General features: G+C 65.6%; 123 protein-coding genes and 1 tRNA gene (2 of these 124 only partly in view). 77 read left to right on the forward strand and 47 right to left on the reverse strand.

Annotation, left to right across the window (positions count from 1 at the left end; translation table 11 throughout):
• Together queG and B9Y97_RS08845 are read left to right on the forward strand one after the other, a co-directional pair.
• Positions 1 to 586, forward strand: partial view of a tRNA epoxyqueuosine(34) reductase QueG gene (gene queG, locus B9Y97_RS08840; RefSeq protein WP_254900886.1) — the 3' portion only. It extends 452 nt beyond the left edge of the window; only the last 586 of its 1,038 coding nucleotides appear in the window; its start codon lies off the left edge, out of view; its stop codon occupies positions 584 to 586.
• Between the two features lie 158 nt (positions 587 to 744).
• Entirely contained in the window at positions 745 to 1,785 is a 1,041-nt protein-coding gene (locus B9Y97_RS08845; protein WP_085526388.1) for a cytochrome-c peroxidase, read from the forward strand.
• A gap of 79 nt (positions 1,786 to 1,864) precedes the next feature.
• Here B9Y97_RS08845 and B9Y97_RS08850 read toward each other — a convergent pair whose 3' ends face one another.
• On the reverse strand, positions 1,865 to 2,290 hold the full coding sequence (locus tag B9Y97_RS08850) for a hypothetical protein (protein ID WP_085526389.1): 426 nt from the start codon (positions 2,288 to 2,290) through the stop codon (positions 1,865 to 1,867).
• A gap of 71 nt (positions 2,291 to 2,361) precedes the next feature.
• Positions 2,362 to 3,231: a branched-chain amino acid aminotransferase gene (locus B9Y97_RS08855; protein WP_085526390.1), complete on the reverse strand. Its 870-nt coding sequence runs from the start codon at positions 3,229 to 3,231 to the stop codon at positions 2,362 to 2,364.
• A gap of 166 nt (positions 3,232 to 3,397) precedes the next feature.
• On the opposite strand from B9Y97_RS08855, the gene B9Y97_RS08860 reads away from it, so the two are divergent.
• From B9Y97_RS08860 to B9Y97_RS08890, 7 genes are all read left to right on the forward strand, one after another.
• Positions 3,398 to 3,898, forward strand: coding sequence for a MarR family winged helix-turn-helix transcriptional regulator (locus tag B9Y97_RS08860; protein WP_085526391.1), 501 nt, complete (start codon positions 3,398 to 3,400; stop codon positions 3,896 to 3,898).
• Complete coding sequence (locus B9Y97_RS08865; protein ID WP_085526392.1) at positions 3,898 to 4,551, forward strand: winged helix-turn-helix domain-containing protein; 654 nt, start codon at positions 3,898 to 3,900, stop codon at positions 4,549 to 4,551. The genes B9Y97_RS08860 and B9Y97_RS08865 overlap by 1 nt, the downstream gene beginning before the upstream one ends.
• 57 nt (positions 4,552 to 4,608) lie before the next feature.
• Positions 4,609 to 5,544, forward strand: a complete 936-nt coding sequence (locus B9Y97_RS08870) for a histone deacetylase family protein (RefSeq protein WP_085526393.1) — start codon at positions 4,609 to 4,611, stop codon at positions 5,542 to 5,544.
• Positions 5,541 to 5,783, forward strand: a complete 243-nt coding sequence (locus tag B9Y97_RS08875) for an exodeoxyribonuclease VII small subunit (protein WP_085526394.1) — start codon at positions 5,541 to 5,543, stop codon at positions 5,781 to 5,783. The genes B9Y97_RS08870 and B9Y97_RS08875 overlap by 4 nt, the downstream gene beginning before the upstream one ends.
• Positions 5,784 to 6,644 (forward strand): polyprenyl synthetase family protein, encoded by an 861-nt coding sequence (locus B9Y97_RS08880; protein ID WP_085526395.1) that lies wholly within the window; start codon positions 5,784 to 5,786, stop codon positions 6,642 to 6,644.
• A gap of 23 nt (positions 6,645 to 6,667) precedes the next feature.
• Positions 6,668 to 8,596 carry a 1-deoxy-D-xylulose-5-phosphate synthase gene (gene dxs, locus B9Y97_RS08885; protein ID WP_085526396.1) on the forward strand — a complete coding sequence of 643 codons (1,929 nt, stop codon included), beginning with the start codon at positions 6,668 to 6,670 and terminating at the stop codon, positions 8,594 to 8,596.
• Positions 8,597 to 8,725: 129 nt separating this feature from the next.
• Positions 8,726 to 8,914 carry a hypothetical protein gene (locus B9Y97_RS08890; protein ID WP_085526397.1) on the forward strand — a complete coding sequence of 63 codons (189 nt, stop codon included), beginning with the start codon at positions 8,726 to 8,728 and terminating at the stop codon, positions 8,912 to 8,914.
• Positions 8,915 to 8,935: 21 nt separating this feature from the next.
• Here the strand turns inward: B9Y97_RS08890 and B9Y97_RS08895 are convergent, their stop codons facing one another.
• Complete coding sequence (locus B9Y97_RS08895; protein WP_085528187.1) at positions 8,936 to 9,832, reverse strand: SDR family oxidoreductase; 897 nt, start codon at positions 9,830 to 9,832, stop codon at positions 8,936 to 8,938.
• 75 nt (positions 9,833 to 9,907) lie between these two features.
• On the opposite strand from B9Y97_RS08895, the gene ade reads away from it, so the two are divergent.
• The 6 genes from ade to B9Y97_RS08925 all read left to right on the forward strand — a co-directional run bounded on the left by ade (position 9,908) and on the right by B9Y97_RS08925 (position 15,750).
• Positions 9,908 to 11,713 (forward strand): adenine deaminase, encoded by a 1,806-nt coding sequence (gene ade, locus B9Y97_RS08900; protein ID WP_085526398.1) that lies wholly within the window; start codon positions 9,908 to 9,910, stop codon positions 11,711 to 11,713.
• Entirely contained in the window at positions 11,713 to 13,197 is a 1,485-nt protein-coding gene (locus B9Y97_RS08905; protein ID WP_085526399.1) for an AMP nucleosidase, read from the forward strand. Before ade ends, B9Y97_RS08905 begins: the two co-directional genes overlap by 1 nt.
• 147 nt (positions 13,198 to 13,344) lie before the next feature.
• Positions 13,345 to 13,632, forward strand: coding sequence for an HU family DNA-binding protein (locus tag B9Y97_RS08910; RefSeq protein ID WP_085526400.1), 288 nt, complete (start codon positions 13,345 to 13,347; stop codon positions 13,630 to 13,632).
• A gap of 75 nt (positions 13,633 to 13,707) precedes the next feature.
• Positions 13,708 to 14,583, forward strand: a complete 876-nt coding sequence (locus B9Y97_RS08915) for a DMT family transporter (RefSeq protein WP_085526401.1) — start codon at positions 13,708 to 13,710, stop codon at positions 14,581 to 14,583.
• A 46-nt stretch (positions 14,584 to 14,629) separates the two neighbouring features.
• Complete coding sequence (locus B9Y97_RS08920) at positions 14,630 to 15,325, forward strand: cytochrome c biogenesis CcdA family protein (RefSeq protein WP_085526402.1); 696 nt, start codon at positions 14,630 to 14,632, stop codon at positions 15,323 to 15,325.
• An 11-nt stretch (positions 15,326 to 15,336) separates the two neighbouring features.
• On the forward strand, positions 15,337 to 15,750 hold the full coding sequence (locus B9Y97_RS08925; protein WP_085526403.1) for a thioredoxin family protein: 414 nt from the start codon (positions 15,337 to 15,339) through the stop codon (positions 15,748 to 15,750).
• A gap of 134 nt (positions 15,751 to 15,884) precedes the next feature.
• Here the strand turns inward: B9Y97_RS08925 and B9Y97_RS08930 are convergent, their stop codons facing one another.
• From B9Y97_RS08930 to B9Y97_RS08940, 3 genes are all read right to left on the reverse strand, one after another.
• A complete protein-coding gene (locus B9Y97_RS08930; RefSeq protein ID WP_085526404.1) occupies positions 15,885 to 16,979 on the reverse strand; it encodes a site-specific DNA-methyltransferase in 1,095 nt (364 codons plus the stop codon).
• 95 nt (positions 16,980 to 17,074) lie between these two features.
• Positions 17,075 to 17,704 carry a ribonuclease HII gene (locus tag B9Y97_RS08935; protein WP_085528188.1) on the reverse strand — a complete coding sequence of 210 codons (630 nt, stop codon included), beginning with the start codon at positions 17,702 to 17,704 and terminating at the stop codon, positions 17,075 to 17,077.
• Positions 17,705 to 17,820: 116 nt separating this feature from the next.
• On the reverse strand, positions 17,821 to 18,333 hold the full coding sequence (locus tag B9Y97_RS08940) for a hypothetical protein (protein ID WP_085526405.1): 513 nt from the start codon (positions 18,331 to 18,333) through the stop codon (positions 17,821 to 17,823).
• 173 nt (positions 18,334 to 18,506) lie between these two features.
• Between B9Y97_RS08940 and B9Y97_RS08945 the strand changes: the two genes are divergently transcribed.
• Together B9Y97_RS08945 and B9Y97_RS08950 are read left to right on the forward strand one after the other, a co-directional pair.
• Entirely contained in the window at positions 18,507 to 18,809 is a 303-nt protein-coding gene (locus tag B9Y97_RS08945; protein WP_085526406.1) for a hypothetical protein, read from the forward strand.
• Positions 18,781 to 19,482 (forward strand): winged helix-turn-helix domain-containing protein, encoded by a 702-nt coding sequence (locus B9Y97_RS08950; RefSeq protein ID WP_085526407.1) that lies wholly within the window; start codon positions 18,781 to 18,783, stop codon positions 19,480 to 19,482. The genes B9Y97_RS08945 and B9Y97_RS08950 overlap by 29 nt, the downstream gene beginning before the upstream one ends.
• Positions 19,483 to 19,636: 154 nt before the next feature.
• Here the strand turns inward: B9Y97_RS08950 and B9Y97_RS08955 are convergent.
• The 4 genes from B9Y97_RS08955 to B9Y97_RS08970 all read right to left on the reverse strand — a co-directional run bounded on the left by B9Y97_RS08955 (position 19,637) and on the right by B9Y97_RS08970 (position 23,057).
• Positions 19,637 to 19,713: transfer RNA gene (locus B9Y97_RS08955), tRNA-Arg, on the reverse strand.
• A 41-nt stretch (positions 19,714 to 19,754) separates the two neighbouring features.
• Positions 19,755 to 20,837 (reverse strand): LacI family DNA-binding transcriptional regulator, encoded by a 1,083-nt coding sequence (locus B9Y97_RS08960; protein WP_085526408.1) that lies wholly within the window; start codon positions 20,835 to 20,837, stop codon positions 19,755 to 19,757.
• Positions 20,838 to 20,947: 110 nt separating this feature from the next.
• Complete coding sequence (locus B9Y97_RS08965; RefSeq protein WP_085526409.1) at positions 20,948 to 21,724, reverse strand: inositol monophosphatase family protein; 777 nt, start codon at positions 21,722 to 21,724, stop codon at positions 20,948 to 20,950.
• On the reverse strand, positions 21,711 to 23,057 hold the full coding sequence (locus B9Y97_RS08970; protein WP_085526410.1) for a TldD/PmbA family protein: 1,347 nt from the start codon (positions 23,055 to 23,057) through the stop codon (positions 21,711 to 21,713). The genes B9Y97_RS08965 and B9Y97_RS08970 overlap by 14 nt, the downstream gene beginning before the upstream one ends.
• A gap of 117 nt (positions 23,058 to 23,174) precedes the next feature.
• On the opposite strand from B9Y97_RS08970, the gene B9Y97_RS08975 reads away from it, so the two are divergent.
• Both B9Y97_RS08975 and B9Y97_RS08980 read left to right on the forward strand, forming a co-directional pair.
• Positions 23,175 to 23,927: an SDR family oxidoreductase gene (locus B9Y97_RS08975; protein ID WP_085526411.1), complete on the forward strand. Its 753-nt coding sequence runs from the start codon at positions 23,175 to 23,177 to the stop codon at positions 23,925 to 23,927.
• A complete protein-coding gene (locus tag B9Y97_RS08980) occupies positions 23,924 to 24,535 on the forward strand; it encodes an enoyl-CoA hydratase/isomerase family protein (protein WP_085526412.1) in 612 nt (203 codons plus the stop codon). The genes B9Y97_RS08975 and B9Y97_RS08980 overlap by 4 nt, the downstream gene beginning before the upstream one ends.
• Here B9Y97_RS08980 and B9Y97_RS08985 read toward each other — a convergent pair.
• Positions 24,532 to 24,831: an HNH endonuclease family protein gene (locus B9Y97_RS08985; RefSeq protein WP_085526413.1), complete on the reverse strand. Its 300-nt coding sequence runs from the start codon at positions 24,829 to 24,831 to the stop codon at positions 24,532 to 24,534. The two genes, B9Y97_RS08980 and B9Y97_RS08985, sit on opposite strands and share 4 nt — an antisense overlap.
• A gap of 83 nt (positions 24,832 to 24,914) precedes the next feature.
• On the opposite strand from B9Y97_RS08985, the gene B9Y97_RS08990 reads away from it, so the two are divergent.
• The 4 genes from B9Y97_RS08990 (at position 24,915) to menA (ending at position 29,230) form a co-directional block, all read left to right on the forward strand.
• Positions 24,915 to 26,246 carry a mechanosensitive ion channel family protein gene (locus B9Y97_RS08990; protein ID WP_085526414.1) on the forward strand — a complete coding sequence of 444 codons (1,332 nt, stop codon included), beginning with the start codon at positions 24,915 to 24,917 and terminating at the stop codon, positions 26,244 to 26,246.
• Positions 26,243 to 27,463, forward strand: a complete 1,221-nt coding sequence (locus B9Y97_RS08995; protein WP_085526415.1) for a TIGR03862 family flavoprotein — start codon at positions 26,243 to 26,245, stop codon at positions 27,461 to 27,463. Before B9Y97_RS08990 ends, B9Y97_RS08995 begins: the two co-directional genes overlap by 4 nt.
• A gap of 139 nt (positions 27,464 to 27,602) precedes the next feature.
• Positions 27,603 to 28,355 carry a ubiquinone/menaquinone biosynthesis methyltransferase gene (locus B9Y97_RS09000; RefSeq protein WP_085526416.1) on the forward strand — a complete coding sequence of 251 codons (753 nt, stop codon included), beginning with the start codon at positions 27,603 to 27,605 and terminating at the stop codon, positions 28,353 to 28,355.
• Positions 28,352 to 29,230 (forward strand): 1,4-dihydroxy-2-naphthoate octaprenyltransferase, encoded by an 879-nt coding sequence (gene menA / locus B9Y97_RS09005; RefSeq protein ID WP_085526417.1) that lies wholly within the window; start codon positions 28,352 to 28,354, stop codon positions 29,228 to 29,230. The genes B9Y97_RS09000 and menA overlap by 4 nt, the downstream gene beginning before the upstream one ends.
• A gap of 29 nt (positions 29,231 to 29,259) precedes the next feature.
• On the opposite strand, the gene B9Y97_RS09010 is transcribed toward menA, so the two are convergent.
• Positions 29,260 to 29,715, reverse strand: a complete 456-nt coding sequence (locus B9Y97_RS09010) for a copper chaperone PCu(A)C (protein ID WP_176224332.1) — start codon at positions 29,713 to 29,715, stop codon at positions 29,260 to 29,262.
• Between the two features lie 185 nt (positions 29,716 to 29,900).
• Between B9Y97_RS09010 and nosZ the strand changes: the two genes are divergently transcribed.
• The 10 genes from nosZ (at position 29,901) to B9Y97_RS09060 (ending at position 40,231) form a co-directional block, all read left to right on the forward strand.
• Positions 29,901 to 32,192 carry a Sec-dependent nitrous-oxide reductase gene (nosZ, locus tag B9Y97_RS09015; RefSeq protein ID WP_085526419.1) on the forward strand — a complete coding sequence of 764 codons (2,292 nt, stop codon included), beginning with the start codon at positions 29,901 to 29,903 and terminating at the stop codon, positions 32,190 to 32,192.
• An 83-nt stretch (positions 32,193 to 32,275) separates the two neighbouring features.
• On the forward strand, positions 32,276 to 32,935 hold the full coding sequence (locus B9Y97_RS09020) for a c-type cytochrome (RefSeq protein WP_085526420.1): 660 nt from the start codon (positions 32,276 to 32,278) through the stop codon (positions 32,933 to 32,935).
• Positions 32,936 to 32,949: 14 nt separating this feature from the next.
• Positions 32,950 to 33,663, forward strand: coding sequence for a c-type cytochrome (locus tag B9Y97_RS09025; RefSeq protein WP_217809445.1), 714 nt, complete (start codon positions 32,950 to 32,952; stop codon positions 33,661 to 33,663).
• A gap of 75 nt (positions 33,664 to 33,738) precedes the next feature.
• On the forward strand, positions 33,739 to 34,932 hold the full coding sequence (locus B9Y97_RS09030) for a hypothetical protein (protein WP_085526422.1): 1,194 nt from the start codon (positions 33,739 to 33,741) through the stop codon (positions 34,930 to 34,932).
• A gap of 7 nt (positions 34,933 to 34,939) precedes the next feature.
• Positions 34,940 to 36,232: a nitrous oxide reductase family maturation protein NosD gene (nosD, locus tag B9Y97_RS09035; protein WP_139828265.1), complete on the forward strand. Its 1,293-nt coding sequence runs from the start codon at positions 34,940 to 34,942 to the stop codon at positions 36,230 to 36,232.
• Entirely contained in the window at positions 36,229 to 37,008 is a 780-nt protein-coding gene (locus B9Y97_RS09040; protein ID WP_085526424.1) for a 4Fe-4S dicluster domain-containing protein, read from the forward strand. The genes nosD and B9Y97_RS09040 overlap by 4 nt, the downstream gene beginning before the upstream one ends.
• A gap of 1 nt (position 37,009) precedes the next feature.
• Entirely contained in the window at positions 37,010 to 37,987 is a 978-nt protein-coding gene (locus B9Y97_RS09045) for a NapH/MauN family ferredoxin-type protein (protein WP_085526425.1), read from the forward strand.
• A 12-nt stretch (positions 37,988 to 37,999) separates the two neighbouring features.
• A complete protein-coding gene (locus B9Y97_RS09050; protein ID WP_085526426.1) occupies positions 38,000 to 38,863 on the forward strand; it encodes an ATP-binding cassette domain-containing protein in 864 nt (287 codons plus the stop codon).
• Positions 38,864 to 38,867: 4 nt separating this feature from the next.
• Complete coding sequence (locus tag B9Y97_RS09055; RefSeq protein WP_085526427.1) at positions 38,868 to 39,347, forward strand: hypothetical protein; 480 nt, start codon at positions 38,868 to 38,870, stop codon at positions 39,345 to 39,347.
• Positions 39,344 to 40,231: an ABC transporter permease gene (locus B9Y97_RS09060; protein ID WP_217809446.1), complete on the forward strand. Its 888-nt coding sequence runs from the start codon at positions 39,344 to 39,346 to the stop codon at positions 40,229 to 40,231. Before B9Y97_RS09055 ends, B9Y97_RS09060 begins: the two co-directional genes overlap by 4 nt.
• A gap of 21 nt (positions 40,232 to 40,252) precedes the next feature.
• Here the strand turns inward: B9Y97_RS09060 and B9Y97_RS09065 are convergent, their stop codons facing one another.
• On the reverse strand, positions 40,253 to 40,813 hold the full coding sequence (locus B9Y97_RS09065; RefSeq protein WP_085526428.1) for a TlpA family protein disulfide reductase: 561 nt from the start codon (positions 40,811 to 40,813) through the stop codon (positions 40,253 to 40,255).
• The gene (locus tag B9Y97_RS09070) at positions 40,810 to 41,418 is read right to left on the reverse strand and encodes an SCO family protein (RefSeq protein WP_085526429.1); all 609 of its coding nucleotides are present in this window, start codon (positions 41,416 to 41,418) and stop codon (positions 40,810 to 40,812) included. The genes B9Y97_RS09065 and B9Y97_RS09070 overlap by 4 nt, the downstream gene beginning before the upstream one ends.
• Positions 41,419 to 41,540: 122 nt before the next feature.
• Between B9Y97_RS09070 and B9Y97_RS09075 the strand changes: the two genes are divergently transcribed.
• Both B9Y97_RS09075 and B9Y97_RS09080 read left to right on the forward strand, forming a co-directional pair.
• Positions 41,541 to 42,404, forward strand: coding sequence for a bile acid:sodium symporter family protein (locus tag B9Y97_RS09075; protein ID WP_085526430.1), 864 nt, complete (start codon positions 41,541 to 41,543; stop codon positions 42,402 to 42,404).
• Positions 42,405 to 42,685: 281 nt separating this feature from the next.
• On the forward strand, positions 42,686 to 43,912 hold the full coding sequence (locus B9Y97_RS09080; RefSeq protein WP_085526431.1) for an NnrS family protein: 1,227 nt from the start codon (positions 42,686 to 42,688) through the stop codon (positions 43,910 to 43,912).
• A gap of 220 nt (positions 43,913 to 44,132) precedes the next feature.
• Here the strand turns inward: B9Y97_RS09080 and B9Y97_RS09085 are convergent, their stop codons facing one another.
• Together B9Y97_RS09085 and B9Y97_RS09090 are read right to left on the reverse strand one after the other, a co-directional pair.
• The gene (locus B9Y97_RS09085) at positions 44,133 to 44,834 is read right to left on the reverse strand and encodes a Crp/Fnr family transcriptional regulator (RefSeq protein WP_085526432.1); all 702 of its coding nucleotides are present in this window, start codon (positions 44,832 to 44,834) and stop codon (positions 44,133 to 44,135) included.
• 121 nt (positions 44,835 to 44,955) lie between these two features.
• A complete protein-coding gene (locus B9Y97_RS09090; RefSeq protein ID WP_085526433.1) occupies positions 44,956 to 46,326 on the reverse strand; it encodes an MBL fold metallo-hydrolase RNA specificity domain-containing protein in 1,371 nt (456 codons plus the stop codon).
• A 126-nt stretch (positions 46,327 to 46,452) separates the two neighbouring features.
• On the opposite strand from B9Y97_RS09090, the gene B9Y97_RS09095 reads away from it, so the two are divergent.
• The gene (locus B9Y97_RS09095) at positions 46,453 to 47,580 is read left to right on the forward strand and encodes a Gfo/Idh/MocA family protein (protein WP_217809447.1); all 1,128 of its coding nucleotides are present in this window, start codon (positions 46,453 to 46,455) and stop codon (positions 47,578 to 47,580) included.
• Here B9Y97_RS09095 and B9Y97_RS09100 read toward each other — a convergent pair.
• Together B9Y97_RS09100 and B9Y97_RS09105 are read right to left on the reverse strand one after the other, a co-directional pair.
• Positions 47,559 to 48,656: a THUMP domain-containing class I SAM-dependent RNA methyltransferase gene (locus B9Y97_RS09100; protein ID WP_085526435.1), complete on the reverse strand. Its 1,098-nt coding sequence runs from the start codon at positions 48,654 to 48,656 to the stop codon at positions 47,559 to 47,561. The two genes, B9Y97_RS09095 and B9Y97_RS09100, sit on opposite strands and share 22 nt — an antisense overlap.
• 16 nt (positions 48,657 to 48,672) lie before the next feature.
• Entirely contained in the window at positions 48,673 to 49,134 is a 462-nt protein-coding gene (locus B9Y97_RS09105; protein WP_085526436.1) for a hypothetical protein, read from the reverse strand.
• A gap of 175 nt (positions 49,135 to 49,309) precedes the next feature.
• On the opposite strand from B9Y97_RS09105, the gene B9Y97_RS18120 reads away from it, so the two are divergent.
• From B9Y97_RS18120 to B9Y97_RS09130, 6 genes are read left to right on the forward strand one after another with little or no spacing between them, the layout of a single operon-like run.
• Entirely contained in the window at positions 49,310 to 49,468 is a 159-nt protein-coding gene (locus B9Y97_RS18120; protein WP_176224333.1) for a hypothetical protein, read from the forward strand.
• Positions 49,465 to 49,608: a hemin uptake protein HemP gene (gene hemP / locus B9Y97_RS09110; protein WP_085526437.1), complete on the forward strand. Its 144-nt coding sequence runs from the start codon at positions 49,465 to 49,467 to the stop codon at positions 49,606 to 49,608. Before B9Y97_RS18120 ends, hemP begins: the two co-directional genes overlap by 4 nt.
• A 32-nt stretch (positions 49,609 to 49,640) precedes the next feature.
• Positions 49,641 to 50,897 (forward strand): imelysin family protein, encoded by a 1,257-nt coding sequence (locus tag B9Y97_RS09115; RefSeq protein WP_085528190.1) that lies wholly within the window; start codon positions 49,641 to 49,643, stop codon positions 50,895 to 50,897.
• A gap of 11 nt (positions 50,898 to 50,908) precedes the next feature.
• Positions 50,909 to 52,420: a di-heme oxidoreductase family protein gene (locus B9Y97_RS09120; RefSeq protein ID WP_085526438.1), complete on the forward strand. Its 1,512-nt coding sequence runs from the start codon at positions 50,909 to 50,911 to the stop codon at positions 52,418 to 52,420.
• Complete coding sequence (locus B9Y97_RS09125; protein WP_085526439.1) at positions 52,420 to 53,406, forward strand: imelysin family protein; 987 nt, start codon at positions 52,420 to 52,422, stop codon at positions 53,404 to 53,406. The genes B9Y97_RS09120 and B9Y97_RS09125 overlap by 1 nt, the downstream gene beginning before the upstream one ends.
• Position 53,407: 1 nt before the next feature.
• Positions 53,408 to 54,478 carry a DUF1513 domain-containing protein gene (locus tag B9Y97_RS09130; RefSeq protein ID WP_085526440.1) on the forward strand — a complete coding sequence of 357 codons (1,071 nt, stop codon included), beginning with the start codon at positions 53,408 to 53,410 and terminating at the stop codon, positions 54,476 to 54,478.
• 14 nt (positions 54,479 to 54,492) lie between these two features.
• Here B9Y97_RS09130 and B9Y97_RS09135 read toward each other — a convergent pair whose 3' ends face one another.
• The 7 genes from B9Y97_RS09135 to B9Y97_RS09165 form a co-directional block, all read right to left on the reverse strand.
• On the reverse strand, positions 54,493 to 54,711 hold the full coding sequence (locus B9Y97_RS09135; RefSeq protein ID WP_085526441.1) for a formate dehydrogenase subunit delta: 219 nt from the start codon (positions 54,709 to 54,711) through the stop codon (positions 54,493 to 54,495).
• On the reverse strand, positions 54,701 to 55,519 hold the full coding sequence (gene fdhD / locus B9Y97_RS09140) for a formate dehydrogenase accessory sulfurtransferase FdhD (protein ID WP_085526442.1): 819 nt from the start codon (positions 55,517 to 55,519) through the stop codon (positions 54,701 to 54,703). Before fdhD ends, B9Y97_RS09135 begins: the two co-directional genes overlap by 11 nt.
• Positions 55,516 to 58,392, reverse strand: a complete 2,877-nt coding sequence (gene fdhF / locus B9Y97_RS09145) for a formate dehydrogenase subunit alpha (protein ID WP_085526443.1) — start codon at positions 58,390 to 58,392, stop codon at positions 55,516 to 55,518. Before fdhF ends, fdhD begins: the two co-directional genes overlap by 4 nt.
• Positions 58,389 to 59,900, reverse strand: coding sequence for an NADH-ubiquinone oxidoreductase-F iron-sulfur binding region domain-containing protein (locus B9Y97_RS09150; protein WP_085526444.1), 1,512 nt, complete (start codon positions 59,898 to 59,900; stop codon positions 58,389 to 58,391). Before B9Y97_RS09150 ends, fdhF begins: the two co-directional genes overlap by 4 nt.
• Positions 59,897 to 60,358 (reverse strand): formate dehydrogenase subunit gamma, encoded by a 462-nt coding sequence (locus B9Y97_RS09155; protein ID WP_085526445.1) that lies wholly within the window; start codon positions 60,356 to 60,358, stop codon positions 59,897 to 59,899. The genes B9Y97_RS09150 and B9Y97_RS09155 overlap by 4 nt, the downstream gene beginning before the upstream one ends.
• Before the next feature lie 81 nt (positions 60,359 to 60,439).
• Positions 60,440 to 61,327 carry a LysR family transcriptional regulator gene (locus tag B9Y97_RS09160; protein WP_085526446.1) on the reverse strand — a complete coding sequence of 296 codons (888 nt, stop codon included), beginning with the start codon at positions 61,325 to 61,327 and terminating at the stop codon, positions 60,440 to 60,442.
• A gap of 187 nt (positions 61,328 to 61,514) precedes the next feature.
• On the reverse strand, positions 61,515 to 62,165 hold the full coding sequence (locus B9Y97_RS09165) for a carbonic anhydrase (RefSeq protein WP_085526447.1): 651 nt from the start codon (positions 62,163 to 62,165) through the stop codon (positions 61,515 to 61,517).
• A 163-nt stretch (positions 62,166 to 62,328) separates the two neighbouring features.
• Here B9Y97_RS09165 and B9Y97_RS09170 point away from each other — a divergent pair, with 163 nt between their 5' ends.
• The 3 genes from B9Y97_RS09170 to B9Y97_RS09180 all read left to right on the forward strand — a co-directional run bounded on the left by B9Y97_RS09170 (position 62,329) and on the right by B9Y97_RS09180 (position 65,067).
• A complete protein-coding gene (locus B9Y97_RS09170) occupies positions 62,329 to 62,691 on the forward strand; it encodes a hypothetical protein (RefSeq protein WP_254900887.1) in 363 nt (120 codons plus the stop codon).
• Positions 62,692 to 62,776: 85 nt separating this feature from the next.
• Entirely contained in the window at positions 62,777 to 64,162 is a 1,386-nt protein-coding gene (locus B9Y97_RS09175; protein WP_085526448.1) for a leucyl aminopeptidase family protein, read from the forward strand.
• On the forward strand, positions 64,159 to 65,067 hold the full coding sequence (locus tag B9Y97_RS09180) for a C40 family peptidase (protein ID WP_085526449.1): 909 nt from the start codon (positions 64,159 to 64,161) through the stop codon (positions 65,065 to 65,067). Before B9Y97_RS09175 ends, B9Y97_RS09180 begins: the two co-directional genes overlap by 4 nt.
• Here B9Y97_RS09180 and B9Y97_RS09185 read toward each other — a convergent pair.
• Positions 65,048 to 65,392 (reverse strand): DUF2794 domain-containing protein, encoded by a 345-nt coding sequence (locus B9Y97_RS09185; RefSeq protein WP_085526450.1) that lies wholly within the window; start codon positions 65,390 to 65,392, stop codon positions 65,048 to 65,050. The two genes, B9Y97_RS09180 and B9Y97_RS09185, sit on opposite strands and share 20 nt — an antisense overlap.
• 321 nt (positions 65,393 to 65,713) lie before the next feature.
• Between B9Y97_RS09185 and paaI the strand changes: the two genes are divergently transcribed.
• Genes paaI through B9Y97_RS09200 form a run of 3 tightly spaced genes read left to right on the forward strand, consistent with a single transcriptional unit; the run spans position 65,714 to position 68,053 of the window.
• A complete protein-coding gene (gene paaI, locus B9Y97_RS09190; RefSeq protein WP_085526451.1) occupies positions 65,714 to 66,148 on the forward strand; it encodes a hydroxyphenylacetyl-CoA thioesterase PaaI in 435 nt (144 codons plus the stop codon).
• Between the two features lie 21 nt (positions 66,149 to 66,169).
• Entirely contained in the window at positions 66,170 to 67,474 is a 1,305-nt protein-coding gene (paaK, locus tag B9Y97_RS09195; RefSeq protein ID WP_085526452.1) for a phenylacetate--CoA ligase PaaK, read from the forward strand.
• A gap of 3 nt (positions 67,475 to 67,477) precedes the next feature.
• Complete coding sequence (locus B9Y97_RS09200) at positions 67,478 to 68,053, forward strand: TetR/AcrR family transcriptional regulator (protein ID WP_085526453.1); 576 nt, start codon at positions 67,478 to 67,480, stop codon at positions 68,051 to 68,053.
• A 43-nt stretch (positions 68,054 to 68,096) separates the two neighbouring features.
• Here B9Y97_RS09200 and mbfA read toward each other — a convergent pair whose 3' ends face one another.
• Positions 68,097 to 69,077 (reverse strand): iron exporter MbfA, encoded by a 981-nt coding sequence (gene mbfA / locus B9Y97_RS09205; protein ID WP_085526454.1) that lies wholly within the window; start codon positions 69,075 to 69,077, stop codon positions 68,097 to 68,099.
• Between the two features lie 68 nt (positions 69,078 to 69,145).
• Positions 69,146 to 69,865 carry an NYN domain-containing protein gene (locus tag B9Y97_RS09210; protein WP_085526455.1) on the reverse strand — a complete coding sequence of 240 codons (720 nt, stop codon included), beginning with the start codon at positions 69,863 to 69,865 and terminating at the stop codon, positions 69,146 to 69,148.
• Positions 69,866 to 70,101: 236 nt separating this feature from the next.
• Between B9Y97_RS09210 and B9Y97_RS09215 the strand changes: the two genes are divergently transcribed.
• Positions 70,102 to 70,434 (forward strand): protease inhibitor I42 family protein, encoded by a 333-nt coding sequence (locus B9Y97_RS09215; RefSeq protein WP_085526456.1) that lies wholly within the window; start codon positions 70,102 to 70,104, stop codon positions 70,432 to 70,434.
• A gap of 2 nt (positions 70,435 to 70,436) precedes the next feature.
• Here the strand turns inward: B9Y97_RS09215 and B9Y97_RS09220 are convergent, their stop codons facing one another.
• Positions 70,437 to 70,871, reverse strand: coding sequence for a c-type cytochrome (locus B9Y97_RS09220; protein ID WP_085526457.1), 435 nt, complete (start codon positions 70,869 to 70,871; stop codon positions 70,437 to 70,439).
• Positions 70,872 to 71,051: 180 nt separating this feature from the next.
• Here B9Y97_RS09220 and B9Y97_RS09225 point away from each other — a divergent pair, with 180 nt between their 5' ends.
• Complete coding sequence (locus B9Y97_RS09225) at positions 71,052 to 71,789, forward strand: YqcI/YcgG family protein (protein WP_085526458.1); 738 nt, start codon at positions 71,052 to 71,054, stop codon at positions 71,787 to 71,789.
• A 182-nt stretch (positions 71,790 to 71,971) separates the two neighbouring features.
• Here B9Y97_RS09225 and B9Y97_RS09230 read toward each other — a convergent pair whose 3' ends face one another.
• Complete coding sequence (locus B9Y97_RS09230; RefSeq protein ID WP_139828266.1) at positions 71,972 to 72,520, reverse strand: helix-turn-helix domain-containing protein; 549 nt, start codon at positions 72,518 to 72,520, stop codon at positions 71,972 to 71,974.
• 225 nt (positions 72,521 to 72,745) lie between these two features.
• Here B9Y97_RS09230 and B9Y97_RS09235 point away from each other — a divergent pair, with 225 nt between their 5' ends.
• From B9Y97_RS09235 to B9Y97_RS09290, 12 genes are all read left to right on the forward strand, one after another.
• Entirely contained in the window at positions 72,746 to 74,746 is a 2,001-nt protein-coding gene (locus B9Y97_RS09235; protein ID WP_139828267.1) for a hypothetical protein, read from the forward strand.
• A 35-nt stretch (positions 74,747 to 74,781) separates the two neighbouring features.
• Positions 74,782 to 75,555 (forward strand): AAA family ATPase, encoded by a 774-nt coding sequence (locus B9Y97_RS09240; RefSeq protein WP_085526461.1) that lies wholly within the window; start codon positions 74,782 to 74,784, stop codon positions 75,553 to 75,555.
• The gene (locus tag B9Y97_RS09245; protein WP_085526462.1) at positions 75,555 to 75,890 is read left to right on the forward strand and encodes a hypothetical protein; all 336 of its coding nucleotides are present in this window, start codon (positions 75,555 to 75,557) and stop codon (positions 75,888 to 75,890) included. The genes B9Y97_RS09240 and B9Y97_RS09245 overlap by 1 nt, the downstream gene beginning before the upstream one ends.
• Entirely contained in the window at positions 75,887 to 76,201 is a 315-nt protein-coding gene (locus B9Y97_RS09250) for a hypothetical protein (RefSeq protein ID WP_085526463.1), read from the forward strand. The genes B9Y97_RS09245 and B9Y97_RS09250 overlap by 4 nt, the downstream gene beginning before the upstream one ends.
• Positions 76,188 to 76,601, forward strand: coding sequence for a regulatory protein GemA (locus B9Y97_RS09255; protein WP_072245434.1), 414 nt, complete (start codon positions 76,188 to 76,190; stop codon positions 76,599 to 76,601). Before B9Y97_RS09250 ends, B9Y97_RS09255 begins: the two co-directional genes overlap by 14 nt.
• Positions 76,602 to 76,845: 244 nt before the next feature.
• The gene (locus B9Y97_RS09260) at positions 76,846 to 77,040 is read left to right on the forward strand and encodes a hypothetical protein (RefSeq protein WP_072245433.1); all 195 of its coding nucleotides are present in this window, start codon (positions 76,846 to 76,848) and stop codon (positions 77,038 to 77,040) included.
• 142 nt (positions 77,041 to 77,182) lie between these two features.
• Complete coding sequence (locus B9Y97_RS09265) at positions 77,183 to 77,638, forward strand: hypothetical protein (protein WP_085526464.1); 456 nt, start codon at positions 77,183 to 77,185, stop codon at positions 77,636 to 77,638.
• Complete coding sequence (locus tag B9Y97_RS09270) at positions 77,635 to 78,552, forward strand: Mu-like prophage major head subunit gpT family protein (RefSeq protein ID WP_085526465.1); 918 nt, start codon at positions 77,635 to 77,637, stop codon at positions 78,550 to 78,552. Before B9Y97_RS09265 ends, B9Y97_RS09270 begins: the two co-directional genes overlap by 4 nt.
• 12 nt (positions 78,553 to 78,564) lie before the next feature.
• Complete coding sequence (locus B9Y97_RS09275) at positions 78,565 to 79,188, forward strand: phage virion morphogenesis protein (RefSeq protein ID WP_085526466.1); 624 nt, start codon at positions 78,565 to 78,567, stop codon at positions 79,186 to 79,188.
• Positions 79,185 to 80,168 (forward strand): phage protease, encoded by a 984-nt coding sequence (locus B9Y97_RS09280; protein WP_085526467.1) that lies wholly within the window; start codon positions 79,185 to 79,187, stop codon positions 80,166 to 80,168. Before B9Y97_RS09275 ends, B9Y97_RS09280 begins: the two co-directional genes overlap by 4 nt.
• A gap of 1 nt (position 80,169) precedes the next feature.
• Positions 80,170 to 80,541, forward strand: coding sequence for a hypothetical protein (locus tag B9Y97_RS09285; RefSeq protein WP_085526468.1), 372 nt, complete (start codon positions 80,170 to 80,172; stop codon positions 80,539 to 80,541).
• A 189-nt stretch (positions 80,542 to 80,730) separates the two neighbouring features.
• Positions 80,731 to 82,383 (forward strand): Y-family DNA polymerase, encoded by a 1,653-nt coding sequence (locus tag B9Y97_RS09290; protein ID WP_085526469.1) that lies wholly within the window; start codon positions 80,731 to 80,733, stop codon positions 82,381 to 82,383.
• Between the two features lie 296 nt (positions 82,384 to 82,679).
• Here B9Y97_RS09290 and B9Y97_RS09295 read toward each other — a convergent pair whose 3' ends face one another.
• Positions 82,680 to 82,997 carry a DUF2834 domain-containing protein gene (locus tag B9Y97_RS09295; protein WP_085526470.1) on the reverse strand — a complete coding sequence of 106 codons (318 nt, stop codon included), beginning with the start codon at positions 82,995 to 82,997 and terminating at the stop codon, positions 82,680 to 82,682.
• A complete protein-coding gene (gene argH / locus B9Y97_RS09300; protein ID WP_085526471.1) occupies positions 82,997 to 84,391 on the reverse strand; it encodes an argininosuccinate lyase in 1,395 nt (464 codons plus the stop codon). Before argH ends, B9Y97_RS09295 begins: the two co-directional genes overlap by 1 nt.
• A gap of 25 nt (positions 84,392 to 84,416) precedes the next feature.
• On the opposite strand from argH, the gene B9Y97_RS09305 reads away from it, so the two are divergent.
• Complete coding sequence (locus B9Y97_RS09305; protein WP_085528192.1) at positions 84,417 to 84,974, forward strand: TlpA disulfide reductase family protein; 558 nt, start codon at positions 84,417 to 84,419, stop codon at positions 84,972 to 84,974.
• A 3-nt stretch (positions 84,975 to 84,977) separates the two neighbouring features.
• On the opposite strand, the gene B9Y97_RS09310 is transcribed toward B9Y97_RS09305, so the two are convergent.
• On the reverse strand, positions 84,978 to 85,532 hold the full coding sequence (locus B9Y97_RS09310; RefSeq protein WP_085526472.1) for a DNA-3-methyladenine glycosylase I: 555 nt from the start codon (positions 85,530 to 85,532) through the stop codon (positions 84,978 to 84,980).
• 111 nt (positions 85,533 to 85,643) lie between these two features.
• Between B9Y97_RS09310 and B9Y97_RS09315 the strand changes: the two genes are divergently transcribed.
• The 4 genes from B9Y97_RS09315 (at position 85,644) to B9Y97_RS09330 (ending at position 89,686) form a co-directional block, all read left to right on the forward strand.
• On the forward strand, positions 85,644 to 86,483 hold the full coding sequence (locus B9Y97_RS09315) for an EAL domain-containing protein (protein ID WP_085526473.1): 840 nt from the start codon (positions 85,644 to 85,646) through the stop codon (positions 86,481 to 86,483).
• A gap of 182 nt (positions 86,484 to 86,665) precedes the next feature.
• Positions 86,666 to 87,841 (forward strand): acetyl-CoA C-acetyltransferase, encoded by a 1,176-nt coding sequence (locus B9Y97_RS09320; RefSeq protein ID WP_085526474.1) that lies wholly within the window; start codon positions 86,666 to 86,668, stop codon positions 87,839 to 87,841.
• Positions 87,842 to 87,985: 144 nt separating this feature from the next.
• Positions 87,986 to 88,708, forward strand: coding sequence for a beta-ketoacyl-ACP reductase (locus tag B9Y97_RS09325; protein WP_085526475.1), 723 nt, complete (start codon positions 87,986 to 87,988; stop codon positions 88,706 to 88,708).
• Between the two features lie 63 nt (positions 88,709 to 88,771).
• Positions 88,772 to 89,686, forward strand: a complete 915-nt coding sequence (locus B9Y97_RS09330; protein WP_085526476.1) for an aromatic amino acid exporter YddG — start codon at positions 88,772 to 88,774, stop codon at positions 89,684 to 89,686.
• A 68-nt stretch (positions 89,687 to 89,754) separates the two neighbouring features.
• On the opposite strand, the gene B9Y97_RS09335 is transcribed toward B9Y97_RS09330, so the two are convergent.
• The 3 genes from B9Y97_RS09335 to B9Y97_RS09345 all read right to left on the reverse strand — a co-directional run bounded on the left by B9Y97_RS09335 (position 89,755) and on the right by B9Y97_RS09345 (position 91,029).
• Positions 89,755 to 89,922: a YdcH family protein gene (locus B9Y97_RS09335; RefSeq protein ID WP_085526477.1), complete on the reverse strand. Its 168-nt coding sequence runs from the start codon at positions 89,920 to 89,922 to the stop codon at positions 89,755 to 89,757.
• Between the two features lie 124 nt (positions 89,923 to 90,046).
• Positions 90,047 to 90,808, reverse strand: coding sequence for a tRNA1(Val) (adenine(37)-N6)-methyltransferase (locus tag B9Y97_RS09340; protein WP_085526478.1), 762 nt, complete (start codon positions 90,806 to 90,808; stop codon positions 90,047 to 90,049).
• Positions 90,809 to 90,810: 2 nt separating this feature from the next.
• Positions 90,811 to 91,029 (reverse strand): putative signal transducing protein, encoded by a 219-nt coding sequence (locus B9Y97_RS09345; protein ID WP_085526479.1) that lies wholly within the window; start codon positions 91,027 to 91,029, stop codon positions 90,811 to 90,813.
• Between the two features lie 75 nt (positions 91,030 to 91,104).
• Between B9Y97_RS09345 and B9Y97_RS09350 the strand changes: the two genes are divergently transcribed.
• The 3 genes from B9Y97_RS09350 to B9Y97_RS09360 all read left to right on the forward strand — a co-directional run bounded on the left by B9Y97_RS09350 (position 91,105) and on the right by B9Y97_RS09360 (position 92,695).
• A complete protein-coding gene (locus B9Y97_RS09350) occupies positions 91,105 to 92,097 on the forward strand; it encodes a polyprenyl synthetase family protein (RefSeq protein ID WP_085526480.1) in 993 nt (330 codons plus the stop codon).
• Between the two features lie 39 nt (positions 92,098 to 92,136).
• Complete coding sequence (locus B9Y97_RS09355; RefSeq protein WP_085526481.1) at positions 92,137 to 92,370, forward strand: GlsB/YeaQ/YmgE family stress response membrane protein; 234 nt, start codon at positions 92,137 to 92,139, stop codon at positions 92,368 to 92,370.
• Positions 92,371 to 92,452: 82 nt separating this feature from the next.
• Entirely contained in the window at positions 92,453 to 92,695 is a 243-nt protein-coding gene (locus B9Y97_RS09360) for a hypothetical protein (protein WP_085526482.1), read from the forward strand.
• A gap of 9 nt (positions 92,696 to 92,704) precedes the next feature.
• On the opposite strand, the gene rnhA is transcribed toward B9Y97_RS09360, so the two are convergent.
• The 4 genes from rnhA to B9Y97_RS09380 form a co-directional block, all read right to left on the reverse strand.
• Positions 92,705 to 93,154 carry a ribonuclease HI gene (gene rnhA, locus B9Y97_RS09365; protein ID WP_085526483.1) on the reverse strand — a complete coding sequence of 150 codons (450 nt, stop codon included), beginning with the start codon at positions 93,152 to 93,154 and terminating at the stop codon, positions 92,705 to 92,707.
• A gap of 39 nt (positions 93,155 to 93,193) precedes the next feature.
• Entirely contained in the window at positions 93,194 to 93,646 is a 453-nt protein-coding gene (locus tag B9Y97_RS09370) for a DUF3429 domain-containing protein (protein ID WP_085526484.1), read from the reverse strand.
• Positions 93,643 to 94,593, reverse strand: a complete 951-nt coding sequence (gene ispH / locus B9Y97_RS09375) for a 4-hydroxy-3-methylbut-2-enyl diphosphate reductase (protein WP_085526485.1) — start codon at positions 94,591 to 94,593, stop codon at positions 93,643 to 93,645. Before ispH ends, B9Y97_RS09370 begins: the two co-directional genes overlap by 4 nt.
• A gap of 119 nt (positions 94,594 to 94,712) precedes the next feature.
• Complete coding sequence (locus tag B9Y97_RS09380; protein ID WP_085526486.1) at positions 94,713 to 95,288, reverse strand: LabA-like NYN domain-containing protein; 576 nt, start codon at positions 95,286 to 95,288, stop codon at positions 94,713 to 94,715.
• A gap of 151 nt (positions 95,289 to 95,439) precedes the next feature.
• Between B9Y97_RS09380 and folK the strand changes: the two genes are divergently transcribed.
• The 4 genes from folK to B9Y97_RS09400 all read left to right on the forward strand — a co-directional run bounded on the left by folK (position 95,440) and on the right by B9Y97_RS09400 (position 98,840).
• Positions 95,440 to 95,982, forward strand: a complete 543-nt coding sequence (gene folK, locus B9Y97_RS09385; protein ID WP_085526487.1) for a 2-amino-4-hydroxy-6-hydroxymethyldihydropteridine diphosphokinase — start codon at positions 95,440 to 95,442, stop codon at positions 95,980 to 95,982.
• Between the two features lie 50 nt (positions 95,983 to 96,032).
• Positions 96,033 to 96,746: a DNA/RNA nuclease SfsA gene (gene sfsA / locus B9Y97_RS09390; protein WP_085526488.1), complete on the forward strand. Its 714-nt coding sequence runs from the start codon at positions 96,033 to 96,035 to the stop codon at positions 96,744 to 96,746.
• 75 nt (positions 96,747 to 96,821) lie between these two features.
• Positions 96,822 to 97,631, forward strand: a complete 810-nt coding sequence (gene map, locus B9Y97_RS09395) for a type I methionyl aminopeptidase (RefSeq protein WP_139828269.1) — start codon at positions 96,822 to 96,824, stop codon at positions 97,629 to 97,631.
• Between the two features lie 174 nt (positions 97,632 to 97,805).
• A complete protein-coding gene (locus tag B9Y97_RS09400) occupies positions 97,806 to 98,840 on the forward strand; it encodes a TRAP transporter substrate-binding protein (protein ID WP_085526490.1) in 1,035 nt (344 codons plus the stop codon).
• Between the two features lie 51 nt (positions 98,841 to 98,891).
• On the opposite strand, the gene B9Y97_RS09405 is transcribed toward B9Y97_RS09400, so the two are convergent.
• The 3 genes from B9Y97_RS09405 to B9Y97_RS09415 are packed head-to-tail and all read right to left on the reverse strand — an operon-like array spanning position 98,892 to position 101,298.
• Positions 98,892 to 99,539: an HAD family hydrolase gene (locus B9Y97_RS09405; RefSeq protein ID WP_085526491.1), complete on the reverse strand. Its 648-nt coding sequence runs from the start codon at positions 99,537 to 99,539 to the stop codon at positions 98,892 to 98,894.
• The gene (gene rsmD, locus B9Y97_RS09410; protein WP_085526492.1) at positions 99,536 to 100,096 is read right to left on the reverse strand and encodes a 16S rRNA (guanine(966)-N(2))-methyltransferase RsmD; all 561 of its coding nucleotides are present in this window, start codon (positions 100,094 to 100,096) and stop codon (positions 99,536 to 99,538) included. Before rsmD ends, B9Y97_RS09405 begins: the two co-directional genes overlap by 4 nt.
• Complete coding sequence (locus B9Y97_RS09415; RefSeq protein WP_085526493.1) at positions 100,093 to 101,298, reverse strand: NAD(P)/FAD-dependent oxidoreductase; 1,206 nt, start codon at positions 101,296 to 101,298, stop codon at positions 100,093 to 100,095. The genes rsmD and B9Y97_RS09415 overlap by 4 nt, the downstream gene beginning before the upstream one ends.
• Positions 101,299 to 101,395: 97 nt before the next feature.
• Here B9Y97_RS09415 and B9Y97_RS09420 point away from each other — a divergent pair, with 97 nt between their 5' ends.
• Entirely contained in the window at positions 101,396 to 101,884 is a 489-nt protein-coding gene (locus B9Y97_RS09420) for a peroxiredoxin (RefSeq protein ID WP_085526494.1), read from the forward strand.
• A gap of 133 nt (positions 101,885 to 102,017) precedes the next feature.
• Here the strand turns inward: B9Y97_RS09420 and B9Y97_RS09425 are convergent, their stop codons facing one another.
• The 4 genes from B9Y97_RS09425 to B9Y97_RS09440 are packed head-to-tail and all read right to left on the reverse strand — an operon-like array spanning position 102,018 to position 104,883.
• Positions 102,018 to 102,404 (reverse strand): DUF302 domain-containing protein, encoded by a 387-nt coding sequence (locus B9Y97_RS09425; RefSeq protein WP_085528193.1) that lies wholly within the window; start codon positions 102,402 to 102,404, stop codon positions 102,018 to 102,020.
• 49 nt (positions 102,405 to 102,453) lie between these two features.
• Positions 102,454 to 103,623 (reverse strand): GNAT family N-acetyltransferase, encoded by a 1,170-nt coding sequence (locus tag B9Y97_RS09430; protein ID WP_085526495.1) that lies wholly within the window; start codon positions 103,621 to 103,623, stop codon positions 102,454 to 102,456.
• A gap of 31 nt (positions 103,624 to 103,654) precedes the next feature.
• Positions 103,655 to 104,425 (reverse strand): glycerophosphodiester phosphodiesterase family protein, encoded by a 771-nt coding sequence (locus B9Y97_RS09435; RefSeq protein WP_085526496.1) that lies wholly within the window; start codon positions 104,423 to 104,425, stop codon positions 103,655 to 103,657.
• Entirely contained in the window at positions 104,422 to 104,883 is a 462-nt protein-coding gene (locus B9Y97_RS09440) for a RidA family protein (RefSeq protein ID WP_085526497.1), read from the reverse strand. Before B9Y97_RS09440 ends, B9Y97_RS09435 begins: the two co-directional genes overlap by 4 nt.
• 204 nt (positions 104,884 to 105,087) lie before the next feature.
• Between B9Y97_RS09440 and rpoZ the strand changes: the two genes are divergently transcribed.
• Together rpoZ and B9Y97_RS09450 are read left to right on the forward strand one after the other, a co-directional pair.
• A complete protein-coding gene (gene rpoZ / locus B9Y97_RS09445) occupies positions 105,088 to 105,444 on the forward strand; it encodes a DNA-directed RNA polymerase subunit omega (protein ID WP_085526498.1) in 357 nt (118 codons plus the stop codon).
• 11 nt (positions 105,445 to 105,455) lie between these two features.
• Positions 105,456 to 105,982, forward strand: the 5' end (the start) of a protein-coding gene (locus B9Y97_RS09450; protein WP_085526499.1) for a RelA/SpoT family protein. 1,618 nt of this gene lie beyond the right edge of the window; 527 of the gene's 2,145 nt are visible here — the first part of the coding sequence; it begins with the start codon at positions 105,456 to 105,458; the stop codon falls past the right edge of the window.

Genomic DNA, 105,982 nt, shown 5'->3' on the forward strand with positions numbered 1-105,982 from the left:
CTGGCAGGGCAAGCACACCAACCTGCTCGCGCGCGATCTCGGCAACTGGTTTTTCCTCGGCGCGATCTTCACCACGCTGGAACTGGAGCCCGATGCGCCCGCCGCCGACCATTGTGGGGCCTGCACCGCCTGCCTCGATGCCTGCCCGACCCGGGCCTTTCCGGCCCCCTACCAACTCGACGCCCGGCGCTGCATTTCCTACCTCACGATCGAGCACAAGGGGCCGATCGACGAGGCCCTGCGCCCGGCGCTGGGCAACCGGATCTATGGCTGCGACGACTGCCTTGCCGCCTGCCCGTGGAACAAGTTCGCCGCCGTTGCCTCCGAGGTGCGCTACCGCGCGCGCGACGATCTTGCCGCGCCGGATCTTGCCGCGCTCGCCGCACTCGACGATGCCGGGTTCCGCGAGAAATTCTCCGGGTCCCCGATCAAACGCATCGGTCGTGCCCGCTTCCTGCGCAACGTCGCCTACGCGATCGGCAACTCAGGGGATTCGAGGCTGAAGGAAGCTGTGCGACCGTTGGCCGCAGACCCGGACCCGGTGCTCGCCGAGGCCGCACGCTGGGCGCTCGCCCGGCTTGGCTGAGCCCTTGTAGCCAGTGTTTCAAGGGGTTCGCGAAGCAAGGGCGAATCACTTTGCCGGACCGGATCATAGGGGCGAGAACTAACTTAGAATTGATCCAGATCAACGCGTTCTTAACCCCACTCTGGTCAGGTGCGAGGCATCTAAATGGAGGTTCCCCAATGAAGAAATTCGCTGTTGCGCTGCTTGCCACCACGGCCCTCGCCACCCCGGTGATGGCCGATGAACTGATGGAAGCGGCGCAGGATATGTTCAGCCCCCTGCCCTCGACGGTGCCGGCACTGGCCGAAAACATCGTGACGCCCGAGAAGATCGAACTGGGCAAGGCCCTGTTCTTCGACCCGCGCCTCTCGGCGTCGGGCGTGTTCTCGTGCTACTCCTGCCACAACCTCACGACCGGCGGTGACGACAACCTGGAAACCTCGATCGGCCACGGCTGGCAGAAAGGCCCGCGCAACTCGCCGACCGTTCTCAACGCGGTGTTCAACGAAGCCCAGTTCTGGGATGGCCGCGCGGTCGACCTTGCGGCTCAGGCGAAAGGCCCGATCCAGGCCGGCGTCGAAATGGCCAACACCCCCGAGCAGGTGGTGGATACGCTGAACTCGATGCCGCAATACGTGTCGATGTTCCAAGCCGCCTTCGACGGCGACGACGCGGTGAGCTTCGACAACATGGCAAAGGCGATCGAAGCCTTCGAGGCCACGCTGATCACCCCCGCACCGTTCGACGCCTACCTCAACGGCGACGCGAGCGCACTGACCGACGAAGAGAAAGCCGGTCTGGGACTGTTCATGGACAAGGGCTGCACCGCCTGCCACGCCGGTATCAACGTCGGTGGCGAGGGCTACTTCCCCTTCGGCCTGATCGAGAAGCCGGGCGCGGAAATCCTGCCCGAGGGCGACAAGGGCCGCTTCGCCGTGACCGATACGGTTGACGACGAATACGTGTTCCGCGCCTCGCCGCTGCGCAACATCGCGCTGACCGCACCCTACTTCCACTCCGGCAAGGTCTGGGATCTCAAGGTCGCGGTGCAGATCATGGCTGAAAGCCAGCTTGGCGACGCATTGAGCGACGAAGAAGCCAACCAGATCGTGGCCTTCCTCGGCAGCCTCACCGGCAAGATGCCGGACGTGACGGTTCCGATCCTGCCTGCCGAAACGGCGACCACGCCGCGTCCGACTGCGGAGGTTCTGCCGCAATAATCCCACAGCGGCACAATAATGGATTGGGCCGGCCTCGTGTCGGCCCATTTCTTTTCGGGCACGTCAATAAGAAAACATGTCAATGCATGTTGAAGGCATGGACCGCGGCCGCAACCCCGCCGGAGGCCTGGGAGATCGGGAATGGGCCAAGCGTGCTTTTTCCCACGATGTAGCTGATCCGGGTGGCATCTTCTCCTTTGCGGAAGACCACGCGGACATCCACCCCCTTGGCCCGAAAGGCGCGCGAGAGCGCGAGGGTAAGCTGCGTCTGGGTCTGATTGCCGGTGCGCGGCGGCACCCAATCCACCACCGCGACGATTTCGAGCCCCTCGCCATCACCGCGATGGGCGCGCAAGGCCTGCTCGGTAATCCCGAGCGGCCGCAGGTTGGGGTCTTTCGAGACCTGATACCAGCCGAGCGAAACCGCCGAGGGCAGAACCACCACGGTGATGATCACCAGCAGGTAGCTGAAGCTTCGGCGATGCTGTGGTATCGACTCAGGCATGCAATCCCCCGGGCTGGATCGCGCCAGCCTGGGGCAAAGGTCTTCAAATTCGGTGAATACGGGTGCCCGGATCAGGCCCGTACGAGCGCCTCGTAGGCTTCGGAGATCTCACGCGTGAGCGCGCCGACCTCGAACGTGTAGTCACCGATCTGGCCGACCGGGGTTACCTCGGCGGCCGACCCGGTCAGCCAGCATTGCTCGAACCCTGCCATCTCCTCGGGCATGATATGGCGCTCGTGCACCGGGATGCGGCGCTCCTTCAGCATGCCGATCACGGTTTGCCGGGTCAGGCCGTTGAGAATGGCATCGGGAAGCGGGGTATGAACCTCGCCGTCCTTGACGAAGAAGACGTTGGCCCCGGTCGCCTCGGCCACATAGCCGCGATAATCGAAGAACAGGGCGTCGGAACAGCCCTTCGCTTCGGCGGCGTGCTTCGACATCGTGCAGATCATGTAGAGCCCCGCGGCCTTTGCTGCCGTGGGGATCGTTTCGGGGCTGGGGCGCTTCCATTTCGAGATGTCGAGCTTGGCACCCTTGAACTTGGCGTCGCCGTAGTAGCTGCCCCATTCCCAGGATGCGACGGCGAGCCGCACCGGGTTGCGCGCAGACGACACGCCCATGTCGGGCCCGGCACCGCGGAAGGCGACGGCACGCACATAGGCGTCGGTGAGCCCGTTCGCCTTGAGCACCTCGTATTTCGCCGCTTCGATCTGCTCGACGGTCCAGGGGATCTCCATGTCGATCAGCGCGCCCGACGTCAGCAGGCGGTTGCTGTGCTTTTCGGACAGGAAGATCTTGCCGCCATAAGCGCGCTCGCCCTCGAATACCGACGAAGCATAGTGCAGGGCATGGCTCAGGATGTGCACCTTGGCATCGCGCCAGTCCACGAGTTCGCCGTCCAGCCAGATCTTGCCATCACGATCGTCATAGGCCCCAATCATGCGTCACACTCCTCCAAGCGCCTTGCGGCTTGCCATATATTGCGCAATTTAGGTCCGAAGCGGACATGATCTTGCGCGAAATCCGCGATTCGCTACCAGTTGCGTCTTGGAATGTCAACAAGGCTGACTTAAAAGCGAAGGCAGAACAGGACGGGAGGCGAACGGCATGGCGGATCGGATCGGGTCAGGAGGGCCATCGCTGCTGTTTCTGACCGACGAGCAGCTCAGGCAGGGGATCGAGGCGATGTTCTTTGCCTACCGCGGGTTCACCGCCGACCCGGACCGCATCCTTGATGCCCACGGCTATGGCCGCGCCCATCACCGCGCGCTGCATTTCATTCACCGCAGCCCCGGCACCACGGTGAACAACCTCCTGTCCATCCTGGGGGTCACCAAGCAATCGCTCAACCGCGTGCTGCGCTCGCTGATCGAGGAGGGGCTGGTGGAGGCCCGCGTGGGCGCGCGCGACAAGCGCGAACGACACCTGTATCTCACCGAGGCCGGTGCCGACCTGGAGCGCGAGCTTTCCGAGGTGCAGCGCGAGCGGATGCGCGCGGCCTACCGCGAGGCCGGGCCCGAAGCGGTGAGGGGGTTCCGCATGGTTCTGGAGGCGATGATGGACCCGGTCCAACGCCGTCATTTCAACCGGCTCAAGGACGGCGAGTGATGAGTGAACCGACCCCCGCCCACCTGCTCGTTGCCGAAGGCGATGCGCGCTTGAGTGATCTGTTGCGGCAATACCTCAAGTCACAAGGTTTTCTCGTCAGTGTCGCGCGCGATGCGGATCACGCCAGCAGGCTCCTCGCAGGGCTTGAATTCGATCTGATCCTGCTCGACGACGCCATGCCCGGTGCCGAGCGGCTTTCTCCCGACGGGCTGGTGCTGCACCTCGTGCCGGGAGGTGGCAAATCTCCCGGCGTGAAGGAATCGCTCGCCAAGCCGTTTGAACCCAAGGCGCTTTGCGAAAAGATCAACGCGATCCTCGACCGTCGCCCGCCACCCGCGAAGGTGACCGCGCGGGAAGTGCGGATGGGCGAGTTGCGCTTCGATATCGAGGCCGGCCGGCTCACCCGCGCCGGTGCCCCTCTGCGCCTGACCGCCACCGAGGTCCAGCTTCTGCGGGCGCTCGCCGCCGACCTCGGCAAGCCTTTGGGGCGGGGCGAACTGGTTGCTCGGCTCGGGCGCGAGGGGCTGCAGGCCAAGGCCCGCGCGGTGGATGTGCAGATCACCCGTCTCCGGCGCAAACTGGAGGCCGACCCGAAATCTCCGCGCCATCTCCAGACCGTGCGCGGCGCGGGCTACATGCTGGTTGGCGACTGAGCCTGACCGCGCCGCTTTGCGCTTGGCACCGGGGCGCGAAAGTTTCATGGTCGGGCCATGACAACAGCTTTGTTTTCCCACCCCGACTGCCTCCAACACGTAAACCCGCCGGGGCACCCTGAACAGGTTGCCCGTATCAAGGCGATCGAGGCCGCGCTTGCCAACCCGATCTTCGACGGGCTCGACCGGCGCGCGGCACCGCTTGGCGCGGAAGACGCGATCCGGCGCGCGCATCCGAAAGCCCAGATCGACGCGATCCGTGAGGTTATTCCGGATACGGGCTGGGCCCGGATCGACCCGGACACCACCGCCTCGCCGGGCTCATGGAACGCGGCGCTGCGCGCGGTGGGCGGCGTTTGCGCCGCCGTCGACGCGGTGCTGGCAGGCGAGGTGGCCAACGCCTTCGTTGCCACTCGCCCGCCCGGGCACCATGCCGAGCGCGCCAACGCGATGGGCTTCTGCCTGTTTTCCAACATCGCCATCGCCGCGCTGCACGCGTTGGAAACCCACGGGCTGAACCGGGTCGCGGTGCTCGATTTCGACGTCCACCACGGCAACGGCACGCAGGATGTGCTGTGGAATGAAAGTCGGGTGCACTTCGCCTCCTCGCACCAGATGCCGCTCTTTCCCGGCACCGGCGCGGCCCATGAGAAGGGGGCCTACCTCCAGATCAGGAACGTGCCGCTCCGGGCAGGCACCGGGCGCGAGGCAATGCAGGCGGCGTGGGAGGGCGAGATCCTGCCCTGGGTGAAGGAGTGGACACCGGAACTCGTGCTCATCTCCGCCGGGTTCGATGCCCATCGTGCCGATCCGCTCGCGGGGCTGCACTGGACAACGGAGGATTTCGGCTGGATCACCCACCGGATCTGCGATCTGGCCGACGATTGTTGTGGCGGCAAGGTGGTCTCGACACTCGAGGGCGGATATGATCTGGAAGCGCTCGCCGACAGTGTCGGCCTGCACGTGGAAGTTCTGATGGAGCGGGGAGCATGAGCGAAAAACCTGTTGAGGAAATGAGCTTCGAGGAAGCCATGCAGGAGCTTGAAGCCGTGGTCGGCCAGCTTGAACGGGGCGACGTGGCGCTTGAGGATTCGATCAGGCTCTACGAGCGTGGCGCGGCGCTGAAAGCGCGCTGCGAGGTCAAGCTCAAGGAAGCCGAAGAAAAGGTGGCCGCGATCACGCTGGATGCCAACGGCAACCCCACCGGCGCAAAGCCCGTCGAAGGTCTCTAGATGTTCCGCGCGCGTTTGGCCGAAGATGCCGCCCTGGTGCGCGCCTGCCTGCTCGACGCCTTGCCGAGATCGGGCCCGATGGCCGACCCGATGGCCTACGCGGTGACGGGCGGCAAGGGATTGCGCGGTTTTCTGGTGATCGAAGGGGCGCGGATGCTGGGGATCGAGCCGGACGGCGCCTGTTACCCTGCCGCTGCCGTCGAGGCGATTCACGCCTATTCGCTGGTCCATGACGATCTTCCGGCGATGGATGACGATGATCTGCGCCGGGGCCAGCCAACCCTGCACCGCAAGTGGGACGAAGCCACCGCGATCCTCGTCGGCGACGCACTGCAATCGCTTGCCTTCGAGCTGGTAACCCGCGCCGAGGTGGGCCCCGCCGAGGTTCGGGTCACGCTGGCGCGCACCCTGGCCGAGGCCGCCGGTGCGCGCGGGATGGTGCTGGGACAGGCGCTCGACATTGCCGCTGAGAGCGCCGCCGAGCCGCTGACGCTCGACGAGATCATCGCTCTGCAGGCCGGCAAGACCGGCGCTCTGATCCGCTGGTCCGCGACGGCGGGTGCCTTTCTTGCAGGCGAAAACCCCGACCCGTTGCGGCGCTATGGCGAGGCGCTCGGGCTGGCCTTCCAAATCGCCGACGATGTGCTCGATGTCGAAGGCGACGCCGGCAAGGTGGGCAAGGCGGTGGGCAAGGATGCCGAGGCGGGCAAGGCCACATTCGTCTCGCTGCTCGGCCTCGCGGCGGCGAAAACCCGCGCAGCAGAACTGGTGGATGAGGCCTGTGAGGCACTTGTCCCTTATGGTAGTGATGCAGATACCTTGCGGGAGGCTGCCCGCTTCGTTATTGCCCGAGACGCTTGAGCATTTGAAAGTCCGTAATCGTCATGTCCGATCGCCCTGTTACCCCGCTCCTCGACCGTATCGCCTCGCCTGCTGACATGAAGCAACTCTCGGTGGCGCAGTTGAGGCAACTGGCCGACGAGCTGAGGGCGGAAACGATCAGCGCGGTCTCCGAAACCGGCGGCCACCTTGGCGCCGGGCTTGGCGTGGTCGAACTCACCGTGGCGCTGCACCATATCTTCGATACCCCGCGCGACCGGATCATCTGGGACGTGGGCCACCAGGTCTACCCCCACAAGATCCTGACCGGGCGGCGCGACCGGATCCGCACCCTGCGCCAGAAGGGCGGTCTTTCGGGCTTCACCAAGCGTTCGGAAAGCCCCTACGACCCGTTCGGCGCGGGCCACAGCTCGACCTCGATCTCGGCCGCCGTCGGTTATACCATGGCGCGCGAACTCGGCGGCACCCCTGACCCGGCGCTGGGCGACGCGGTGGCGGTGATCGGCGATGGCGCGATGAGCGCCGGCATGGCCTTCGAGGCGATGAACAACGCAGGCCACCTGAAAAAGCGGATGTTCGTCATCCTCAACGACAACGACATGTCGATCGCGCCGCCGGTGGGCGCGCTGTCGACCTATCTTAGCCGTCTCTACGAGGCCGAGCCGTTCCAGGAATTCAAGGCCGCGGCCAAGGGCGCGGTGAGCCTTCTGCCGCAGCCCTTCCAGGAAGGCGCGCGCCGGGCGAAGGAAATCCTCAAGACGATGACCGTGGGCGGCACGATGTTCGAGGAGCTTGGCTTTTCCTATATCGGCCCGCTCGACGGCCACGATATCGAGCACCTCACCGGCGTTCTGCGCGCGGCGCATGATCATGCCACCGGGCCGGTGCTGATTCACATCATCACCCGGAAGGGCAAGGGCTACGCCCCCGCCGAAAACGCGAATGACCGGGGCCACGCCACCTCGAAATTCGACGTGATCACCGGCAAGCAGCACAAGTCGCCCTCGAACGCACCCGCCTATACCAAGGTGTTCGGTCAGGTGCTCACCGATCTCGCGGTGCGCGACGACAAGGTTTGCGCGGTCACCGCCGCGATGCCCGACGGCACCGGCGTTGGCATGATGGCCGATCGCTATCCGACCCGTACCTTCGACGTGGGCATCGCCGAGCAGCATGCGGTCACCTTTTCCGCCGGGCTTGCCGCCGGCGGGATGAAACCGTTTTGCGCGCTCTATTCCACCTTCCTGCAACGCGGCTACGACCAGGTTGTGCATGACGTGGCGATCCAGCGCCTGCCCGTGCGTTTCATGATCGACCGCGCCGGGCTTGTCGGGCAGGACGGCGCTACCCATGCCGGTAGCTACGATCTTTCCTATCTCGGCAACCTGCCGGGCTTCGTGATCATGGCACCTTCGGACGAAGCGGAACTCATGCACATGGTCGCCACCGCCCATGCCATTGACGATGGCCCCTCGGCGGTGCGTTATCCGCGCGGCGAGGGCGTGGGTGTCGACATGCCCGAGGTGCCGCACGTGCTCGAAATCGGCAAGGGCCGGATCGTGGAGGAGGGGAGCCGGGTGGCGATCCTGACCCTCGGCACCCGGCTAGAGGAGGCGCGCAAGGCCGCCGAACGGCTTTCGCAGCGTGGCATCACGCCCACGATTGCGGATGCCCGTTTCATGAAGCCGCTCGACCAGGACATGATCCTTGCCCTCGCACGGGGCCACGAAGTGCTGATTACCGTCGAGGAGGGCGCAGTCGGGGGCTTTGGCAGCCATGTTGCGCAGCTTCTCGCGGAGAACGGCGTTTTTGACGGCGGGCTAAAGTTCCGCTCGATGTTCCTGCCCGACACCTTCATCGACCACGCGAGCCCTGCCCAGATGTATGAAGAAGCCGGGCTGACAGCCGCCGACATCGAAACCAAGGTTCTCGAAGCGCTCGGAATCGCGGAAATCGGGGTGAAAAGGGCCTGAGATCGGCCCGATTGGATCCCTCATGCAACACTTGCGCCCCAACCTGCGGTGCATTTTCGCCGAGCGCTGGACTCATCCCGGCGCGCGCCGGATAATGCCTTCAGCAATCAGAATTTGGGGGAACTCAAGATGAAAAAACTCCTTCTTGGCACCGCTTTCGCGCTCTTGGCCACGGGTGCCATTGCCGGGTCCATCGCCGAGCCGGTCATGGAGCCTGAAGTCATCATCGAGCAGGCGCAGGGATCGTCGGTGAACCACCACATCCTGCCGCCGCTGATCTTCGTGCTTTCGGTCGGCCTCGGAATGGCGCTGCTCTAATACAGAACCGAGGGTAACGGTTCACGAGCGGGGTGCCTGCAGGGTGCCCCGTTCGCCATTTTCCAGGGCGAGCAGGGCGGCGAGCCCTTGGCGGTAGCTCGGGTAGATCAGTTCGACGCCAAGCTCGTCCCTGATCCGGTCATTCCGCACCCGTTTCGATTCGGCATAGAAGCTGCGCGCCATCGGGGTCATCTCAGCCGTGGCGTAGTCCTCGGGCGGTGGCAGATCGACGCCAAGCAGCCGGGCGGCGTGGGCCAGCACATCCTGCGGCGGGGCCGCCTCGTTGTCGCAGACATTGTAGACCGCGCCGGGATCGGGCCGGGCGATGCTCGCGGCCAGCACCTGCGCGATGTCGTCCACGTGAATCCGGCTGAACACCTGATCTTTCTTGATGATCTGGCGTGCCGTGCCGCGCCGCACCTTGGCGAAAGGGCCGCGTCCCGGACCGTAGATACCGGCCAGCCGGAAAATGTGCAGCGGCAGGCCTGTCTCTTCTGCAAGTGCACGCCATTGCGCCTCGGCCTTCACCCGTTGGTGGCCACGCCGCGTCGCCGGGGTGAGCGGGGTGGTTTCGTCCACCCAGCCGCCCGCATGATCGCCATAGACGCCGGTGGTCGAGAGATAGCCCACCCATTCGAGATGCCCGGCATTGGCAGCGATCTTGTCGCGCAGCGTTGCGAGCACCGGATCGCCCGCATCGTCGGGGGCGGCGGAAAGCAGCAGGTGCGTGGCGGCAGCGAGGTGATCGGTCATCTCGGTGCCCGGCCAGACCACCGGCTCAGTGCCCTCGCCGCGCAGCACCTCGGCCTTCTTGGGACTGCGCGTGGTGCCGATCACCCGCCAGCCTTGCAAGATCGGGTGTCGCGATAGGGCGCGGGCGGAAAAGCCGTGGCCGAAGGAAAGGAGTGTCTTGGTCATGGCGCGCATCTTGGTGTTACCCGCGCGTGATGCAAGAGGGCTTGCGCTCGGCGCTCGATTCTCCACTATTGATCCATGTCGAACCAAACGATCAAATCCTGGGCCGAAGCTGCCCCCCGCCTGATTGCCGTCGCCGCCGGGCGCGCGCCCGCCGATAGCGTGATCCGGGGCGGAAAGCTCGTGAACGTCCATACCCGCGAGGTGCTCGACGGCTGGCAGGTGGCGATTGCGGACGGGCGCTTTGCCTATGTCGGGCCGGATGCCGCGCATTGCGTTGGCGAATACACCGAGATCGTCGAGGCCGCGGGGCGTTACCTGATCCCCGGCCTCTGCGACGCGCATATGCACATTGAAAGCGGCATGCTCACGCCGGCAGAATTCGCCCGTGCGGTGATCCCGCATGGCACCACGAGCATGTTCACCGATCCGCACGAGATCGCCAACGTGCTGGGGCTGGAAGGCGTGCGGCTGATGCATGACGAGGCGCTGATGCAGCCGGTCAACATCTTCACCCAGATGCCCTCCTGCGCGCCCTCCGCGCCGGGGCTGGAAACCACCGGCTACGCGATCAGCGCCGAAGACGTGGCCGAGGCGATGGCTTGGCCCGGCATCATCGGGTTGGGCGAGATGATGAACTTTCCCGGCGTCGTCGCGGGCGATCCGCAGATGCTGGCCGAGATCGCCGCCACCCAGGCTGCGGGCAAGACGGTGGGCGGGCATTACGCCTCGCCCGATCTCGGCCCGGCCTTCCATGCCTATGCGGCGGGCGGACCGGCAGACGATCACGAGGGCACCTGCGAGGCCGACGCCATCGCCCGGGTGCGGCAGGGGATGCGCTCGATGATGCGGCTCGGCTCGGCCTGGTTTGACGTCGAAAGCCAGATCACGGCTGTCACCGAAAAGGGCCTCGATCCGCGCAACTTCATCCTCTGCACCGACGACAGCCATTCCGGCACGCTGGTGAACGATGGCCACATGAACCGCGTGGTGCGCCACGCCATTGCTTGCGGGGCCGATCCGCTGGTGGCGCTCCAGATGGCCACGATCAACACCGCGACGCATTTCGGGCTGGAGCGCGAGCTTGGCAGCATCGCGCCGGGCCGGCGGGCGGATGTGATCCTGACCTCCGATCTTGTCACCCTGCCAATCGAGCAGGTGATCGCGCGGGGACGGACGGTGGCGATCGACGGGCGGATCACGGTGGATTGCCCGCACCTCGACTGGCCCGACCATGCCCGCAACACCGTGCACCTCGGCAAGGTGCTCGCGGCCACGGATTTCGAGGTGGAAGCACCGCAAGGGGCCAATTCGGTCACCGCGAAGGTGATCGGGGTGGTCGAGAACCAGGCCCCGACGAAGGCGCTCACCGCCGATCTCACCGTGGAAGATGGCATCGTGCTGCCGGATGAAGCCGCAGACGTGGCGCAGATCGCCCTTGTCGAACGGCACCGCGGCACCGGCGGCGTGACCAACGGGTTTGTCTCCGGCTTCGGCTACACCGGCAAGATGGCAATGGCCTCGACCGTGGCGCATGACAGCCACCACATGATCGTGGTCGGCACCGACCGCGACAACATGGCGCTGGCCGCGAACCGGCTGGGCGAGGTCGGCGGCGGCATCACCGTATTCCGCAACGGCCGCGAGATCGCGCTGGTGGAACTGCCCATCGCCGGATTGATGAGTGAGGACCACGCCGAGACGGTGGCGCTCAAGGCCGATCGGATGGTCGCGGCGATGGCCGAATGCGGCTGCACCCTCAACAATGCCTATATGCAACACTCGCTTCTTGCGCTCGTCGTGATCCCGGAGCTTCGGATTTCCGATCTCGGGCTGGTCGACGTGACGAAGTTTGAAATCACCGATCTGTTCGAGGAGGCGTGATGCCATCCCCTTCCCAGAGCCAGCGGATCGTCACCCACGACGTTCCGGCCCCCGAGAGTTTCACCGATGCCTTCGCCGCGGTGGCGCGGCTGGAGGAACTCTATAACGCGGCCTGCGATTTTCTCGTGCGAAGCTTCTCCGAGCAAGCCACGTCTGCGCTGGCACCCGATACCCGGTTTCGCGCCTTCTACCCCGAGGTGCGGCTGCATACCACGAGCCACGCCCAGACCGATACGCGGCTGAGCTTCGGCCACGTCGCCGGTCCGGGCAGTTATTCCACCACCATCACCCGGCCCGATCTTTTCCGCCATTATCTCACCCAGCAGATCGGGCTTCTCGTGCAGAACCACGCCGTGCCCGTTGAGATTGGCTTTTCGCAAACACCGATCCCGGTGCATTTCGCCGTTTCCGGGCGCGACATCACCGTGCCGCAGGAGGGCGCGATGGCCTATCCGCTGCGCGACGTGTTCGACGTGCCCGATCTCACCACGACCAACGACGCCATCGTCAACGGGCTCGGCTATATCCACGAAGACGGTACGCTGCCGCTGGCCGCCTTCACGGCCCAGCGGATCGACTATTCGCTCGCCCGGTTGACGCATTACACCGCGACCGATCCGGCGCATTTTCAGAACCACGTGTTGTTCACCAACTACCAGTTCTATGTCGAGGAATTCGAAGCCTATGCCCGGCGCATGCTCGATGACCCGGAAAGCGGCTACACCAGCTTCGTAGGCCCCGGAAACACCGAGATTTTTGATAGCGAAAGCGAGATAGACCGGCCGGCCAAGTTGCCGCAGATGCCGACCTACCATCTCAAGCGCAAGAATGGATCGGGGGTCACCCTCGTCAATATCGGCGTGGGCCCCTCGAACGCGAAGACCGCCACCGACCATATAGCCGTTCTGCGCCCGCATGCCTGGCTGATGGTGGGCCATTGCGCGGGGCTGCGCAATTCGCAGCGGCTGGGCGATTTCGTGCTCGCCCATGCCTACCTGCGCGAAGACAAGGTGCTCGACGACGATCTGCCGATCTGGGTTCCGGTGCCGCCGCTCGCCGAAATCCAGATCGCGCTGGAGGCGGCGGTGGCGGATGTGACCGAGCTTGAAGGCTTCGAGCTGAAACGGATCATGCGGACCGGCACCGTGGCCAGCTTCGACAACCGCAACTGGGAGTTGCGCGAACACAGCGGCCCGGTGCTGCGCCTCAGCCAGTCGCGCGCCATCGCGCTCGACATGGAAAGTGCCACCATCGCGGCCAATGGGTTCCGCTTCCGGGTGCCCTACGGCACCTTGCTCTGCGTCTCCGACAAGCCGCTCCACGGCGAGCTGAAACTGCCCGGCATGGCGACGGAGTTTTACACCACGCAGGTCAGCCGACACCTGCTGATCGGCATCCGGGCGATGGAACGCCTGCGCGATATGCCGATCGCGCGCATTCACAGTCGAAAGTTGCGCTCGTTCGACGAAACCGCCTTCCTTTGAAAAAGACGGGGCAAAATTCGGCCGAATTGGCGTGAAACCCGTTATTTTTCTGCCTGAATCGCGCACAAATTGTTGTGCGCCCCCTGCACATTAAGTTAAATGCGCGCAATGAAACCCCAAGAATTGGGATATCCGAGGAGAAGTTACATGGCAAAACCGATGACCAAAACCCAGCTGGTGGCCGCTCTGGCCGACGAAATGGGTGGCGACAAGAAAACGGCCGGGTCGGCTCTGGATGCGATCATTGCGGTGATCACCAAGGAAGTATCGGGCGGCGGTGCCGTAACCCTTCCGGGCGTTGGCAAGTTCTACCTGCGCGAGCGCCCCGAGCGCATGGTGCGCAACCCCGCCACCGGCGAACAGATTAAGAAAGAGGCCGACAAGGTGGTCAAGGTCACCGTCGCGAAAGCCCTCAAGGACGCCGCCAACGGCTGATCCTTGAACCTGCACCGGATTTCGTTAAGGGTCGCCCCACGGCGGCCCTTTTCATTTGGAGGAACAGCATTGAAGATGGATCTTCGCGCTCTCGCGATGGGGTTGGCCTTTGCCTTCATGTGGTCGTCGGCCTTCACCTCGGCGCGGATCATCGTGGCCGATGCGCCGCCGATCACCACGCTTGCCATCCGCTTCGTGATTTCGGGCCTGCTCGGGATCGTCATCGCCGCTGCGCTGGGCCAGAAGATCAGTCTTACCCGCGGGCAATGGCTCTCGGTCGTGGTGTTCGGGATCAGCCAGAACGCGCTCTACCTGGGCCTCAATTTCGTGGCCATGCAGTGGGTCGAGGCGGGGTTTGCCTCGATCATCGCCTCGTCAATGCCGTTGATCGTGGCGGCGCTGGGCTGGGCCGTCTTCCGAGACAAGCTCACGCCGCTGGCGCTTGCGGGTCTGGTGATGGGGTTCACCGGGGTGGCGCTGATCATGGGCACGCGGATTTCCGGCGGCGTGGATATCGTCGGCGTCGTGCTATGCGTGATCGCGGCGCTCGCGCTCGCGGTCGCCACCCTGACCGTGCGCACGGCCTCCGGCGGCGGTAACCTCCTGATGGTGGTGGGGTTGCAGATGCTGGTGGGCGCGCTGGTGCTTGCCCCTTTCGGGATCGCCTTCGAAACCTTCGAGGTGACCTGGAGCTGGCAACTCGTGGTTGCCTTCATCTACACCACGCTGATCCCCGGACTTGCCGCCACCTGGGTCTGGTTTGCCCTGGTCGGGCGGATCGGCGCGGTGCGCGCCTCGACGTTCCACTTTCTCAACCCCTTCTTCGGCGTCACCATCGCCGCGTTCCTGCTCGGGGAAGAGCTTGGACCGCTCGACGTTCTCGGCGTCGCGATCGTCACGCTCGGCATCCTCGCGGTACAGCTTGCGAAACAAAAGCCAACGGCTTCGTGAAATCTGTTGAGATGACTTTGCCGGGCGCGCGGGTAGCTTCGCTGGCATGGAATACATGCTCGCCTACGGCGCAGGACTTCTGACGCTCATCAATCCCTGCGTTCTGCCGGTGTTGCCGATCGTGCTGGCCAGTGCGCTGCAAGCCTCGCGGCTCGGCCCGGTCGCGCTCGCGGCGGGCATGAGCCTGTCTTTCGTCGCGTTGGGGCTGCTCGTCACCAGCTTTGGCCATGCCATCGGGATCACCGAAGACACGCTCGCGCAAGCGGGGGCAGTGCTGATGATCGGGTTCGGGTTGGTGCTGCTGGTGCCGCGCGCCAACGCCGCCTTTGCCAGCGCCACCGCCGGGTTTTCGGCACGGGCCGACACCGGGATCGGGGATCTGCCGCGCACCGGGCTCGCCGGACAATTTGCCGGCGGATTGCTGCTCGGTGCGGTCTGGAGCCCCTGCATCGGCCCCACGCTCGGTGGCGCTATTGCACTTGCCGCACAGGGGCAGAGCCTCGCCCACGCCGGCGCGATCATGACCGGGTTTGCCCTCGGTGTATCGACGCTGATCCTCGCGCTTGCCCATGGCCTGCGCGCCACCTCACTGCGCCCGCTCTCGGCGGCGGCCAAGCCGGTGCTCGGCGGCGCTTTCGTTCTGGTTGGCCTCGCCATCCTGTTCCGCCTCCACCACCTCGCCGAGGCCTGGCTCATCGGCCTGATGCCACCCTGGCTGCTTGAATTGTCCGTCTCGATCTGAAGGAGATTTCCATGAACCGCCGCGCCCTTCTTGCCACCTTGCCCGCCGCGATGCTGCTGCCCCGGCTCGGCCTCGCCGCGCCGCTGGCCTATGCGCCGGGACTGATCAACGAGCGCCTCGATGCGGGCGAAACCCTGCTGGTCGATTTCTTTGCCCCGTGGTGCGGCACTTGCATTGTCCAGCACCGGGTGATGGACAAGCTCAAGGCCGAAAACCCGGCCTATGAGAACAAGATCACCTTCATCGAGGTGGACTGGGACACCTGGAAGCGGTCGGAACTGACCTCCGCGCTCAACGTGCCGCGCCGGTCCACGCTGATCGCCATCGGCCCCGACCGGCGCGAGATCGGCCGGATCGTGGCAGGCACCTCGCGCGATGATATCAAGGCGCTGCTCGATGCGGCCCTGGCCGCAGCTTCGGCCTAGCCGGCAACCCCTCACAAGCGCCCTCAAAAAAAAGGGCCCCGCCATGAAGGCGGGGCTCAGTCGGGGTGCCATGGCAAAAAGCCACGGCACAGGCGGTACCTCGTGTGCAGCGGCGCTTCTGGCCGCGTGAAATCTCAGGTCATTTCGGCGCGGATCTGCTGGCGGAGCACGTCGATCGAGACGGTCTTGCCCTCACGCTTGAAATGCCAGTAGGTCCAGCCGTTACAGCTTGGCGCGTGTTCGAGCGCGGCACCAACCTGGTGGATCGAGCCTTTCGCCTCGCCGGAAATCAGCGTGCCATCGGCGCGCACCTTGGCGACATGGCCGCGCGGGCCAACCAGAACCTCGCCGGGGCGCAGCATGCCACGCTCGACAAGCTGCCCGAAGGGCACGCGCGGCTCGGCGCGCTTCGAAGTGGAAACCGAGAGCGTTTCCTTGTCGAACTTGCGGATCTTCGCCAGCCGTTTCTCAGCGGCGGTGCGATAGCTCGTCTCGCGTTCGATGCCGATGTAGTCGCGGCCCAGCATCTTCGCGACCGCGCCGGTGGTGCCGGTCCCGAAGAACGGATCGAGCACCACGTCGCCCGGATTGGTGGTGCCGAGGATCACCCGGTGGAGCAGGGCCTCGGGCTTTTGCGTCGGGTGGGCCTTGTCGCCGTTCTCGTCCTTCAGCCGCTCGTGGCCGGTGCAGATCGGCAGCACCCAGTCCGAGCGCATCTGCACGCCCTCGTTCAGCGCCTTCAGCGCCTCGTAGTTGAAGGTGTATTTGCTGTCTTCCGATTTCGAGGCCCAGATCAGGGTTTCGTGCGCGTTGGTGAGCCGCTTGCCGCGGAAGTTCGGCATCGGGTTCGATTTGCGCCAGACCACGTCGTTGAGGATCCAGTATCCCTGGTTCTGAATCTCCGCGCCCATGCGGAACACGTTGTGATAGGAGCCGATCACCCAGATCGCGCCGTTGGGTTTGAGCAGGCGGCGGGCGGCGGCGAGCCAGGCCCGGGTGAACTCGTCGTAGATACGAAAACTCGCGAACTGGTCCCAGTGATCATCGACGGCATCGACCTTGGAATTGTCGGGCCGGTGCAGATCGCCTTTGAGCTGAAGGTTGTAGGGCGGATCCGCAAAGATCAGATCGACAGATGCTTCCGGCAGACTGTTCATCACCTCGATGGAGTCACCGGCCAATATCTGGTTGAGCGGCAGCACGGCCGCCTTGGTGGAATTTTTCGTCATTACACTGCCTCTGTCCCGGCGCTTGTGCGCTCGTTCGTTGAGACAAAGATGAGTCAAAGCTGATTCGCCGTCAATTTCTTTTTTGAATCAGGGACTTACAGTTTTTCTTGATACAAGATATTGTGCACCGGACGGAACGAACGCCTATGGTGTGGGGTCACCCCGAGATCTTGGAGCGCCGAAATGTGGCTTTTTGACGGATATCCGGCATTGCGCTCCCATCCATAGCCGGGATGCTGTTGCGCAAGATCCACCATGATCCTGTCGCGCGTCACTTTTGCCACGATCGAGGCAGCGGCGATCGAGAGCGCCCGTCCGTCGCCCTTCACCACGGCTACGGCCGGCAGGGTCAGCCCCTTCGGGACAAGATTGCCGTCAATCAGCAGATGATCGGGTGTCGGCGCGAGTGCCGCGATGGCGCGCTCCATCGCCAGATGCGCGGCCCGCAGGATATTCAAGCTGTCGATCTCGGCAACGCTTGCATGGGCGACCGAGACCGCGGCCCGCGCCATGATCTCGTCAAACAGCGCCTCGCGGCGACGAGCGGTGAGCTTCTTCGAGTCGTTCAGCCCGGCGGGAATGTCGTCGGGGTTCAGCACCACGGCGGCGGCGGTGACCGGGCCCGCCAACGGGCCGCGGCCAACTTCATCCACCCCGGCCACCCGGGTTGCGCCCGCCGCGATGGCGGCGGCTTCAAGCGAGAAATCGGGGCCAGGAGCGTTCATGCGGCTTGCCTCGCGCATCATCGCCCGAGGCGCAAGAAAAAAGGGCGGGGGGCCGTAGCCCGCCCGCCCCGGAAGCGCGGAAACCTGCGACGATCCGCGCCCCGGTCTTGTGGTTGTCAGTTGCGCGACGTGCGCGGTCCGCGCTGGCCGACCTCGCGGTAGCCAAAGCGCGAGAGGCACTGTGCGTTGTAGGCGTTGACGTTGCGGCCACGGCGCGGCACCCAGACCTTTTCTTCGCAACGGTCGGGCAGGAACGCCCAGTGATCGAAATTCTTCACGAGGCAGTGGCGGCCATGATAGGTGCCCCGGTCGGGCCCGCGATGGACGGTGAATTCGCACTGGCTCGGCAAGGCCTTGCGCGGATCGGCACGGTTGGGGCCGCGCCGGTGTCCGGGCTTGCCCGGCTTCGGCCCATGCCGGTTGATCACAACCTTGCCGTTGGACTCCTTCGCGGCGGAGGCGATGATCCCCGCGGTCATCAGCGCAAAGAAGGAAGCGGCGGCAATGGCACCGATTTCCTTTTCACCGGCGTGGGCAGGCGTTGCCGTGATCGGCGAAAACGCAAGCGAGGCGGAAAGCGCCGTCACGATCGCGGTGCGGGCAAAGGTCTTGGGAAAAAAGCGTTTCATGTCTTGTCCTTTCCGTGGTGTGTGGCCCGGGTGGAGCCTTTGGAGATCGAGGTGGGACAAGCCTGTGCGGTGTCGGCACAGACAGGCAATATCACGCGGTTGATATCGGATAGCAGGCCCGCAGGGGCGGTTTGATATTGAATAACCAACGCCTTGCGCGCAGGGTTCGCTGCATGAAACGCAAGCTTTTTTCCCTCGCGCTCGGCGCTGTGTTCACCTTGGCCGCCATGCCCGCTGCTGCGGAGTGCTATGCCGATTACAAGGCCAAGCGCGACAACCCGCTGCGGCTGCATTACGGTGTGATCGAGCTGCCCGATGCCGCCTGCGGTTCGCACGAAGCCGCCGCGTCGGAGATCGCGGAACGGATCGGCGGCGATGGCTGGACTCTGCTCGATGTCGTCTCGATCTTCGGGGCGGCTGATCTGGACGATGACAAGAGGAAAGAGAGTGCGGGAGACTACTACCTCCGCTACTGAGGCGCGGCTTGCGGGCAACCGGGTTGCGACGATCGGGATTCTCGCGGTGGTCGCCATCCTGGGCGTGGCGGCGGTACTCCTGTTTCTAAACCTGCCCGACGCAAACGCCTTCAACGCCCGTGTTGAGCGGATCTTCGTCGAGAACGATCTCACCTCCGAGGCCGAGATCAAGCTGCTCGAAATCCTCGCGCAATCCGGCACCGCCTTCTCCGATACGCTCACGAGCTACCGGGTGGTGATCTTCGTCCTGATGCTTTTCGCCGCCGGGCTGCTGGTGGCGGCCCTTGTCTTCGTGCTCACGATCATCGCGCTCAACCGCCGGATGGGCGAGATCGAGCGCGCCGGCATCCAGGTAAACTCCCTGATCATCAGCCGGGCCGACCGGGCTGTGTATCTCAACAACATGGAGTTCACCCTCACCGAAGCCGCGATCGAAACGCTCGCGGTGCTGGCGGAGGCGCGGATGGATGACGATGTGCTCACCGGTGCCGAGATCGAGGCGGTGATCTCGGGGCGCCTCGCCGCCGATTGCGACGAAGCCGCCGGGGCGACGCGGATCAAGCGCTTGCGTGATGCGCTGGGCAACCAGCTCATGTCGGAACTGCTCGTGCGCACCATCGCCCGGCGCGGCTACATGCTGTCGATCGACAAGGACGTGATCCGCATGGTCTGAGCCCGCCGACCGTCACTCCCCGAGAGCAACTCCTCGAGCGCGAACTCGATTATGTTGTCGATCGGCGTCACTCGCACCACACACTACATCGGCTCGCCCTGATACAGGCGAGAAATGGAAGACCAAAAGGAAAATCGGCAAAATTGTCTCGAGCTGGCGACCCCGGCAGGATTCGAACCTGCAACCTGCCCCTTAGGAGGGGGCTGCTCTATCCAGTTGAGCCACGGGGCCGCGCGCGGCCTTAATGGCGATTCGCGCTGGTTTTGTCCATGTTATTCCGGGTAGCGGCCCTCGGAAGGGCGCAGTCTCAGCGTATCTCCGTGCCGGATCTTCGGGTTGAGTTCCACCCGTTCGCCGCGCGCCGGGCTTTCCCCGGCTTCGCTCGCCGCGGCCCCCTGCGCAATGATCTCGGCAGCCTTGCGGCCGATTTCGGCGCGGCACGAATCCATCGTTGCGAGCTGCATGGAAAAGCCATCGAGCAGTTCGATGCCGTTGAATCCGGCCAGTCCGAGGTGCCCGGGCACGTCAATCTTCGCTTCGAGGCAATGCAGCAGCCCACCCGCGCCGATCATGTCGTTGGAGTAATAGAGAAAGTCGATCTCGGGGCTGCGGTCAAGGATCGCCGCCGTCATCTCGCGGCCTTTCGCCAGCGCCGAACCGCCCGCGTAGAACTCCTGGTCGACAACCTCCAGCCCGGCTTTCGCCAGCGCCTCGGTGAAACCTTCGAACCGTTTGCGGGCGCGGTGATCGAGCGGCATCTTGGTGCCGAGGAAGCCGATCTTGCGGTAGCCGGCCTTGATGATCGACTCGGCCATCATCCGCCCGGCCCGGCGATGCGAAATGCCGACCACGCTGTCAATCGGCGTTCCGTCGGTATCCATGATCTCGACGACGGGAATGCCGGCACCACGCAACATCGCCTTGGACGCCTCGGAATGTTCGAGGCCGGCGATGATCACCCCCGAGGGCCGCCACGAAAGCATCTCGTAGAGCACCTTTTCCTCGCGCTCCGGGAGATAGTTCGTCACCCCCACCACCGGCTGAAGCGGGGTGTTGTCGAGCACATCCGAGATCGCCGTCAGAACCCGGGGAAAAACCATGTTCGACAGCGAGGGGATGATCACCGCCACGAGGTTGACCCGCTGCGATGCGAGCGCGCCGGCGATCTTGTTGGGCACGTAGCCGAGCTCCTTGGCGGCCGCGAGCACGACCGTTCTCGTGGCTTCACTCACATCGCCCCGGCCACGCAAGACGCGGCTCACGGTCATCTCCGATACGCCCGAGGCTTCAGCGACGTCGCGCAAGGTGAGCGGGCGTTTCGGCGCGGTGGGTTTTTCGTCGGTCACGGCGGTCATCCATCTCTTCACGCGGGGAATTTGGCCGATGTTAGCGGCAATACCCCGGCGAGTCCAAGCATTGAAACAAGGAGCGGTATCGCTAACGATGCCATCGAAAGCAACACCGGTCAGGCAAGCCTAGAGACGATGCTTTCGAGCAGCCCGGGGCCCGCCGCAACAACGCCATCGACTTGCGGCAAAGTGGCATTGAAGCGCAGTTGCGCCCCCTTGCGATCGCTCACCCGGCCTCCCGCCTCGCCAACGATCAGCGCACCTGCGGCCACATCCCATTCCCAGGTCGGGCGCAGGGTGAGCATGGCATCGAAGCGGCCTTCCGCGACGAGGCTCATCCGGTAGGCCAACGAGGAGCGGAACTGGCGGTTCACTCTCGGCACGTCCGCCCCGGCCCAGAACCACGGCTCGAAGTTCGGCCGGGTCGCCAGTACGCTGGCCCCCTCGAACTCGCTGTTGGACGAAACCGTGATGTGCGTGCCGTTCAGCGTGGCACCACGACCCTTGGCCGCGGCATAGAGCTTGTCTGCCATCGGCAGGTAGACGACCGCGGCAACCGCCTCGCCATTGTCGACCACGGCGAGCGAATGCGCCCAGTTGTGGTCGCCCTCGATGAAGGCACGGGTGCCATCGAGCGGGTCGATCACGAAGGCGCGGGCGGCGTCGAGCCGGTCGGGGCTGTCGGGGGTTTCTTCCGAAAGCCAACCATAACCCGGCCGCGCCCCGAGCAGGTCCGCGGCCAGCATGTCGTTCACCGCGATATCGGCCTCGGTAACTGGCCCGGCACCCGGCTTTTCCCAGGTGCGAGGGCTTTGCCGGAAGAATCTTCGCGCGATCTCGCCCGCCGCCTGCGCGGCATCGACGAGCAGCGCGAGATCGTCAGGCTCCGGCAAGGGTCAGCCCCTCGACCAGCAACGAGGGCACCATCCGCGACTTGTGCGGTTCGGCATCGTTCGCCGGGATCATGCGCTGGAACATGTCGATCAGGTTGCCCGCGATGGTGCATTCGTTCACCGGGTAGGTGATCACGCCGTTCTCGACCCAGAAGCCCGAGGCACCGCGCGAGTAGTCGCCGGTGTTGGGGTTGACCGTCGAGCCGATCAGCGAGGTGACGAGAAGGCCGGTGCCCATATCGCGCAACAGATCGGCGCGGCTCGCGGTGCCTTGCGTCAGCGCCACGTTCGACACGCTGGGTGATGGCGGTGCCGAGGTGCCGCGCGCGGCGTTGGCGGTGCTTTCCATGCCGAGCTTGCGGGCGGTGGCAAGATCGAGTGTCCAGCCAGTGAGAATGCCGTCTTCCACGAGGGCGCGGCGCGCGGTGGGTAGCCCCTCACCGTCGAACGGGCGCGACCCCGAGATCCGCGCCCGGTGCGGGTCTTCGATCAGCGAAAGCGACTCGGGCAACACCTGTTTGCCGAGGTGGCCGCGCAGGAAGGAGGAGCCGCGCACGATCGAGGAACCGTTGATCGCCACCAGCAAATGGCCGACGATGGATGCGGAAACGCGCTCGTGGAACAGCACCGGGAAGCTGCCCGAAGGGGGTTTTTTCGCCCCTGACCGCGCGGCCGCCCGTTCGCCCGCGATACGGCCGATGTCCTCCGGGCTGGGCAGATCGACCTGGAACAACCGGCTCTCGCCGTTGTAGTCGCGCTCCATGTCTGGACCGGTGCCGGAGATCGCCGCAAGCGAGAGGGCGCGGTCGGTGCGGCCGTAGCCGCCCGAAAAGCCGTTGCTGGCGGCAAGGTGAATTTGCCGCCGCCCGTATCCGGCAGAGGTGGATTGCACCTGGCTCACGCCCGCGACGGCCAGCGCCGCTGCCTCGGCGCGGCGGGCGTGGTCTTCCAGTTCGGCCGGCTCGGGTTCGGATGCCGGGTCTTCAAGCTCCAGCGACGCCACGTCCCAGTCGCGGGCAAGCTGCGACGGATCTGCAAGCCCCGCGGTCGGGTCTTCCGGTGCCTCGCGGGCCATGGCCACGGCGCGCTCGGCCATCGTGGCGATGGTGGCGGCGGAGGTATCGGACGCCGAAACGCTGGCCTGCCGCTGCCCGATCAACACGCGCAGCCCAATATCGACCCCTTCGGAGCGCTCGGCATGTTCGAGCTTGCCCTTGAGCACGTCGATCGAGAGCGAGGTGCCGGAAACCGCGATGGCATCGGCGGCATCGGCCCCGGCCTTTTTCGCGGCATCAAGCAGGTGCTGGGTCAGACTGTCGAGCGAGTTCGTCATGCGGAATCCTTTGCGTGTTGAAGCTGAGGTAAACGCCCCGGACCCATCCCGCAAGTCACCGGCACTGGAATGGCACCGCGCCTTGCGGTAGCCATGGGCTGAAGCGGAGGGTTCGCGATGGACATGACAGGCAAGACAGTGGTGATCACGGGCGCAAGCCGGGGGATCGGGGAAGCGGCAACACGGGCGTTTGCCGATGCAGGGGCCAACGTGGTCCTGCTCGCACGGAGCGGCGACGCGATCGGGCGGATCGCCCGCGAGATCGGCGACCGGGCGCTTGCCGTCACCTGCGACGTGGCGTCCTGGAGCCAGGTCAAGTCTGCCATCGACCAGGCCGCCTGGCGTTTCGGCAAGATTGACGTTCTGATCAACAATGCCGGCGTGATCGAGCCCGTCGCAATGCTGCGCGCCTCTGATCCGGCGGCCTGGTCGAAGGCCTTCGACATCAACCTCAAGGGCGTCTACCACGGCATGCGTGCGGTGGTGCCGATCATGCGGAAGGCAGGTGGCGGCACGGTGCTCACGGTCAGTTCCGGCGCGGCCCATACCGCGCTTGAAGGCTGGAGCCACTACTGCGCCTCGAAGGCGGCGGCGCACATGATGACGATGGCGCTGCACAAGGAAGAGGCGCGCGCAGGTATCCGGGCCATCGGGCTTTCGCCCGGCACGGTGGCCACCGAGATGCAGCGGGAGATAAAGGCCTCCGGGGTCGGCCCGGTGGCGGCGCTCGACTGGTCGGATCACATCCCGCCGGAATGGCCCGCCCAGGCGCTGATGTGGATGTGCACGCCCGATGCCGATGAATTCCTTGGCGGCGAGGTTTCGCTCCGCGAGCCCGAAATCCGCAAGCGGTTGGGGCTGGGTGCATGATCCGGCTCGACCGGGGTGCGGGCCTCTGGACCGCGACCATCGCCCGGCCCGACAAGGCCAATTCGCTGACCTCTGCAATGCTGGAAGCGCTCGCGGATTTTGCCGAGGAGGCGGCGGGCGCGGCTCAGGCGCTGGTGATCACCGGCGAGGGCAAGGTGTTTTCCGCCGGGGCCGATCTTGACGAGGCGCGCGCCGGGCTTGCCACCAGCCCGCTGTGGGAGCGGCTTTCGGGCGCGATTGCCGCCGCCCCCTGCCTGACCATTGCCGCGCTGAACGGCACGCTGGCGGGCGGCGCTTTCGGCATGGCGCTTGCCTGCGATCTGCGCATCGCCGTGCCCGAAGCGAAGTTCTTCTACCCGGTGATGAAGCTCGGTTTCCTGCCGCAGCCTTCCGACCCGGGCCGCCTCGACGCGCTGGTTGGCCCGGCCCGGGCCAAGATGATCCTGATGGCAGGGCAGAAGATCGGTGCTGACGAGGCTCTGGCCTGGGGGCTGGTTGATCGCGTGGTGCCACGCGAAACGCTGGACGAGACGGTTGCGGCGCTTTGCGCGGATGCGCTGGCTGCTAGCCCCGCCCATGTCGCCGGGATCAAGGCGATGATCGGCTAACGCCCGCGCCGGTTGCCCTTCGCGCGCGATGTGAAATCCGGCGGGCGCTTCGCCACCCAGCGGATGAAGCGCGCAAGGCGAGGATGATCGCGCAGTGCCGCGATGGTGTTGTAGCTCTGTGCCAGTTCGGTCTCGGTCAGACTGGCGTGGATTTCCTTGTGGCAGATGTGGTGCAGAAGCACCGTTGCGCCGCCTTTGCCGCCCCTCAGCCTCGGAACGAGGTGATGCCGGCTTTGCGGCACGCCGGGCGGGATCGGGCGGCCACAGAGCGGGCAGATCGGATCGCTGGCGTTCATCCCCCTTCCCCTTGCCTGAATCGCACTTCGGTGCCAGAGGGTAGGCGCGTCAGGCGCGGGTTCAAGCGGTGGTGAGGGGTAACATGGAAAACCTTGTGGATAGTGCGCAGGGCTGGGCCTTGCAGGGATGGGAGATCGCACAAGGCTGGCTCACCTCGCCCGCGGCATGGTCGCAGTTCGCGCTGCTGGTCGTTGCATGGCTTGCCGCCGTTGTTGCCGCCAAACGCCTCGCGCCGCTGCTGGAAAGGGTCATCGCGCCACCTGCCGGGCAGGCCCATGCCCTCGCGAAGGCGCGGCGGTTTGCGCTGATCTTCCTGCCGCTCCTGCTGCCGCTGCTGGCCTATGGCTTCACCGCGATTGGCGAGCAGGTCACCCGTTCGCTCTTCGGCTCCGGGGCGGTGATCGCCTTTGGCAAGCGCGTGTTCCTGCTCGTCGTGGCGCGTATCCTCGTGCGCGACATCGTGACCGAGCCGTTCCTGCGGCTGCTCGGGCGCTACGTGCTCCTGCCGGTGGCAGCACTCTACGCGCTCGGGTTGCTCGACCTCGCGACGGCGTGGTTGGCTGGGCTCACGGTGACGATGGGCAACATCTCGTTCTCGGCCCTGGCCCTGCTGCGCGGCGTCATCGCGGGGGCTGTGCTGTTCTGGCTCGGGCGCTGGTCGAATGACCAATCGGCGGCCTATATCGGCAAACAGGACGCGTTGCGCCCGGCAACCCGGACGCTGGCGGCGAAAACCGCCGAAATCGCCATTTTCGGTGCCGCTTTCCTGCTTTTGATGAACATCATGGGGGTTTCGCTCACCTCGCTCGCGGTGATCGGCGGCGCGATCGGTGTCGGCATCGGCTTCGGGCTGCAACAGATTGCGTCGAATTTCATTTCCGGCGTGATCCTCCTGCTCGAAGGTCAGGCCACGGTCGGCGATTACGTCGAACTTGACGGTGGCGAGGCAGGCACCATCGTCAGGATGACCGCCCGCGCGATCATTCTCGAAACCGTGGACGGGCGCTGGATCGTGGTGCCGAACGAGCATTTCATCACCACCCGGGTGATCAATTATTCCGACGCAGGCTCGGCCAACCGCTACGAAGCGGATTTTTCGGTGTCCTATGACACCGATATCAATATCGTGCCCGCGATCGTCGAAAAGGCCGTTGCCGCCGTGCCCAAGGTGCTGAGCCATCCCGAACCGCCGGATTGCGAATTGCGCGCCTTTGGCGACAGCGGTGTGGAGTTCGCCGTGGAGTTCTGGATCAACGGCATCGACGCGGGCGAAAACAAGGTCACACCGCATGTGCTCTTCGCGATCTGGAATGCGCTCAAGGCGCACGATATCGAAATCCCCTATCCGCAGCGCGTCGTGCACCACCGCGGCTTGCCGGGCGGCGGCGGCGGCGTGATGCCGACTGCGCCATGAAACAGGCACTGGTCATAGGCGCTGGCCCGGCGGGGCTGATGGCGGCGGGCGCGCTCGCCCGCGCCGGGCTGTCGGTGATCGTGGCCGAGGCAAAGCCCTCGGTCGGACGCAAGTTCCTGATGGCGGGAAAATCCGGCCTCAACCTCACCAAGGACGAACCTCAGGCGCGATTTCTCGAAGCCTATTCCGGTAGTGCGGCGGCTCTTGTGCGCGAGGCGGTGCAAGGATTCGGGCCGGAGGCGGTCTCCGACTGGGCGCGCACCTTGGGGCAGGACGTATTCACCGGCTCATCGGGCCGGGTATTCCCGCGCGCAATGAAGGCGTCACCGCTGTTGCGGGCATGGCTGAGCGAGATTGCACGCCTCGGCATCGAGATTCGCACCCGCTGGCACTGGGCCGGCTTCGCGGGCGAGGGCTTTGCCTTCGAAACACCGCAGGGGCGGCAGATTCTGCGTCCCCCGGTCACCGTGCTCGCGCTCGGCGGAGCAAGCTGGCCACGGCTCGGGTCGGATGGGGCCTGGGTGCCGTGGCTGGCGGAAAAGGGCGTGCCCCTTGCACCGCTGCGACCGGCGAACGCGGGCATCACGGTCGATTGGTCGCCGCATATGGAACCGCATTTCGGCACCCCGGTGAAGGCAGTGCGGCTCACGGCGGGCACGGTCTCGTTGCGCGGCGAATTCGTCGTTTCCGCGCGCGGCCTCGAGGGCAGCGCGATCTACGCCGTGAGCCCGCCGGTGCGCGATGGCGTTCCGCTCACGCTCGACCTTTGCCCTGACTGGTCACTTGCGGAGGTGACGCAACGTCTTTCCCGCCCGCGCGGCAAGGCCACCGTGGCCGCGCATCTGCGCAAGACCCTGCGGCTCGACCCGGTGCGGCTCGCGCTGCTGATGGAGTTTGGCCGCCCGTTGCCGGAAGCGGCGGCGCTGGGCTCCCTCGTCAAGGCCCTGCCGGTGCGCCATGCCGGACTGCGCCCGATCGGGGAAGCGATCTCGACGGCGGGCGGCGTCGCGGCCGATGCCCTCGACGGCTACCATATCAAGGCTCTGCCCGGCGTTTTTGCCGCCGGTGAGATGCTGGATTGGGAGGCACCCACGGGCGGCTACCTGCTGACCGGCTGCTTCGCCACCGGACGCGCGGCGGGAGAAGCGGCGGCCGGTTGGGCCGCGTCGGGGTCTGACGCCGCAAGTGCGCATTCATCTGTCCCGCGGCAACCCTGACGGCCACCGGGTTTTCGGGCCCGGTTTCCTTTGCAAGCGGATCTCGCCGAGAACACATTCCGGGTTTGAGAAAAGTCAATTTTCCGATGGTCGTGTCGTGTAAAGTCGCGGAAACTGCGGGCAATGGGATCGGACCACCATGAAACGCGCGACTAAGCTGGAAGCCCTGCGCACCACATTTGGAGCGCAGGCGGTATCGCCCGGGGAACGCCGCATTGCGGTGACGGGATTGTTTGACCGTATCGCCCCCCGCTACGACCTGATGAACGACCTGATGAGCTTCGGAACCCACCGGCTCTGGAAGCATGCGATGATCGCGCGCGCGGTTGCACATCTCGACAGCAATCCCGGGCCGGTGCTCGATCTGGCGGGCGGCACCGGCGATATCGCTTTCGGCCTGCGCAAGCGCCTGCCGGAGCGGGAGATCGTCGTGGTGGACGCCTCAAGCGGCATGCTCGACGTGGCCCGCACGCGGTCCGGCGCATCCCTTGGCTACGTTCATGCCCCGGCCGAGGCCTTGCCCTTCCCCGATGGGTCTGCGGCGATGGTGACGCTCTCCTTCGGCCTGCGCAACATGACCGATCCGGCCGCCGCGCTCACCGAGGTGGTGCGCGTGCTGCGACCCGGCGGCAAGCTCGTGCTGCTTGAGTTTTCGAAACCCCAGCCGTGGTTCGCGCCGCTTTACGGCCTGCACGCGCGTTACGTCATCCCGCGCCTCGGCGCGCTGGTGGCAGGTGACAGGGGCGCTTATCGCTACCTTGTCGAATCAATCGAGCGGTTTCCCGGCCGCGATGATGTGGCCCGCGAGATTGCCAGGGCAGGGCTCGATATTGTCGAGGAGCGCGCATTCGTCTTCGGCGTGGCCCGCATGCAGATCGCGGTGAAACCATGAACGGGGCGGACCGTCTCTCGGCGCTGCCGAAACCGGCGCTCTGGGTGCTCGCGGCGCGGTTCAAGACCGTATCGCTCAGCCAGACCCCGGTTTGGGCCGGTAGCTGGCTCGCCGCCGAGGCGGGGCAGTGGCGGCCCGGCGTGATGATCGCCGCGATGCTTGCCGCCGGGGCGATCCAGATCGGCACCAACCTCTGGAACGATGCCGCCGACGCCGCACGCGGTGTGGACCGGGCCGACCGGCTCGGGCCGCCACGGATGACGGCGCTGGGGCTGCTCGACGGTGCCGAGGTGCGCCGCGCCGCGCTCGCCGCCTTCGGTGTGGCAGTGCTGGCCGGTCTCTGGCTCGTCGCCGTGGGCGGCTGGCCGATCATCGCCATCGGTCTGGTCTCGCTGGCGCTGGGCTATCTCTATTCGATGGGGCCTCGGCCGCTCTCCGGCCTGCCCTTCGGGGAGCTCCTCGTGATCGCGTTCTTTGGGCTGGTTGCGGTTTCCGGTACCGCGTGGCTGCAGGGGGTCGATCCCTTCGCCACCCGCACACTTCTTGTTGGCCTGATGGTGGGCCTGCCCGGTGCTGCGGTGCTGATGCTCAACAATCACCGCGACCGGCTGCAGGATGCCCGTGCCGGGCGGCGCACGCTCGCCATCGTGATCGGCCCCGCCGCGTCGAAGCTCACTTATTTCGCAACACTGCTGGGCGCGGTGGCGCTCGGCGCGGGGCTTGGCGCGGGGCCGTGGCTGTTTCCGGTCGGGGCACTTGCGCTCTGGCTCGGTCACGCGATGTGGCACTGGCCGATCTCGGCGCGGCTGAACCGGCTGATCGCGCAGACCGCGCTGTTCCAGCTTGCCCTCCTGCTCGTGGTGGCGCTGGGATGAGAATGGCTGCCGCGTAGGCGGCAACCGTTTCACTGCATCGCGCCGGGGCCTTTCACCGGGATGGCAAGCGTCACTTCGCCCGCCTGTTCGAACTGCAAGGTGACCTCGACCGTTTCCCCCTCGACGAGCTGGGACGCCAGATCAATGAACATCAGGTGAAGCCCGCCCGGTTCGAGCACCGCCTCACCATTGGCGGGAATCTCGATCGCCTCGACCTCGCGCATCCGCATCATGCCGTTTTCGTTCACGTGGGTGTGCAATTCCGGTCCCTCGCAGATCGGCGAGCGAAAGCCGATGAGCCGGTCGGCCGGCCCCAGCGAACGGATCGTCATGAAGCCTGCGCCCGCACTTGCCACCTTCGGCGAGGCGCGCGCGAAGCCGCCCGCGATCTCCAGCGTTTCGGTGGCGGTGCCCTGCGCACCCAAGGGAGCGGCAAGGCAAAGGGCGGCACCCAGCGCAAGCGTGAAGGCGCGGCGAGAGGTCATTTGGGTCTCCGATTCATGAGGTCCGAATTCTGCCCCAGTCATGACCGGGACAAGCGGTCGCAGCCTTAACAATAGTCAAGGAGAGCCCCTCACGCCCGTGTGAGGAGCAAGGCGGCACGGGTCTCGGACCGGCCGTGCCACGGGGAATTTTCAAGCAAACCGGTCCGCACGAAAGGGACGTTGAAATGGCCAGGACCATTTTCCATAGCCTGCTGGCAACAGCCGCGGCGGTGGGCCTCACCTTGCCAACGGTTGCCACCGCGCAATCGCTGGACGAGGTGATGGAGCGCCGCGGGTTGACACAGCAGGATCTGCTTGCCGCGGCAAAAACCTTTACGCCGACCGGCGGACGGGACGAATTCATCGTGTTCGCATCGGGCGGGCAGTCGGGCCAGATCATGGTCTACGGCGTGCCCTCGATGCGGATCCTGAAATACGTTTCGGTGTTCACGCCCGAACCGTGGCAAGGCTTCGGCTTTGACGAGGAATCCAAGAAGATCCTCGAATCGGGCTACATCGACGGGCGCGAGATCCACTGGGGCGATACCCACCACCCGGCGATCTCGGAAACCGAGGGCAACCTCGACGGGGAATTCCTGTTCATCAACGACAAGTCGAGCCCGCGCATCGGCCTCGTCAACCTTCATGACTTCGAAACCCAGCAAATCGTGGTCAACCCGATCCTGCAATCGACCCACGGCGGCGCCTTCGTGACGCCGAACACCGACTACATCATCGACGCCGCGCAATACCCCGGCGTGCTCGGCCGTGGCTTCGCGCCGCTCTCCGAGTTCAACGAGAAGTATCGCGGCGCGGTGACCTACTGGAAATTCGACCGCGAGGCCGGCCGGATCGACGAGAGCAAGAGCTTCTCGCTCGAACTGCCGCCCTACAGCCAGGACCTTTCCGATGCCGGCAAGCTGGTGTCTGACGGCTGGTCTTTCACCAACTCGTTCTGCGCCGAGCGCTATGTCGGCGGCATCGAGTCGGGCCGTCCGCCTTTCGAAGCGGGCTGTTCGCAGGCCGACACCGACTTTCTCCACGTGATCAACTGGAAGAAGGCCGCCGAGGTCTACGAAGCTGGCAAGGTCGAGATGATCAACGACCACCCGGTGATCATGATGGACACCGCGATCGAGGAAGGCCTTGTCTACCTGATCGCCGAACCCAAATCGCCGCATGGCGTCGACGTGTCGCCGGACGGCGAGTTCATCGTTGTCGGCGGCAAGCTTGACACCCAGGCGAGCGTCTATTCCTTCTCGAAGATCATGGACGCGATCGAAGCCGGTGATTTTTCCGGCACCGATCCCTACGGCCTGCCGATCATCTCGATGGAAGATGCCCTGCACACGCAGGTACCGCTTGGCCTCGGCCCGCTGCACAACCAGTTCGATTCGAAGGAATGCGTGGTCTACACCTCGCTCTACGTCGACAGCCAGGTTGTCAAATGGGACTACTGCGAAGGCAAGGTGCTCGACAAGCTCTCGATCCACTACAACATCGGCCACCTCGTGGCGATGGAGGGCGAAAGCGTCAACCCGGCTGGCAAATACCTGATTTCGCTTAACAAGCTGGCGATTGACCGGTTCAACCCGGTGGGTCCGCTGCACCCGCAGAACCACCAGCTTATCGACATTTCCGGCGACACCATGGAACTGCTCTACGACATGCCGGTGCCGCTCGGCGAGCCGCACTACGCCGCCGCCATCGCCGCCGACAAGCTCAAGCCTCTGGTGCGCTACAAGTATGGCACCAACAGCCGGACCGGCGAACGCCACGAGGGCGCGGTGCGTCCGGGGCAGGAACGCATCGAGCGTGATGGCACCAACGTGAAGGTCTACATGACGGCGATCCGCTCGCACTTCACGCCGGAGATTGTCGAGGTGAACGAGGGTGATACGGTCGAGTTCATCATCACCAACTCCGAACGTGCCCAGGACCAGACCCACGGCTTCTCGATCTCGAACTTCAACGTCAACCTCTCGCTCGAGCCGGGCAAGACGGCGACGGCGAAGATCGTGGCCGACCGGCCCGGCGTCTACTCCTACTACTGCACCGAGTTCTGCTCGGCGCTGCACCTGGAGATGACCGGGTACCTGCTGGTGCGGCCCGAAGGCTATGTCGATGAGGCCAAGGCAGGCGAGGAAGGCGTGAGCTACTCGGAGGCCGATTATACCAAGCAGGTCGAGAACAACCTCGCCACGCAGGAAGTGATCGACTCGGTCGTGGTCTACATCACCGAGCGCAACTACACCGACTTCCCCGATGTCGCGGCGCTGGTGGAAGACGCAACGGACCAGCTCACCTTTGCCGAGGATGCCAAGGCAAAATCGGAGGCCGCGGCCGCCGAAGAGGATTGGCAGAACGCAACGCTCTGGGCTGGCCAATGGTGGCAATACCAGGTGAAGGCCGCCGATATCGGCCTGCGCGCCAAGAACTACCTTGACGAAAACGGCGCGGTGAAAACCGCCGAGTAAGTCAAAGGTCCGGGCGGTGGCTGTTGCTGCCGCCCGGGCTCCACTCGCAAGGCGCGAACAGCCTATTTCCGGGGACCGACACCATGCAACCAATCAAGACAACCGCACTTGCCGCGTTGATGGCGCTTGCCGCCTCGGCCGCCACTGCCGCTTCCGACGAGGAACTGCGCGCGGGCAAGGGCGTCTACATGACCAAGACTTGCCTCGCCTGCCACGGCCGCGAAGGCGCAAAGCCGGTGCTGAGCTACCCGATGCTCGCCGGGCAGAACGAGGCATATCTCATCGAACAGATGGAAGTGATCCGCGATGGCGAGCGCGTCGGCACGACCGACCCGGCCACCGGGCATCCTTACGTGACGGGCATGGTCGATATCATGCACCTGCTCTCCGAAGACGATATCAACAACGTCTCGGCGTGGCTGGCAAGCCTGCCCGCTGCCCCGCCGAAGCCGCTCGACCCGGCCCCAAGCGCCGAATTGCTCGAAGCCGGTGAGAAGGCCTACCGCCAGCTTGGGTGCCGCTCCTGCCACGGGCCCGACGGGTCGAGACCGAGCAACAAGCGCTATCCCTTTATCTCGGGCATGAACCCCGAATACGCGGCCCGCGCGATGACCGAGATCCGCGACAAGGTGCGCACCTCGGGCCAGTCGAAGCTGATGTTCGGCACGATCCGAAAAGCCGACGACGAAGAGATCCTCGCGATGGCCACCTGGCTCGCGACCATCGACCGCTCCGAAAAATGAAGAAAGGACACGAAATGAAACGGACCATCTTAACTGCGGCGCTCATGGCGATGGCCTTGCCCGCCATGGCCGACGAAACCCACACCCCCGCCGACGGCTGGAACGAAGGCGGCGGCGAGCAGGATGAGGCGCTGGGCCTTGAGCCTGATCTGGAAAACGGCCTTTACGTCTACGAGATCTGCTCGGCCTGTCACGGTGTGAACGGCTGGGGCCTCGTCGACGGCACCTTCCCGCAGATCGCGGGGCAGCACCCGAACGTGACGATCAAGCAGCTTGCCGACATCCGCGCGCTTAACCGCGACAACCCGACGATGTATCCCTTCGCGCTGCCCTCGGAAATCGGCGGCTCGCAGTCGATCGCCGATGTCGCGGCCTACATGGCGCAACTGCCGATGAACCCCGAGCCCGGTCTGGGCGAGGGCGATGATCTCGAACACGGCGCCAAGCTCTATGCCGAGAACTGCGTCGAGTGCCACAAGGAGAACGGCGAGGGATCGAACGAGGAGTTCTACCCCCGCATCCAGGGCCAGCACTACGAATACCTGATGCGCCAGTATCAGTGGATCAAGGAAGGCAAGCGGCGCAACGCCAACCCCGAGATGGTCGAACAGATCCAGTGGTTCACCGAGCGCGACACCAAGGCGGTGCTCGACTACGTCAGCCGGCTCAAGCCCGCGCCGGAGATGGTGGCCGAGCCCGGTTGGTCGAACCCGGATTTCGACTGGTAACCGCTTCCACGCCAACCGGACCGGGCGGGTGACCGACCGCCCGCCCGGCCCCCGAACCCAAAAGGACCTCGCTCCATGGACAAGGCCGCATCCCAAAAACGCGGGATCATCTACCGCGCGCTCACCGTGATCGCCGTGGTGCTGCTCGCCACCGCATATTTCCAGCCCGGCTGGTGGGTTTCGCTCAAGGCGCCCAACTACCCCGAGGCGACCTTCCCGCAGGGGATCAAGATTCTCTTCCACATGGACTCGGTGCGCAACGGCTGCGAGATCCGCGACAGTGCCGAGGTCGATGAGACCGAAGCGCTCAACTGCGTCCACGAGATGGACACCATCAACCACTACGTCGGGATGTACCCCATCGCCTCCGGCGGGCCGGTCGAGAAGGCCTTCTCGCCCTTCCTGTTCGCCATGATCGGGGTGATGGCGCTGGCCTTCGCAGCGCCCGGGCGGCGCTCGCGGGTCGTGGTTTCCGTCGCCGGCTATGGGGCTATCGCGGTCTGGATGACGATGGCCGTCTGGGGAGAGAACGGCGCGGCAAAACATACGCCGGGCTATCTCGAAGGGCTGGTGGTCTCGCTTGGCCAGGACGCGAGCGACGAGATCAAGGATCAGGACCTTTCTCCGGTCGTGCAGATGTTGCGCCAATCGCTTGCCGAGAGCGAGGGCGAGGGCGCAGACGAGACGGCGAAGGCCGATGTCGCCAGCGGCGATCGCACGGCGCTGATGGCGACCCTCAAGTCGGCCTACGAGACCGACCAGCGCAAGCTGCCCGAAGCCGAGCGCGACGAATGGACCGGCTCGCTCATGCAGGTGTTCCGGTGGCACTACGCCAGATCGCTCGGGCTTTGGTTCAACGAACCCGAACGCAACGATCCGTTGGTGGCGACGATGACCACGGTGGCAAAGGTGCTCTACTGGGTCGTGCTCGCGGCGATGGCGTTCATGGTCTTCGCGGCGCTCTCGACGGGACGGATCTTCTACTGGCTCCTCGTGCTGGTTCCGGCGGCGGTGCCGGTGGGCTTCCTCGCGGAATATGCGGGCTGGCTCTGGTGGTATGGCCACAGCCTGAACGCGATGGGCGCCTTCACGCTGAAGCCCTTCATGCCCACCGTCTTCGGTGACGGCAAGGTGGCGCAGTTCTCGACTCACAGCTACCCCGATATCGGCTTCGGGCTGATGGTCGCGGCCTCGGTGCTGCTGCTGCTCGCCGCACTGATCCGGCGCAAGCAACTTGCCAACGCCGGTGACGCGGCACGGGCGATGTGAGGCGATCATGCGCTGGCTGCTTTCCCTGCTGATCCTGCTCGCCTCGGGCACCCTCGCTTCTGCGCAATCGTTGCAGGAGATGATCGACGCCGCGCCGGACGGGGCCGAGATCGTGCTGGAACCCCGGGTCTATGACGGCCCGGTGGTGATCGAGCGCGCGGTGGTGATCGACGGGCAGGGCGCGGCGGTGATCGACGGCGGCGGCGCGGGCACGGTGGTGACGATCCGCGCCGATGGCGTGACGCTCAAGAGCCTTACCATCCGCAATTCGGGCCGGTTGCACAACAACACCGACGCCGGGTTGCGGGTGAAAGGCAATTTCAACGTGGTGCGCGACGTGCGGATCGAGAACAGCCTGTTCGGCCTCGATCTCACCGAGGCCTCCAACAACGTGTTCCGCCGCAACTACATCAGCTCGAAGGACATGCCGCTGGAACTGCGCGGCGACAGCGTGCGGATCTGGTATTCCAACGACAACATCTTCGAGCACAACCACATCGAACATTCGCGCGACGTGGTGGTCTGGTATTCGCGCGGAAACAGGATCCAGCACAACCGCATCCAGCACGGGCGCTACGGCATCCACTTCATGTATGCCCACGAGAATTTCGCGGAGCATAACGAGATTTCCGACTGCGTGGTTGGCGTGTTCCTGATGTATTCCAACGATCTGAAGGTGCGCCACAACCAGATCCTGCGCGCCTGGGGCGCGGCGGGCATGGGGGTGGGATTCAAGGAAACCTCCGGCGCGGTGGTAGAAGACAACCTGATCCTCGGCAATGCCGTGGGCATCTACCTCGATCCCTCGCCGTGGGATCCCGACAAGACCAACGAGTTTCATCGCAACGAGATCTCCTACAACGGCATCGGCATCGAGTTTCACACCGAGTGGAAGGGCAACCACTTCTCCGACAACAACTTCCGTTCGAACTTCACCCAGATCTCGGTGCGCGGACGCGGCACCGCGCTGAAGGAAACCTGGGCCGGTAACCACTGGGACGATTTCGCCGGCTTCGATGCTGACGGCGACGGCATCGGCGATGCCCCGTACGAGATCTACTCCTACGCCGACCGGCTCTGGATGGACCTGCCGCCCGCCGCGTTCTTCCGCGGCGGCCTGGCGCTGGCCGCGCTCGATTTCGTCGAACGCCTCGCGCCGTTTTCCGAACCCAAACTGCTCTTGCGCGAGGTCGATCCCTTGCTCGACCCGGTCGATCACGCCGCCGCGCGCGCCGAAACCGCGCCACGCGAACCGCTTGTGGCGCAGCCCAAATCCGCCCTGGAGCTTCTGACCCAATGACAGACGCAGCCGAAACCCCCCCGGCCCGGCCGGGGAAGCCGAAAAAGAAACTCAACCGGCGCGAGCTTGAGCGCCGTCGCATGCTCCTGCGATCGGTCGGCGCCGGCTTTGCCGCGCTTGCCGCGGGGCTGGTCGGGTTCTACCCGGTGCTCACCCGCATCTTCGACCGGCTGCGCCCGCCCGGCGCGATCCCCGAGGATGATTTTCTCGCGGCCTGCATCAAGTGCGGCCAATGCGTGCAGGTCTGCCCGGTCAAGGCGATCGAGCTTGCCGATGGCGACGAGGGTTTCGGCCTTGGCGTGCCCTACATCAACGCCCGCGCCCAGGCTTGCGATTTTTCCTGCGATGCCGTGCAATGCGTGCTGGCCTGCCCGACCGGGGCGCTGAGCCATGACATTTCCCACAAGGAAGATGTGAAGATGGGTTTCGCCCGGCTGGCGCGGCCCGAGGCCTGCCTCGCGATGAAGGGGCAGGGGTTCAAGGGTCTTGCCCGGGGCCCCGATTTTGAAGGCCTCCTGCGCTACGCCGAGATCGACCGCTGGGTGCCGCAGCCGGTGGCCTCGCACCCCTATGACCTCGAAATCTGCGACCTCTGCGTGCGCGAATGCCCGATCGAGAACGCGATCTTGCTCGCGCCGATGTCGGACGATCCCGCCGACAAGCGCCGCATGCCGGTGGTGCACGACGCCTGCGTCGGCTGCGGCACCTGCGAGATGATGTGCCCGGCCGAGCCCGCCGCCATCGTCATCGACCCCGCCATCGTTCTGGAGAGCTGACATGCGCTGGTTCCTGCACAAGCTGGCAATGATGTTCGGGGCCGAACCGCGCAAGGCGGGCCCCGAAGAAGAAACCGACGCCGCCCGCGAGATGAAGGTTTTCAAGAAGACCAAGCCGGAAGTCGAGAAGCGCAAGGCGCTGATCGCCGACGAGCACACCCACCCGGTGGTCCGTCGCAAGTGGCGCAACCGGCGCTGGGCCTCGATCATCATCATCAACGGGCTGTTCATCGTGTCCTTTGCCTGGGATGTGCAACTTGTCGAAGGCTCGCTCTCGGCCTCGCGCTTCCTCGGCTTTCACATGGCCGACCCGAACGCCGCGCTTCAGGTGTTTCTTGCCTTCCGCGAAGTGGTGCTGAACCTCGTGATCGGCACCGTCACGGTGGTGGCGCTGTGGTGGATTGTCGGCGGGCGCGCGTTCTGCTCCTGGGCCTGCCCCTATCACCTGCTGGCGGAATGGGCCGAGGCGATCCACCTCTGGCTGCACGCGAAGGGCTGGGTCAAGGATCATCCGTTCCACCGCGGCCTGCGGCTGGTGCTCTGGGTGATATTCATGCTGCTGGCCTTCCTGACCGGCTACACCGTGTTTGAATACATCAACCCGGTCGGCATCGTGTCGCGCGCGCTGATCTACGGGCCAACCGTGGCGGTGATCTGGGTGATCTTCCTGCTCGGGATCGAGATCTTTTTCTCGCGCCGGTTCTGGTGCCGCTACGTCTGCCCGATCGGGTTGACCTACGGCATCACCGGGGCGGTGGCACCGGTGCAGGTGAAATACGATCTCTCCAAGTGCCTGCACGAGGGCGAATGCCGCAAGGTCTGCCTGGTGCCGCATGTGCTCGAGATCACCAAGATGGGCTACGCCTCCGATACCACCGAATTCATCGGCCCCGATTGCACCCGCTGCGGGTTGTGCATCGACGTCTGCCCGCAGGACGCGCTGAGCTTCACCGTGCGCGGGCTCGACAAGATCATCTGAAAGGAGCGCGCCATGATCACCATCGACAGGCTCACCAAGCGGTTCGACAAACGCGCCGTGCTCGACGAGTTGTCGCTCTCGCTCGCCGCGGGCGACCGGATCGCCCTGATCGGCTCGAATGGCGCGGGCAAGACCACGCTGTTTCGCAGCCTCCTCGGGCTCTATCGCCATGACGGCGAAATCCGTTTCGGTGGCACCGGGGCGCAGCGCCGCGACGCCAGCGTGCTGGGCCGGATCGCCTTCGTGCCGCAACTTCCGCCGCCGCTGCGGATGCCGGTCGGCGAGCTTCTGGCCTTCGCGGAGCGCGGTGCCGGGGCCGACCGGGCGCGGATGACCGACATCGCCGAGGCGCTCGGGATCGACCTTGCCGAGGTGGCCCGGCGTCCGTTCTACCGGCTCTCGGGCGGGCAGAAGCAGAAGGTGCTCGTCACCATCGCCCTCGCCCGCCCGGCCGATCTGCTGATCTTCGACGAGCCCGCGGCCAACCTCGATCCGGCGGCGCGCGCGGTGTTCATCGACCAGCTCGCCGGGCGTCACGATGCCTCGATGCTGATCGCCTCGCACCGGCTTGAGGAGGTCGCGCCGCTGGTCAACCGGGTGATCGAACTCGACCGCGGCCGCGTGGTGCTCGACGATGCGGTGATCGACCGGTTGCGCGAAGGCGAGTTTCGCCGCGCCGAGATCGTGCTGGCCGAGGCGCACCCGCCCTTCGCCCGCGCGCTTGCCGAATGGGGATTCGACGGCGATGCGGAGGGGTTGCGGTTCACCGGGCCAGTGCCCGCCGCCGAAACCTTCCGTTTTCTCGGCCTGCTCGCCCGCTACGGCAGCCTGATCGAGCGCATGGCCCTCGACAACGACATCTTGAGACGGAGCTGAACAGATGTGCCGCCATGTCATCAACCGCCGCCAGATCATCGCGCTCGCCGCTGTCGCGCCTTTTCTGGCCGCCTGCAAACCGCAAACCGCCGGGCCGGAAGACATCCGTTGGGGCCGCGAGGTCTGCGCGATCTGCGGCATGATCATCTCCGAGGCCAATTTTGCCGCCGAGGTGCGCGGCGGGCCCGACCGTGCCCTTCTCAAGTTCGACGATATCGGCGACGCGGTGCACTGGCTCGCTATTCAGCCATGGGCCGACAGCCCGGACGTTGAATTCTGGGTGCGCGACTACGAAACCGGCACGCGCTGGCTCGATGCCCGCGCGGCGCGCTATCTTGCCGGCGTCGTGAGCCCGATGGATTACGGCTTCGGCGCGGTCGAGGCGAACGGGCCCGATACCGTCGGGTTCGACGAGATGCACGCCGAGGTGATGGAAATCGGCCTGACCTGGCGCTGCATCACACCCGAGGAGCAGGAGACATGAACGCAATGACCCCCGAAAGCCTCGAAGTCGCCGTCGCCCGCCCCGGATCGGCACCCCGCACCGGGCTTGGCCTGTCGATGCGGCTCGAACTGGCCGAGAGCCTGCGCTCGCGCTGGTTCCATTTCTACTCCGCCGTCGTGGTGGGGCTGATGGTGCTGCTGATCACTACCGGGATTTCCGAAAGCCGGGTGCTCGGCTTCACCGGGCTTTCGCGCCTGCTCGTCACCTATATCCAGATCACCATGGCGGTGCTGCCGCTGTTCATCCTCGTCACCACCGCGCGCTCGATGGTGGGCGACCGCGAGGCGGGCAACCTCGAATACATGCTCGCCTTCCCGGTCAGCCTGCCGGTCTGGTACTGGGGGCGTTTCCTGTCCCGCCTGGTTCTGGTGCTGGCCCCGATTGCGGTGGCGCTGGCGCTCGCGGCGATCTACGGACTGGCGCGCGGCCACGCGGTGCCGTGGGGCCACGTCGGGCTTTATGCCGGGCTCGTGGGGGCACTCGCCGCGGCCTTTCTCGGCCTCGGCTTCCTCGTCTCGTCGCTGTCGCGCTCAACGGAAGTGGCGCTGGGGGCGAGCCTGCTGATCTGGCTCGTTCTGGTGGCGCTGCTCGATCTCTTGCTGCTGTCCGTGTTGATCCGCCAGACCTTCGTGCCGGATTTCGTGATCGGCATCGCGCTCGCCAACCCGTTGCAGAGCTTCCGCACCGCCTCGATGATCCTGTTCGATCCGCAACTGATCCTGCTCGGCCCCTCGTCCTACGTGATCCTCGATCATTTCGGGGTGATTGGCTACGTCGCCTGGGCGATGGGTTACCCGGTTGCGCTCGGGCTGGTGCTGGCCGGTTTGGGATACTGGCGGTTCTCGCGCGGCGATCTGGTTTGAGACCCGGCGGCCGGCGGCGTGTCAGGCGGTGAAGCCCAGCATCCAGGCCAGCGTCGCGTCGTCGTCCCAGACTGCCTCTCCCGTCACCGTGGCGACATGGCGGCCTTTCGCGTCGATCACCACCGTGGTGGGCAATTGTTCGACCCCCAGCGTCGCGACGAGGTTCTCGCCATCGCCAAGCAGGATGGGCAGACCCTCGACGCCGGTTTCACGGTAGAAGCGCCGGATGCTCGCAGCCCCGCGCCAGTCGAAAGCGAGCGGGAGAACGCGCACGGGCGCGTCCCCCAGCCGGGCTGCCAGGCGGGCCATAGCCGGCATTTCGCGCCGGCAGGGCAGACACCACGGCGCCCAGAGCGCGACGAGCAGGGTTTCGCCTGTGTAGCGTGCGATATCGACCCGCGCCCCGGTTTCGTCTGTCATCAAGAGCCCGCTGGCCGCGCGCAGGGTATCGACAGGCCGGGCGAGGTCTGCGGCCGAGGGGAGCTGCGCCGCGTCGGCCGATGCGGCACGAAAAAGCGCCGCCTGCCCGAACGCGCCGAGCGCGCCCGCGAGAAAGCCTCGTCGGGCAAGAGAGGCGGTCATTGCGTCAGGCTTGCGATGAGCGCGCGCATTTCGTCTGCGATCTGGTCCGGCGGCGTGCCGTGGGGGAAGCGTTTCACCAGTTGCCCATCCGGCCCCACTACCGCAACCGAGGCGGTGTGATCGATCGAGTAACGCTCGGGCGTTGCCGGATCAGGCACGTATTTCTCGTAGCGCGCGTTGAACGTCTTCACCATGTGGTCGGTATAGGCCAGCGGCCCGCGCAGGCCGATGATCGCGGGATGCATGAACCCGGTGTAATCGCGCAAGAGCTGGGCCGTGTCGCGGTCGGGATCGACGGTCACGAACAGCGGGGCGAGGTGCTCGACATCTTCGCCGAGCATCTCGATCGCTTCGGCCAAGGTGGCGAGCGTCGTCGGGCAGACATCGGGGCAGCCGGTATATCCGAAGTAGATCAGAACGAACTTGCCCGAATAGTCGAGGTTGGTAACCACGTTTCCGAGGGTGTCTTCCATCATCCAGCGCCGCGCCAAGGGCGCTTCGGAGTCGGATTCGGTCACGCCGAGATCCTGATGCTGGGCGAGGAGGGGAATAGGTGCGAGGGCCAGAGCCGCCGCGCCGGCGATCAGCGAGCGTCGGGTGAGCATGGGTGAGGTCCTGTGTTTTGTCCGATTGGAAATCTAGGCCCGGCAAAACGTTGCCGCCTTGACTTTTGTCACGGCATCGGCGGCCATTGGCGGCGATTGCTCGGGGGAGGAGAGCCCACAAGATGACCGGACTGCTATCCGCCTTTCTGCCCGCCGCGATGATGATCCTGATGCTGTCGCTCGGCCTCGGGATGCGACCGCGCGATATCGCCGGTGCGGTGAGGGCCCCCCGGGCGCTGGCCACCGGGCTCGCGGTGCAGATGATCGGCTTGCCGCTTGCGGCGGTGGTGATCGGCCACGCGGCCGGGCTCGACCCGCTGCTGACTGCGGGGCTCGTGCTCGTCGCCGCGTCGCCCGGCGGCGTTACCTCGAACTATGTCACCCTGCTGGCAGGCGGTGTCGTCGGCCTGTCGGTGGCGATGACCCTGGTCACCAGTCTTGCCGCACCGCTCACCCTGCCGCTGGTGCTCGGTCTTGCGGGTGTGGAAGGGCCGGCGGCGGGCGGACTTTGGCGCATCAGCCTCGGAATGACGGCGGTGGCGCTTGCGCCTCTCGTCATCGGCATGGCGCTGGCCGGTTTTGTCCCGGCCTTCGCCGCCCGGGTGGAAAAGCTGCTGACCCCGGTGGCGCGGGCGATGTTCATACTGATGGTGCTGGCCACCTTTGCGCAGAACTGGGGTGCGATGGGCGAGGCCTTCGCGCGCGTCGGCTGGGCGGTAACGCTGTTTGCGATTGCCGCGCCGGTGCTTGCGATCCTGGCGGCGGCAGCCGCGAGGTTGAACGCGGCGCGCAGCCGGACGATAATGGTGGAAGCCACGATGCAGAACGTCGCGATCACGATCTTCGTGGCCAGTACCCTGCTCGATGCGCCGGCGCTCGCGATTCCCGGGCTGATCTACGCGGTCGAGATGAACATCGCGGCGCTGGTCATCATCGGCGCGGCCCGCATGGTCGAAACCCGGCGCGGCGCGAATTCGGTGACCTGAGCGCGTCGCGCGGCATTGTTTCGGGGTGGATGACACGGGGTGTGACCTTGCGGCAGGGCGCCTGCGAAGGGAGATGGCGCATCCCGCGAACGATCATCGGGGGGGAGAGCATGTGCGCGGCGGTACTTAGTCGACAAGACCCGCTGCGCGGTTGACCGGCGACTGGCCACACCCCGTGCAAAGCCTGTTTGCCACGAAACCCGGTGCGCTGAATTGACAATTGTTAAGTCGGACACGGGAAATCCGTGAATACTCCGACCAGTCGAAATGGAGGCAGACCAATGAGAGCGGCATTCATCCGGCTTTTCAGCGAAGGATACCGCGTGTTCTTCCTCGCCGCAGGGCTGTTCGCCGTGCTCGCCATGCTCTGGTGGGTGCTCTATCTCGGCATCCATGCATTGGGTGGCCTGATCTTCGATCTCAGCTTCGCGATGGCACCGCACGAGTGGCACGCGCATGAACTGGTGTTCGGCTTCGGCAGTGCGGCGCTCGCGGGGTTCCTGCTCACTGCCGTGCCAAACTGGACCGGTGCACAGGGCGCGCGCCATGCCTACATCGGGTTTGCGGCAGGTCTCTGGTTGGCGGGCCGTCTGGCGATGTGGTTCTCCGGTGTGCTCCCGCCGGTCGTTGTCGCATTGGCCGATCTTTCCTTCGTCGTTCTGCTCGCGGGCAAGATCGCGCTGTTGCTGGTGAAAAGGCCCAAGCCCCAGAACATGGTGTTTCTCCTGTTCCTCGCGCTGTTCTGGTTCGCCAACCTCGTCACCCATCTTGGCTGGGCCGGGCTGTGGGACTATGGCGGCGAGACCGGACCTCGTGCGGGGCTCTTAGCGCTGGCGGGCATGATCCTTGTGCTCGGCGGGCGTGTGACACCGGCGTTTACCCGAAACGCCATGCACCGCGACAATATGCCCGAAACGGCGCTGCCGCGTGACATCGCAGGCTTCGCCCCGGTGATGATCGGCGCTGCGGCGCTCTTGCCGATAACCGCCCTGATCTGGCCCGCCTCGTGGCTGGCCGCCGGTGTCGCGCTGGTTGCGGGGCTGGGGCAGATCATCCGGCAATGGCGATGGGGTTTTCGCTATGCGCTGCTGCGCCCGATCCTCGCCGCGCTTCACGTCTCGGCCGGTCTGGTCGGGGTGGGGTTGATCCTGTGGGGCCTGGCCGCCTTCACCGGCCGCTCGGAAATCGCCGCGGTTCACGTGCTGGCGATCGGCGGTGTCGGCGGGATGACGCTCGCGGTGATGTCGCGCGCGACGCTCGGCCACTCGGGCCGCCCGTTGGTGGCCTCTGTGCCGCTGGTGATGGCCTATGCGTTGGTGCCGATCGCGGCCCTGCTCCGTTTCATCGCGTCCGAGGTTCAGGGCGCGGCCTACTTCCCGGCCACGATTGGTGCGGGCGCGGTCTGGATATTCGCTTTCACGCTGTTCGTCGCGGCCCTCTGGCCCGCCTTCTGGGGCCCGCGCGCCGACCGCGCGCCGATGACGCCACCCTCTGCAGGGCCGCGTTGACTTTTCTCAAGGACGCGCGGCCGCGCGCAGGCGACAAAGGCCAATCATTGATTGTGTCGGCAGGGTGCCGAGCCGGCGGTGCCCGCTCAGGCCGACCAACAGACGGCGCGGCGCTCATCTGCCGCGTCCCGTACCGTCGCAGCGGCCGGCCGAATGAGGTCCGAGAGGACGGAAGCTGTGGCCAGAAGGGGGCGGCGGTCACCGCCCCCTTCATCTTGCCTCACTGCTTGTGCCATGCCTCGGCCCGGTCGCGCTCGGCATAGACGCGCAGTCTCCCGATATCGTTGATCTCGGCGCGGTTCTGCCGCACGGTCACGCCCTGTTCGCGCAGCTTGGAAAAGGCGCGGCTGAGGCTTTCGGGCTTCATCCCGAGCCGGCCCGCGATCAGAACCTTGTCATAGGGCAGTTCCACCGTGCAGGGGCCGATCGGCGCATTCGTGAGATCGAGCAGGAATTCGGCAAGGCGCTGTGGCCCGGTCTGGCCTTTCAACTGTTCGATCTGCGCGACGAGGCCGTGCAAATGTGCGAAAGTCGCGGTGAGCATCGAGATTGCCACCTCCGGGTTCTTCTTGAGGAGCGCGAGGATTTCCTTTGCCTCGATCCGGATCAGCGTGCCGTCGGTCACCGTGTCGGCAAAAACCGGATAGGTCGCCCCGCGCAGTGCCACGGCTTCCCCGAAGCTATGGCCCCGGGTGAAAACCCCGACGACCGCTTCGCTGCCCGACGCCGCGATCCGGTAAAGTTTTACCCAGCCGTCGATCACGATAAAGATCGCGTCGGCCGGATCATCTTGCGCGAAAATGAGTTCGCCGCGTTTGAAGGCGATGAGGCTTGCGTGCGAGAGGATTGTCTCCACCGCATCGTTGGGCACATTTGCAAGAAGAAGCGACGCGCGCGCGACTTCAATGTGGTCTCTTGGCATGGCAGTCACCTGGGTCCGGCTTCCCCCGTGGTGCCGATACGGGCGAAGGATGACATTGGCCCTCCTCATGGCACGAAGCCGCCACCAGCCTCAAGCGGTACCTGACGGCACGAACCCGAACCTAGATCTCGAAGCTCTGGTGCGGGCGCGGCCGATCGACGCGCGCGGGGGCAAGGGCCTCGGCGAGCGCCTTCATCGGTTTCTCTTCGCCGTGCACGAGGAAGGTGCGTTCCCGCGTCTTGGTGCGGTTGTGCCAGGCGATCAGGTCCTTGCGCCCGGCATGAGCGGAAAAACCGTTGATCGTATGCACCGAGGCGCGCACCGGGATGGTCTTGCCAAGGAGTTTGATCTCGTTCGCACCATCGACGATCGCCCGCGCCGGGGTGCCCTCGGCGGCGAAGCCGATAAAAATCACGCTGCTGTCGGGGTTGGGCAGGTTGTGGCGCAGGTGATGGCGCACACGGCCGCCGGTGCACATGCCCGACCCTGCCATGATCACCGCCCCGCCGTGCACCTCGTTGAGCTTCATCGAGTCCGCCGCCTCCCGGGTTACCTTGAGCCCGGGCAGGCCGAACGGGTCGCGGCCCGAAGTGATCATCGCGGCGATTTCCGGGCGCAGCGCGTCGGGGTGGCGGCCGAAGATCCGGGTGGCCGAGATCGCCATGGGAGAATCGAGATAGACCGGCAGGGTGCGCGGAATCGCGTTCTGCGCGGCCCCCTGATGCAGCGCGAACAGGATTTCCTGCGTGCGCTCCAGCGCGAAGGTGGGGACGATCACGTTGCCGCCCCGCGTCAGCGTTGCGCGGATCGCGGCGTAGAATTCGGTCAGCGAGTTGCCGAGCGGGCGGTGGTCGCGGTCGCCGTAGGTCGATTCCATCACCACGATGTCCACCCCTTCCGGCGGCGCGGGATCGTTGAGAAGGAGCCGGTCCTGCGGGCCGATATCGCCGGAAAACAGCAGCGACTTGTGGCGACCTTCCTCGCTGAGTTCGAGCAGGATCGAGGCCGAACCGAGGATATGGCCGGCCTCGAAGAACGTGGCGGTAATACCGGGGGCAATCGCGATCGGGACGCCGTATCGGGCGGTGCGCCCGAAACGATCGACCGCATCGAGCGCGTCCATCGTGTCATAGAGCGCATCGCCCGGTTTGCCGTGGCGCTGGGCGCGCTTTCCGGCCTCCTCGTGCAGGTAAGCCGAATCGAGCATCACCAGCCGGGCAAGGTCGTGCGTGGCCGGCGTGGCGACGATCTCGCCGCGAAAGCCGCGCTGCACCAGGAGCGGAAGGCGGCCGCAATGGTCGAGGTGGGCGTGGGTAAGCAGGAGCACGTCGATCTGCCCGGGCGAGAAGCCGAAGGGCGCCGCGTTTTCCTCCTCGATCTCGCGCGGCCCCTGGAACATGCCGCAATCGACCAGGATCTTCTTGCCCGCGCATTCGACGAGGTGGCACGAACCCGTCACCCCGCGCGCGGCCCCATGGAACGACAGTTTCATCCGGTCCTCCCTTTATATGCCCAAGACTAGCGGCTCGATCCGCGCGCGGCCATGCGCAAGGTCAACCGGGGCTTTCGCGCGGGGGCGCTGCGTGGTTAGCTCGGGGGGCACAGGGGAGGGCAAGGCATGAGACGGGTCAGGCTGGGCATGGTCGGTGGCGGGCAGGGTGCCTTTATCGGGGCCGTGCACCGCATCGCGGCGCGGATGGATGACCGGTTCGAGCTGGTCGCGGGCGCGCTGTCGTCAAATCCGGCCCGCGCGGCGGCGAGCGCGGCGGAGCTTGGGATCGCCCCGGAGCGCAGCTACGGCGATTTTGCCGAAATGGCGCGCGCCGAGGCCGCGCGCGAAGACGGCATCGAGGCGGTGGCCATCGTCACCCCCAACCACATGCACGCCGCCCCCGCCATCGCCTTTCTGGATGCGGGCATCCACGTGATCTGCGACAAGCCGCTCGCCGCCACACCCGAGCAGGCCGAGGCGATCGCCCACGCGGTTGCCGCTTCGCCTGCCCATTTCATCCTTACCCACAATTACACCGGCTACCCGCTGATCCGGCAGGCGCGCGAGATGGTGGCGCGCGGCGATCTTGGCGAGGTCCGCGTGGTGCAGGTGGAATACGCGCAGGATTGGCTGGCAAGTGAAGTTCACAACAAGCAGGCCGACTGGCGCACCGATCCGGCCCAGGCCGGAGCAGGCGCGATCGGCGATATCGGCACCCATGCCTTCAACCTCGCGCAGTTCGTCACCGCGCTGGAGCCCGAGGCGCTTTCGGCCGAGTTGCACAGCTTCGTGCCGGGCCGAAAGGTGGACGACAACGCCCATATCCGCCTGCGCTTTGAAGGTGGTGCGCGCGGGATGCTCTGGGCCAGCCAGGTTGCCGTGGGCAACGAAAACGGGTTGCGGCTGCGGATCTACGGCAGCGAGGGCGGGCTGGAATGGGGGCAGGAAAACCCCAACGCGATGGCCTTCACCCGGTTCGGCGCGCCGCGCCAGATTCTCACCCGGGGCGGGCCGGGTCTCGGCGGCGGCGCGGGGCGATGGACGCGGGTGCCCCCCGGCCACCCGGAAGGCTACCTCGAAGGGTTCGCCAATCTCTACAGCGACGCCGCCGATCTCATCCTCGGCGGCGGCGACGGTGCGCTCCTGCCCGGCATCGCCGCGGGTCTGGACGGCATGTGGTTCATCGACGCCTGCCAGCAGAGTTCCGCCGCGGACGGCGCATGGATCGCGCGTCAGAGCGGATCGGTGCGGTAGAGCTTCACCGTGAGACCGCCATGGGCAACCGGCGGTCCGGGCGGCAGAAAGGGCAGGCCGGTGGCCTTCGCCAGCCCGCCATCATTGGTGACGATCCCCACCCGCCAGCCCGAGAACCGTGCCCGCAGGGCCTCGCCCAAGGCACCGTAGAGCGCGAACAGCGGCTTGCGGTCGCCGATCCGACCGCCATAGGGCGGGTTGACCATCACCAGACCGGGCGGGCCTGAGGGGCGAGCAAGGTCGCTCACCGCGGCCCGTGCGAAAACGGTCACGTCCTGCACCCCCGCCCGCGCCGCGTTTTCGCCAGCCCCCTTGATCGCGCCCTGGTCGCGGTCGAAACCGTAGAATCGCAGATCGGTGTCGCGTGGCGGGCTTGTCCGCAGCGCGGCCACGGCGGTGGGGTCGTGGCTGGCAAGCTGCTCGAAGGCGAAGGCGCGGTCACGTCCCGGCAAGAGCCCCAGCGCGATCTCGGCGGCCTCGATCACGAATGTGCCCGAACCGCACATCGGATCGACCAGCGGTTCGGCCCCGGTGAACCCCATCTGCCGCAGCAGCAGCGCCGCCATGGTCTCGCGGATCGGGGCCTTGCCGGTGAACAGCTTGTGGCCGCGCTTGTGCAGGCTTTCACCGGATGTATCGACGCTGAGCGTCACCAGGTTGTCGTCGATCCGCGCCTTGATCTGGACCGGGGCATCTTTCGCGATCGAGGTGCCAAGCTCCTCGCGGATCGCCCGCTCGATGCGCTGGGTAGCGGCGCCCGCGTGGTAGATCTTCGAGCCCTTCGTGGTGGCCTCCACCCGCACCGGCACGTCCGGCCGCAGCACCCCGGCCCAATCGACCTTGCGGGCCCGCTTGTCGAGCTGGGCGAGGTGGAAAGCGCGAAACTCGGTGAAGCGCGCGAGCACCCGTGTGGCCCCCCTGAGCGCGATGTTCGCGCGCCAGACCTCGGGCCAGCCGCCGGTGATCGTTACCCCGCCGGGCAGTGTGGCCACGCCTTCGAAGCCCGCCGCCTGCGCCTCCTCGGCAAGCACGGGCTCCAACCCCGGGGGGGCGACCAGGAAGATCTCGAATGTCATGGACGCTGCCTAGACGTTAACTCCGGCCTGCACCAGCCTGAGCGACGAGCCTCGCGAGAACACCTTTCGCGACCGGCGCTTCGGGCATCAGCGGCAGCGGGTCGGGCGCGAGGCGCGAAAAGATCCAGCGCGGCAACACCCGTTCACCCGAGCCGCCGCAGACGCCGCCCATCTTGTAGGGATCGAACACCTTCACGAAGCCCGGGGCTTCGAAGCTGTCGGCGAAGACCGCTCCGCAATAGGAGCGGCTGCGCACCTGCTCGACGCAAGCGCGCGCTTCTGCGAGCGATTCGGCAAGATCCGGGACCGGAGAATCGGGCGCATCGCCTGTCGGATCAAACACGAACCATTCGCCCCCGGCCGCCGCGAGACGGTCGAAGAGGGTGTCGAATTGCTGCCAGTTCAAGGTGCCTGAGAACTTGCCGCCATAGGCGCGCCAGAATGCGGTATCGGGCAGCGGGGCGTTGGTATCGCGCATTTGGCATTTCCTCCTTCTGCGAAGTTGCGCGGCCAATCGGTCGGCGGTCAAGCACGGAAAGTCCGAGCGAAAAACTCAGGTTGACAAGTCCGAGTGTTTTAGTAAGAGAAAAGGGAGACACCAGCCACCCCGATCTGTGAGAGGGGAAGCCAGAGCCATCCGATGGAGTGCCCTGATGCAGATCGAAACACAAAACGACCGTTCGGCAGGCAATCGGTCTGCCCTCGATGCGACGCGCGAAGTCCTTGCCATTCTTGCCGAAAGCGGCCTTGTGCCGGGGCAGGGCGTTGAAGCCATGCTCGACCGGTTTTCGGACGAGGCCCGGGCGCGATGACGCCGCAAACCCCCGAGACCGTGCCGCGCTACCGCGCCGAAGACCTGCTGGGCGGGCACCGTGAGGCGCAGATCGCTCTTGGCGACCAGGTCTATACCCTGCGCATCACCCGCGCGGGCAAGCTGATCCTCACGAAATGAAACAGATCGAACACCAGAAAAAGGGACAGGACATGAAATTTCGCACCCTCGCAACAAGCGCGCTTGCGCTCACCCTCGTAACCGGCGCGGCGAAGGCCGACACCGGGGCCGTGCTCGAAACCTACGCCAACATCGCGCAGGCGGGCTATGCCGACAGCCTGACCACGGCCCGCGCGCTGTCGGATGCCGTTGACGCGCTGATCGCCGACCCCTCGGCGGAAACCCTCGCCGCCGCGCGCGCTGCCTGGGTCGCGGCCCGGGTGCCCTATCAGCAGACCGAGGTTTACCGCTTCGGCAACCCGATCGTGGACGACTGGGAAGGCAAGGTGAACGCCTGGCCGCTCGACGAGGGGCTGATCGACTACGTCGCCAGCGACTACGTGCTCTCCGACGAGAACGAGTTCGCCGCGCTCAACATCATCGCCAACCCCTCCTTCACCATTGCCGGTGAGGAGGTGGACGCCAGCGAGATCACGCCCGAGCTGATCGAAGGTCTGCACGAGCTTGACGGCATCGAGGCGAACGTGGCGACCGGCTACCATGCCATCGAGTTCCTGCTCTGGGGGCAGGATCTCAACGGCACCGGTCCCGGTGCGGGCGACCGGCCCCACACCGACTACGCGGCGGGCGACGCCTGCACCGGCGGCAATTGCGACCGGCGCGCGGCCTACCTGCGCGCCGCCACCGATCTCCTGATCTCCGATCTCGAAGAGATGGAAGCGAACTGGGCCGAAGGCGGCGCGGCACGCGAAGCGGTGATGCAAGACGAGGCGGCCGGGCTCAGCGCCATGCTCACCGGCATGGGCAGCCTGTCCTACGGCGAACTTGCCGGCGAGCGGATGCGGCTTGGCCTGATGCTGGGCGATCCCGAGGAAGAGCACGATTGCTTCTCCGACAACACCCACTGGTCGCACTACTACGACGGGCTTGGCATCCAGAACGTCTACCATGGGCGCTACACCCGCATTGACGGCAGCGTGGTCGAGGGTCCGTCGCTGGCCGATATCGCGGCCGAGGCCGATCCCGCGCTCGATACCGAGATGGCGGCAAAGCTCGATGCAACGGTGGCGGCACTCGGTGCGATCTCGCAAGCCGCGGAAGGCGGTTTCGCCTATGACCAGATGCTCGCCATGGGCAATGCCGAGGGCGAGGCGCTGATCATGGGCGGGGTCAACGCGCTGATCGACCAGACCCGTTCGATCGAGCGGATCGTCGCGGCGCTTGATCTGGGCGGGATCGCGCTTGAAGGCTCCGACAGCCTCGACAACCCCGGTGCCGTCTTCGAGTGAGGCCCGGTCCGATGCGCAAGGTCGCATTCCTGATCGCGGGGCTGGCGCTTTGCGCTGGCCCCGCACTTGCTTTGGAGGCGGGCGACGTGGTGATCGCGGCCCCGCGCACACCCGAAGAGGCGGCGCGGGTTGCCCTGGTGACGGCGCAGCCCGAGGATTTCGCCAAGGCGGAACCTTTCGAGACCAACAGCGGAGGCGCGGGGAGCGTGGCCGCCACCGGGGCCGGGGCCTTTTCGCACGCCAATGCCGCCTTGCCCAACGCACGCGGGCTCGATTTCGAGCTTGGCCGGGCGCTGTTCGAGAAGCTCTGGGTGTCTGCCCCGGCCTCGACCAAGGCCTCCGACGGTCTCGGGCCGCTCTACAACGCCCGCGCCTGTTCGGCCTGTCACGTCAACGATGGCCGGGGCCGCCCACCCTCCGGGCCAGACGACAAGCCGCTCGCCCTCACCCTGCATCTCGCCGTGCCCACCGCGCCGATGACCGCCATGGCCGGGATCGAGGGCTGGCAGGCGACCGCGCCCGATAGGCACTATGGCGCGCAACTTCAAACCTTCGCAACCGGCGGGCTCACGGCCGAGGCGCGGCTTCGGGTGAGTTGGCAAGTGCACGAGGTCACGCTGGCTGACGGCGAGATCGTGTCTCTGCGCAAGCCTGCCGTCGCGGTCGAAGACCTCGCGCACGGCCCGCTCGCCGCCGATACCATGACCTCGCCCCGGATCGCCCCGCCGATGATCGGGCTGGGCCTGCTCGAAGCGATCCCGGCCGCGGATATCCTTGCGAAAGAAGACCCCGACGACGCCGATGGCGACGGTATTTCGGGACGGGCCAATATTGTCTGGTCGCCTGAACACGGCCGCCCGATGCTGGGCCGGTTCGGGCTGAAGGCGGGCAGCGCGACGGTAGCACACCAGTCGGCCAAGGCCTTCGCCAACGATATCGGCATCTCGTCGCCCGCTTTTCCCGCGCCCTGGGGCGATTGCACCGATGCCCAGGCCGATTGCCGGGCCGCCCCGCACGGCGACGGCGACACCCGGGGCGACGAGATCGACGCCGAGGCGCTGGCGATCACGGTGCTCTATGCCGCCAACCTCGCCGTGCCGACCCGACGCGCGGTGGACGACCGGGAGGTGCTCCGCGGCAAGGCGCTGTTTCATGGCGCGGGCTGCGCCTATTGTCACACCCCCAAGCATGTCACCCACCGCGTCGAAGGCGCGCCGCACAAGAGTTTCCAGTTGATCTGGCCCTATACCGATCTCTTGCTCCACGACATGGGCCCGGGCCTTGCCGATGGTTTCGTCGAAGGCCGGGCCACAGGGCGGGAATGGCGCACGCCGCCGCTCTGGGGGATCGGGTTGACAGCGGCGGTGACCGGCGAGACAAGTTTCCTGCACGATGGGCGCGCACGCAGTCTCCTCGAAGCGATCCTGTGGCATGGCGGCGAGGCGGAAGCCGCGCGCGATGCCGTGGCCGCGATGGAGAAGGCTGACCGTAACGCCCTGATCCGGTTTCTGGAGAGTCTCTGATGCGCTTCGCCCTTGCCTTCGTCCTTGCCGCGACCCTCGCCACCCCGTCGCAAGCGGGCGTGGCGGAGGCACTCGACGATCACATCCTGCCGGGCTTTGCCAGTTTCGCCGCGGCCAGCGCCGATCTCGAAGCGGCGGCGCGCTCCGATTGCACCGCGCCCGCGCTGGCTGCTTCTTTCCACGACGCGTTCGACGCGTGGCTCGTGGTTGGCGATCTGCGCCTCGGCCCGTCGGAAACCGGGGCGCTGTCGATCGCGTTCTGGCCCGACACGCGCGGATTCACCGAAAAAACCCTTGCGAGCCTGATCGGTGCGCAAAACCCTATCGTGGATGATCCCGAGGCTTTCGCCGAGCTTTCGATCGCCGGGCGCGGACTGTTCGCGTTGGAGATGCTGCTGTTCGATCCGGATTATTCCGACTACGGCACCGAGGATTACCGCTGTGCGCTGGCACAGGCGCTGGCCAGCGATCTCGCACGGCAGGCGGCGGCGCTCTCGCAGGGCTGGTCGGAATCCTTCGCGTCGGTTCTGCTCAGCGCCGGGGCGGACGGCAATGCGCGGTTTCTCAGCGAAGAAGAGGCGGTGCGCGCGATCTACACCCAGATCCTTTCCGCTCTCCAATTCACTACCGACTCCCGCATCGCGCGGCCGATGGGCAGTTTCGAGCGCCCCCGGCCGATCCGCGCCGAGGCGCGCCGCTCGGGTCGCTCGCTCACCAACGTGCTCGCGTCAACCCAAGCCGCGGTAGATCTCGCCGAGGCGCTTGCCGACTGGCCGCTGCCCGAAACCCGCGCGGCTCTCGGGCGGGTTCAAGAGGCCGCCGAGGCGATCGAAGACCCGGCTTTCGGCGATGTCGACAACCCCGCCGCACGCTTCCGGCTCGAAGTGCTCCAGCAGAAGGTGGCGGCGGTGACGACCGCCATCGAAGCCGAAATCGGCGCACCGCTCGGGCTCTCAGCCGGGTTCAACGCGCAAGACGGAGATTGAAATGACCTCGCGACGCGGTTTTCTTGCCAGCCTTCTGGCGGCGTCGGCGGCACCTCGTCTGGGGTGGGCGGCGGTGGGCAGCCCGACCTACCTTGCCGCTGCGCAACTGCCGGGCGGTGCATATGTTCTTTGCGGGCTTGATCAGGCCGGTGGCGAGACCTTCCAGGTGGCCTTGCCGGCCCGTGGTCACGCCGGGGCCGGGCATCCGTCGCGCGCGGAAGCGGTGGTTTTCGCGCGGCGGCCCGGCTATTTCGCGCTGGTGATCGATGTGGCGACCGGGCGAGTGATCCACGAGCTGGTGCCGCCCGAAGGTCACCAGTTCAACGGCCACGGCATCTACATCGACGGTGGTGCCACGCTCGTCACCGTCGAGCAGATGGCCGAGGGATCGGCGGGCCGGATCGGGCTGTGGGATGTCGCCTCGGGCTACACCCGGATCGACGGTTTCGCCAGCCACGGGATCGGCCCGCACGATGCGCGGCTGATGCCCGATGGCCGCACACTGGTGGTGGCCAATGGCGGGATCGAGACCGACGCGCAGGACCGCACCAAGCTCAATCTCGCCACCATGCGCCCGAACCTCGCCTATCTCGGGCCGGGTGGTGATTTGCTCGACATGGTCGAGCTGGATGCGGATTTGCGGCAGAACTCCATCCGCCATCTCGCGGTTCGGTCCGATGGACTGGTCGGTTTCGCGATGCAATGGGAGGGCGAGCCGGACATGGGCTGGCCTCTGCTCGGCCTGCACCGCATGGGGCAGCCACCCCTGCTGGCCGAAGCGCCGCTGGCGGATGAACTGGCGATGAGGGGCTATGCCGGATCGGCGGCGTTTTCAGTGGATGAAAGCGAGATCGCGATCACCTCGCCGCGCGGCGGGCGGCTCCATCGGTTCGCCACCGACGGCCGTTTCATCGCCGCGGAGACCCGCGCCGATATCTGCGGAATCGCGCCGCACCCGGAGGGCTTCATCGCGTCGGACGGGTTGGGCGGGATGATCACGATTGGCCCGGATGGCGCACGTCCGATGGCGCGGCACGATTGCGCATGGGATAACCACATCGTCGCCCTTTGAGGCGGGTTGACGCCTCAGTCGGCCGGCGCGCTCAACTGTTTCGTGGCCTCGATGACCAGCGGATCGAGGCCTTCGCCCCCGGTCGCGACATGGTCGAGCAACTGCCGACGCATGCGCGGCTCCCAGAAATCACCCAGATGTGCGGCAATGCGCGCCGCGGCCTCGTCGCCGGGCTGCGATTTGAAGAAGGTGGCGATCTGGTTGGCCATGTGAATCATCTTGTCAGGCGACATGCGCACCTCCGGTTTCGATCCGTTCGGGGTGGGAATAAAGCTCGAAGGCCCCCGCCCGCGCGAATGCGGCGAGCGTGATCCCGGCCCCCTCCGCGAGCCTGAGCGCATGGGCGGTGGGCGCAGAGGCGGCAACGATCACCGGGCAACCGGCCATGGCGGCCTTCTGTACCATCTCCACCGAAACCCGGCTGGTAAGCACGAAGGCGCCGGAAGCGGCGTCTTCCCCGGCCAGCGCCAGCGCGCCGATCAGCTTGTCGAGCGCGTTGTGGCGGCCCACGTCTTCGCGGGCCAGCACCACGCCCTTGCCGGGACGCAGGAAGCCTGCGGCGTGAACCGCGCGGGTCTGGTCATGCAGTGGCTGGAGCCCTTTCAGCGCCTCGGTGGCGGCGGCGATCTCGCTGTAGGTCAGGGGGGCCAGGGCCGTGTCGGGCACCCGGGGCAGATCGCGCAGAGCCTGTTCGAGCGAGTCGATTCCGCAAAGCCCGCAGCCGACCGGGCCGATCATGTGGCGGCGGCGGGCCTCCAGCGCCTCGGCGCGGGCCTCGGCAAGCCAGAACCGCGCCTCGATCCCCTTGGGCTGGCTCAGCACCTCGAAGCTCTCGATCTCGTCGAGGCGTTCGATTGTGCCTTCCGTCAGCGCGAAACCATGGGCGAAATCGCCGATATCTGCGGGGGTGCACATCATCACCGCAAGCGTCGTGCCGTTGAAGCTGACCGCGACGGGCACTTCCTCGGGCAGCGTGCGGGTGACCCGGCGCGCGCCATCGCGGCCCACAGCGAGGCCCGGAAGGCTGCGCGTCGGTTTCATTCCGCCGCCTCGATCCGGCGCGACCGGGTGGCAAGCGCGGTGTAATGCTCCTGCCAATCCGAAGGTCCGTTCGACGGCATCACCTGCACCGCGGTCACCTTGTATTCGGGGCAGTTGGTGGCCCAGTCGGAAAAATCGGTGGTGACCACGTTGGCCTGCGTGTCGGGGTGGTGGAAGGTGGTGTAGACCACGCCGGGGCTGACCCGCTCGGTGATCTTCGCGCGCAGCGTGGTTTCGCCCGAGCGGCTTGCCAGCTTCACCCAGTCGCCTTCCTTGACCCCGCGTTGCTCGGCGTCGTGCGGGTGGATCTCCAGCACATCTTCCTCGTGCCAGATGTTGTTGTCGGTGCGCCTTGTTTGTGCCCCGACGTTATACTGGCTGAGGATGCGCCCGGTGGTGAGCAGGAGCGGGAAGCGCGGGCCGGTCTTCTCGTCGGTCGCCACGTATTCGGTAACGATGAAACGCCCCTTGCCGCGCATGAAGCCATCGACGTGCATGAGCGGCGTGCCTTCCGGGTGCGCCTCGTTGCAGGGCCATTGCACCGAACCCTTCTCGGTGATCAGGTCATAGGTGACGCCGGCGAAACTCGGCGTGGTCGCCGCGATCTCGGCCATGATCTCGCTCGGGTGGGTATAGGTCCAGTTCGCGCCCATGGCATTGGCGAGGGCCTGGGTCACTTCCCAGTCGGCATAGCCGTTGAGCGGCTTCATCACCTCGCGCACCATGTTGATCCGGCGCTCGGCATTGGTGAAGGTGCCGTCCTTTTCGAGGAAGGTGGAGCCGGGCAGGAAAACGTGGGCGTAGTTCGCGGTTTCGTTGAGGAACAGGTCGTGCACGATCACGCAGTCCATCGCAGCGAGGCCAGCGGCGACGTGCCTTGTGTCGGGGTCCGATTGCAGGATGTCTTCGCCCTGCACGTAGAGCCCCTTGAAGGTGCCATCGACGGCGGCATCGAGCATGTTGGGGATGCGCAGGCCCGGTTCCGGGTCGATCTCGACGCCCCATTGCTGCTCGAAGATTGCGCGCACATCGGCGTTCTTCACATGGCGGTAACCCGGCAGTTCGTGCGGGAAGCTGCCCATGTCGCAGGAGCCCTGCACGTTGTTCTGGCCCCTGAGCGGGTTCACCCCCACGCCGGGGCGGCCGATGTTGCCTGTGAGCATGGCGAGGTTGGCGATCCCCATCACCGTTGTCGAGCCCTGGCTGTGCTCGGTCACGCCAAGGCCGTAGTAGATCGCGCCGTTGCCGCCTTGTGCAAAAGTGCGGGCCGCGGCGCGCAGCTCCTCGGCGGGCACGCCGGTGAGCGCTTCGGTGGTCTCGGGGCTGTGGCGCGGATCGGAGACGAACTCGGCGTATTCGGCGAATTCCTCCCAGTCGCAGCGCGCCTTGATGAAGGCTTCGTCAAAAAGCTCTTCGGTGACGATCACGTGCGCCATCGCGGTGACCACCGCCACGTTGGTGCCGGGCTTCAGCGCGAGGTGATGCGCGGCGCCAACATGGGCCGATCTCACAAGGTCGATCCGGCGCGGGTCGATCACGATGAGCTTCGCGCCCTGACGCAGCCGCTTTTTCAGCCGCGAGCCAAACACCGGGTGGGCGTCGGTCGGGTTTGCCCCCATCACGATCGCCACGTCGGTGTGCTCGACGCTATCGAAATCCTGCGTGCCGGCGGAGGTGCCGAAGGTTTGCCCCAGCCCGTAGCCGGTGGGCGAATGGCAGACCCGGGCGCAGGTATCGGTGTTGTTGTTCATGAACACCGCGCGGGCGAGCTTCTGGACGAGATAGGTTTCCTCGTTGGTGCAACGGCTCGAGGTGATCACGCCAAGCGAGCGGCGGCCGTGTTTTTGCTGGATCCCCTTGAGGCGGGCGGCGGCGAAACCCAGCGCCTCGTCCCAGCTCACCTCCCGCCACGGCTCGTCGATGCTGTCGCGGATCATCGGGTTCAGGATGCGATCCTGGTGGTGGGCATAGCCCCAGGCGAAGCGGCCCTTCACGCAGGAATGCCCCCGGTTGGCCTTGCCGTGTTTCCACGGCACCATGCGCACCAGTTCGTCGCCGTTCAGTTCGGCCTTGAAGGAACAGCCGACGCCGCAATAGGCGCAGGTGGTCACCACCGAGCGGGAGGGCGTGCCGAGCTCGATCACCGATTTCTCCTGAAGCGTGCCGGTCGGGCAGGCCTGCACGCAGGCACCGCAACTCACGCAATCGGAGGTGAGAAAATCGTCATTCGCCGCACCGGGCGAAACCCGGCTGTCGAAACCCCGGCCCTCGATGGTGAGCGCGAAGGTACCTTGAACCTCCTCGCAGGCGCGCACGCAGCGCGAGCAGACGATGCACTTGGAGGGATCGTAGGCGAAATAGGGGTTGGAATTGTCCTTCTCGATGTAGCGCGGATTGGCTTCGCCGTTCTGACGCACCTCGAAATGGTTCTCGCCCGCCGCATAGCGCACGTCGCGCAGGCCTACTGCACCGGCCATGTCCTGCAATTCGCAGTCGCCGTTGGCGGCACAGGTGAGGCAATCGAGCGGGTGGTCGGAGATGTAGAGCTCCATCACCCCGCGCCGGATCTTCTGCACCTTCTTCGACTGGGTGCGCACGACCATGCCCGCGGCCACGGGCGTGGTGCAGGAAGAAGGCGTGCCGCGCCGCCCCTCGATCTCGACCACGCAGAGCCGGCAGGAGCCGAAGGCCTCAACGCTGTCGGTGGCGCAGAGCTTGGGCACCTGGATACCTGCCTCGCTCGCCGCGCGCATCACGGAGGTGCCCTCGGGCACGGTCACTTCAAAACCGTCGATCGTCAGCGTCACCGGCGCGCCGGTTTTCGCGGGCGTGCCCTTGTCGGTATCGTCCCAGGGGATGATGAAATCTTTCATTCCGCCGCCTCCTTGCGAGTCGCGAAGTCATCAGGGAAATGGGTGAGCGCCGACATCACGGGGTAGGGGGTGAAGCCGCCGAGCGCGCAGAGCGAGCCGTCGCGCATGGTTTCGCACAGGTCTTCAACGAGGTCGCGCACGTCTTCGCCAGCCACCAGCCGGTCGATGGTTTCGACCCCGCGCACCGAGCCGATCCGGCAGGGAGTGCACTTGCCGCAGCTTTCCACCGCGCAGAACTCGAAGGCAAAGCGCGCCTGCGCCGCCATGTCGGCGGTCTCGTCGAATACCACCACGCCCGCGTGCCCGATCAGCCCGCCCGCGCCGTCGAATTCCTCGTAGCCGAAAGGCGTGTCGAAGGCGCTCACCGGCATGTAGGCCCCGAGCGGCCCGCCCACCTGCACCGCCTTCACCGGGCGGCCCGAGCGGGTGCCCCCGGCGACATCGTTGACCAATTCGCCCAGCGGCAGGCCGAAGGCGGTTTCAAACAAGCCGCCGCGCGCCACGTTGCCGGCGATCTGGATCGGCATGGTGCCGCGCGACCGGCCGAGGCCAAAGCTGGCGTAGTGCTTCGCGCCTTTCTCGAAGATCACCGGGATCGTGGCGAGCGAGAGCACGTTGTTCACCACCGTGGGCTTGCCGAAGAACCCCTCCAGCGCGGGCAGCGGCGGCTTGGCGCGCACCACGCCGCGCTTGCCTTCCATCGAGTTCAGCAGCGAGGTTTCCTCGCCGCAAACGTAAGCCCCCGCGCCCGCGCGGATTTCCATGTCGAACGCCTTGCCCGAGCCGAGCACGCTTTTGCCGAGCAGCCCGGACGCGCGGGCGATCTCCACCGCGCTGGTCATCGTTGCGATGGCGTCGGGGTATTCCGAGCGGAGGTAGACATAGCCCATCGTCGCGCCCACGCCGAGCCCGGCGATCGCCATGCCCTCGATCAGCGAGAACGGGTCGCCCTCCATCACCATGCGGTCGGCAAAGGTGCCGCTATCGCCCTCGTCGGCGTTGCAGACGATATATTTCCGGTCGGCCTGTGCGCCCGCCACGGTTTGCCACTTGATCCCGGTGGGAAAGCCCGCGCCGCCCCTGCCGCGCAGCCCGCTGTCGATCACGGTCTGGACGATGGCGTCGGGGTCGGCCAGCGCCGCGCGCAGGCCCGAAAGCCCGCCATGGGCTTCGTAGTCGTCCAGCGAGAGCGGTTCGATCACGCCGACGCGGGCAAAGGTGAGGCGGGTTTGCCGTGCGAAGAAGGGGATGTCCTCTGTGGGGCCGTGGGATTGCAGCGTGCCGTCGAGCAGCGCGGGCACATCACCGGGGCGCACCGGGCCATAGGCGAGGCGCACGCCATCGCGTTCCACTTCCACCAGCGGCTCCAGCCATGCCATCCCGCGCGAACCCACGCGCTTGAGCGTGAGGTCGACGCCACGCGCGGCGGCCTCCTCGGTCAACCGTGCGGCAACGGCGTCGGCCCCGAGGGCGCGGGCGGCGGCGTCGAGCGAGAGAAACACCTTCATGCCGAGACCTCCGCAACGAGGTCGTCCGCGCTCAAACCCGCCACCGGGCGGCCGTCGATCATCGCGGCAGGGCCGTTGGCGCAGAGCCCGAGGCAATAGACCGGCTCGACGGTGACGGCACCGTTGGCCGAGGTGCCATGCCAAGCGGTGCCGAGCTTTGCGAGCACGTCATCGGCAAAGCTCGCCCCGCCGACGGCCTGGCAGGCTTCGGCGCGGCAGATCTTCACCACGTGACGGCCCGCGGGCACGCTGCGGAAATCGTGGTAGAAGCTCATCACGCCATGAACTTCTGCGCGGCCGATGTTCAGCGCCTCGGCGATGAGCGGAATCGCGGCTTCGGGCACATGGCCGAAAGCGTGCTGCAAGCTGTGCAGGATCGGCAGCAGCGGGCCCTCGCGGTGCATCTCGGCAGCGATCAGATCCGCGATCGCGTCTTTGCTGGGTATTGAATCGGCCATGGCATATCCTTGGATTCCTGCGCAGGGGATGTCGCAAGTCGCATGGGTTTTCAATATGAATATTCCGTTGAACGATTGAGTTCATCTATTGACGGCCATCGCCCGCGCTTCGTCGAGCAACGCCTTGAGCACTGGTGTATAAGGCTCCTGGTAGGGTGCCACGAGCCCGACGGCAGGGCTTTCACCGGTCTGGCGGATCGGGACTATCGCAATATCGTGACCGGCGGACAGGAAGTTCGCCATGTCTTCAGGCAGAATGGTGACCCAGCCACCGCTGGCGACGTGGCTGACCAGGACCACCGTGGAATTCGATTCCATCCGTGCAGCCGGCTCGATCCCCGACTCCATGAAGGCGCGGTTGATGATGCGCCGGTTCTGCATGTCGGGGGTGAGCAGGCAAAGATTGGCACCGTCGAGATCGCCCCAGTCGATCACGTCGCACGCGGCAAGTGGATGATCGCGCGCGCAGACAAGGGTGTAGACCTCGCGGTAGAGCGGCGCGGTCGTCACCCGGCCGAGAGGTTCGTTGTCGAGGTAGGAAAGCCCCGCCTCGATCTCGAGGTTCTCCAGCATGGTCAGAATCTCGATCGAGGTGCGCGACAGGATCGTGAAATTGACGTTGGGGTGGCGGGCGGAAAAGGCGGCGGCAAGGCGCGAGGCCCATGTCAGCGCGGTCGGGATCACCGCGAGGCGAAGGTGCCCGGCAAGGCCCTCGCGCGAGAACCGCATCTCTTCGCGCAGACGGCGGGCATCGCCGACGATCTGGCGTGCCCAGTGCAGCGCGCGTTGGCCCTCCGGTGTCAGCCCGCCGTAGCGCGAGCCGCGCCGCACGAGTTGCACGCCGAGTTGGTCTTCGAGTTGCTTGATCCCGGTCGAAAGCGTGGGCTGGGTGATCCCGAGGCTTTGCGCGGCCCGTCCGAAGTGCTGTTCGCGGGCGAGGGCGATGAACATCTCGAGTTTCGTGAGCATGATTGAAGATCCGTATCAACACAGTGCAGGGCAATGAGAATAACGTATCAATCACCCCGACGCGATGCGCAAACGTCCGGTTGTCGAAGCAACGGACTCCAGAACCGCGTTTTGGCCTGCGCGGCGTCAGGGCAGATCTGCCGGACGGGCGATCAGAGCAAGACCGCGTCCGTGCCGATGCCCCCGGTCAGACCGGTTTGAACCCCCGCTCCTCGGCGTCGAACCACATCAGGTCACCTTCGCCGATATCGTGCCACAGCCCGTGCAGGGTCAGTTCATCGGCTTCGACGGCGGCGCGCACGAACGGGAAGGTCATCAGGTTGTCGAGCGAAACGATCACCGCTTCCTTTTCCAGCGCATCAATGCATTCCGGACCGGAGGTTTCCCCCTTGATCCGGTCATAGCCGGGCTGCAGCAGGTCCATCCAGCGGCCGACAAAGCTGCTTTGCTCGCGCAGCTCGGGCGCATGGCCCATCGTCATGTCATAGAACCCCCGCACACCGCCGCAGGAGGAATGGCCCATCACGATCACATGGGCGACCTTGAGCGCGGTCACCGCGTATTCGATCGTTGCCGAGGTGCCGTGCTTCTGGCCGTCGGGTTCATAGGGAGGCACCAGGTTGGCGATGTTGCGATGGATGAAGAACTCGCCCTGGTCGGCACCGAAGATCGAGGTCACATGCACCCGGCTGTCGCAGCAGGAAATGACCATCGCCCGCGGGTGCTGGCCCTCGGAGGCAAGGCGGCGATACCACGACTTGTTCTCGGCGTAGCCGGTCGCCTTCCAGCCCTGGTAGCGACTCACGAGGTAATGCGGCAGCGGCTTTGCGGCGGTCATTCAAGGCCTCGTTCCAGGGTTCACTCCTGCCGGTTTCTAGGCCGTATTTTGCAGAAATTCGAGGCATTTCTGATCCGGCTGGAAACCTTTTCTTGAGAGGCCGGTGCAAGCATGACTCGGGTTTGGGGAAAAAAGGGGTGTGACCGTGAACGCTTTATTGCGATTGCAACATGACGAAATGGTGCGGCTGGATCGGAGCCAGCTTGAAGTGCTTTATCACAGTCTCGGGCCCGCCGGGGCCGACAAGGTGGTGAGTCACGCGCTGGAGGAGCTTGCGGGCACGCTGGCACGCGCCTCGGCGCAGTATCGGTCGGGCGAGGTCGAGGCTCTGCGCGGGTCGGTCAAGTCGCTGGTCGCGCTCGCGCAACAGATCGGGATGACCCTGCTCGCCCGTGTCGGGCGCGATGTCCTGTTGCTGTCGCGCAGCTACGATGCCGCCGCATTCGGCGCGACGATGGCACGGCTTGAGCGGATCGGGGAAAGTTCGCTGGTCGCGGTGTGGGATCTGCAGGATCTGTCGGTCTGAGGCAGCGGCCGGAGCGGGTGCCTGCCGCCTCTTGCGGGTGCGCGCCGGGGCGGTAGTCTGGCCGAGCCAACAGCCGGAGACCGACATGACCCTGACCTTCGCCGCCCCGCAGGACGACAGCCTGCCGCTTCACCTCGTCGATAAGGCCGGGCTTGCGGCGCTGGTCGAGCGTCTCGACCCGGCCCAGCGCAAATGGGTTGAGTCCAGTGGCTTCGATGCCGAGTTGGGGATTGCGCTGATGGTGCCGGGCCACGATGGCGGCCATGCGCTGGCCCTGGTTGGCCATGGCGACGCGGCGGCGCGGGCGCGGCAGCGATTCGGTTTCGCCAAGGCGCGTGCGGTGCTTCCGGAGGGCACCTATCATCTTGTCAGCGGGCTTCAAGGCCCCGACCTCGAGGAAGCGGCGTTGGGCTGGCTGCTCGCAGGCTACCGTTTCGGGCGTTACAAGGTGGCCTCCGCGCCCAAGGCCCGGATGGTCGCCCCCGCCGGCGTCGATGCCGCGCGGCTCGAAGCGATCGCGGCAGGCGAGGCCCTGACCCGCGACCTGATCAACACCCCGGCCTCCGACATGGGGCCCGACGAGCTGGAGGCGGCGGCACGGGCGCTGGCCGACGACTTCGGGGCGCATCTGGCGGTGACCGCCGGCGAGGAGTTGCTCACCGCCAATTTCCCGATGATCCACGCCGTTGGTCGCGCCTCGCCCCGCGCGCCGCTGCTGATCGACCTTTCATGGGGCGATAGCGGCCCGCGCCTGACCCTTGTCGGCAAGGGCGTGTGCTTCGATACCGGCGGGCTCAACCTCAAGCCGGGATCCTCCATGGGGCTGATGAAGAAGGACATGGGCGGTGCGGCCACCGTGCTTGGCCTCGCCCGGATGATCATGGCGCTTGGCCTCAGGCTGCAACTGCGGGTGCTGATCCCGGCGGTGGAAAACGCGGTTGCGGGCAACGCGTTCCGCCCCGGCGACATTCTCACCAGCCGCAAGAACCTCACGGTCGAGATCAACAACACCGATGCCGAGGGGCGGCTGGTGCTGGCCGATGCTCTGGCCTTTGCCGACGAGGAACGCCCCGATCTGCTGGTTTCGATGGCCACGCTCACAGGTGCCGCGCGGGTCGCGGTCGGCCCCGATCTCGCGCCATTCTACGCCACGGATGGCGCTGTGGCAGACGCCCTGCGCGCCGCTTCCGGCCCAGCGGCAGACCCGCTGTGGGAAATGCCGTTCTGGGAGCCCTACGAGGCGATGATCGAACCCGGGATCGCCGATCTCGACAACGCGCCCTCGGGCGGCATGGCAGGTTCGATCACCGCGGCGCTGTTCCTGCGCCGTTTCGTGACGCAAACGCCAGCTTACGTGCATTTCGATATCTACGGCTGGCAGCAGGCGGATGCCCCGGCGCGGCCCAAGGGCGGCGTCGGGCAGGGGGCCCGCGCCCTGCTCGCCGCGCTCCCCGGTGTGCTCGGGTTATGACCGACGATGCGCGCCTTCTGGCCGCCAACGCGCGGGTGGCCCATGTCAGCCTGCGCGGCAGGGTGGCGGCGGCGCGCTACACCGAGGGCGAGCGGCGGCGGGTGTGCCGCCCGGTGACGGCGCTGCGCGACGATGCGCGGCCCCGCGCCCGCCAGCGCGAGCTTGTGCTCCACGAGGTGTTCGTGGTGCTGGAAGAGCGCGAGGGCTGGGCTTTCGGTTTCGCCGCGCGCGACGGTTATGTGGGCCACGTGCGCATCGACGACCTCGGGCCGGACCTCTGGCGCAGCACGCATGTGGTTTCTGCCCGGCAAAGCTACCTCGTTGGCGAACCGGTGCTGAAAACCGGCGACGAGATCACGGCGATCTCCTTCGGCACGCGGCTATCGGTGCTTGCCACCCACGAGGATGGGCGTTGGGGCGAGGTTGCGCTGCTTCGTCCGCCCGATGCCATGGACGGGCACAAGCGCGCCGACACGATGTTCGTGCCAATGGCACATCTGCGCCCTGCGGACGCACCGGAGCGTGATCCCGTCGCGGTGGCCGAGCGGTTTCTCGGCACCCCCTATCTCTGGGGTGGCAATTCCGGCTTCGGGATCGACTGTTCGGGGCTGATACAGGCGGCGCTCATGGCCTGCGGCATCGACTGCCCCGGTGACAGCGATTTGCAGCAGGCGCTCGGCCAAGAAGCGGAGCGCGCACCGGAGCGGGGCGACCTGTTGTTCTGGAAAGGCCATGTCGCGATGGCGGTGGACGCCGAGCGGCTGATCCATGCCAACGCGCATCACATGGCGGTTGCCTATGAGGGGATCGAAGCGGCCAAACGCCGGATCGCGCGGGGTGAAGGCCCGGTCACGGCCGTCAGGCGGCTGGATCAGCCGGTTGCGCTCACTCCACCGCGCGGATGAGCTTGCGATCCAGCACGCGCAGCACGGCCTTCAGGTCTGCCCCGCGCTTCAGAATCCGCCCGTCCATCGCGACCACGGCGTATTGCCCTTGCCGGCCACGCAGCTTCGGGCGTTTCTCGATCCGGTAGAGCGGGTGTTCGGCGGTGTGGCGAAACACCGAGAAGATGGCCACGTCCTTGAGGAAACTCATCGCGTAGTCGCGCCATTCGCCGGCAGCGACCATTCGGCCATAGAGCCCGAGGATGATGCCAAGCTCGGCGCGGTCGAAAGCGACCTTTTCTTGAACTTCGGGGCCGGGAAAGGGCGTCGGAGATTGCACGTTCATGACCGCAGGATGGGCGCAAGCGGCGCGCAAATCAACTCCCCGGGAGTGACTTGCGCTGTCTCTGCCGCGGTATCGCCACGAAAACACCGCCCACAAACCGCGATCTCAGCCAAAACCTGCCCTTATCCGGGCTCATACCCGGTCTTGTAGCGAGCGAGAAGCTCACCCCGGTGCCGCATGCAACAGCCCCCACCCAGTTCGCGGCGCCGGGGGCTACAAACCCCCGCCACGTGCGGGGGTTTTTTTCTTGCCGCACGCTCAACACTATTGACCGATCGGTCGGTTTTATGCAGTCTTCCTCCGGAGGAAAACGGAGGAGCCATGACCCCGGAGGAACGCGCCCGCCGGTCGGCCGATGCAATGTGGGCCGACGACCGCGCCAGCCAGGCGGCGGGCATGGTGCTCGTCGAGGTCGGCCCCGGCCGTGCCGTGATGACCATGACCCTGCGCGCCGACATGGCCAACGGTCACGGCATTGCCCACGGCGGATATATCTTCGCGCTGGCCGATTCGGCCTTCGCCTTCGCCTGCAACAGTTACAACACGCTCGTTGTCGCCCAGCACAATTCGATCACCTACCTCACCCCCGGCAAGGTGGGCGAGCAACTCACCGCCACCGCGATCGAGGCCCATCGCGCCGGGCGTTCTGGCATCTACGATGTGATCGTGGCCGGCGCCGACGGCCGGCAGGTGGCGATTTTTCGCGGCCATTCGCGCCAGATCAACGGCGCACATTTCGAGGAGTCCGGCACCTGAACGCCGGCCAGGGAGAGCGACATGAAAGATCTGACCCCCCGCAAGGATGAGCTGGAACACATTGAGACCGCCTCGCGCGACGAGATTTCGGCGGTGCAGCTCGAACGCATGAAATGGTCGCTGCGTCACGCCTATGACAACGTGCCCTTCTACAAGCAGAAATTCGAAGCGGCCGGCGTTCACCCCGACGATCTGCACAGCCTCGAGGATCTCGCGCGATTCCCCTTCACCGTGAAGCAGGACCTGCGCGACAATTATCCCTTCGGGCTGTTCGCCGTGCCGCGCGAACAGATTTCCCGAATCCATGCCTCCTCCGGCACCACCGGTCAGCCGACCGTGGTGGGCTACACAAGGAAGGACCTCGATACATGGGGCAAGGTTGTGGCCCGCAGCCTGCGCGCGGGCGGCCTGCGCCCCGGTGACGTGCTGCACAATGCCTATGGCTACGGGCTGTTCACCGGCGGGCTCGGGGTGCACGGCGGGGCCGAGAAAATGGGGCTGACCGTGGTGCCGGTTTCCGGCGGGATGACCCAGCGGCAGGTGCGGCTGATCGAGGATTTCCGCGCCAAGGGGATCACGGTGACGCCCTCCTACATGCTCTCGATCCTCGATGAATACATCGCCCTCGGGCTCGATCCGCGCAAATCGCCGCTGGAAGTGGGCATCTTCGGTGCCGAGCCCTGGACCAACGCGATGCGCGGCGAGATCGAACAGGCCTTCGACATGCACGCGGTCGATATCTACGGGCTGTCCGAGGTGATGGGGCCGGGCGTCGCCAGCGAATGCGTCGAGACCAAAGACGGGCTGCACGTCTGGGAAGATCATTTCTACCCCGAGATCATCGACCCGGCCACCGGCGAGGTATTGCCCGATGGCAGCCCGGGCGAACTCGTGTTCACCTCGCTCACCAAGGAAGCCTTCCCGATCATCCGCTACCGCACCCGCGATCTCACCCGGCTGCTGCCCGGCACCGCCCGCTCGCTGCGGCGGATGGAAAAGATCACCGGTCGCACCGATGACATGATCATCCTGCGCGGGGTGAACGTTTTCCCGACCCAGATCGAGGAACAACTCGTCACCGTCGAGGAACTGGCGCCGCATTTCCAGATCGAGCTCGCACGGCCCGACCGGATGGACGAGATGATCGTGCACGTCGAACTGATCGAGGGGGTCGAGGCCGACCCCGTCAAGGTCAGCCACGTCCTCAAGGGTCTGGTGAAAAGCCATGTCGGGGTGACCGTGAAGGTCAAGGTGGCCGGGCCCGGCGGCGTCCCGCGCAGCGAGGGCAAGGCGGTGCGCATCGTCGACAACCGGCCCAAGGGCTGAACGATGCCGAGAGGGATCGCGCGCGACCACGACCAGAAGCGGGAATCGATCCGCAAGGGGGCGGCAGAATACTTCGCCGCCCACGGCTTCGACCGTGCCTCGATGACCGGCGCGGCGCGGCATTGCGGCGTGTCGAAGGCGCTGATCTACCACTACTACGATTCGAAAGAGGCGCTGCTCGACGATATCCTGAGCACGCATCTCACCAGCCTGGCCGAAACCGCGCGGGCGGTTCCGCCCGAGGCCGGTCTCGGCGCGCTGGTCTGCGCGATCCTGGAGGATTACGCCGACGCCGATGCCGAGCACAAACTCCAGCTCGACGCGCTGGGCGTGTTGCCGCCCGAACAACAGGTGCCGCTGATCGCGCTGCAACGCGAACTGGTCGAGATCATGAGCGCCGCGCTGCTGCGCGAGGCCCCGGCCTTGGCGGGCACCGACAGGCTGAGGCCGGTCACGATGTCGGTCTTCGGCATCCTGAACTGGTTCTACATGTGGCACCGCCCGGGCAAGGGGCTGACCCGGCCCGAATACGCCCGTCTCGCCACCGACATGGTTCTGAACGGAATCAAGTCGTTGTAGGCGAATGGCGGGTGTGCCGCCGCGATTCTTCGCGCCAACCCCGCTAACCGGCCCCGATCAGGGCCCCCGCCGCAAACACCAGCGCTCCGCCCAGAACCACCTGGAAGGTGGCGCGGCCGAAGGGCGTGTCCATGAACTTGTTCTGGATCCAGACAATGGCCCAGAGCTCGACGAACACCACGATGATCGCGAGCGTGGTGGCGGTCCAGAAATCGGTGATCAGGTAGGGCAGGGCATGGCCGAGGCCGCCGAGCGTGGTCATGACCCCGGAGGCGAAGCCGCGCTTGACCGGGCTGCCGCGCCCGGAAAGCTCGCCATCGTCCGACGCTGCCTCGGTGAACCCCATCGAGATCCCCGCACCGATCGAGGCGGCGAGGCCGACCAGCAGGGTGGTGCGGGTGTCCTGGGTGGCAAAGGCGGTGGCGAAGATCGGTGCCAGCGTCGAAACCGAGCCGTCCATCAGCCCGGCAAGACCGGGCTGCACCCATGTCAGGACGAACTGGCGGCGTGCGCTGCGGTCTTCCTCGTCGCGCGCCTCGCCACCGAGATACTTCGCTTCGAGATCGCCCGCGAGCACGTTGTGCCCGGCTTCCGCCGCGGCGAGGTCGCCCAGCAGCTTGCGGGTTTCGGCATCCGACGAACGATCGGCGGCCTTGCGGTAGAACTGCTCGGCCTGGCGCTCCATTTCGTGCGCCTCGGCCCGCATCCGCTCCAGCCCGAGGTTCTCGATCAGCCAGACCGGGTTGCGGGCATAGAAGCCCGACACATGCTCGCGGCGAATGAGCGGGATCACATCGCCGAAGCGGCGCTTGTGCACCTCGATCAACCGGCGGCGGTGCTCGTTTTCCTCGACCGCCATTTCCTCGAACACCTTGGCCGAGGCGGGATAGGCCTCGCGCAGGGCTTCGGCGTATTGCCGGTAGATCCGGGCGTCATCCTCCTCGTTGGAGATCGCCAGCGCCAGCACCTCCTGTTCGGAGAGATCCGAGAATCGACGCCGCCCTGTGGTGAGTCCGGGGATCATTCGCTGTCTCCTTTTAGAACAATTCTAAAATACGCTTTCGCGCCAGAGGCGCAAGTCCCCTGAACGTTTCAATCCAGCCGGCGGACGTAGATATGGTTGCCCTCGCGCTTGGTTTCGAACAGCTTGAGGTCGCGCACGAGGTCCGACAGCTTGGCCTTGCCGTAGGTGCGGGTATCGAAATCGCGCACATCCGCCTGAATCGACTGGCCGAGCAGGCCGAGCTGATACCACTCGCCGTCCTGGTCGATTTTTTCCATCGCCCGCAGGATCAGCGGCTGGGCCTCGATCGGGGGGCGCTTGCCGCCTTTGCCGCCTTCGGTCATGGCGGTCGGGGTCGTGGCCGGTTCCTCGACGATATTCTCGATCATCACGAAGCGCGAGCACACATTCCGCAGGCTCTCGGGGGTCTTGCCCTCGCCGATGCCGATCACGTCAAGCCCGTGTTCGCGGATACGGTTGGCGAGCGAGGTGAAATCGCTGTCTGATGAGACCAGCACGAAGCCGTCGAAGCGCCCGGTGTGAAGCAGGTCCATCGCGTCGATCACGAGGCCGATATCCGAGGCGTTCTTGCCCTTGGTATTGGCGGTTTCCTGATGGGCGACAAGGCCCAGGGCGTGCACTTTCTTGGCCCAGGGCTGAAGCCGCGTTGATGACCAGTCACCATAGACCCGGCGCAGGGCCGGTTCGCCGTAAGCTGTGATCTCCTTCAGAATCGCCTCGGCGAAACGGGCAGGAATATTGTCGGCGTCGATCAGAACGGCGAGGAGCGGGGTTTCTCTGCGGGTCATATGGCCCTCCTTTGGCGCGACCTTGCGCCATTATCCGGGCGAGGCCAAGACCCCGCTTGCAGGCCGGGTCGGGCGCGACGAACCGCTGCCGGCCGGGATCATCGGAACCGGCGGTACACCGCCCGGCGACAGGCAATGGCGAGGGTCCAGAGGTCGGCCGGATTGTTGTGGCTGAGAGGGATCAAGGATCGGCACGCGCAGACGTGGTATCATGAGCCGATACAAGGGAGATCACGATGTTTGCTGTTTTGGCGCGGGTCGCCGCGGTTTTCGTCGCCATCACCGGAACACCGCTCCTCGGTGGCGATATCACATTGTCACTGCCCGCCAATCCCTCGACCGGTTATCACTGGGTCCTGGACGAGGCCGCGTCCACCGGGCTTGACCTGGTGCGGCTGGAGGATCGCGGACACGGCCCGCCGGTCTCGGGCCTGATCGGTGCGCCGGCCGAAAAACTCTTCGCGGCGGTCTGCCGCGCGCCCGGTCCGGTTCGGCTGGTGTTCGATTACGTCTCGCCCGACGGAACAACCGTGGGCGAGACGCGATCCATCACGCTGACCTGCGATTGAGGTCAGAGCTTGAACTGGGTGTGGCAGGCCTTGCAGGCTTCGTTCAGATTGCCAAAGGCCGCCCCGAGCGCCTCGGGGCTGTCGACGCCGGAACCGGCCTCGGCCGCTGTCTTGAGGGCCCCGGCCTTCGCGACGAATTCGTCCCACATCATCCAGATCTCGTCGGCGGCATCGCTCTCGGGATCGGTCACCTCGGCTTCGAAAAGCACCGGCACTTCCCCCGCCTTGCCCGCGATCGTGGCAAAGGCCAACTGCGCCGCGGCGGCGTCAAAGGCGGTTTTGCCCTGCACCATCTCGCCAAGTGTCTTGGTGTTGGCACCGACGGTCTTCATCGCCGCCTGACGGTTCTGAACGTCGGGATCCTGCGACTCGGCAAGGGCGAAGGTTGCGGTGCCGAGCACAAGCGCCGCGGCGAAGACGGATTTAAGTTTCAACATGGGGCAATCATCCTTTTCTGGGGCGTGACCGTCACGCTATCGAAAGCGACCGTAGCCGCAAGGCGGAACAGGTCCAATCACAACCGCGCGAACATATTCCTTCGGCGTGATGTCACAAAACCGCGAGATGCGGCAACAGGGCGCTGGCGGGACGATGTGGAAACATGCAATTTCTGTTTTATGTCCGTTGTCGCCCAGAATGAACTCACCGCATCCACCTACGCCGGTCCCGGCTGGCACCGTGACGTGGCGCGCGATCTTGCGGCACGGCTCACGCCGCCCTCGGAATTTCCCTGCACCTTCTCGCAAAACGCCTTTCGGCGCGGCCTCGTGCGCTTCATCTTCGTCGAAGCCCGCGATCCGGTCGGACTTGCCCGGCTGCGGGCCGATCTGGCCGACTACATCGCCGAGGCGCGGGACTGGGACGGTCAGGTCAACACCGCGCACCCACTCGTGGTGGCGTTCTCGACCGAGGCGGCTCATGCCGACAGCGTCGAGGGGTTCCATGCCATTGGCTGGGAGGTGTTGCAGGACTGGCACGATCACGACCCCGCGCCATGGCCAGAGGGAGTCGGCACCGACCCGATGGCACCCTATTGGTCGATGTGTTTTGCCGGTATGCAGCTATTCATCAACTTCTCCTCGCCCGCCCATCGCCAGCGCAGGAGCCGCAACCTCGGGCGTCACCTCCTGTTCATCGTCAACCCGCGCGAGCGGTTCGATATCGTCGCGGGCGATACGCCTGAGGGCAACCGGGTGCGCAAGGTGATCCGCGACCGCGCCCATGCCTACGACGGTATCCCCCACGCGCCGGAACTGGGCAGTTTCCAGAAGGGCGAGATCGAGTGGTGGCAATACGGCATCACCGACGACAACAGCGATCGAACCGACCGCTGCCCGCTGAACATGCGCCGCTGATGAAGCGGAACTTATGAAACTGCAACGAGCGGCACCAATGAAACTGCAACGCGATATGCGCAATGTGCTGATATTTAAGAAGTAATTGAATGAACGAACTTCCGCAGCACGAGAATACACCACGCTTCGCAAGTCATTGAAAAATATGGACTGTCAGGTGCGAGCCGCTCACTTGCGGAAGTTCATGATCGCCCAATCATTTCCTCATGGACAATCATGGCCAGCGCCTCTTGTGGGGAGCAGTCACTTTGTCGACGCCTACCCTCGATTTCCTCCAGGGCCTGAGCTGCCCCGAGTGAAAGAGCGGTCATCCCCAAGGACAGAGCCTTCAATGTGTCAGGAAAGCTGTCAAGGACGCCCTCGCTGTCTTGAAGGAACCTGAACAGGGCAAGCTTCACGGCCGCCTGACCCGCGCCTGACATGCCTTTTATAGCAAGCAGTCTCCGCACCTCGGCCTGATCCACCTCAATCGGACCGCGTCCCATACCTCCAACGGGGCCACCCTGGGTCAAAAGCGAAACATAGCGGTCAGGAACTCGACCACGGCTACGCCAAGCTGAGATCGTGCTGCGATGCACTCCGATCATTTCCGCGAGATGGCTCTCGTTAGAAGCTCCGAACTTCTCGATAAGCTTCCGGATGACCTCTTCTACATCCTGAGCGCCATTGTGCATGAAGAACATTTTTTTCTTGCTCGCGTTTGCATCATCACGTAGTGTCGACGTCGACAAGCTATGTCGACAACCGGACTGCTAAGATGATGTATACACCCTCTGACGAGCTTCTGAAAGTCGTACGTGCTCACTTCACGATGCGCGGGACATCTTTGGCTCAACACTGCCGTGAAAATGGCATTGTCCGGCAAAACGCCTCTGAAGCCTTGAGGGGAAGATGGGCAGGCCCAAAAGCTCAGGCTTTGGTTGATCGCCTGATCGATGAATGCGGGCTTCGGCAAGATGTATATTGATACCAGCAGCTTCGCGAAAGTCCTTGATGTTTCTGAACGTCAAGCGCGCAGCATCTGCGCTTCGAAGGGTGCGTGGCGGGGAAATGATCTTCGCATCATCCAGACGGAGTGCCAAGGTGGCGCTGGCGGCAGGCAATACCTTGTCGCGCTGTCCAGCCTTCCCGCAGAGATGCAAGAGCGGGCGAAAACCCTCGATCTCCCCTTGCGAGAGCCGTTTGACCGGCTTTCCCATGGTGAGATCGCCGAATGGCAGCGCGAGGAGGCGAAGTTCCGGCTGCATGTCATCACCCCGGCGATAAACACCACACCAAGAAGCAAAGAACGCGCTCAGGCGCTCAACCAGATCGCCAAATGCACCCATCGCGACCGCAACGGCGCGGCAAAGACGGTTTCAGAGCGCACGGCGCGGATTTGGCTTGATGCCTATGAGGAAAAGGGCCTTTCCGGCCTTGTCCCGAAGGCCTCGCCCGTTCGGGGCGTGCGCCGGGTGCAGATTTCTCGGCGATGGGATGCCGAAATCGACCTGGACAACACGGTACGGGCGACGGTCGCTTCAGAGCTGGAGCAATACGCCCGAGACGGGACGGCGGCAGGGTGGTCAACGCGGACCGTCGCGCGTCAGTGCGGCCAGAAGCTGGCCGAACTGTCGAAGCAGCACGGATCGCAGCTTTCCCGGCAGAAGCTGACCGCGATTTGCGCCCTGACCAAGAAGTGGGCGTCCCGGTTCGATGAGTTCCGGCGTGTTGATCGCTTCCGCCACGACAACAAGGCATGGGATGACCGCGACAAGCCCCGGATACTCCGGAAGCTGTCTGATAAGCCCATGGATGTTGTTTTCGGCGATGTTCACCCGATCGACATCGACAAGCGGCTACCTGACAACCCAAATCGTCAGATGCGCCTGCGCTTGATCGCCTGGATGGATGACGCCACCCGGTTCATCTGGGGCAAGCTCGCCGCATTCGGCCCGGGAACCGGTGTTCGCAAAACCGACATCGCCGATAGCCTCTACGATTTGGTGGTCAGCGAGCAGGGTGGCGGATTGCCCGTGACCTTCTACCTCGACAACGGCGGTGAGTATAACGATGTAGCCAAGGCTATCGCGGATTTTCCAGAACTGTCAGGCTTGATAGCTGGTCGCGGCCATATCCGTGCCCAGCCGTACAATGGTGCTGCAAAGCCCATTGAGGGCATCTTCAGGATACTCGAACAGAACTACTTCAGGTTCCTTCCAGGCTGGATAGGCGGGGATCGTAGCAACAAGAAAACGCAGCAAGTCGGTAAGCCGGTCCAACCATTCCCAGGCACCTTGGAAGAGCTTGCGATGCAGATCCAGAAGGCAATCGCAACCTATAACGATACTCCGCAAGAAAACGGAAAGCTGGAAGGCCGCTCGCCGCGAGAAGCCTTCGAGGCGGCGATAGCAAATGGCTGGGAGCCACAGCGTACTGATGCGCGCAGCTTCGATGAAATTTTCGGCGAACGGCATACGCGCCTTGTGAAACAGGGGCACATCGAGTTTCGAAACGCGCGATACACCTCTGAGCTGATCGGGAAACTGGGTTATCGTGCTCCTGTCGAGGTGCGGGCACCCCTTCGCTCTGGCGTGGACCATGTGTTCATCCGGCGCAATGGCATACCCTGCGGCGAAGCACACCCCGAGCAGGCCTACGATCCACAGGACAGGCGGGGCGCGGAAGAAGCAGGGCGGCGCATTAAGGAGCACAAGGGCGCTATCCGGGAGCTCGAAGCGCAGCTCACGCCGGGCTTTGACGGTTTCGCAGAGCTGACGCGCAACACCACGATCCTCAATCTTGGACAGGAACAGCCGGGCATCATCATGCGCCTGGCCGGTGAGGAACCTGAAGCTCGAATTGCCCGCGAAGCGCAGCAACAAGACGCGCGCGCAAAGAAGTTCCATGAGATCGCGAAACAATTCAACGGCACTGGGCGCGTAAACGAAAGAAAGGCCAGCGGAGGCACCCGCTGACCCTTCGAGGATGTGCAGCAAAACGGAGATGACGCATGCATCACACACCTGAAGAGATACCTATCATCGAAACGGAGGCGAGCGAAACGATAAAGTTCATCGTTCAGCAAGTTGCCCGAACGGCTGGCCTCGGGGTCATCAAGGGACCTGTCGGGATTGGTAAGAGCCGGACCCTTGAGGGGCTGGTAACCGAATGGGAGCGTGAAATCCGAGTGATCTACCTTCGGTCACGCCCGGAAATTGATGGCTCGATCCTTGCCTTCTCATCGGCGCTCCTGGAGCATTTCAATGTCTATGAGGGGCGTACGCGCGAAGCCGTCCAGGCACTTGGCGGGTTGCTGGGAAGCTACCCCTTCCAGGAAGGACGCCGACCCACCGTCCTTGTAATTGATGAGGCTCAGGGCCTGAAGGTCAACGTGCTGGAAATGCTCCGAGCCCTGTACGACGCCGGTGACGATGCCCGCAATGGAAATCGCTTCCATCCGGCCTTCGGCTTGGTCCTTTGCGGCAACAAGTACTTCCTCGGCCGCACGGGTCGCAGGAAGGAAATGGACTATGCGCAGTTCCTGTCACGGATCACGCATGCCCATGAACTGCGGGCGCCCAACAGGGATGAGTTCGCGGCCCTGGCGGCTGCACTTTGCCCCACCGACGCGGCGGCTGCGGCAGAACTGGCGCTGCATGGCGAAACCCAAGGCAATTTCCGGTCGATGGTCAACGCCCACCGGCAAGCACGCATGCTCGCGGCGGGACGCCCTGTGACGCTGAACGAAATCCAGAACGCAACCTTCATGATGGGAGATATCTGATGCAGCCCCACCAATTCACTTTGCATATCGAGTTCACGCCAGAGGAGGCGGATGAATTTGCCGGACGCGACCTGCTCGTCACACCATTGACAGCCGATGAGCTTGCGCAGCTTCAGACCGCTCTCGCTGGGGCGCAGGGCACCCTTCTCCGGCTACATGAGCTCATCCGAGATTGGGATGCCGCCGATCAGGGCGGCGCGGACGAAGAAACCGAAGCGGGCGCTGCGCTTTTGTCTGCTGACATCTCAGCCACGCTTCGCGCGCTCACCATTGTGCGGGGCATTCTTGCCCGCTCGAAGTTCATCCACGCCATGGCGAAAGGAATTGTCCAATGATCACCTCTTACGAAAACCCCAAGGCAACGCTGACCCTGTGCCGCGACGGCCTTTACATGGCATCCAATGACGCAATCGCGGACGTGGGGTCTCTGGCGGCGCTCCTGAAGCTGCTGGATGACCTGGTGACCGAACTGGAGGTTTCCCCGCGCCACTCGCACAAGATCGACATGATCAGCGCCGCCGCGAAGGCGGGCGCGGAGATGGGCGTGCGCGTCCAGGCCGATCTTGAAGGCATGCACAAGCAGATCGTGGATCTGATCAGCGCCACCACGCGCAACGGAAAGGAGGCCGGCAATGTCGATCAGTAACAAACAGATCGCCCTTATCCATGTGGCCAAGAGCAAGCTGGGGCTGACCGAAGCGGAGTTCCGGTCTGGCCTGGTCGATCTTTGCGGGGTCACTTCCGTGACGGAGCTCGACCAGGACGGGTTCACGGCGCTCATGGGCTTGTTCGAATATCTGGGCTTCAAGCCGTTGACCGCCAAGGGGCCGGACTATGGCGCGCGGGAAGGCATGGCCAGCTTCGCCCAGCTCGAACTGATCAGGACGATCTGGAAGGAGTGGTCAGGTGCCGATGTTGAAGACGGTCTGTCGGTCTGGCTGGAACGGTACTTCGGCATGTCCAGCCTGCGCTTCGTGACGGCCCACGACGCGCGCAAGGTGATCACCGCCCTGAAGAAGATGAAGGCCCGCGACAAGGCCGCATGACCTGCGCGGCGCGACAAACGTTGAAGGGGGCGGTGCGCGGCATCGCCCCTTTTTTGCTCCAAGCCCCTCAGCGGCCCGCTGAGCGGCTTCCTGTCTCTCGGCACCCCTCACCGCCAGAAATTTCTTAAACGCCTGTTAAACGCGTTTAAGGGGGGTCTGTGGGGCGTTTTGGGTGCGGCCTTCGATGGGCATTGAAATGCGCGCCGTGTTCCGCCTATCCTGACCGCTGACAGAAAGATCACAGATGGAAGCCTTCGGACCCTTTTTACTGTTCTTCGGCATCGGCGCGCTTCTCGGGATTGCGTTCGCGGCGCTGATGCTTGCATGGGTCTTGGTGGGGCTGTTTTGCAAGTTCTTCCTGTTGCCCGCCCTGGAAGGCTTGCGCGCGGCGCTGGTCGCACTTCAGGAGCGCCGGGAAAAGGAAAGCGGCGGCAGTTGACCCGCCGCCGCCCAGTCCAGTCCGGGGCAACCTTCATTCACCCACAGCACGATAACCGGAACGCTGTCCGGGGTGATCAGGGACATACGTCCGGATAGCGTCGCCTGCATTGATGATCATGCAAGCGAGGCGGGCGGCACCAGTGCTTTCCAACGAATACCCTTCCATCGCCGAAAGGCGAAAACTTGGTCTCTATGTCACGCACATGGAGGTCGAGCTTGCTGAGCGGTTCGGGGAGCATGCCGCCCGCCTCTTTCTTGAGAACTTCGGTGGCGGAGAACTGTTCGTTCCGCTGAAGGCCACCGATGACCATCCCGTGAGCAAGTTGGTTGGTCGGGATGTGCTGGAATGGCTGATCACCAAATATGGAAGCGGTGCAGTCGAAGTCCCGCACGGGGCCATGTCGAGCAAGAATGCGCAGGCTATCCGCATCCGCCGCCTGATCGTCAACACCACCCTCAGCACGGTCGAAATCGCAAAGCTGACGCGCGTCAGCCGTAGAACCGCGCGCCGTACCATCTGCACCATGCGTGAAGCGGGCGTTGCCCTGCCGCATCGCCCCCAGAACCCCAAATCGAAAGAGAAGTTCGAGAAATGATCGTCAATTCCGGAAACCTTTCCACCGTCTTCCGTGGCTTCCAGACCGTCTTCAACGAGGCGTTCGACAATGCGCCAAGCCACTTTGAAGAGATCACCATGCGGGTGCCTAGCTCGAATGCCGAAGAAATCTACGGATGGCTGGGCAGCTTCCCGCGCCTGCGCGAGTGGATTGGTGATCGCGTCATCCGCAACCTGTCGGTGCATGACTGGCGCATCAAGAACCGCAAGTTCGAAAGCACCATCGCCGTGCTGCGCGATGCGCTCGAAGATGACACCTATGGCGTCTTCGGGCCGATGATCTCGGAAATGGGCCGCGAAGCGCGCGACCATCCCAACGAGCTGGTATTCCGCCTTCTGGCCAGCGGCTTCAGCACGGCTTGCTATGATGGCCAATATTTCTTCGATACCGATCACCTGGGCACGAATGCCCAGGGCGAAGAGGTCAGTGTTTCGAACATGCAGGCGGGCAGTGGTCCTGCCTGGTATCTTCTCGATCTGAGCCGCGCCGTGCGTCCGATCATCTGGCAGGAGCGTGTGCCCTACAAGTTCACCGCCCTGGACCGCGACAACGATGAGCATGTGTTCATGCGCGACGAATACATCTACGGGGTGCGGGCGCGCGTCAATGCCGGGTTCGGCCTGTGGCAACTGGCCTATGCCAGCAAGGCCGATCTGACCAAGGACAATTACGAAGCGGCCCGCACGGCGATGATGACCCTGCGCGGGGATCATGGCCAGCTTCTGAACGTGCGCCCCACGGCCCTGGTTGTTCCGCCGGAACTGGAAGGTGCGGCGCTTCGGCTTCTGAAGAACGGCTCGACCATCGTCGAGGTGGGCGGGCAGCATGTTGCCGTGACCAACGAATGGGCAGACAGCGCCAAGCTGATCGTCACGTCGCATCTGGCGGCATAAGGGGGAAACGCCATGGCATGGCCGATATTGGGTGTCGTTCTGCGGGCCATGGCGGGCGGCGCGGCGCGGGGCGGTGCAAGCCGCGCCGGTCGCGCCGCCGTTGAACGACAGACCCGCATTTCCCGGAGCATGGGCGATGTTGCGGGCGGCCTGGTCGAACTGGGGCGCATCGCCCAGGGCGGCCTTCAGATGAATATCCAGGTGGTCGATGAAGACGGCTTCATGGCTGCGCTGCAACGCCTTGCGGAACGCGGCTCCAACATGCAGTCGGTGTTCCAGGAAATCGGCAGCTATCTTCAGTCTGAGGTCGAAAGCAATTTCGAGAGCGAAACCGCCCCGGATGGAACCGGATGGGCGGGCCATTCCACCGCCACCCTTTTGCGGCGCGGTGCCGGGGCAAAGAAGTTGCGCGACCGTGGCCACCTCTACGGCTCGCTGAGCTACAGCGCCTCGCATTCGCAAGTCGCGGTCGGGACAAACCGCGCCTATGCGCGCATTCACCAGATGGGCGGACAAGCGGGCCGGGGCCGTCAGGTCACAATTCCCGCGCGTCCCTTCCTCGGATTGAACGAGGAAAACCGGCAGGAAATCGGGCGCATCGTCAACGACCACATCACAGAAGGGCTTCGCCGATGACTTCCATTCACCAGTCCGCCTGGTCTGTCGAGCTGGCCACATCCGGCCAGGCGCAAGACTGGGTTCACCTTCTGCCTCTCGGCACCTTCAACGGGCGCGATGGGCGCGGCCCTTACATGGTGCGCGATGCCGCCGACATCATCGCTGCGACCCGCAAGCTCGGCATGGATTTGCCGGTCGATTATGAACACCAGATCGACCACGCCACCAAGAACGGCCAGCCCGCTCCGGCGGCGGGCTGGATCAAGGAACTGAAGGCCGATGCCCAGGGCATCTGGGGACGTGTCGAATGGACCGACAAGGCGCGCCAGCATCTGGCCAGCAAGGAATACCGGTTCCTCAGCCCTGTCTTCACGTTCCACAAAACCACAGGAGAAATCATGCGCCTTCACCGCGCCGCGTTGACGAACAACCCCAACCTTCACCTCACGGCGCTCGCCAGTCAGGAGAACCCACCGGCTGATCCGCCCGAACTGGCGGCGGCTGATCTGCGCGGGCAGATCATCCAGATGCTGGCCTTGCCGGACGACATCGAGGATGACGCGTTGCTGCAAGCGGTGTCGGCCCTGGTCAATCGTGAAAGCGAGCCTGCGCCGGAGCCGTCGCAGCAACGTCAGGAGACGGATGGCGGCACGATGGAACTGGCGCTTGAACTGAACCGGGCGCGGGCGCGCGAAGCCGAAGGCAAGGCGCTTGCCGCCGTGGATGGCGCAATCACCTCGGGCAAGTTGCCGCCCTACCTGCGCGAATGGGGCCTCGCCCTTTGCCGTGAAAACCCGGAACGGTTTGACGAGTTCGCCCGCCAGATGGTGCCGGTTCTGACCCCCGGCAGTCAGATCGCGGGGCGCGGTCTACCCCGTGACCGGCAAGAGCTGGCCCTCATGACCAGCGGCGGGACGGGTGATGAACAGGAAATCCTGTCGCGCCTCGGCGTGTCGCAAGAGGCGTTCCGCAAGACGCTTCAGCGCGAAGGCGGCTGACATGCCCACCTTGGGCGCGAAGGACATGGAGATTGCCAGTTGGCTGATCGTTCAGCCCGCTGGCCTTTGCCATGCTGAAATCGCCAAGGAATGTGCGGCCCGCTTCGGCTCCGATGCCTGGGGCGAAGATCGCATCCGCGCCACGCTGGTCAGCCTTCCCCGGAAGGGCGGAGCAATGCCCATGGCAATGCGGAATGCGGAGGTTCTGGCGTTCGTCAATGCGCGCATCGGCACGATGACCTTCAGCGCGCTGGCCGAAGAATGCCGCGCGCGCTTCGGTGACAAGGCTCCAAGCCGCAGTAGTCTGCACCGCTACTCGCACCGGATCGGCGGTCTGAAACGCACCCTCAACCGGCAGTTAAACGGCCTGTAACCGGCGTTCGAAAACGGCATCCAGTCCCACCAGATGCCACCACGTCCAAGATAATCCCGGCCACCTCAGTGCAGTTTCATTGGTGCCAGTGCAGAATGATAAGTACCAGCACACTGAGGCGGGACTCGACTCCCGATCCGCACGCAGCTATCAGAACAAATCAAGAACAAAAGCTGCCGCACCCCAATCATGCCGCAAAAGCGCATCCTCAGCCTGTGGTTTCCCCGCCTTGCCGCGGAGCGTCTCCTGCGGCTCGATCGCGGGCTGGCCGGCGGCCCTCTGGCGGTGGTGGCCGACCGCCGCGGCGCGCAGGTGCTGGCCAGCCTCAACGCCGAGGCGGAAGCGGCGGGGCTCGCCCCCGGCCTGCCGCTGCGCGATGCCCACGCGATCTGCCCCGATCTGGTCTCGCGGCCTGAAAATCCCCATGCCGAAGCCGCCTTTCTTGCCACGCTGCGGCGCTGGGCGGGCAAGTTCACCCCCTGGGTCGCGGAGGAGCCGCCCGACGCCCTCGTGCTCGATATCACCGGCTGCGCGCATCTGTTCGGTGGCGAGGAGGAGCTGGTGGCCACGGTCGAAGCCGATTGCGCCGGGCTGGGGCTGAGCGTCCGTCTCGGGCTGGCTGATACCGTGGGCGCGGCCTGGGCGCTGGCGCGTTTTTCCGGGGCAACCCCCGACACCGGCCCGGCGGGCGACGCGATCGACCAGGAGGCCCGCGCCACCCGCTCGCGCGCAACGCGGCGGCGGCACTGGACGCGCGGTGGCCAGCCGCCGGGGCGCGCCGGACCAACAGGCCACCCGCCCGCCCGGATCGCCGCCGTGGGAAGTGCCCGCGCGGCGATCGCCCCGCTGCCCGTCGCCGCACTTCGTATCGAAGGCGAGACCGTCGCGGCACTGGCCCGGCTTGGCCTCAGGCGCGTGGGCGACATTCTCGGCACGCCCCGCGCGGGCCTCGCCCGGCGCTTCGGCACCCAGCTCGTGCGCCGGCTCGACCAGGCGCTCGGGATGGAACCCGAACCGGTCTCGCCCGCCCGCCCGGCCTTGCGCTTCGCCCTGCGCCTGCGCCTGCCCGAACCGATCGGGCTGGAAGACGACCTTGCCGCCGGGATCGACCGGCTGCTGGCCGAGCTTGCGCCCCGGCTTGAACGCGCCGGGCGCGGGGCGCGGCAGGTGCGGGTGGAGTTCAGCCGGACCGACCGCACGATGCAGGCCATCGAGGTCGGGCTGGCCCGCCCCGCCACCGCGCCCGAACGCATCCGCCCGCTGCTGGCGATGAAGCTCGGCGACATCGACGCCGGCTTCGGCATCGACCAGTTGCGTCTCAGCGTGCCGGTGCACGAGCCGGTCCATGCCGAGCAACACCGCGGTCACCTCGCGGCAGGGGAGGCCGCGGCGCAGGGCGACGGGCGCGCACTCGACGATTTGATGGGTCGGATCGGCACCCGTCTCGGACTGGAGGCCCTGACCCGGCTGCACCCCGCCGAGAGCCATATTCCCGAGAAGTCTGCCACCATCATGGCCGCCGCCTTTGCCCCCCCAAGCACCGACTGGCGGCCCGGTCCGACCGAACGCCCCTTGCGGCTCTGGCCGCCCGAGCCGGTGCTGATCCCCGCGCTGCCGGGCCTGCCCGCGCGGCTGCGCTGGCGCGGGCGCGATCACGAGGTGGTGGCGGGCGAAGGCCCCGAGCGGATCGCGCCGGAATGGTGGTTCGACGATCCCGGCTGGCGCAGCGGCAGCCGGGATTACTGGCGGGTGACCACCCACCGGGGCGAGCGGCTCTGGATCTACTTCGCCCATGGCGCGGCGCTGTCGCCGGGCTGGTTCTGCCACGGGGCTTTTGCCTGACTCCGACGAGGGATGTCAGGCGCGACCGGCAACAAGCGCGGGCCGCCCCGACGAAGGGGTGACAGGGCAAAGCGCTACCTGCCAGGGGCAAGAGGCCGGAGCGGTCGTCAGATCACCCATCCCGGCGCCGGTCGATCGGCCGGGGCCGTGACTGCACCGGGGCGGGTTTGTGCGAGAGTTTTCGAAGCGCTGGCGCGCTCCGACCGACGCGGGGGCTCTGCCCCCGCACCCCCGAGGTATTTTTCGACCCAAGAAGCGGCAAACGAGATTGCCCGGCGACAGCACCAGACGCGCGCTCAGGGGATCGGTCGGGTGCGCAGGAAGAGGTAGAGCGGCAGGCCGAAGGAGACGCCGACAAGGAGCGTCGCGGGGATCGTGATCAGCGCGATCCAGTTGCGCCGCACGAAGGTTTCCGCGAGGCACCAGACGATCAGCGCGGTGGCGGCGATCATCAGGTCGAGGGCAAGGCCGGTGACGGCGTGGTTGGCCGTCCACAGCGCGAACATCCCCGAGAGCGAGCCGCCCTCGGAGGTGAGATAGGCGAGGAAATGGCGCATCGGCCAGGCTGCACCGAGAACGGCGAGCGCGAGGTAGGTGAGGCGCAGACCCGACATCAGCCGAGCCGCGCGCGCCAGGCCGCGATCTGTTCGCGGACCCGCTTCGGCGCGGTGCCGCCGTAGGACAGGCGCGAGGCGACCGAGGCCTGCACCGTGAGCACCGAGAACACGCCTTCGGTGATGCCGCCATGCACCCCCTGCATCTCGGAAAGCGTGAGGTCGGACAATTCGCAGCCCTTGCCTTCCGCCATCGCCACCAGCGCGCCGGTGACGTGATGGGCCTCGCGGAACGGCAGGCCAAGCTCGCGCACCAGCCAGTCGGCGAGATCGGTGGCGGTGGAGAAGCCCGAGGCGGCGGCGGCTTCGAGGTTGGCGCGGTTGCCGGTCATGTCGGCCACCATCCCGGCCATCGCCGCGAGCGCCAGCATGTAGTTGTCGGCGGCGTCGAAAACCTGTTCCTTGTCTTCCTGCATGTCCTTCGAGTAGGCCAGCGGCAGCCCCTTCATCACCGTGAACAGCCCCACCGTCGCACCGAGGATGCGGCCGATCTTGGCGCGGATAAGCTCGGCGGCGTCGGGGTTCTTCTTTTGCGGCATGATCGAGGAACCGGTGGAAAAGCGGTCCGACAGGGTGACGAAGCGGAACTGCGCCGACGACCAGATCACCAGCTCCTCGGCGAGGCGCGACAGGTGCACCGCCGAGATCGTTGCGGAGGAGAGGAATTCGAGCGCGAAATCCCGGTCGGATACGGCATCGAGCGAATTGGCCATCGGCCGGTCGAAACCGAGCGCCTCGGCCGTCATCTGCCGGTCGATGGCAAAGCCGGTGCCGGCCAGCGCGGCGGCGCCGAGGGGGCATTCGTTCATCCGCACACGGGCATCGCGGAAGCGGGAGAGATCGCGCGCGAACATCTCGACATAGGCCATCATGTGATGCCCCCATGTCACCGGCTGGGCGGTTTGCAGATGGGTGAAACCGGGCATCACCCAGTCGGCCCCCGCCTCGGCCTGATCAAGCAGCGCGCGGATCAGGGCATCGAGCCCGGTGATCGCGGCATCGGCCTGGTCGCGGACCCAGAGCCGGAAGTCGGTGGCAACCTGGTCATTGCGCGACCGCGCGGTGTGCAGCCGACCGGCGGGCTCGCCGATGATCTCCTTCAGCCGGGCCTCGACGTTCATGTGAATGTCTTCCAGCGCGGTCGAGAAGGCGAATTTGCCGCACTCGATTTCTGACAGAACCGTGAGCAGCCCTTCCCGGATCGCCTCGGCATCGCTATCAGTAATGATGCCCTGCGCCGCAAGCATCGCGGCATGGGCGCGCGAGCCCGCGATATCTTGCGGGGCAAGGCGCTTGTCGAACCCGATCGAGGCGTTGATCGCTTCCATGATCGCGTCGGGACCGGAGGCGAAGCGCCCGCCCCACATGGTGTTCGCGGATTTGGTGTCACTCATGGCGTCCGGCCCCCGGGAGGTCTCAATGTTCCGTTCCGCCCTGCTATACGCGGCCCTCATCCTCGGTGCAAATGCCGCGAGCGCCGATCCTGCAACGCTCGAGGCGCTGAAGCTGGGCGAGATGAAGCGGCTTGCCGTGCACGCCGAGCCGAAGCCTGCGGGCAGCTCGGATTTCACCGACCGCGACGGTGCGGTGCACAACCTCGCCGACTGGCACGGTAAGGTCGTGGTGCTGAATTTCTGGCAGGTGTCCTGTGCGCCCTGTCGTGAGGAGATGCCGGCCCTGAACGCGCTGGAAAAAGAGTTGGGCGGCGATGATTTCGCCGTGGTGCCGGTGGCCTATGGCTACAACCACCCCGGCGGCCTCGCGCGGTTCCTCACCCAGTACGAGATCGACGCGCTGCCGGTCCTGCTCGACCCCGACCGCGGGCTTTCAGCCGAGATGGGGGTGATGGCGCCGCCGGTGACGATGATTCTCGACCGCGAGGGCCGCGAGGTCGCGCGCTTCATCGGCGGGGCCGACTGGGCGAGCGACGACGCCAAGGCGATCATCGCTGCGGTGATCAACGCACCCGCCTCCTGAGCCTTACCCCCTCCGCGCCGGGCAGGTGACGAGGTGATCGTTGACCAGCCCGCAGGCCTGCATCCAGGCGTAGACGATGGTGGGGCCGACGAAGCGGAAACCGGCCTTGCGCAGATCGCGCGAGACCTGTTCCGAAAGCGGGGTCGAGGCAGGCACCTGTGCCATCGTGGTGAAGTGGTTCACCACGGGCGCGCCGCCGACATAGGACCACATCCGTTCGGAAAACGCCTCTGCCCCGCCCATGGCAATATAGGCGCGGGCATTGCCGATGGTCGCCTCGATCTTGCCGCGGTGCCGGATGATGCCGGGATCGGCGAGCAGCCGGGCCACCTCCGGCGCGCCCCAGGTCGCGATGCGCGCGGGGTCGAACCCCTCGAAGGCGGCGCGGAAGTTCTCCCGCTTGCGCAGAACCGTGATCCAGGCGAGCCCGGCCTGGAAACCGTCGAGCACGAGCTTTTCCCAAAGCGCGCGGCCGTCGTACTCCGGCACGCCCCATTCCTCGTCGTGATAGGCGATGTAAAGCGGATCGTCGCCGCACCAGTCGCATCTCTTGTCCATGCCAAGCTCCTCCTGCACACCCAGAATGCCGAAAATTTGACGTAAATCCAGAGATTTACGACTTGTTAGCGGGCGGCAGGGTAGAACCCGGGCGAGAGCCAAGAGGTGCCCATGCGCGACGATCCCCACATCGACCCCGCCGATCCCGATGTCGCGCTCGGCAGCCCGCTGTCGGTGGCGGTTGCCCGGCGCGATCACGAAACCATGCAGATGGTGCGCCGCGCTGTTACCCGGGGCGAGGTGATGCTGGCCTTTCAGTCGGTGGTGCGTGCGTCGCATCCCGAAACGCCCGCGTTCCACGAGGGGTTGATCCGGGTGCTCGATCATACCGGACGAATCATTCCCGCCGCCGACTTCATCGGCGTGGTCGAAACCCAGGAGCTTGGCCGCCAGATCGACACGCGCGCGCTTGAACTCGGGTTTCGCGCGCTGGAAGAAGAACCTTCGCTCAGGCTGTCGGTCAACATGTCGGCGCGGTCGATCGGCTATCCGCGCTGGATGCAGGCACTGCGCCAGGGGCTCGAACGCGATCCCACCGCGGGTGAGCGGCTGATCCTCGAGATCACCGAGCGCACCGCCATCGTGATGCCGGACCTCGTGCAGGTGTTCATGAAGGAAATGCAGACCCATGGCATCTCCTTTGCGCTCGATGACTTCGGCGCCGGCTATACCTCGTTCCGCTACCTCAAGGATTTCTACTTCGATATCCTCAAGATCGACGGTGAATTCATCCGCGGCATCGCCGACAACCCCGACAACCAGGTGATCGCCGAGGCGATGCTGTCATTGTCGCGCCACTTCGATATGCTCACCGTGGCCGAGAGCGTCGAAACGCTGGAAGACGCCGAATTCCTCATCGACGCCGGTTGCGATCTGCTCCAGGGTTATTTCTTCGGGGCACCCACCGTGCGGCCCTGGTGGCAGCAGGCGGGCGATCGCCGTCGCGCCTGACCGGCAGGGGTGCCGGGCACCAGACGTCCGCCCGGGTTGATTTGATCGGCAACGCCGCATAGTCATGTGCTCCACGTGCTTGCGGGGAAGAACCGCAGCCGTTACCGTTCCGACCGTTCGGAGGGCCGAACGTGACAGGAGCGGGGCGCAGGCCCGCGCCGGTCAGACATGGAGAGGAATACATGACCAACGTCGTTATCGTTTCTGCCGCGCGCACGCCCGTGGGCAGCTTCAACGGCTCATTTGCGAGCACCCCAGCGCACGATCTTGGCCGGGCGGTGCTCGAAGCCGCCGTGGCGCGTGCCGGGATCGAGAAGGCGGAGATCGGCGAGACCATCCTCGGCCAGGTCCTCAGCGGCGGTCAGGGCCAGAACCCGGCCCGCCAGGCGCATGTGAACGCCGGGCTGCCGATCGAAAGCGCGGCCTGGGGAATCAACCAGGTTTGTGGCTCGGGCTTGCGTGCCGTTGCCCTCGGTGCCCAGCACATCCAGCTTGGCGATACCGGGATCGTGCTCGCGGGCGGGCAGGAAAACATGAGCCTCAGCCCCCACGTCGCGCACCTGCGCGCGGGCCACAAGATGGGCGACACAAAGTTCATCGACACGATGATCAAGGACGGCCTCTGGGATGCTTTCCACGGCTACCACATGGGCCAGACCGCGGAGAACGTCGCCGAGAAGTACCAGATCACCCGCGACGAGCAGGATGCCTTCGCCGTCGCCAGCCAGAACAAGGCCGAGGCGGCGCAGAAGTCGGGTCGCTTCGCCGACGAGATCGTGCCTTTCACCGTCCATACCCGCAAGGGCGACATCGTGGTGGACCAGGACGAATACGTCCGTCACGGCGCCACCATCGAATCGATGCAGAAGCTGCGCCCGGCCTTCGCCAAGGACGGCACGGTGACGGCAGGCAACGCCAGCGGCATCAATGACGGCGCGGCTGCGCTGCTCCTGATGTCGGCGGACGAGGCCGAGCGGCGCGGGCTGGAACCGCTCGCCCGGATCGCGAGCTACGCCACCGCCGGGGTCGATCCGTCGATCATGGGCACCGGCCCGATCCCCGCCACCCGCAAGGCGCTGGAGAAGGCGGGCTGGACGGTCAAGGATCTCGATCTCGTCGAGAGCAACGAGGCCTTCGCGGCGCAGGCGCTGGCAGTGACCAAGGAGCTCGGCTGGGATCCGGAGATCGTCAACGTGAACGGCGGGGCCATCGCCATCGGCCACCCGATCGGGGCATCCGGCGCGCGGATCCTGACCACGCTCCTGCACGAGATGAAGAAGCGTGACGCAAAGAAGGGTCTCGCCACCCTTTGCATCGGCGGCGGCATGGGCGTGGCGATGTGCCTCGAACGCCCCTGATGCGGCAGCGGCAAGATACCGACGGGGCGCTTCGGCGCCCCTTCTCTTTGCAGGTGCAGAAAAATGCTTGCGCAACAAAATTGCGTATGATCTACGAGTTCCGGCAATAGAGTTACAAGGCAGAATCGCGACAGGGAGGATTTCATGGCGAGAGTTGCACTGGTTACCGGCGGCACCCGCGGCATCGGCGCGTCGATCTCGATGGCGCTCAAGGAAGCCGGCTACAGCGTGGCCGCAACCTATGGCGGCAACGATGAAGCGGCGGCCAAATTCACCGAGGAAACCGGAATCCCCACCTACAAGTGGTCGGTCGCCGACTACGACGCCTGCGCCGACGGGATCGCCAAGGTCGCGGCCGATCTCGGCCCCGTCGATGTGTTGGTAAACAATGCCGGGATCACCCGCGACGCCCCCTTCCACAAGATGACCCGCGAGCAGTGGCAGGAGGTGATGGATACCAACCTGTCCGGCGTGTTCAACATGACCCACCCGCTCTGGCCGGGGATGCGCGAACGCAAGTTCGGACGGATCATCAACATCTCGTCGATCAACGGCCAGAAAGGCCAGTTCGCCCAGGCCAACTATTCCGCCGCCAAGGCGGGCGACATCGGCTTCACCAAGGCGCTGGCGCAGGAAGGCGCGCGCTACGGCATCACCGTGAACGCGATCTGCCCGGGCTACATCGCCACCGAAATGGTGATGGCCGTGCCCGAAAAGGTGCGCGACTCCATCATCGCGACGATTCCGGTCGGGCGGCTTGGTGAGCCCGAGGAGATTGCCCGCGCCGTCGTGTTCCTCGCGGCCGACGATGCCGGCTTCGTGACCGGATCAACGATGACGGTGAACGGCGGGCAATACCTCACCTGAGGCCCGCGAAAACTGCCCCGGAACCGGCCTTTCGGGGCCGGTTTTTTCGTGCCAGACAGGGGCATGACTCGTTCTGCCGCCACCCTCGTCGGCTTCACTGCCGTGCTGCTCTGGGCGCTGCTTGCGCTGTTCACCGTCGCCACCGAGCCGGTGCCGCCGTTCCTGCTCAACGCCATGACCCTGGCGGTTGGCGGCGCCATCGGGCTGGTCTGGGTCGCGGCGAGTGGCGGGCTGGGGCAGTTGCGCGGCGTGTCGTGGCGGGTCTATGCCTTCGGCACGGCGGGGCTTTTCGGCTATCACGCCTTCTATTTCACCGCGCTGCGCCTTGCACCCCCCGCCGAAGCGGGCCTGATTGCCTATCTCTGGCCCTTGCTGATCGTGCTGTTGTCCGGGCTCTTGCCGGGTGAGGCGCTGCGCCGGGGCCACGTGATCGGCGCGCTCGTCGCCTTCGCCGGGGCGGCGCTGATCCTCGCCGGCGGGGTGACCGGCGGCATTGAAGGCACGCTTGCGGGGTTCGGTTTCGCTGCGCTCTGCGCCCTCACATGGTCGGGGTATTCCGTTCTTTCGCGCCGCCTCGGCACCACCCCGACCGCCTCGGTCGCGGTGTTCTGCATTGCATCGGCTGGGCTTTCGATCGGAGCGCACCTGGTTCTTGAGGAAACCGTCTGGCCTGAGAGTGCTCTGGGCTGGACCGCAGTTCTTGGACTTGGCCTCGGTCCGGTGGGGCTGGCGTTCTATACTTGGGATATCGGCATGAAGCGCGGCGACATCCAGTTGCTTGGCACGGCGTCCTACGCCGCCCCGCTGCTCTCCACCTTCGTGCTGATCCTCGCGGGAATTGCCGAACCGGGGCCGGCGATCATCGTTTCGGCGATATTGATCACGACCGGTGCCGTCGTTGCCGCCCGGGCCGGGCGGCGCGCCCGGACGATGGGTGCGGTTGATTCACGTGGTGGCGTCAACCACACCCAAGGCTAGGATTTTGCTGTTTCACGTCCGGCACCATGGACTGCAGGGGTTTCTACGCCCTGCGGGCACCGGAATTTTCAGCCGTGCGCCAGGCGCTCGATCTCTTCCTTGAGGCGCAATTTTTCCTTTTTCATCGCCACGATATCGAGATCGTTGGTCGACGGGCTTTGTTGCATCTGCTCCACCTTCACGGACAGGGCTTCGTGTTTCTTGCGAAGTTCGTTGAGATGCGCGTCAACGCTCATGGCGTGCTCCTTTTTCTTCCTGTTGTTTCCGCAGATTCAGTGCACCACAGAATCCGAGTCGTGTCATCAAGTCGTTGCATGAGGCACCCGCGTGGTCGGCACCTTGCCGACCGGGGCTGGGGGCCTACCAGAGCGGCAGATGTGCGCCTTCGCGCAGGATCGCCGAAACCTCGCGGCGATAGCTTTCGGTATCTCCGACGTGCTCGGCGCCATCGTGCAGGATGAGCGGGCTTGCCAGCCGGAAAGCGCCGCGCCCGCCCTTGCGGGCCTGCACCAGAACCAGCACCGCCGCGCGGCCTTCCCGGGGGGCGAGCGGCTTGACGAGAATCGAGCCGAGCCTGTCGTCCATCCCGTCCAGAATCTCCGGCAGACGCTCGGCCTTCTGGATCATGGTGAGATAGCCGCGCGGTTTGAGGCGTTTTGTCGCAGCGTCGATCCAGGTCGCGAGCGGCGTGTCTTCAAACAGCGCGGCCTCGCGGCCGGGATCGGTCGACGTGGTGGAACGGTCGCGCAGGTGATAGGGCGGATTCATGATCACGTGATCGAAACTTTCGTCCCTCACATCGGCCGGGAGCGTGGCGAGATCGGCGGTGAACACGTCGATGTCGATGTTGTTGTCGAAGGCGTTCATCCGGGCGAGATCGGCGTAGTCCGGCTGGCGTTCCACGCCGACGAGCCTAAGCCCTTGAACCCGCGTGCCAAGGCAAAGCGCCGCTGCACCAACGCCACAACCCAGATCGAGCACGCTTTCGCCCTCGTGCGCAGCGATCGAGGCGGCAAGGAACACGGGATCGACCCCGGCGCGGTAGCCCTTGCGCGGCTGCATCAGCACAACCTGCCCGCCAAGATATTTGTCTTCCGTCAAATCCGCGCGGGCAAACCCCATCCTCATTCCTCCGTGCACTCTATCCCGTTGTCACGCAGCACCCGCTCGGCACGCGGCGCATCGTCCGGGTGAACCATAAGCCGACGCGGTAAAATTCCTATTGATCCTTCCAGAGTGCTCATATGGACGTCGATGGCAAAGGTCGTTATACCTTCGCCGTCCAGAAGCGCTGTGGCGAAGGCGATGATCGTCGGGTCCGTGGTGCGTAGAAGCTCTTTCATCCTCAGAGGCTTATCGGCAATGTGCCGGCAATGTCGAGAGGCCGGTCATGACGATGGGAACACGGAACGGTGACGATGCGGGACGAGATAGCGCGACAGCCGCTCGAGCGGCTGGCAGACCACCTCTCTGAAGACCTCGCGGGGGTCGATGCCCTGATTCGCGAGCGCATGGTCTCGGAGCATGCGCCCCGGATCCCGCAGGTGACCGCGCATCTGATCGAGGCTGGCGGCAAAAGGCTGCGCCCGATGCTCACCCTCGCCGCCGCGCGGCTGATGGGCTACGACGGCGGCCACCATCTGCACCTCGCCGCGGCGGTGGAGTTCATCCACACCGCAACGCTCCTGCACGACGACGTGGTGGACGGCTCGGAAAAGCGCCGCGGGCGACCGACGGCAAACCTGTTGTGGGACAACAAGTCCTCCGTTCTGGTGGGCGACTACCTGTTCGCCCGCTCGTTCCAGTTGATGACCGATACCGGCGAGATGCGCGCGCTGCGCATCCTGTCGAATGCCTCGGCGACAATCTCGGAAGGCGAGGTTCTGCAACTGACCGCGGCCACCGATCTTGCGACCGACGAAGAGATCTACATCAAGGTGGTGCGTGGCAAGACGGCGGCGCTCTTCGCCGCTGCCTGCGAGGTGGGCGGCGTGGTGGCCGGGGCCGACGATGCGGCCCTGCGCGCACTGGGCGATTACGGCGACGCGATGGGCATCGCCTTCCAGATCGCCGACGACCTGCTCGATTTCTGGGGCGATGGCACCGGCAAGAACAAGGGCGACGATTTCCGCGATCGCAAGCTCACCCTGCCGTTGATCCGCGCCGTGGCCAAGGCCGACGCGCGCGAGCGCGCCTTCTGGGATCGCACCATCGGCATGGGCCAGCAGGACGAGGGCGATCTCGACGAGGCGTTGGCCCTGATGGAGCGGCACGGCACGCTTGAAGACACCCGCACCACCGCGCTCGAATGGTCGGCGCGGGCCAAGGCGGCGCTCGAGGGCCTGCCCGAGGGCCCGATCCGCGACATGCTGTCGGACATCGCCGATTTCGTGGTCGCTCGGATCAACTGACCGCTTACATAGTTGCGGCGCACACCCCATATTCGGGGTATGCAATTCGTGCTTCTCATCATCATCGGCGCGGCTGCGGGTTTCATCGCCACGCGATTGATGAAGATCGAGGCCGATTTGCCGACCACGCTTGCGGTGGGCATTCTGGGCGCGATCATCGGCAGCCTGGTCCTGCGCTTCCTGTTGCTGCTGACCGGCATCGCGGCGGGCTTCGTTGGCGCGGTGCTCGGGGCGGTGTTGCTGATCTGGATCTGGCAAACCTACTTCAAATGATCCCCGGCGCGCGAAATCCGCTTTGCGATTCCCGGTTATCGGCGCATCATTGCCCGGCGGAGGTTCCGCGCGGGAGGATCACATGGTCATCATCATCGTATCAATCGTCACAGGCTTCGCCATCGGCTGCTTCGTCAATTACGCCGTCACCTTTCACACCGGGCAGGCCCGCAACATCGCGGTTTGCATCGGCGGGGCCGTGGTTGGCGGCGCGCTGATCCCTTGGCTGCTCTCGGTGTCCTCGCTTGCCGCCGCGATCGTCGGCGCGGCGATCGGTGCCGCGATCGTGCTCTACGTGATGTTCCGGATGAGCCTCACCGCCTGATGCGCGCTGCTATTTGAACGGTGCCATGCCTTCGCGCGCGAGGGCATCGGCGCGCTCGTTCTCGTCGTGTCCGGCGTGGCCCTTGATCCATTTCCAGTGCACCTCGTGACGCGCTTGTGCCTCGTCGAGCCGGCTCCACAGATCGACATTCTTGACCGGCTTCTTCCCGGCGGTCTTCCAGCCGTTGCGTTTCCAGCCGTGAATCCAGCTTGTCACGCCGTTCTTTACATAGGCGGAATCGGTCACGATGGTGATCGTCGAGGGTCGCTCCAGCGTTTCAAGCGCCATGATCGCGGCCAGAAGCTCCATCCGGTTGTTGGTGGTCTCGGCCTCGCCGCCCTTGAGCTCGCGGGTCTTCAGAACCTGCCCGTCCCGCTTGGCCTCCAGCAACACACCCCAGCCCCCGGGGCCGGGATTGCCGGAGCAGGCACCGTCGGTATGGGCGATGAGGTCGGTCATGCAGGCATTCCAGTTCGGACGAGGTGATTTTGGCGCGGTTCAGGCGATCAAGCCCACCGCAAGGCAGACAACAACGATGATCGTGAGCATGATCCGCAGCCGCATCCACCAGCCCGGTGCGAGACCGTGACGCCAGAACAGCGCGTCGATCCCAAGAAGGCCGATGAAACCTGCGATCAGGAAGATCAGCGCCGCCGGGGTTGCTCCGACAACGAGGAAAAACGCCCAAAGCGCCGGGATAACCGCGAGCCCGTAGCCAAGCGTGCCGCGGTGATCGTTTGCGCGGGCCGCGAAACCCCAGATCACGCCCGACATGAACGCCAGGATGACCTTGCCGTAGCCCGCCAGCACCGGCACGGCGACGAAGTCGATACCGATGCGCCGCCCGACGGGCACGCCAAGTTCCGGCCAAAGCACCGTGGCCGCACCCCAGACGAAGGGCAAGAGCCCGGCAAGACCGAGCAGCAGTGGAGCACGGGGAATGGCGGTCATGCGTCTTCGCGCAACAGGCGGGGCACCTTGAACTCGACGCTCTCGCGCGCGGTTTCGACGGTTTGCATCGTTACGTCGTAGCGGTCGCGGAATGCGTCGACCACCTCGTCGACCAGCAGTTCCGGTGCCGAGGCGCCGGCGGTAACGCCCACGCTCGCCACGCCCTCCAGCGCGCGCCAGTCGATCTCGTCGGCGCGGCCGACCAGTTGGGCATAGCGGCACCCTTCGGAACGCGCGACCTCGACGAGACGGCGCGAGTTCGACGAGTTCGGCGCGCCGATCACCAGGAGCGCCTCCACTTTCGGCGCGATCGCCTTCACGGCTTCCTGCCGGTTGGTGGTGGCGTAGCAGATATCTTCCTTGTGGGGTCCGGCGATGGCGGGAAACCGCGCCTGCAACGCGGTTACAACTTCTCGCGTGTCATCGACCGAGAGCGTGGTCTGGGTGATGAAGGCAAGCCGCTCGGGATCGCGTGGCTGGATCCGCGCCACGTCCTCGACGGTTTCAACCAGCAAGACCTCGCCGTCCGGCAACTGGCCCATGGTGCCGATGGTTTCGGGGTGACCAGCGTGGCCGATCATCACCATCTGGAGCCCGTTCTTGTGATGACGCTCCGCCTCGATATGCACCTTCGACACCAGCGGGCAGGTGGCGTCGACATAGATCATCTCGCGTTGCTCCGCCGCGGCGGGCACCGCTTTCGGCACGCCATGGGCGGAGAAGATCACCGGCCGGTCGACGGGGCATTCGTCAAGCTCCTCGACAAAAACCGCGCCCTTGTCGCGCAGGCTGTCGACGACGAACTTGTTGTGCACGATCTCGTGGCGCACGTAAATCGGCGCGCCCCATTTCTCGATCGCCATCTCGACGATCTTGATCGCCCGGTCGACCCCGGCGCAGAAGCCGCGCGGCGCGGCGAGATAGAGGGTGAGTGGCGGCTTTGTCATGACGTCTCTCCTGTTCGCCCCATGGGTAGTGGCAAGACGGCGGAAGGTCCAGTCACGAGCGCGCGTGGCGCAATGCCCCGGCCAACGTGCGGCCGGGGCATTGTTTGCCCGACTTTCAATCAGGCGTCGATGTCTTCCGCGGCCTGCGCGTTATCGTCGCGCGGCTCGCGCGGCGGACGGCCGATCACCTCGCGCAGCTCTTCCAACTCGATGAAGTTGTCGGCCTGGCGGCGCAGGTCGTCGGCAATCATCGGCGGCTGGCTGCGGATGGTCGAGACCACCGAGACCCGCACGCCCTTGCGCTGAAGCGCCTCCACCAGCGGGCGAAAATCGCCATCGCCCGAGAACAGCACGATGTGATCGACATGCGGGGCGATCTCCATGGCATCGACCGCAAGCTCGATATCCATGTTGCCCTTGACCTTGCGCCGGCCCATCGAATCGGTGAACTCCTTGGCAGGCTTCGTCACCATGGTGAAACCGTTGTAATGCAGCCAGTCCACCAGCGGGCGGATCGGCGAATACTCGTCGTTCTCAAGAAGCGCGGTATAGTAGAAAGCACGCAACAGCTTGCCCCGGCGCATGAACTCCTGGCGCAAGAGCTTGTAATCGATATCGAACCCGAGCGCGCGCGCGGCGGCGTAGAGATTCGAGCCATCGATGAACAGCGCGAGACGTTCGTCTCTGTAAAACATGATGGATCCTTCCGAATTTGGATCGCCGGGAATGTTCGTGAGTGGTATGGCGGAAATCGCCAATCCGGCTGAAGTGGGCAGAAAATAGGCATCTGTGAAAGTGACGCAAGCAGGCAAAAGGTCAATCCCGAGCGAAAAAGCGCTTGTCGCCATGGGAAGCAACGAGACCTCTCGTTTTGGAACCCCGCGCGAAACGCTGCAAAAAGCCCTCGATGCGTTGAACGAAGGGCCGTGCCAAGTGCTGCGGGCGAGCGGCTTTTTCCTCACGCCATTCGTTCCCGCAGGCGGCGGGGACGACGTGGTCAACGCCGCGGTGCTGGTGCAGACCGCGCTCGATCCCTTTTCCCTGCTCGCACACCTGCACAAGGTCGAAGCCGCGTTCGACCGGGACCGTGCCTTGCGTTGGGCAAACCGGACGCTCGATCTCGACCTGATCGCAATGGGCGAGATGGTGCTGCCAGACCGCGCCACCCTCGACCGCTGGATCGCGTTGCCCCCCGAGGCGCAGAAACGCGAGGCACCCGGCGGGTTGGTCTTGCCGCACCCCCGGTTGCAGGATCGCGCCTTCGTGCTGGTGCCCGCCGCCGAGATCGCGCCGGACTGGCGCCATCCGTTGACCGGCCTCAGCATCGCGGAGATGCGCGACGCGCTGCCCGAGGAAGATGTGGCCGCCGTGCAGCCTCTGGCGCTCTAGCCGGTGCCGCGGGAGTGGACAATCGCGGGCCTTGGCCCCATGTAGCCGGGATGGAATTTCCGGCCCCCCTGATCCCCGCCACGCTGCTGCGCCGTTACAAGCGCTTCCTTGCCGATTGCCGTCTTGAGGATGGCCGCGAGGTCATCGCCCATTGCGCCAATCCCGGCTCGATGATCGGGCTCGCCACGCCGGGCGCGCGGGTCTGGCTCGAACCGAATGACAACCCGAAGAAAAAGCTCGATTTCGGCTGGCGGCTGGTCGAGCACCTCGACGGCCATTTCACCGGCGTCGATACCGCGGTGCCAAACCGGATGCTCAAGGCCGCGCTGGAAAACCGCGAGGTGCCCGCGCTGGCCGATTACACCGGGGTGCGCGCCGAGGTGAAATACGGCGAGAAAAGCCGGATCGACTTCCTGCTGTCGGCCGAGGGCAAACCCGACGCCTATGTCGAGGTGAAGTCGGTCACGCTCTGCCGTCGCCCCGGGGTGGCGGAATTTCCCGACGCGAAAACCGAGCGCGGCGCGCGGCACATGCTGGAGCTGGCCCTGATGGCCAAGCAGGGCTACCGCGCGGCGGTGTTCTTCCTCGTGCAGCGCACCGACGCGAGCGAGGTGCGCCTCGCCGAAGACATTGATCCGCGATATGTCAGCGCTTTCCTCACCGCCTATGCCGCGGGTGTCGAAGTGATCGCGCATTCCTGCAACATCTCGCCGCGCGGGGTGACGCTGGGGCCGCAACTTCCGTTCAATCTCCCTGTGGTTTAACGGCAGGCGCGTCCTGCTCTGGCCCTTGACCGGGTTCTGCCCTATCTAGGGTCCGCAACGACGAAGGAGAGCCAAGTGGACACGCGCGGTCGCATCACCAAGGACGGTATTCGCATCTACGAAGACGCGGATTTTGAAGGTATGCGCAAGGCCGGGCGGCTGGCCGCCGAAATCCTCGACCGGATCACCCCGCATGTGCAGCCGGGCGTTGCCACCGCCGATCTCGACAAGCTGGTGGAAGACATGGTGACGGAGGCGGGGGCCACGTCGGCCACGATCGGTTACAAGGGCTACAAGCACGCCACCTGCATCTCGATCAACCACGTCGTCTGTCACGGGATTCCGTCCGACAAGCGGCTCAAGGACGGCGACATCCTCAACATCGACGTGACCGTGATCGTCGATGGCTGGTTCGGCGACACCTCGCGGATGTATGTGGCCGGCAAGCTGCCGCGCAAGGCCGAGCGGCTTGTCGAGGTGACCCACGAGGCGCTGATGCGCGGGATCGAGGCGGTGAGGCCGGGCAACACCTTCGGCGACATCGGCCACGCGATCCAGAGTTACGTCGAGGCGAACCGGATGAGCGTGGTGCGTGATTTCTGCGGCCACGGCCTCGGCCGGGTGTTTCACGCCCCGCCCAACGTGCTGCATTATGGCCGTCCCGGCACCGGGCCGGTGCTGGAGGAGGGCATGTTCTTCACCATCGAGCCGATGGTGAACATCGGGCGGCCGGAAACCAAGGTTCTCGCCGACGACTGGACGGCGGTCACCCGCGACAAATCGCTCTCGGCGCAATTCGAGCATTCCATCGGGGTCACGGCGACCGGAGCCGAGATCTTCACCCTGAGCCCGGCGGGCAAGTTCTACCCGAGTTGGGGGGAATGATCGCTTCGCTTTCCCCTTCGGGCGGATAATTTGTCCATTCGATCAACATCTTGTCGTTGATCGTTGCGACGATGCTTGCTCTTGTGTCCTGTGCCGCTTGAAGGTATCGCACCCCTCTCATACCTGAAATTCGCCCTGCCATGTTTGAAGGGCGGTTGCAAAGGAGGGTGCCTGATGAAGACCCTGTTGAAGTCGGCGGCCCTGGCCGCACTGCTGGGCCTCCCGGCCTCGGTTGCCATCGCGCAGGAAGTCACGCTGCGTTTCCAGCATTTCGTTTCCCCGGCCTCGGCGAACCCGACCCATTTCATGGAGCCTTGGGCGCGCAAGATCGAGGAAGATTCCAACGGGCGCATCAAGGTCGAGCTCTACCCGTTCATGCAACTGGGCGGTGCCGCGTCGGAGATGTATGACCAGATCGCCGAGGGCATCGTCGATGGCGGCTGGGTGATCCCGGGTTACGAGCCGGGGCGCTTCCCCGAGACCGAGGCGATGGAACTGCCCTTCATGGTGACCAAGAGCGCGGAGGAGGCCAGCCGCGCGGCCTGGGATTTCTCGCAAGAGCACCTGATGGACGATTTCGCCGACGTGAAGGTGATCGCGATCCACATGCACGGGCGCGGGCTGGTCTACAAGAAGGGCGACCCGATCTCGACACCGGAGGATTTCGAGGGCCTGAAGCTGCGCGGCCCGTCGCGCCCGGCTACCCTGCTGCTCGAAAAGCTCGGGGCAACGCCGATCGGCATGCCGGTGCCGCAGTTTCCCGAGAGCCTTGCGCTGGGCGTGGTCGATGGCGGTGTGATCACCTTCGAGCAGGCACCCTCGCTCAAGCTCGACGAACTCACCGACAGCCACACAGACGTGGCGGGCGATAAGTCGCTCTACAACCTCTACTTCATCTGGGCGATGAACAAGGACAGCTACGCTCGGTTGCCCGATGATCTCAAGGCGGTGATCGACGCCAATTCCGGTCCCGAGGCTTCGGCCTGGGCCGGGCGGGCGCATGACACCGGCGATGCCGAGGGCCGCGAGGCGCTGCGCGCCGCAGGCCACATCGAGGCCGAATTGAGCCAAGAGGCCACCGCCGAGATCCGCGCGCTGGGCGACGAGGTGATCGAGGAGTGGATCGCGCAGATGGATGCCAAGGGCTATGACGGGGCGGCTCTGGTTGCCGATGCCCGCGCCGCCGTCGAGGCAAACAGCGCGCAATAAGGCCGCCGGAACACAGCACAAGGCCGGTCCGTCGTGGCCGGCCTTGTCATGTCACAATCCCAGCAGGGCAGGCAGATCGGCCATATCGTGGAACACCTCCGCGCCCTCGGCCGCAAGCTTTGCGCCGCCCCCGGTCGGTGCAAAACCAAATGTGCGCATGCCGGCCGCGACGCCCGCGCGGCACCCCGGGGCACTGTCTTCCACGACGACGCAATCTGCCGGTGCCACGCCGAGCCCGGCCGCCGCATGCAGGTAGAGCGCCGGGTCCGGCTTCGGGCGTTCCAGTTCCTGCCCCGAGTGCAGGTGGTCCTTGAGACGAGACCAGACGCGCGGGTGCTGCGACAGGGTGATCTCCATCTTGCGCCGGGCACCGTTCGACCCAACGGCATAGACGATGCCCGCCGCGTCGAGCCGGTCGAGCAGGGCCTCGACGCCGGGGATCAGCGGGGTGCCTTCGGCCAGCCGCGGATAGAGCCGCAGGTAATGCTGATCAACCCAATCCGCCGGCAGGTCGGCCCCGAGCCCGCGCGCCTTCTCGGCCACGCGCGGCATCGTCATCCCGACAAGGCGGGTCTCGATTTCGGCCATCGTGATCAGAAGACCATGATCCGCGAGATCGTCTTGCAGGAGCGCAAGCCCGAGCGGCTCGCTGTCGACCAGCACACCGTCGCAATCGAACAGAACGGCCTTGGGTGTCATGTCGCCTCCAGGATGCGGATCGTCGTGTCGCCATACCGCCGCTCGTCGAGCAGCGCGAGCCCCTCGGGTGGGATCACCGCGGCACTTTCCTCCCAGATCACCAGCGCACCGGGCGCGATCCAGCCGCCTGCCAGCGCCTCCGCCAGCGCCGCCTCGCCCATCGCCTTGCCATAGGGCGGATCGCAGAACACCAGCGTGAAGGCCGCATCGGGGTTGGTGCCGAGCCGGGTCGCGTCGCGCTGGATCAGGGTGGTGGCGCGTTCGACACCGCATTTCGCGATGTTCTCGCGGATCAACCGCGCCGCCACGCGCCCCTCGTCGACGAAACAGGCATGTTCCGAACCGCGCGAAAGGGCTTCCAGCCCGAGCGCGCCGGTGCCCGCGAAAAGGTCGAGCACCCGCGCGTCGGTCAGCGGATCGCCGAAGCGCCCGCCCGCGAGCATCGAGAACAGGCTTTCGCGCACCCGGTCGGTGGTGGGGCGCAGGTGCCCCGCCTTGTCGCCCTTCCCGACCGAGGCCAGCGCCCGGCCCCGAAACCGCCCCGCGATGATCCTCACGCCTGCAACAGGCTCTTGAGGTCGGTGCCCGGGTCTGCCACCGCCGCCTTGGCCGGACTGCGCCCCGCCTCGACCAGCCGCTTGCCGACCATGTAGGCGCGCGGGTCGTTCATCGCGTCGATCGCCAGCAGCCGCTCGCCCGCGAAATACCAGAAGCTCACGCCATCCCCGTCCCGCCGCGTGACGATCTCGTCATAGCCCGTGCCGAGCCCGGCGATCTGCAGTTTCACATCGTACTGATCCGACCAGAACCACGGCTTCGGCACATAAGGCTTGCCCGCGCCCATCATGTTGGCCGCCAGGAGCTCGCCCATGTCGATCGCGTTGCCCACGCTTTCGAGCCGCAGGCGGCCTTCGCCATGGGCAAAGGACGCACAATCGCCCGCCGCCCAGATCGCCGGGTCCGAGCTGCGCCCCTCCGGGTCGACGGCGATGCCGTTGTCGATCTCCAGCCCGGCCTGTTCGGCCAGCGCGATATCGGGCCGCACGCCGACGCCCACGATCACGAAATCAACTTCGAGTTCGGTCCCGTCGGTCAGGCTCGCGCCGGTGACGCGGTGGTCACCGGTGAGCCGCTCAAGCCCGCAGCCCTCGCGAATATCCACCCCGTGGCTCTCGTGCAGCGCGCGGAAATAATCCGAGGTTTCCGGCGCGGCGACGCGCTGAAGTATGCGCGGGGCCATTTCCACCAATGTCACCGTCAAACCCTTCTTCGAGGCCACCGCCGCCGCTTCCAGCCCGATATAGCCGCCGCCGACGATCAACACCCGCGCGCCGGGCCGAAACTCGTGCGCCACCGCATCGGCATCGGCAAGGCTGCGCATCGTGTAGACCCCGTCGAGGTCGCCGCCGATCGCGTTCGGCAGCCGGTTGGGCACCGCGCCGGTGGTCAGGGCAAGCATGTCGTAGGGCACCGCATCGCCGCCACATTGCACCTGCTTGGCGGCGCGGTCGATCCGCTCCGCCCGGCAGCCAAGGCGCAAGGTGATGTCATGGTCGCCATAGTAGCTCTCGGGTCGCAGGTAGAGCCGGTCGAGCGCCATGTCCCCGAGAAGATAGGCCTTCGACAGCGGCGGGCGCTGATAGGGCGGCGCGGCTTCCTCACCGATCACCGTGATCTGCCCGTCAAAACCCTGCCCGCGCAGTTTGGCAACAAGCGAGGCGGCAGCCTGCCCGGCCCCGATGACAACAATTTGGCTCATGGCGGGATTCCTTTTGAACGTCTTTGGTCCGGCACCCTGTAAACTGCCGTATAGTGCCCCGTAACGGACTTGCAAACCTGAACAGGAGACAAACCATATGACGATTGCAGTGGGCAACCGCCTGCCCGAGGTGACTCTGACCCGGATCGGCGAGGCCGGGCCGGAACCGGTGGCATTGGCCGAGCTTTTGAAGGGGCGCAAGGTTGTGATCTTCGCGGTTCCCGGGGCCTATACGCCAACCTGTCATTCGGCCCACGTTCCGAGTTTCATCCGGGTGAAGGACGAGGTGGCCGCCAAGGGCGTCGACGAGGTGATCTGCGTTTCGGTGAACGACCCCTTCGTGCTCGGGGCCTGGGGTGAGGCCACCGGCGCCACCGCCGCGGGCATCACCATGCTGGCCGATGCCGAATGCACCTTCACCGAGGCGCTTGGCATGCGCTTCGATGCCCCGCCCGCAGGTCTGATCGCCCGCTCCAGGCGTTACGCCCTGGCCGCACAGGATGGCGTGGTCACCCATCTTCACATCGAGGAAGGCCCCGGCACATGCGAGATTTCCGGCGGAGAGGCGATGCTCGCGGCGCTCTGACGCGGCGCATCCCAAGGCCCTTCCCGGGTCTGGAAATACCTCCGCCGGAGGCAAGAAAGTTGCGCCGCGTGGCTTGCCACGCGGCGCGGATCGGCCGGGCGCAAGCCCGGTCGAAACCTGAAGGGCCGAAACCTCAGATCGCGGCGACGACCTTTTCCATCATCTCGCGCACCCGGCCGGCCACGCTCTTGAGTTCGGCGTTGTCGATCCCGGCCATCGAGGCCAGCGGGTCAACCGCCGAAACCTCGACTCCGCCATCGACCCCGCGCAGGATGACGTTGCAAGGCAGCATCGCGCCAACCCGCGGTTCGAGCCCGATCGCCTCCCAGGCCATCTTCGGGTTGCAGGCACCAAGGATGCGGTAATCGTTCATGTCCTTGTCGATCTTCTTCTTCATCGTCGCTTTCACGTCGATCTCGGTCAGCACGCCGAAGCCCTGCGCGGCGAGCGCCTCGCGGGTGCGCTTGTCGATCTCCTCGAAATCGGTGTCCTCGAATGTGCGGTTGAAAGTATAGCTCATGACGTCCTCCTGTGGGTTGCCTTGCATGTGGGTGCAGGGCGAGGCTGCGTCAATCGCCACCGCGCCGGAACGGACCCATCGAGGTGAGGATCTCGATATCCTCGTCCACCGCTTCGGATTCGCGGGCAACGAATTCCTCCACCGCACGGCGCAAGCCCGGATCGGCGATCCAGTGCAGCGAATGGGTAGGCACCGGCAGGTAGCCGCGCGCGAGCTTGTGATCGCCCTGCGCCCCGGCCTCGACCTTGGCGAGCCCGCGGGCGATGGCAAAGTCGATGGCCTGATAATAGCACAATTCGAAATGCAGGAAGGGGTGGTGTTCGGACTGCCCCCAGTATCGGCCAAAAAGTGCATCGCTGCCGATGAAGTTGAGCGCCCCGGCCACCGGGCGGCCCGCCCGCAGCGCAAGGCTGAGCAACACGTCGTCGCGCATGGTGTCCTGCACAATGTCGAAAAAGCCGCGGGTGAGGTAGGGCGTGCCCCATTTGCGCGCGCCGGTATCCTGGTAGAAGCGCCAGAAGGCATCCCAGTGTTCGGGGCACAGATCGTCGCCGGTGAGGTTGACGATCTCGCCGCCGAAGCCCTGCGCCTCGCGACGCTCGCGCCGGATCGCCTTGCGCTTGCGCGACGAGAGCGAGGCGAGGAAGGCGTCGAAATCCGCATAACCGGCGTTTTCCCAGTGGTATTGCGTGCCGAGACGGTGGATCAGCCCCATCGCTTCGCCCGCCTCCGCCTCGTCTTCGGTGCAGAAGGTGGCATGCAACGACGAGACGCCGTTCTCGGTGGCAAGCGTTACCGCGCCCTGCACCAGCGCCGCCATGCCGCGTGCCACATGGCCCGGCTTCACCAGGAAGCGCCGCCCGGTGGCCGGGGTGAAGGGCACGGCGATCTGCAGCTTGGGGTAATAGCGCCCGCCCGCGCGCTCCCAGGCATGGGCCCAGGAGTGGTCGAAGACGTATTCGCCCTGGCTGTGGCTCTTGGCGTAGAGCGGCGCGCAGGCAATCAGGTCTTCGCCCTCATGTGCGGTGATGTGGCGCGGGCCCCAGCCGGTGCCGGGACCGACGCTGCCCGACGCCTCCAGCGCGCTCAGGAACCGGTGGGTGGTGAACGGGTCGCGCGGGAGCGTGCTGCCTTCGGGGCAGGCACAGGCATCCCATTCGGCAGCGGAAATGCCGGCGAGGCTGTCGTGAATGCGGATCTCGATCGTCGCGTCGGTCATGGCGCGATAGGAGCGGGCGGGCCGGGCAGCGTCAAGCGGGCGGGCGGGCGAGATAGCCCTCGAAGGTGATGTTGTCGGCCCGTTCACGCGCTTGTGTTTCCTCGGCCGGGGAGCGGATTGTCCAGCACAGCACCGGCACGCCGCGGGCCTTTAGCGCGACGACCGGCGCGGCGGCAAGATCGCGCCAGTGGTGGCTGATGAAACACGCGCCGACCCGGTCGAAATCGGCGATCGCGGCGAGCTCTGCGCGGCGGTCTTCGGGGATCGCGCGGGCCTCTTCGATCTCCCAGTTCATCGTGGTGAGACCGCGCGGCAACGCCGGTGCGGCTTCGGCCATCGCGGCCACGGAATGCGGATTGAAACTCATCACCGCCACCGGGCCGCCATATCCCGCCAGATCCCGCGCAACCGCCGCTTCCAGCGCGCCCACCTTCGGGCCCAATTCGCCGTCCTGGTCCTTGACCTCGACGAGCAGCGGCACCTTGCCGGCAACCAGCGCCAGCACCTCGGCAAGCGTCGGGATGCCTTCGCTTGCCCCCGTAAGCGCGATCCGGCCAAGCGCCTCGGCGCTGCGGGCGCGAATCGGTCCGGTTTCCTGCGTCAGCCGGTCGAGCCTGTCGTCGTGAAACACCATCGCCACGCCGTCGGCGGAGGGCTGCACGTCGATCTCGATCGCGTAACGACGCGCAACTGCCGCCCGCACCGCGGCGCGCGAGTTCTCGGGGCGTCCCGCGCGGACGTCGTGCAGCGCCCGGTGGGCAATCGGCAGGCGCAGAAAATCGCCAGGCAGCGTCGGTGTCATGCGACCTCGAAGATCCCTTCGATTTCCACCGCGACGCCGAACGGCAGGCTCGCCGCTGACACCGCCGAGCGGCTGTGGCGACCGGCCTCGCCGAGGGCCTCGACGAGGAAATCGGAGGCACCGTTCACAACCTTGGGCTGGTCGCCGAAATCGGTGGTGGAATTGACGAAGGCGGTGAGCTTGACGACGCGGCGCAGCTTGTCGAGATCGCCGCCGCAAGCCGCCTTGACCTGCGCCAGGAGCGAGATCGCACACAGCTTCGCCGCTGCCGCGCCCTCGTCGATGTCCATGTCGGCACCCAGCTTGCCGGTGACGAACGCGCCGTCACGCATCGGGATCTGGCCCGAGATGAACACGAGGTTGCCGGATCTGACTGACGGCACGTAGTTGGCGGCGGGGGCCGGGGCGTCGGGGAGGGTGACGCCAAGCTCGGCGAGGCGCGCTTCGAAACCGCTCATCTTGTATCCTTTCGCTGGTTGCGCGGCGACGCTACATCCCTTCGCCGGGCGCGTCCATGGTCTGCCGCGGCCTGCTTCCCGCATGGCGCACCGGATGGCGCACGCGGCCTGTCGCCAATTGCCGCAAATCCCCCGATTTCCCTTGTCAAAACCACCCAAGCGCCTTAGGTAGGCCGCTCCAAACCCGCTATACTGGAGTCTCACATGGCCCGCGTCACGGTTGAAGATTGCGTTGACAAGGTTCCGAACCGGTTCGATCTGGTGATGCTCGCCGCCCATCGGGCGCGCGAAATCACCGCTGGCTCGCCGGTGACCGTCGATCGCGACAACGACAAGAACCCCGTCGTCGCCCTGCGCGAGATCGCGGAGGAAACCCAGACGGCAGAGGCCCTGACCGAACGGATGATCGAAAGCCACCAGACCCAGATCGAGGTGGATGAACCCGAGGATGACCAGATGGCGCTGCTCATGGGCGCCGAGGCGGCCGACAAGCCCGCCGAGGACGACATGAGCGAGGAAAACCTCCTGCGTGCGCTGATGGAAGCCCAGGGTCAGGGCTGAGGGCGCACACCTTGCCGGGACAGGCCGCGACCGCGCTCACCGAATTCGATCCCGAAGAGCTGATCGCGCGGATCCGCAGCTATAATCCGAAGTCCAATTCCGAGAAGGTGCTCGAAGCCTTCTACTACGGCATGAAGATGCACGAGGGCCAAACCCGCCATTCCGGCGAGCCCTACTTCACGCATCCGGTGGCGGTCGCCCATATCCTCGCCGAGCAGCGGCTCGACGACGCCACGATCATCACCGCGCTGCTGCACGACACGATCGAAGACACCAAGTCGACCTATCCCGAAATCGAGCGCCGATTCGGCCGTGACGTGGCCGAACTGGTCGATGGCGTCACCAAGCTCACCAACCTGCAACTCAATTCGAGCGAGACCAAGCAGGCGGAGAACTTCCGCAAGCTGTTCATGGCGATGTCGAAGGATCTGCGGGTGATCCTCGTCAAGCTTGCCGACCGTCTGCACAACATGCGCACGATCAAGCACATTCGGCCCGACAAACAGGTGCAGAAAAGCCGCGAGACGATGGATATCTA

Source organism: Maritimibacter sp. HL-12 (assembly GCF_900177545.1).
Lineage (GTDB): Bacteria > Pseudomonadota > Alphaproteobacteria > Rhodobacterales > Rhodobacteraceae > Sinisalibacter.

Bases quoted from the DNA above. Each gene is read 5' to 3' on its own strand.
- B9Y97_RS08845 (WP_085526388.1), top strand. From the start codon at position 745: ATGAAGAAATTCGCTGTTGCGCTGCTTGCCACCACGGCCCTCGCCACC.
- B9Y97_RS08850 (WP_085526389.1), bottom strand. From the start codon at position 2,290: ATGCCTGAGTCGATACCACAGCATCGCCGAAGCTTCAGCTACCTGCTG.
- B9Y97_RS08855 (WP_085526390.1), bottom strand. From the start codon at position 3,231: ATGATTGGGGCCTATGACGATCGTGATGGCAAGATCTGGCTGGACGGC.
- B9Y97_RS08860 (WP_085526391.1), top strand. From the start codon at position 3,398: ATGGCGGATCGGATCGGGTCAGGAGGGCCATCGCTGCTGTTTCTGACC.
- B9Y97_RS08865 (WP_085526392.1), top strand. From the start codon at position 3,898: ATGAGTGAACCGACCCCCGCCCACCTGCTCGTTGCCGAAGGCGATGCG.
- B9Y97_RS08870 (WP_085526393.1), top strand. From the start codon at position 4,609: ATGACAACAGCTTTGTTTTCCCACCCCGACTGCCTCCAACACGTAAAC.
- B9Y97_RS08875 (WP_085526394.1), top strand. From the start codon at position 5,541: ATGAGCGAAAAACCTGTTGAGGAAATGAGCTTCGAGGAAGCCATGCAG.
- B9Y97_RS08880 (WP_085526395.1), top strand. From the start codon at position 5,784: ATGTTCCGCGCGCGTTTGGCCGAAGATGCCGCCCTGGTGCGCGCCTGC.
- dxs (WP_085526396.1), top strand. From the start codon at position 6,668: ATGTCCGATCGCCCTGTTACCCCGCTCCTCGACCGTATCGCCTCGCCT.
- B9Y97_RS08890 (WP_085526397.1), top strand. From the start codon at position 8,726: ATGAAAAAACTCCTTCTTGGCACCGCTTTCGCGCTCTTGGCCACGGGT.
- B9Y97_RS08895 (WP_085528187.1), bottom strand. From the start codon at position 9,832: ATGACCAAGACACTCCTTTCCTTCGGCCACGGCTTTTCCGCCCGCGCC.
- ade (WP_085526398.1), top strand. From the start codon at position 9,908: ATGTCGAACCAAACGATCAAATCCTGGGCCGAAGCTGCCCCCCGCCTG.
- B9Y97_RS08905 (WP_085526399.1), top strand. From the start codon at position 11,713: ATGCCATCCCCTTCCCAGAGCCAGCGGATCGTCACCCACGACGTTCCG.
- B9Y97_RS08910 (WP_085526400.1), top strand. From the start codon at position 13,345: ATGGCAAAACCGATGACCAAAACCCAGCTGGTGGCCGCTCTGGCCGAC.
- B9Y97_RS08915 (WP_085526401.1), top strand. From the start codon at position 13,708: ATGGATCTTCGCGCTCTCGCGATGGGGTTGGCCTTTGCCTTCATGTGG.
- B9Y97_RS08920 (WP_085526402.1), top strand. From the start codon at position 14,630: ATGGAATACATGCTCGCCTACGGCGCAGGACTTCTGACGCTCATCAAT.
- B9Y97_RS08925 (WP_085526403.1), top strand. From the start codon at position 15,337: ATGAACCGCCGCGCCCTTCTTGCCACCTTGCCCGCCGCGATGCTGCTG.
- B9Y97_RS08930 (WP_085526404.1), bottom strand. From the start codon at position 16,979: ATGACGAAAAATTCCACCAAGGCGGCCGTGCTGCCGCTCAACCAGATA.
- B9Y97_RS08935 (WP_085528188.1), bottom strand. From the start codon at position 17,704: ATGAACGCTCCTGGCCCCGATTTCTCGCTTGAAGCCGCCGCCATCGCG.
- B9Y97_RS08940 (WP_085526405.1), bottom strand. From the start codon at position 18,333: ATGAAACGCTTTTTTCCCAAGACCTTTGCCCGCACCGCGATCGTGACG.
- B9Y97_RS08945 (WP_085526406.1), top strand. From the start codon at position 18,507: ATGAAACGCAAGCTTTTTTCCCTCGCGCTCGGCGCTGTGTTCACCTTG.
- B9Y97_RS08960 (WP_085526408.1), bottom strand. From the start codon at position 20,837: ATGACCGCCGTGACCGACGAAAAACCCACCGCGCCGAAACGCCCGCTC.
- B9Y97_RS08970 (WP_085526410.1), bottom strand. From the start codon at position 23,057: ATGACGAACTCGCTCGACAGTCTGACCCAGCACCTGCTTGATGCCGCG.
- B9Y97_RS08975 (WP_085526411.1), top strand. From the start codon at position 23,175: ATGGACATGACAGGCAAGACAGTGGTGATCACGGGCGCAAGCCGGGGG.
- B9Y97_RS08980 (WP_085526412.1), top strand. From the start codon at position 23,924: ATGATCCGGCTCGACCGGGGTGCGGGCCTCTGGACCGCGACCATCGCC.
- B9Y97_RS08985 (WP_085526413.1), bottom strand. From the start codon at position 24,831: ATGAACGCCAGCGATCCGATCTGCCCGCTCTGTGGCCGCCCGATCCCG.
- B9Y97_RS08990 (WP_085526414.1), top strand. From the start codon at position 24,915: ATGGAAAACCTTGTGGATAGTGCGCAGGGCTGGGCCTTGCAGGGATGG.
- B9Y97_RS08995 (WP_085526415.1), top strand. From the start codon at position 26,243: ATGAAACAGGCACTGGTCATAGGCGCTGGCCCGGCGGGGCTGATGGCG.
- B9Y97_RS09000 (WP_085526416.1), top strand. From the start codon at position 27,603: ATGAAACGCGCGACTAAGCTGGAAGCCCTGCGCACCACATTTGGAGCG.
- menA (WP_085526417.1), top strand. From the start codon at position 28,352: ATGAACGGGGCGGACCGTCTCTCGGCGCTGCCGAAACCGGCGCTCTGG.
- B9Y97_RS09010 (WP_176224332.1), bottom strand. From the start codon at position 29,715: ATGACCTCTCGCCGCGCCTTCACGCTTGCGCTGGGTGCCGCCCTTTGC.
- nosZ (WP_085526419.1), top strand. From the start codon at position 29,901: ATGGCCAGGACCATTTTCCATAGCCTGCTGGCAACAGCCGCGGCGGTG.
- B9Y97_RS09020 (WP_085526420.1), top strand. From the start codon at position 32,276: ATGCAACCAATCAAGACAACCGCACTTGCCGCGTTGATGGCGCTTGCC.
- B9Y97_RS09025 (WP_217809445.1), top strand. From the start codon at position 32,950: ATGAAACGGACCATCTTAACTGCGGCGCTCATGGCGATGGCCTTGCCC.
- B9Y97_RS09030 (WP_085526422.1), top strand. From the start codon at position 33,739: ATGGACAAGGCCGCATCCCAAAAACGCGGGATCATCTACCGCGCGCTC.
- nosD (WP_139828265.1), top strand. From the start codon at position 34,940: ATGCGCTGGCTGCTTTCCCTGCTGATCCTGCTCGCCTCGGGCACCCTC.
- B9Y97_RS09040 (WP_085526424.1), top strand. From the start codon at position 36,229: ATGACAGACGCAGCCGAAACCCCCCCGGCCCGGCCGGGGAAGCCGAAA.
- B9Y97_RS09045 (WP_085526425.1), top strand. From the start codon at position 37,010: ATGCGCTGGTTCCTGCACAAGCTGGCAATGATGTTCGGGGCCGAACCG.
- B9Y97_RS09050 (WP_085526426.1), top strand. From the start codon at position 38,000: ATGATCACCATCGACAGGCTCACCAAGCGGTTCGACAAACGCGCCGTG.
- B9Y97_RS09055 (WP_085526427.1), top strand. From the start codon at position 38,868: ATGTGCCGCCATGTCATCAACCGCCGCCAGATCATCGCGCTCGCCGCT.
- B9Y97_RS09060 (WP_217809446.1), top strand. From the start codon at position 39,344: ATGAACGCAATGACCCCCGAAAGCCTCGAAGTCGCCGTCGCCCGCCCC.
- B9Y97_RS09065 (WP_085526428.1), bottom strand. From the start codon at position 40,813: ATGACCGCCTCTCTTGCCCGACGAGGCTTTCTCGCGGGCGCGCTCGGC.
- B9Y97_RS09070 (WP_085526429.1), bottom strand. From the start codon at position 41,418: ATGCTCACCCGACGCTCGCTGATCGCCGGCGCGGCGGCTCTGGCCCTC.
- B9Y97_RS09075 (WP_085526430.1), top strand. From the start codon at position 41,541: ATGACCGGACTGCTATCCGCCTTTCTGCCCGCCGCGATGATGATCCTG.
- B9Y97_RS09080 (WP_085526431.1), top strand. From the start codon at position 42,686: ATGAGAGCGGCATTCATCCGGCTTTTCAGCGAAGGATACCGCGTGTTC.
- B9Y97_RS09085 (WP_085526432.1), bottom strand. From the start codon at position 44,834: ATGCCAAGAGACCACATTGAAGTCGCGCGCGCGTCGCTTCTTCTTGCA.
- B9Y97_RS09090 (WP_085526433.1), bottom strand. From the start codon at position 46,326: ATGAAACTGTCGTTCCATGGGGCCGCGCGCGGGGTGACGGGTTCGTGC.
- B9Y97_RS09095 (WP_217809447.1), top strand. From the start codon at position 46,453: ATGAGACGGGTCAGGCTGGGCATGGTCGGTGGCGGGCAGGGTGCCTTT.
- B9Y97_RS09100 (WP_085526435.1), bottom strand. From the start codon at position 48,656: ATGACATTCGAGATCTTCCTGGTCGCCCCCCCGGGGTTGGAGCCCGTG.
- B9Y97_RS09105 (WP_085526436.1), bottom strand. From the start codon at position 49,134: ATGCGCGATACCAACGCCCCGCTGCCCGATACCGCATTCTGGCGCGCC.
- B9Y97_RS18120 (WP_176224333.1), top strand. From the start codon at position 49,310: ATGCAGATCGAAACACAAAACGACCGTTCGGCAGGCAATCGGTCTGCC.
- hemP (WP_085526437.1), top strand. From the start codon at position 49,465: ATGACGCCGCAAACCCCCGAGACCGTGCCGCGCTACCGCGCCGAAGAC.
- B9Y97_RS09115 (WP_085528190.1), top strand. From the start codon at position 49,641: ATGAAATTTCGCACCCTCGCAACAAGCGCGCTTGCGCTCACCCTCGTA.
- B9Y97_RS09120 (WP_085526438.1), top strand. From the start codon at position 50,909: ATGCGCAAGGTCGCATTCCTGATCGCGGGGCTGGCGCTTTGCGCTGGC.
- B9Y97_RS09125 (WP_085526439.1), top strand. From the start codon at position 52,420: ATGCGCTTCGCCCTTGCCTTCGTCCTTGCCGCGACCCTCGCCACCCCG.
- B9Y97_RS09130 (WP_085526440.1), top strand. From the start codon at position 53,408: ATGACCTCGCGACGCGGTTTTCTTGCCAGCCTTCTGGCGGCGTCGGCG.
- B9Y97_RS09135 (WP_085526441.1), bottom strand. From the start codon at position 54,711: ATGTCGCCTGACAAGATGATTCACATGGCCAACCAGATCGCCACCTTC.
- fdhD (WP_085526442.1), bottom strand. From the start codon at position 55,519: ATGAAACCGACGCGCAGCCTTCCGGGCCTCGCTGTGGGCCGCGATGGC.
- fdhF (WP_085526443.1), bottom strand. From the start codon at position 58,392: ATGAAAGATTTCATCATCCCCTGGGACGATACCGACAAGGGCACGCCC.
- B9Y97_RS09150 (WP_085526444.1), bottom strand. From the start codon at position 59,900: ATGAAGGTGTTTCTCTCGCTCGACGCCGCCGCCCGCGCCCTCGGGGCC.
- B9Y97_RS09155 (WP_085526445.1), bottom strand. From the start codon at position 60,358: ATGGCCGATTCAATACCCAGCAAAGACGCGATCGCGGATCTGATCGCT.
- B9Y97_RS09160 (WP_085526446.1), bottom strand. From the start codon at position 61,327: ATGCTCACGAAACTCGAGATGTTCATCGCCCTCGCCCGCGAACAGCAC.
- B9Y97_RS09165 (WP_085526447.1), bottom strand. From the start codon at position 62,165: ATGACCGCCGCAAAGCCGCTGCCGCATTACCTCGTGAGTCGCTACCAG.
- B9Y97_RS09175 (WP_085526448.1), top strand. From the start codon at position 62,777: ATGACCCTGACCTTCGCCGCCCCGCAGGACGACAGCCTGCCGCTTCAC.
- B9Y97_RS09180 (WP_085526449.1), top strand. From the start codon at position 64,159: ATGACCGACGATGCGCGCCTTCTGGCCGCCAACGCGCGGGTGGCCCAT.
- B9Y97_RS09185 (WP_085526450.1), bottom strand. From the start codon at position 65,392: ATGAACGTGCAATCTCCGACGCCCTTTCCCGGCCCCGAAGTTCAAGAA.
- paaI (WP_085526451.1), top strand. From the start codon at position 65,714: ATGACCCCGGAGGAACGCGCCCGCCGGTCGGCCGATGCAATGTGGGCC.
- paaK (WP_085526452.1), top strand. From the start codon at position 66,170: ATGAAAGATCTGACCCCCCGCAAGGATGAGCTGGAACACATTGAGACC.
- B9Y97_RS09200 (WP_085526453.1), top strand. From the start codon at position 67,478: ATGCCGAGAGGGATCGCGCGCGACCACGACCAGAAGCGGGAATCGATC.
- mbfA (WP_085526454.1), bottom strand. From the start codon at position 69,077: ATGATCCCCGGACTCACCACAGGGCGGCGTCGATTCTCGGATCTCTCC.
- B9Y97_RS09210 (WP_085526455.1), bottom strand. From the start codon at position 69,865: ATGACCCGCAGAGAAACCCCGCTCCTCGCCGTTCTGATCGACGCCGAC.
- B9Y97_RS09215 (WP_085526456.1), top strand. From the start codon at position 70,102: ATGTTTGCTGTTTTGGCGCGGGTCGCCGCGGTTTTCGTCGCCATCACC.
- B9Y97_RS09220 (WP_085526457.1), bottom strand. From the start codon at position 70,871: ATGTTGAAACTTAAATCCGTCTTCGCCGCGGCGCTTGTGCTCGGCACC.
- B9Y97_RS09225 (WP_085526458.1), top strand. From the start codon at position 71,052: ATGTCCGTTGTCGCCCAGAATGAACTCACCGCATCCACCTACGCCGGT.
- B9Y97_RS09235 (WP_139828267.1), top strand. From the start codon at position 72,746: ATGTATATTGATACCAGCAGCTTCGCGAAAGTCCTTGATGTTTCTGAA.
- B9Y97_RS09240 (WP_085526461.1), top strand. From the start codon at position 74,782: ATGCATCACACACCTGAAGAGATACCTATCATCGAAACGGAGGCGAGC.
- B9Y97_RS09245 (WP_085526462.1), top strand. From the start codon at position 75,555: ATGCAGCCCCACCAATTCACTTTGCATATCGAGTTCACGCCAGAGGAG.
- B9Y97_RS09250 (WP_085526463.1), top strand. From the start codon at position 75,887: ATGATCACCTCTTACGAAAACCCCAAGGCAACGCTGACCCTGTGCCGC.
- B9Y97_RS09255 (WP_072245434.1), top strand. From the start codon at position 76,188: ATGTCGATCAGTAACAAACAGATCGCCCTTATCCATGTGGCCAAGAGC.
- B9Y97_RS09260 (WP_072245433.1), top strand. From the start codon at position 76,846: ATGGAAGCCTTCGGACCCTTTTTACTGTTCTTCGGCATCGGCGCGCTT.
- B9Y97_RS09270 (WP_085526465.1), top strand. From the start codon at position 77,635: ATGATCGTCAATTCCGGAAACCTTTCCACCGTCTTCCGTGGCTTCCAG.
- B9Y97_RS09275 (WP_085526466.1), top strand. From the start codon at position 78,565: ATGGCATGGCCGATATTGGGTGTCGTTCTGCGGGCCATGGCGGGCGGC.
- B9Y97_RS09280 (WP_085526467.1), top strand. From the start codon at position 79,185: ATGACTTCCATTCACCAGTCCGCCTGGTCTGTCGAGCTGGCCACATCC.
- B9Y97_RS09285 (WP_085526468.1), top strand. From the start codon at position 80,170: ATGCCCACCTTGGGCGCGAAGGACATGGAGATTGCCAGTTGGCTGATC.
- B9Y97_RS09290 (WP_085526469.1), top strand. From the start codon at position 80,731: ATGCCGCAAAAGCGCATCCTCAGCCTGTGGTTTCCCCGCCTTGCCGCG.
- B9Y97_RS09295 (WP_085526470.1), bottom strand. From the start codon at position 82,997: ATGTCGGGTCTGCGCCTCACCTACCTCGCGCTCGCCGTTCTCGGTGCA.
- argH (WP_085526471.1), bottom strand. From the start codon at position 84,391: ATGAGTGACACCAAATCCGCGAACACCATGTGGGGCGGGCGCTTCGCC.
- B9Y97_RS09305 (WP_085528192.1), top strand. From the start codon at position 84,417: ATGTTCCGTTCCGCCCTGCTATACGCGGCCCTCATCCTCGGTGCAAAT.
- B9Y97_RS09310 (WP_085526472.1), bottom strand. From the start codon at position 85,532: ATGGACAAGAGATGCGACTGGTGCGGCGACGATCCGCTTTACATCGCC.
- B9Y97_RS09315 (WP_085526473.1), top strand. From the start codon at position 85,644: ATGCGCGACGATCCCCACATCGACCCCGCCGATCCCGATGTCGCGCTC.
- B9Y97_RS09320 (WP_085526474.1), top strand. From the start codon at position 86,666: ATGACCAACGTCGTTATCGTTTCTGCCGCGCGCACGCCCGTGGGCAGC.
- B9Y97_RS09325 (WP_085526475.1), top strand. From the start codon at position 87,986: ATGGCGAGAGTTGCACTGGTTACCGGCGGCACCCGCGGCATCGGCGCG.
- B9Y97_RS09330 (WP_085526476.1), top strand. From the start codon at position 88,772: ATGACTCGTTCTGCCGCCACCCTCGTCGGCTTCACTGCCGTGCTGCTC.
- B9Y97_RS09335 (WP_085526477.1), bottom strand. From the start codon at position 89,922: ATGAGCGTTGACGCGCATCTCAACGAACTTCGCAAGAAACACGAAGCC.
- B9Y97_RS09340 (WP_085526478.1), bottom strand. From the start codon at position 90,808: ATGGGGTTTGCCCGCGCGGATTTGACGGAAGACAAATATCTTGGCGGG.
- B9Y97_RS09345 (WP_085526479.1), bottom strand. From the start codon at position 91,029: ATGAAAGAGCTTCTACGCACCACGGACCCGACGATCATCGCCTTCGCC.
- B9Y97_RS09350 (WP_085526480.1), top strand. From the start codon at position 91,105: ATGCGGGACGAGATAGCGCGACAGCCGCTCGAGCGGCTGGCAGACCAC.
- B9Y97_RS09355 (WP_085526481.1), top strand. From the start codon at position 92,137: ATGCAATTCGTGCTTCTCATCATCATCGGCGCGGCTGCGGGTTTCATC.
- B9Y97_RS09360 (WP_085526482.1), top strand. From the start codon at position 92,453: ATGGTCATCATCATCGTATCAATCGTCACAGGCTTCGCCATCGGCTGC.
- rnhA (WP_085526483.1), bottom strand. From the start codon at position 93,154: ATGACCGACCTCATCGCCCATACCGACGGTGCCTGCTCCGGCAATCCC.
- B9Y97_RS09370 (WP_085526484.1), bottom strand. From the start codon at position 93,646: ATGACCGCCATTCCCCGTGCTCCACTGCTGCTCGGTCTTGCCGGGCTC.
- ispH (WP_085526485.1), bottom strand. From the start codon at position 94,593: ATGACAAAGCCGCCACTCACCCTCTATCTCGCCGCGCCGCGCGGCTTC.
- B9Y97_RS09380 (WP_085526486.1), bottom strand. From the start codon at position 95,288: ATGTTTTACAGAGACGAACGTCTCGCGCTGTTCATCGATGGCTCGAAT.
- folK (WP_085526487.1), top strand. From the start codon at position 95,440: ATGGGAAGCAACGAGACCTCTCGTTTTGGAACCCCGCGCGAAACGCTG.
- sfsA (WP_085526488.1), top strand. From the start codon at position 96,033: ATGGAATTTCCGGCCCCCCTGATCCCCGCCACGCTGCTGCGCCGTTAC.
- B9Y97_RS09400 (WP_085526490.1), top strand. From the start codon at position 97,806: ATGAAGACCCTGTTGAAGTCGGCGGCCCTGGCCGCACTGCTGGGCCTC.
- B9Y97_RS09405 (WP_085526491.1), bottom strand. From the start codon at position 99,539: ATGACACCCAAGGCCGTTCTGTTCGATTGCGACGGTGTGCTGGTCGAC.
- B9Y97_RS09415 (WP_085526493.1), bottom strand. From the start codon at position 101,298: ATGAGCCAAATTGTTGTCATCGGGGCCGGGCAGGCTGCCGCCTCGCTT.
- B9Y97_RS09420 (WP_085526494.1), top strand. From the start codon at position 101,396: ATGACGATTGCAGTGGGCAACCGCCTGCCCGAGGTGACTCTGACCCGG.
- B9Y97_RS09425 (WP_085528193.1), bottom strand. From the start codon at position 102,404: ATGAGCTATACTTTCAACCGCACATTCGAGGACACCGATTTCGAGGAG.
- B9Y97_RS09430 (WP_085526495.1), bottom strand. From the start codon at position 103,623: ATGACCGACGCGACGATCGAGATCCGCATTCACGACAGCCTCGCCGGC.
- B9Y97_RS09435 (WP_085526496.1), bottom strand. From the start codon at position 104,425: ATGACACCGACGCTGCCTGGCGATTTTCTGCGCCTGCCGATTGCCCAC.
- B9Y97_RS09440 (WP_085526497.1), bottom strand. From the start codon at position 104,883: ATGAGCGGTTTCGAAGCGCGCCTCGCCGAGCTTGGCGTCACCCTCCCC.
- rpoZ (WP_085526498.1), top strand. From the start codon at position 105,088: ATGGCCCGCGTCACGGTTGAAGATTGCGTTGACAAGGTTCCGAACCGG.